122 protein-coding genes and 6 pseudogenes (2 of these 128 running past the window's edge) are annotated in these 110,441 nt (G+C 68.0%); 63 read left to right on the top strand and 65 right to left on the bottom strand.

Annotated elements, in window-relative coordinates; genetic code table 11:
- Together PSS76_RS15160 and PSS76_RS15165 are read left to right on the top strand one after the other, a co-directional pair.
- Positions 1-330 carry the 3' portion of an MBL fold metallo-hydrolase gene (locus PSS76_RS15160; protein WP_254597440.1) on the top strand. Its footprint begins 99 nt before the window's first position, so the window shows 330 of its 429 coding nt (coding positions 100-429); its start codon lies beyond the left edge, outside the window; the stop codon is at positions 328-330.
- A gap of 27 nt (positions 331-357) precedes the next feature.
- Entirely contained in the window at positions 358-933 is a 576-nt protein-coding gene (locus tag PSS76_RS15165) for a DUF488 domain-containing protein (RefSeq protein ID WP_064077962.1), read from the top strand.
- Positions 934-1,001: 68 nt separating this feature from the next.
- Here PSS76_RS15165 and PSS76_RS15170 read toward each other — a convergent pair.
- Positions 1,002-1,784, bottom strand: a pseudogene (locus PSS76_RS15170) (alpha/beta fold hydrolase); the annotation flags it as partial.
- 40 nt (positions 1,785-1,824) lie between these two features.
- Here PSS76_RS15170 and PSS76_RS15175 point away from each other — a divergent pair.
- Positions 1,825-2,028: pseudogene (locus PSS76_RS15175) on the top strand (hypothetical protein); the annotation flags it as partial.
- A 209-nt stretch (positions 2,029-2,237) separates the two neighbouring features.
- On the opposite strand, the gene PSS76_RS15180 reads toward PSS76_RS15175, so the two are convergent.
- Positions 2,238-2,492: a DUF6480 family protein gene (locus PSS76_RS15180; RefSeq protein ID WP_139810576.1), complete on the bottom strand. Its 255-nt coding sequence runs from the start codon at positions 2,490-2,492 to the stop codon at positions 2,238-2,240.
- A 200-nt stretch (positions 2,493-2,692) separates the two neighbouring features.
- On the opposite strand from PSS76_RS15180, the gene PSS76_RS15185 reads away from it, so the two are divergent.
- The 17 genes and pseudogenes from PSS76_RS15185 to PSS76_RS15265 all read left to right on the top strand — a co-directional run bounded on the left by PSS76_RS15185 (position 2,693) and on the right by PSS76_RS15265 (position 13,351).
- Positions 2,693-3,424 (top strand): hypothetical protein, encoded by a 732-nt coding sequence (locus PSS76_RS15185; RefSeq protein WP_237172342.1) that lies wholly within the window; start codon positions 2,693-2,695, stop codon positions 3,422-3,424.
- Between the two features lie 5 nt (positions 3,425-3,429).
- Positions 3,430-4,446 carry an SRPBCC family protein gene (locus PSS76_RS15190; protein ID WP_084869761.1) on the top strand — a complete coding sequence of 339 codons (1,017 nt, stop codon included), beginning with the start codon at positions 3,430-3,432 and terminating at the stop codon, positions 4,444-4,446.
- Between the two features lie 3 nt (positions 4,447-4,449).
- Positions 4,450-4,848 carry a gas vesicle protein GvpJ gene (gene gvpJ, locus PSS76_RS15195; protein ID WP_084846662.1) on the top strand — a complete coding sequence of 133 codons (399 nt, stop codon included), beginning with the start codon at positions 4,450-4,452 and terminating at the stop codon, positions 4,846-4,848.
- Complete coding sequence (locus PSS76_RS15200; RefSeq protein WP_084846663.1) at positions 4,845-5,627, top strand: GvpL/GvpF family gas vesicle protein; 783 nt, start codon at positions 4,845-4,847, stop codon at positions 5,625-5,627. Before gvpJ (PSS76_RS15195) ends, PSS76_RS15200 begins: the two co-directional genes overlap by 4 nt.
- A gap of 1 nt (position 5,628) precedes the next feature.
- Positions 5,629-5,880 carry a gas vesicle protein GvpG gene (locus tag PSS76_RS15205; RefSeq protein ID WP_022596291.1) on the top strand — a complete coding sequence of 84 codons (252 nt, stop codon included), beginning with the start codon at positions 5,629-5,631 and terminating at the stop codon, positions 5,878-5,880.
- A gap of 6 nt (positions 5,881-5,886) precedes the next feature.
- Positions 5,887-6,186, top strand: a complete 300-nt coding sequence (gene gvpO, locus PSS76_RS15210) for a gas vesicle protein GvpO (RefSeq protein ID WP_013416220.1) — start codon at positions 5,887-5,889, stop codon at positions 6,184-6,186.
- Positions 6,183-6,596, top strand: a complete 414-nt coding sequence (locus tag PSS76_RS15215; RefSeq protein ID WP_005512787.1) for a gas vesicle protein — start codon at positions 6,183-6,185, stop codon at positions 6,594-6,596. The genes gvpO and PSS76_RS15215 overlap by 4 nt, the downstream gene beginning before the upstream one ends.
- Positions 6,586-7,365, top strand: coding sequence for a GvpL/GvpF family gas vesicle protein (locus PSS76_RS15220; protein WP_337456312.1), 780 nt, complete (start codon positions 6,586-6,588; stop codon positions 7,363-7,365). The genes PSS76_RS15215 and PSS76_RS15220 overlap by 11 nt, the downstream gene beginning before the upstream one ends.
- Positions 7,362-7,559, top strand: a complete 198-nt coding sequence (gene gvpJ, locus PSS76_RS15225) for a gas vesicle protein GvpJ (RefSeq protein WP_081122101.1) — start codon at positions 7,362-7,364, stop codon at positions 7,557-7,559. The genes PSS76_RS15220 and gvpJ (PSS76_RS15225) overlap by 4 nt, the downstream gene beginning before the upstream one ends.
- Positions 7,556-7,891 carry a gas vesicle protein K gene (locus PSS76_RS15230; RefSeq protein ID WP_005512784.1) on the top strand — a complete coding sequence of 112 codons (336 nt, stop codon included), beginning with the start codon at positions 7,556-7,558 and terminating at the stop codon, positions 7,889-7,891. The genes gvpJ (PSS76_RS15225) and PSS76_RS15230 overlap by 4 nt, the downstream gene beginning before the upstream one ends.
- A 162-nt stretch (positions 7,892-8,053) precedes the next feature.
- A complete protein-coding gene (locus tag PSS76_RS15235) occupies positions 8,054-9,271 on the top strand; it encodes a glycosyltransferase (RefSeq protein ID WP_064077970.1) in 1,218 nt (405 codons plus the stop codon).
- Positions 9,268-10,098 carry an NAD-dependent epimerase/dehydratase family protein gene (locus tag PSS76_RS15240; protein ID WP_337456313.1) on the top strand — a complete coding sequence of 277 codons (831 nt, stop codon included), beginning with the start codon at positions 9,268-9,270 and terminating at the stop codon, positions 10,096-10,098. Before PSS76_RS15235 ends, PSS76_RS15240 begins: the two co-directional genes overlap by 4 nt.
- Positions 10,095-10,502: pseudogene (locus tag PSS76_RS15245) on the top strand (carbamoyltransferase N-terminal domain-containing protein); the annotation flags it as partial. The gene PSS76_RS15240 and the pseudogene PSS76_RS15245, both read left to right, overlap by 4 nt.
- A 213-nt stretch (positions 10,503-10,715) precedes the next feature.
- Positions 10,716-11,156 carry an ATP-binding protein gene (locus PSS76_RS15250; protein WP_013416228.1) on the top strand — a complete coding sequence of 147 codons (441 nt, stop codon included), beginning with the start codon at positions 10,716-10,718 and terminating at the stop codon, positions 11,154-11,156.
- The gene (locus tag PSS76_RS15255; protein ID WP_175272087.1) at positions 11,138-11,932 is read left to right on the top strand and encodes a SigB/SigF/SigG family RNA polymerase sigma factor; all 795 of its coding nucleotides are present in this window, start codon (positions 11,138-11,140) and stop codon (positions 11,930-11,932) included. Before PSS76_RS15250 ends, PSS76_RS15255 begins: the two co-directional genes overlap by 19 nt.
- Positions 11,933-12,157: 225 nt before the next feature.
- Positions 12,158-12,592: an STAS domain-containing protein gene (locus tag PSS76_RS15260; protein WP_157383604.1), complete on the top strand. Its 435-nt coding sequence runs from the start codon at positions 12,158-12,160 to the stop codon at positions 12,590-12,592.
- A 27-nt stretch (positions 12,593-12,619) separates the two neighbouring features.
- The gene (locus PSS76_RS15265; protein ID WP_064077975.1) at positions 12,620-13,351 is read left to right on the top strand and encodes a GAF and ANTAR domain-containing protein; all 732 of its coding nucleotides are present in this window, start codon (positions 12,620-12,622) and stop codon (positions 13,349-13,351) included.
- A gap of 257 nt (positions 13,352-13,608) precedes the next feature.
- On the opposite strand, the gene PSS76_RS15270 is transcribed toward PSS76_RS15265, so the two are convergent.
- Positions 13,609-13,836, bottom strand: coding sequence for an ANTAR domain-containing protein (locus PSS76_RS15270; protein WP_013416232.1), 228 nt, complete (start codon positions 13,834-13,836; stop codon positions 13,609-13,611).
- A 320-nt stretch (positions 13,837-14,156) separates the two neighbouring features.
- Here PSS76_RS15270 and PSS76_RS15275 point away from each other — a divergent pair, with 320 nt between their 5' ends.
- Positions 14,157-14,636 (top strand): CinA family protein, encoded by a 480-nt coding sequence (locus PSS76_RS15275; protein WP_022596315.1) that lies wholly within the window; start codon positions 14,157-14,159, stop codon positions 14,634-14,636.
- 33 nt (positions 14,637-14,669) lie between these two features.
- Here the strand turns inward: PSS76_RS15275 and PSS76_RS15280 are convergent, their stop codons facing one another.
- Positions 14,670-15,848 carry a zinc-dependent alcohol dehydrogenase gene (locus tag PSS76_RS15280; protein WP_337456314.1) on the bottom strand — a complete coding sequence of 393 codons (1,179 nt, stop codon included), beginning with the start codon at positions 15,846-15,848 and terminating at the stop codon, positions 14,670-14,672.
- 230 nt (positions 15,849-16,078) lie between these two features.
- On the opposite strand from PSS76_RS15280, the gene PSS76_RS15285 reads away from it, so the two are divergent.
- From PSS76_RS15285 to PSS76_RS15295, 3 genes are all read left to right on the top strand, one after another.
- A complete protein-coding gene (locus PSS76_RS15285) occupies positions 16,079-16,363 on the top strand; it encodes a hypothetical protein (protein WP_005512762.1) in 285 nt (94 codons plus the stop codon).
- A 70-nt stretch (positions 16,364-16,433) separates the two neighbouring features.
- Complete coding sequence (gene mbp1 / locus PSS76_RS15290; protein ID WP_022596322.1) at positions 16,434-16,679, top strand: microaggregate-binding protein 1; 246 nt, start codon at positions 16,434-16,436, stop codon at positions 16,677-16,679.
- A 3-nt stretch (positions 16,680-16,682) separates the two neighbouring features.
- Positions 16,683-17,411 carry a HemK2/MTQ2 family protein methyltransferase gene (locus tag PSS76_RS15295; RefSeq protein ID WP_337456315.1) on the top strand — a complete coding sequence of 243 codons (729 nt, stop codon included), beginning with the start codon at positions 16,683-16,685 and terminating at the stop codon, positions 17,409-17,411.
- 199 nt (positions 17,412-17,610) lie between these two features.
- On the opposite strand, the gene PSS76_RS15300 is transcribed toward PSS76_RS15295, so the two are convergent.
- The 3 genes from PSS76_RS15300 to PSS76_RS15310 form a co-directional block, all read right to left on the bottom strand.
- Entirely contained in the window at positions 17,611-18,780 is a 1,170-nt protein-coding gene (locus PSS76_RS15300; RefSeq protein WP_337456316.1) for an MFS transporter, read from the bottom strand.
- A 101-nt stretch (positions 18,781-18,881) separates the two neighbouring features.
- On the bottom strand, positions 18,882-19,193 hold the full coding sequence (locus PSS76_RS15305; protein ID WP_005512757.1) for an ArsR/SmtB family transcription factor: 312 nt from the start codon (positions 19,191-19,193) through the stop codon (positions 18,882-18,884).
- Positions 19,194-19,582: 389 nt separating this feature from the next.
- Complete coding sequence (locus PSS76_RS15310) at positions 19,583-20,233, bottom strand: class I SAM-dependent methyltransferase (protein WP_236721741.1); 651 nt, start codon at positions 20,231-20,233, stop codon at positions 19,583-19,585.
- Positions 20,234-20,517: 284 nt separating this feature from the next.
- Here PSS76_RS15310 and PSS76_RS15315 point away from each other — a divergent pair, with 284 nt between their 5' ends.
- Together PSS76_RS15315 and PSS76_RS15320 are read left to right on the top strand one after the other, a co-directional pair.
- Positions 20,518-21,255, top strand: a complete 738-nt coding sequence (locus PSS76_RS15315) for a hypothetical protein (protein ID WP_337456317.1) — start codon at positions 20,518-20,520, stop codon at positions 21,253-21,255.
- A gap of 379 nt (positions 21,256-21,634) precedes the next feature.
- Positions 21,635-22,036 (top strand): hypothetical protein, encoded by a 402-nt coding sequence (locus PSS76_RS15320; protein WP_337456318.1) that lies wholly within the window; start codon positions 21,635-21,637, stop codon positions 22,034-22,036.
- A 1,153-nt stretch (positions 22,037-23,189) separates the two neighbouring features.
- On the opposite strand, the gene PSS76_RS15325 is transcribed toward PSS76_RS15320, so the two are convergent.
- A complete protein-coding gene (locus PSS76_RS15325) occupies positions 23,190-23,549 on the bottom strand; it encodes a nucleoside triphosphate pyrophosphohydrolase (protein ID WP_022596331.1) in 360 nt (119 codons plus the stop codon).
- Between the two features lie 286 nt (positions 23,550-23,835).
- The gene (locus PSS76_RS15330; protein ID WP_139793045.1) at positions 23,836-24,141 is read right to left on the bottom strand and encodes an immunity protein CdiI family protein; all 306 of its coding nucleotides are present in this window, start codon (positions 24,139-24,141) and stop codon (positions 23,836-23,838) included.
- A 1,120-nt stretch (positions 24,142-25,261) separates the two neighbouring features.
- Between PSS76_RS15330 and PSS76_RS15335 the strand changes: the two genes are divergently transcribed.
- The 3 genes from PSS76_RS15335 (at position 25,262) to PSS76_RS15345 (ending at position 28,629) form a co-directional block, all read left to right on the top strand.
- Positions 25,262-25,789 (top strand): SRPBCC family protein, encoded by a 528-nt coding sequence (locus PSS76_RS15335; RefSeq protein ID WP_337456319.1) that lies wholly within the window; start codon positions 25,262-25,264, stop codon positions 25,787-25,789.
- Positions 25,790-26,724: 935 nt separating this feature from the next.
- Positions 26,725-27,435, top strand: coding sequence for a TetR/AcrR family transcriptional regulator (locus PSS76_RS15340; RefSeq protein WP_337456320.1), 711 nt, complete (start codon positions 26,725-26,727; stop codon positions 27,433-27,435).
- 27 nt (positions 27,436-27,462) lie between these two features.
- Positions 27,463-28,629 carry an FAD-dependent oxidoreductase gene (locus tag PSS76_RS15345; protein WP_337456321.1) on the top strand — a complete coding sequence of 389 codons (1,167 nt, stop codon included), beginning with the start codon at positions 27,463-27,465 and terminating at the stop codon, positions 28,627-28,629.
- Positions 28,630-28,926: 297 nt separating this feature from the next.
- Here the strand turns inward: PSS76_RS15345 and PSS76_RS15350 are convergent, their stop codons facing one another.
- The gene (locus PSS76_RS15350; protein ID WP_337456322.1) at positions 28,927-29,301 is read right to left on the bottom strand and encodes a cupin domain-containing protein; all 375 of its coding nucleotides are present in this window, start codon (positions 29,299-29,301) and stop codon (positions 28,927-28,929) included.
- A 54-nt stretch (positions 29,302-29,355) separates the two neighbouring features.
- Here PSS76_RS15350 and PSS76_RS15355 point away from each other — a divergent pair, with 54 nt between their 5' ends.
- A complete protein-coding gene (locus tag PSS76_RS15355; protein ID WP_337456323.1) occupies positions 29,356-29,805 on the top strand; it encodes a MarR family winged helix-turn-helix transcriptional regulator in 450 nt (149 codons plus the stop codon).
- Between the two features lie 54 nt (positions 29,806-29,859).
- Here PSS76_RS15355 and PSS76_RS15360 read toward each other — a convergent pair whose 3' ends face one another.
- Positions 29,860-30,282, bottom strand: a complete 423-nt coding sequence (locus tag PSS76_RS15360; protein ID WP_337456324.1) for a ChaB family protein — start codon at positions 30,280-30,282, stop codon at positions 29,860-29,862.
- A gap of 37 nt (positions 30,283-30,319) precedes the next feature.
- A complete protein-coding gene (locus tag PSS76_RS15365; RefSeq protein WP_216316264.1) occupies positions 30,320-31,270 on the bottom strand; it encodes a TIGR03557 family F420-dependent LLM class oxidoreductase in 951 nt (316 codons plus the stop codon).
- A gap of 209 nt (positions 31,271-31,479) precedes the next feature.
- On the opposite strand from PSS76_RS15365, the gene PSS76_RS15370 reads away from it, so the two are divergent.
- On the top strand, positions 31,480-32,370 hold the full coding sequence (locus PSS76_RS15370) for a manganese catalase family protein (protein ID WP_005512742.1): 891 nt from the start codon (positions 31,480-31,482) through the stop codon (positions 32,368-32,370).
- 84 nt (positions 32,371-32,454) lie between these two features.
- On the opposite strand, the gene PSS76_RS15375 is transcribed toward PSS76_RS15370, so the two are convergent.
- On the bottom strand, positions 32,455-33,027 hold the full coding sequence (locus tag PSS76_RS15375; RefSeq protein ID WP_041674747.1) for a hemerythrin domain-containing protein: 573 nt from the start codon (positions 33,025-33,027) through the stop codon (positions 32,455-32,457).
- 142 nt (positions 33,028-33,169) lie between these two features.
- Between PSS76_RS15375 and PSS76_RS15380 the strand changes: the two genes are divergently transcribed.
- Positions 33,170-34,066: an SDR family oxidoreductase gene (locus tag PSS76_RS15380; protein ID WP_337456325.1), complete on the top strand. Its 897-nt coding sequence runs from the start codon at positions 33,170-33,172 to the stop codon at positions 34,064-34,066.
- 24 nt (positions 34,067-34,090) lie between these two features.
- Here PSS76_RS15380 and PSS76_RS15385 read toward each other — a convergent pair whose 3' ends face one another.
- A complete protein-coding gene (locus tag PSS76_RS15385) occupies positions 34,091-34,510 on the bottom strand; it encodes a hypothetical protein (protein ID WP_022596353.1) in 420 nt (139 codons plus the stop codon).
- Entirely contained in the window at positions 34,507-35,934 is a 1,428-nt protein-coding gene (locus tag PSS76_RS15390) for a cytochrome P450 (protein WP_221285456.1), read from the bottom strand. The genes PSS76_RS15385 and PSS76_RS15390 overlap by 4 nt, the downstream gene beginning before the upstream one ends.
- Positions 35,935-36,058: 124 nt before the next feature.
- Here PSS76_RS15390 and PSS76_RS15395 point away from each other — a divergent pair, with 124 nt between their 5' ends.
- From PSS76_RS15395 to PSS76_RS15450, 12 genes and pseudogenes are all read left to right on the top strand, one after another.
- The gene (locus tag PSS76_RS15395) at positions 36,059-36,235 is read left to right on the top strand and encodes a hypothetical protein (protein ID WP_005512735.1); all 177 of its coding nucleotides are present in this window, start codon (positions 36,059-36,061) and stop codon (positions 36,233-36,235) included.
- 97 nt (positions 36,236-36,332) lie between these two features.
- Entirely contained in the window at positions 36,333-36,590 is a 258-nt protein-coding gene (locus PSS76_RS15400; protein ID WP_005512734.1) for a DUF7218 family protein, read from the top strand.
- A 4-nt stretch (positions 36,591-36,594) separates the two neighbouring features.
- Positions 36,595-38,115, top strand: a complete 1,521-nt coding sequence (locus PSS76_RS15405) for an FAD-dependent oxidoreductase (RefSeq protein WP_005512733.1) — start codon at positions 36,595-36,597, stop codon at positions 38,113-38,115.
- A gap of 5 nt (positions 38,116-38,120) precedes the next feature.
- Positions 38,121-38,336: pseudogene (locus tag PSS76_RS15410) on the top strand (ornithine decarboxylase); the annotation flags it as partial.
- Between the two features lie 41 nt (positions 38,337-38,377).
- Positions 38,378-38,641 (top strand): annotated as a pseudogene (locus tag PSS76_RS15415) (Orn/Lys/Arg family decarboxylase); the annotation flags it as partial.
- 76 nt (positions 38,642-38,717) lie between these two features.
- The gene (locus tag PSS76_RS15420; protein WP_013416254.1) at positions 38,718-38,870 is read left to right on the top strand and encodes a hypothetical protein; all 153 of its coding nucleotides are present in this window, start codon (positions 38,718-38,720) and stop codon (positions 38,868-38,870) included.
- A gap of 16 nt (positions 38,871-38,886) precedes the next feature.
- A complete protein-coding gene (locus PSS76_RS15425) occupies positions 38,887-39,405 on the top strand; it encodes a hypothetical protein (RefSeq protein ID WP_337456326.1) in 519 nt (172 codons plus the stop codon).
- Positions 39,406-39,426: 21 nt separating this feature from the next.
- Positions 39,427-40,593 (top strand): zinc-dependent alcohol dehydrogenase, encoded by a 1,167-nt coding sequence (locus PSS76_RS15430; RefSeq protein WP_013416255.1) that lies wholly within the window; start codon positions 39,427-39,429, stop codon positions 40,591-40,593.
- A gap of 17 nt (positions 40,594-40,610) precedes the next feature.
- The gene (locus tag PSS76_RS15435; RefSeq protein WP_337456327.1) at positions 40,611-41,714 is read left to right on the top strand and encodes a carboxylate-amine ligase; all 1,104 of its coding nucleotides are present in this window, start codon (positions 40,611-40,613) and stop codon (positions 41,712-41,714) included.
- 103 nt (positions 41,715-41,817) lie between these two features.
- A complete protein-coding gene (locus tag PSS76_RS15440; RefSeq protein WP_081181559.1) occupies positions 41,818-42,237 on the top strand; it encodes a hypothetical protein in 420 nt (139 codons plus the stop codon).
- Positions 42,234-42,494, top strand: coding sequence for a hypothetical protein (locus PSS76_RS15445; RefSeq protein ID WP_013416258.1), 261 nt, complete (start codon positions 42,234-42,236; stop codon positions 42,492-42,494). Before PSS76_RS15440 ends, PSS76_RS15445 begins: the two co-directional genes overlap by 4 nt.
- On the top strand, positions 42,482-43,093 hold the full coding sequence (locus PSS76_RS15450) for a TetR/AcrR family transcriptional regulator (protein ID WP_084847131.1): 612 nt from the start codon (positions 42,482-42,484) through the stop codon (positions 43,091-43,093). The genes PSS76_RS15445 and PSS76_RS15450 overlap by 13 nt, the downstream gene beginning before the upstream one ends.
- Here the strand turns inward: PSS76_RS15450 and PSS76_RS15455 are convergent.
- Complete coding sequence (locus PSS76_RS15455; protein ID WP_005512716.1) at positions 43,090-44,595, bottom strand: Mur ligase family protein; 1,506 nt, start codon at positions 44,593-44,595, stop codon at positions 43,090-43,092. The two genes, PSS76_RS15450 and PSS76_RS15455, sit on opposite strands and share 4 nt — an antisense overlap.
- Positions 44,596-44,720: 125 nt before the next feature.
- Complete coding sequence (locus PSS76_RS15460) at positions 44,721-45,242, bottom strand: metallophosphoesterase family protein (protein WP_022596366.1); 522 nt, start codon at positions 45,240-45,242, stop codon at positions 44,721-44,723.
- A gap of 42 nt (positions 45,243-45,284) precedes the next feature.
- Between PSS76_RS15460 and PSS76_RS15465 the strand changes: the two genes are divergently transcribed.
- On the top strand, positions 45,285-46,082 hold the full coding sequence (locus PSS76_RS15465; protein ID WP_044991149.1) for an SDR family oxidoreductase: 798 nt from the start codon (positions 45,285-45,287) through the stop codon (positions 46,080-46,082).
- A 10-nt stretch (positions 46,083-46,092) separates the two neighbouring features.
- Here the strand turns inward: PSS76_RS15465 and PSS76_RS15470 are convergent, their stop codons facing one another.
- Both PSS76_RS15470 and PSS76_RS15475 read right to left on the bottom strand, forming a co-directional pair.
- Entirely contained in the window at positions 46,093-47,553 is a 1,461-nt protein-coding gene (locus tag PSS76_RS15470; RefSeq protein ID WP_084968433.1) for a DNA-3-methyladenine glycosylase 2 family protein, read from the bottom strand.
- A gap of 503 nt (positions 47,554-48,056) precedes the next feature.
- The gene (locus tag PSS76_RS15475) at positions 48,057-48,497 is read right to left on the bottom strand and encodes a MarR family winged helix-turn-helix transcriptional regulator (RefSeq protein WP_084985185.1); all 441 of its coding nucleotides are present in this window, start codon (positions 48,495-48,497) and stop codon (positions 48,057-48,059) included.
- Between the two features lie 107 nt (positions 48,498-48,604).
- Here PSS76_RS15475 and PSS76_RS15480 point away from each other — a divergent pair, with 107 nt between their 5' ends.
- The 4 genes from PSS76_RS15480 (at position 48,605) to PSS76_RS15495 (ending at position 52,518) form a co-directional block, all read left to right on the top strand.
- Positions 48,605-49,678 (top strand): substrate-binding domain-containing protein, encoded by a 1,074-nt coding sequence (locus PSS76_RS15480; RefSeq protein WP_081181567.1) that lies wholly within the window; start codon positions 48,605-48,607, stop codon positions 49,676-49,678.
- Positions 49,679-49,759: 81 nt separating this feature from the next.
- Positions 49,760-50,395 (top strand): AmiS/UreI family transporter, encoded by a 636-nt coding sequence (locus PSS76_RS15485; protein ID WP_081181572.1) that lies wholly within the window; start codon positions 49,760-49,762, stop codon positions 50,393-50,395.
- Between the two features lie 36 nt (positions 50,396-50,431).
- Positions 50,432-51,469, top strand: a complete 1,038-nt coding sequence (locus PSS76_RS15490) for an aliphatic amidase (protein WP_337456328.1) — start codon at positions 50,432-50,434, stop codon at positions 51,467-51,469.
- 14 nt (positions 51,470-51,483) lie between these two features.
- On the top strand, positions 51,484-52,518 hold the full coding sequence (locus tag PSS76_RS15495) for an AAA family ATPase (protein ID WP_081205716.1): 1,035 nt from the start codon (positions 51,484-51,486) through the stop codon (positions 52,516-52,518).
- A 276-nt stretch (positions 52,519-52,794) separates the two neighbouring features.
- Here PSS76_RS15495 and PSS76_RS15500 read toward each other — a convergent pair whose 3' ends face one another.
- From PSS76_RS15500 to PSS76_RS15530, 7 genes are all read right to left on the bottom strand, one after another.
- The gene (locus PSS76_RS15500; RefSeq protein ID WP_013416267.1) at positions 52,795-53,253 is read right to left on the bottom strand and encodes an Hsp20/alpha crystallin family protein; all 459 of its coding nucleotides are present in this window, start codon (positions 53,251-53,253) and stop codon (positions 52,795-52,797) included.
- 256 nt (positions 53,254-53,509) lie between these two features.
- Positions 53,510-54,382 (bottom strand): LLM class F420-dependent oxidoreductase, encoded by an 873-nt coding sequence (locus PSS76_RS15505; protein WP_069856455.1) that lies wholly within the window; start codon positions 54,380-54,382, stop codon positions 53,510-53,512.
- Complete coding sequence (locus PSS76_RS15510) at positions 54,379-54,909, bottom strand: nuclear transport factor 2 family protein (protein WP_081181576.1); 531 nt, start codon at positions 54,907-54,909, stop codon at positions 54,379-54,381. Before PSS76_RS15510 ends, PSS76_RS15505 begins: the two co-directional genes overlap by 4 nt.
- A 109-nt stretch (positions 54,910-55,018) precedes the next feature.
- Positions 55,019-55,306, bottom strand: a complete 288-nt coding sequence (locus tag PSS76_RS15515; protein ID WP_005512691.1) for a hypothetical protein — start codon at positions 55,304-55,306, stop codon at positions 55,019-55,021.
- 162 nt (positions 55,307-55,468) lie between these two features.
- Positions 55,469-56,029: a TetR/AcrR family transcriptional regulator gene (locus PSS76_RS15520; protein WP_013416271.1), complete on the bottom strand. Its 561-nt coding sequence runs from the start codon at positions 56,027-56,029 to the stop codon at positions 55,469-55,471.
- Positions 56,029-56,526, bottom strand: a complete 498-nt coding sequence (locus tag PSS76_RS15525) for an FBP domain-containing protein (protein ID WP_236723190.1) — start codon at positions 56,524-56,526, stop codon at positions 56,029-56,031. Before PSS76_RS15525 ends, PSS76_RS15520 begins: the two co-directional genes overlap by 1 nt.
- 144 nt (positions 56,527-56,670) lie before the next feature.
- On the bottom strand, positions 56,671-57,846 hold the full coding sequence (locus tag PSS76_RS15530; protein WP_232244745.1) for a serine hydrolase domain-containing protein: 1,176 nt from the start codon (positions 57,844-57,846) through the stop codon (positions 56,671-56,673).
- A 343-nt stretch (positions 57,847-58,189) separates the two neighbouring features.
- Here PSS76_RS15530 and PSS76_RS15535 point away from each other — a divergent pair, with 343 nt between their 5' ends.
- From PSS76_RS15535 to ligD, 3 genes are all read left to right on the top strand, one after another.
- The gene (locus PSS76_RS15535) at positions 58,190-58,657 is read left to right on the top strand and encodes a GNAT family N-acetyltransferase (protein WP_041674282.1); all 468 of its coding nucleotides are present in this window, start codon (positions 58,190-58,192) and stop codon (positions 58,655-58,657) included.
- Between the two features lie 572 nt (positions 58,658-59,229).
- Positions 59,230-59,421 carry a CGNR zinc finger domain-containing protein gene (locus tag PSS76_RS15540; protein ID WP_231849606.1) on the top strand — a complete coding sequence of 64 codons (192 nt, stop codon included), beginning with the start codon at positions 59,230-59,232 and terminating at the stop codon, positions 59,419-59,421.
- Positions 59,422-60,036: 615 nt separating this feature from the next.
- Positions 60,037-61,008: a non-homologous end-joining DNA ligase gene (gene ligD / locus PSS76_RS15545; RefSeq protein WP_337456329.1), complete on the top strand. Its 972-nt coding sequence runs from the start codon at positions 60,037-60,039 to the stop codon at positions 61,006-61,008.
- 309 nt (positions 61,009-61,317) lie between these two features.
- On the opposite strand, the gene PSS76_RS15550 is transcribed toward ligD, so the two are convergent.
- The 3 genes from PSS76_RS15550 to PSS76_RS15560 form a co-directional block, all read right to left on the bottom strand.
- Positions 61,318-61,971, bottom strand: a complete 654-nt coding sequence (locus PSS76_RS15550) for a GAF and ANTAR domain-containing protein (RefSeq protein WP_175271969.1) — start codon at positions 61,969-61,971, stop codon at positions 61,318-61,320.
- Positions 61,972-62,202: 231 nt separating this feature from the next.
- Complete coding sequence (locus PSS76_RS15555) at positions 62,203-63,189, bottom strand: ferritin-like domain-containing protein (protein WP_337456330.1); 987 nt, start codon at positions 63,187-63,189, stop codon at positions 62,203-62,205.
- A gap of 101 nt (positions 63,190-63,290) precedes the next feature.
- Complete coding sequence (locus PSS76_RS15560; RefSeq protein WP_084924463.1) at positions 63,291-63,851, bottom strand: TetR/AcrR family transcriptional regulator; 561 nt, start codon at positions 63,849-63,851, stop codon at positions 63,291-63,293.
- Positions 63,852-63,971: 120 nt separating this feature from the next.
- On the opposite strand from PSS76_RS15560, the gene PSS76_RS15565 reads away from it, so the two are divergent.
- Positions 63,972-65,180: a YbfB/YjiJ family MFS transporter gene (locus PSS76_RS15565; protein ID WP_337456331.1), complete on the top strand. Its 1,209-nt coding sequence runs from the start codon at positions 63,972-63,974 to the stop codon at positions 65,178-65,180.
- A 26-nt stretch (positions 65,181-65,206) separates the two neighbouring features.
- On the opposite strand, the gene hisI is transcribed toward PSS76_RS15565, so the two are convergent.
- From hisI to hisD, 11 genes are read right to left on the bottom strand one after another with little or no spacing between them, the layout of a single operon-like run.
- Positions 65,207-65,554 (bottom strand): phosphoribosyl-AMP cyclohydrolase, encoded by a 348-nt coding sequence (hisI, locus tag PSS76_RS15570; protein WP_005512677.1) that lies wholly within the window; start codon positions 65,552-65,554, stop codon positions 65,207-65,209.
- Positions 65,551-66,324 carry an imidazole glycerol phosphate synthase subunit HisF gene (gene hisF / locus PSS76_RS15575; RefSeq protein WP_013416281.1) on the bottom strand — a complete coding sequence of 258 codons (774 nt, stop codon included), beginning with the start codon at positions 66,322-66,324 and terminating at the stop codon, positions 65,551-65,553. The genes hisI and hisF overlap by 4 nt, the downstream gene beginning before the upstream one ends.
- Positions 66,321-67,154 (bottom strand): inositol monophosphatase family protein, encoded by an 834-nt coding sequence (locus tag PSS76_RS15580; RefSeq protein WP_013416282.1) that lies wholly within the window; start codon positions 67,152-67,154, stop codon positions 66,321-66,323. The genes hisF and PSS76_RS15580 overlap by 4 nt, the downstream gene beginning before the upstream one ends.
- Positions 67,155-67,168: 14 nt before the next feature.
- Positions 67,169-67,903: a bifunctional 1-(5-phosphoribosyl)-5-((5-phosphoribosylamino)methylideneamino)imidazole-4-carboxamide isomerase/phosphoribosylanthranilate isomerase PriA gene (gene priA / locus PSS76_RS15585; RefSeq protein WP_005512674.1), complete on the bottom strand. Its 735-nt coding sequence runs from the start codon at positions 67,901-67,903 to the stop codon at positions 67,169-67,171.
- An 18-nt stretch (positions 67,904-67,921) separates the two neighbouring features.
- Positions 67,922-68,206, bottom strand: coding sequence for a hypothetical protein (locus tag PSS76_RS15590; RefSeq protein ID WP_005512673.1), 285 nt, complete (start codon positions 68,204-68,206; stop codon positions 67,922-67,924).
- Complete coding sequence (hisH, locus tag PSS76_RS15595) at positions 68,203-68,838, bottom strand: imidazole glycerol phosphate synthase subunit HisH (protein ID WP_005512672.1); 636 nt, start codon at positions 68,836-68,838, stop codon at positions 68,203-68,205. The genes PSS76_RS15590 and hisH overlap by 4 nt, the downstream gene beginning before the upstream one ends.
- A 9-nt stretch (positions 68,839-68,847) precedes the next feature.
- Complete coding sequence (locus tag PSS76_RS15600) at positions 68,848-69,999, bottom strand: MFS transporter (protein WP_005512671.1); 1,152 nt, start codon at positions 69,997-69,999, stop codon at positions 68,848-68,850.
- A complete protein-coding gene (locus tag PSS76_RS15605) occupies positions 69,999-70,151 on the bottom strand; it encodes a CG2302 family histidine operon protein (RefSeq protein ID WP_005512670.1) in 153 nt (50 codons plus the stop codon). The genes PSS76_RS15600 and PSS76_RS15605 overlap by 1 nt, the downstream gene beginning before the upstream one ends.
- Before the next feature lie 4 nt (positions 70,152-70,155).
- Entirely contained in the window at positions 70,156-70,770 is a 615-nt protein-coding gene (hisB, locus tag PSS76_RS15610; RefSeq protein WP_013416286.1) for an imidazoleglycerol-phosphate dehydratase HisB, read from the bottom strand.
- The gene (locus PSS76_RS15615; protein ID WP_005512667.1) at positions 70,767-71,915 is read right to left on the bottom strand and encodes a histidinol-phosphate transaminase; all 1,149 of its coding nucleotides are present in this window, start codon (positions 71,913-71,915) and stop codon (positions 70,767-70,769) included. Before PSS76_RS15615 ends, hisB begins: the two co-directional genes overlap by 4 nt.
- Complete coding sequence (hisD, locus tag PSS76_RS15620; protein WP_005512666.1) at positions 71,912-73,234, bottom strand: histidinol dehydrogenase; 1,323 nt, start codon at positions 73,232-73,234, stop codon at positions 71,912-71,914. Before hisD ends, PSS76_RS15615 begins: the two co-directional genes overlap by 4 nt.
- A 235-nt stretch (positions 73,235-73,469) precedes the next feature.
- Here hisD and PSS76_RS15625 point away from each other — a divergent pair, with 235 nt between their 5' ends.
- The 3 genes from PSS76_RS15625 to PSS76_RS15635 are packed head-to-tail and all read left to right on the top strand — an operon-like array spanning position 73,470 to position 77,040.
- The gene (locus PSS76_RS15625) at positions 73,470-75,077 is read left to right on the top strand and encodes a GMC oxidoreductase (RefSeq protein WP_337456332.1); all 1,608 of its coding nucleotides are present in this window, start codon (positions 73,470-73,472) and stop codon (positions 75,075-75,077) included.
- Positions 75,078-75,087: 10 nt separating this feature from the next.
- On the top strand, positions 75,088-76,374 hold the full coding sequence (locus PSS76_RS15630; protein ID WP_081181615.1) for a glycoside hydrolase family 1 protein: 1,287 nt from the start codon (positions 75,088-75,090) through the stop codon (positions 76,372-76,374).
- A gap of 48 nt (positions 76,375-76,422) precedes the next feature.
- The gene (locus PSS76_RS15635) at positions 76,423-77,040 is read left to right on the top strand and encodes a LysE family transporter (protein ID WP_013416289.1); all 618 of its coding nucleotides are present in this window, start codon (positions 76,423-76,425) and stop codon (positions 77,038-77,040) included.
- A 2-nt stretch (positions 77,041-77,042) separates the two neighbouring features.
- On the opposite strand, the gene PSS76_RS15640 is transcribed toward PSS76_RS15635, so the two are convergent.
- The 10 genes from PSS76_RS15640 to PSS76_RS15685 form a co-directional block, all read right to left on the bottom strand.
- The gene (locus PSS76_RS15640; RefSeq protein ID WP_022596408.1) at positions 77,043-77,441 is read right to left on the bottom strand and encodes a low affinity iron permease family protein; all 399 of its coding nucleotides are present in this window, start codon (positions 77,439-77,441) and stop codon (positions 77,043-77,045) included.
- A gap of 77 nt (positions 77,442-77,518) precedes the next feature.
- A complete protein-coding gene (locus tag PSS76_RS15645) occupies positions 77,519-78,586 on the bottom strand; it encodes an iron-containing redox enzyme family protein (protein ID WP_372488009.1) in 1,068 nt (355 codons plus the stop codon).
- Complete coding sequence (locus tag PSS76_RS15650; RefSeq protein WP_064059165.1) at positions 78,586-78,831, bottom strand: CDGSH iron-sulfur domain-containing protein; 246 nt, start codon at positions 78,829-78,831, stop codon at positions 78,586-78,588. Before PSS76_RS15650 ends, PSS76_RS15645 begins: the two co-directional genes overlap by 1 nt.
- Complete coding sequence (locus PSS76_RS15655; protein ID WP_064078003.1) at positions 78,828-79,538, bottom strand: hypothetical protein; 711 nt, start codon at positions 79,536-79,538, stop codon at positions 78,828-78,830. Before PSS76_RS15655 ends, PSS76_RS15650 begins: the two co-directional genes overlap by 4 nt.
- A gap of 63 nt (positions 79,539-79,601) precedes the next feature.
- Positions 79,602-81,728 carry a catalase gene (locus PSS76_RS15660; protein ID WP_064078004.1) on the bottom strand — a complete coding sequence of 709 codons (2,127 nt, stop codon included), beginning with the start codon at positions 81,726-81,728 and terminating at the stop codon, positions 79,602-79,604.
- Between the two features lie 39 nt (positions 81,729-81,767).
- Positions 81,768-82,640 carry a glycosyltransferase family 2 protein gene (locus PSS76_RS15665; RefSeq protein ID WP_064067026.1) on the bottom strand — a complete coding sequence of 291 codons (873 nt, stop codon included), beginning with the start codon at positions 82,638-82,640 and terminating at the stop codon, positions 81,768-81,770.
- Positions 82,637-83,635, bottom strand: coding sequence for a glycosyltransferase (locus PSS76_RS15670; RefSeq protein WP_084968422.1), 999 nt, complete (start codon positions 83,633-83,635; stop codon positions 82,637-82,639). Before PSS76_RS15670 ends, PSS76_RS15665 begins: the two co-directional genes overlap by 4 nt.
- A complete protein-coding gene (locus tag PSS76_RS15675; protein ID WP_013416297.1) occupies positions 83,632-84,747 on the bottom strand; it encodes a glycosyltransferase in 1,116 nt (371 codons plus the stop codon). Before PSS76_RS15675 ends, PSS76_RS15670 begins: the two co-directional genes overlap by 4 nt.
- Complete coding sequence (locus PSS76_RS15680) at positions 84,744-85,811, bottom strand: hypothetical protein (protein ID WP_084847142.1); 1,068 nt, start codon at positions 85,809-85,811, stop codon at positions 84,744-84,746. The genes PSS76_RS15675 and PSS76_RS15680 overlap by 4 nt, the downstream gene beginning before the upstream one ends.
- 87 nt (positions 85,812-85,898) lie before the next feature.
- Positions 85,899-86,048, bottom strand: a complete 150-nt coding sequence (locus PSS76_RS15685) for a hypothetical protein (protein ID WP_157383603.1) — start codon at positions 86,046-86,048, stop codon at positions 85,899-85,901.
- A gap of 502 nt (positions 86,049-86,550) precedes the next feature.
- Between PSS76_RS15685 and PSS76_RS15690 the strand changes: the two genes are divergently transcribed.
- Positions 86,551-87,360, top strand: a complete 810-nt coding sequence (locus PSS76_RS15690; protein WP_005512655.1) for a sigma-70 family RNA polymerase sigma factor — start codon at positions 86,551-86,553, stop codon at positions 87,358-87,360.
- A gap of 42 nt (positions 87,361-87,402) precedes the next feature.
- Here PSS76_RS15690 and PSS76_RS15695 read toward each other — a convergent pair whose 3' ends face one another.
- The 5 genes from PSS76_RS15695 to nadA form a co-directional block, all read right to left on the bottom strand.
- On the bottom strand, positions 87,403-89,994 hold the full coding sequence (locus tag PSS76_RS15695) for a LuxR C-terminal-related transcriptional regulator (RefSeq protein WP_084968421.1): 2,592 nt from the start codon (positions 89,992-89,994) through the stop codon (positions 87,403-87,405).
- 139 nt (positions 89,995-90,133) lie between these two features.
- Positions 90,134-90,748: an NAD(P)H-dependent oxidoreductase gene (locus PSS76_RS15700; RefSeq protein ID WP_084847144.1), complete on the bottom strand. Its 615-nt coding sequence runs from the start codon at positions 90,746-90,748 to the stop codon at positions 90,134-90,136.
- A 6-nt stretch (positions 90,749-90,754) separates the two neighbouring features.
- Complete coding sequence (gene nadC / locus PSS76_RS15705) at positions 90,755-91,615, bottom strand: carboxylating nicotinate-nucleotide diphosphorylase (RefSeq protein ID WP_084968420.1); 861 nt, start codon at positions 91,613-91,615, stop codon at positions 90,755-90,757.
- On the bottom strand, positions 91,612-93,189 hold the full coding sequence (locus tag PSS76_RS15710; protein WP_084968419.1) for an L-aspartate oxidase: 1,578 nt from the start codon (positions 93,187-93,189) through the stop codon (positions 91,612-91,614). Before PSS76_RS15710 ends, nadC begins: the two co-directional genes overlap by 4 nt.
- Positions 93,189-94,220, bottom strand: a complete 1,032-nt coding sequence (nadA, locus tag PSS76_RS15715; protein WP_005512645.1) for a quinolinate synthase NadA — start codon at positions 94,218-94,220, stop codon at positions 93,189-93,191. Before nadA ends, PSS76_RS15710 begins: the two co-directional genes overlap by 1 nt.
- 103 nt (positions 94,221-94,323) lie before the next feature.
- Between nadA and PSS76_RS15720 the strand changes: the two genes are divergently transcribed.
- The 3 genes and pseudogenes from PSS76_RS15720 to PSS76_RS15730 all read left to right on the top strand — a co-directional run bounded on the left by PSS76_RS15720 (position 94,324) and on the right by PSS76_RS15730 (position 96,700).
- Positions 94,324-95,058 (top strand): NUDIX hydrolase, encoded by a 735-nt coding sequence (locus PSS76_RS15720; protein WP_084968418.1) that lies wholly within the window; start codon positions 94,324-94,326, stop codon positions 95,056-95,058.
- Positions 95,059-95,100: 42 nt separating this feature from the next.
- A pseudogene (locus tag PSS76_RS15725) lies at positions 95,101-95,945 on the top strand (DUF222 domain-containing protein); the annotation flags it as partial.
- A 239-nt stretch (positions 95,946-96,184) separates the two neighbouring features.
- Positions 96,185-96,700, top strand: coding sequence for an HNH endonuclease signature motif containing protein (locus tag PSS76_RS15730; RefSeq protein WP_337456396.1), 516 nt, complete (start codon positions 96,185-96,187; stop codon positions 96,698-96,700).
- Between the two features lie 6 nt (positions 96,701-96,706).
- On the opposite strand, the gene PSS76_RS15735 is transcribed toward PSS76_RS15730, so the two are convergent.
- Both PSS76_RS15735 and PSS76_RS15740 read right to left on the bottom strand, forming a co-directional pair.
- Positions 96,707-96,850: a hypothetical protein gene (locus tag PSS76_RS15735; RefSeq protein WP_221277992.1), complete on the bottom strand. Its 144-nt coding sequence runs from the start codon at positions 96,848-96,850 to the stop codon at positions 96,707-96,709.
- A gap of 2 nt (positions 96,851-96,852) precedes the next feature.
- Complete coding sequence (locus PSS76_RS15740; RefSeq protein ID WP_106851490.1) at positions 96,853-97,182, bottom strand: MFS transporter; 330 nt, start codon at positions 97,180-97,182, stop codon at positions 96,853-96,855.
- 104 nt (positions 97,183-97,286) lie between these two features.
- Between PSS76_RS15740 and PSS76_RS15745 the strand changes: the two genes are divergently transcribed.
- A complete protein-coding gene (locus PSS76_RS15745) occupies positions 97,287-98,342 on the top strand; it encodes a winged helix DNA-binding domain-containing protein (RefSeq protein WP_337456333.1) in 1,056 nt (351 codons plus the stop codon).
- 7 nt (positions 98,343-98,349) lie between these two features.
- On the opposite strand, the gene PSS76_RS15750 is transcribed toward PSS76_RS15745, so the two are convergent.
- The 3 genes from PSS76_RS15750 to bioB are packed head-to-tail and all read right to left on the bottom strand — an operon-like array spanning position 98,350 to position 100,176.
- On the bottom strand, positions 98,350-98,877 hold the full coding sequence (locus PSS76_RS15750; protein ID WP_233283793.1) for a DUF2567 domain-containing protein: 528 nt from the start codon (positions 98,875-98,877) through the stop codon (positions 98,350-98,352).
- A gap of 47 nt (positions 98,878-98,924) precedes the next feature.
- Positions 98,925-99,170, bottom strand: a complete 246-nt coding sequence (bsaP, locus tag PSS76_RS15755) for a biotin synthase auxiliary protein BsaP (RefSeq protein WP_005512638.1) — start codon at positions 99,168-99,170, stop codon at positions 98,925-98,927.
- The gene (bioB, locus tag PSS76_RS15760; protein ID WP_013416308.1) at positions 99,157-100,176 is read right to left on the bottom strand and encodes a biotin synthase BioB; all 1,020 of its coding nucleotides are present in this window, start codon (positions 100,174-100,176) and stop codon (positions 99,157-99,159) included. Before bioB ends, bsaP begins: the two co-directional genes overlap by 14 nt.
- 186 nt (positions 100,177-100,362) lie before the next feature.
- Between bioB and PSS76_RS15765 the strand changes: the two genes are divergently transcribed.
- A complete protein-coding gene (locus PSS76_RS15765) occupies positions 100,363-100,995 on the top strand; it encodes a TetR/AcrR family transcriptional regulator C-terminal domain-containing protein (RefSeq protein ID WP_337456334.1) in 633 nt (210 codons plus the stop codon).
- Positions 100,996-101,026: 31 nt separating this feature from the next.
- Here the strand turns inward: PSS76_RS15765 and PSS76_RS15770 are convergent, their stop codons facing one another.
- Both PSS76_RS15770 and PSS76_RS15775 read right to left on the bottom strand, forming a co-directional pair.
- A complete protein-coding gene (locus tag PSS76_RS15770; RefSeq protein ID WP_064078008.1) occupies positions 101,027-101,350 on the bottom strand; it encodes a hypothetical protein in 324 nt (107 codons plus the stop codon).
- A 145-nt stretch (positions 101,351-101,495) separates the two neighbouring features.
- Complete coding sequence (locus tag PSS76_RS15775; RefSeq protein WP_041674753.1) at positions 101,496-101,792, bottom strand: hypothetical protein; 297 nt, start codon at positions 101,790-101,792, stop codon at positions 101,496-101,498.
- 183 nt (positions 101,793-101,975) lie between these two features.
- On the opposite strand from PSS76_RS15775, the gene PSS76_RS15780 reads away from it, so the two are divergent.
- Positions 101,976-103,115 carry a lipase family protein gene (locus PSS76_RS15780; RefSeq protein ID WP_069856467.1) on the top strand — a complete coding sequence of 380 codons (1,140 nt, stop codon included), beginning with the start codon at positions 101,976-101,978 and terminating at the stop codon, positions 103,113-103,115.
- A gap of 16 nt (positions 103,116-103,131) precedes the next feature.
- On the opposite strand, the gene PSS76_RS15785 is transcribed toward PSS76_RS15780, so the two are convergent.
- From PSS76_RS15785 to PSS76_RS15795, 3 genes are all read right to left on the bottom strand, one after another.
- Complete coding sequence (locus tag PSS76_RS15785) at positions 103,132-103,878, bottom strand: Mut7-C RNAse domain-containing protein (protein ID WP_013416312.1); 747 nt, start codon at positions 103,876-103,878, stop codon at positions 103,132-103,134.
- A 61-nt stretch (positions 103,879-103,939) separates the two neighbouring features.
- On the bottom strand, positions 103,940-104,323 hold the full coding sequence (locus PSS76_RS15790) for a VOC family protein (RefSeq protein ID WP_013416313.1): 384 nt from the start codon (positions 104,321-104,323) through the stop codon (positions 103,940-103,942).
- A 105-nt stretch (positions 104,324-104,428) separates the two neighbouring features.
- Positions 104,429-110,441 carry the final stretch of a non-ribosomal peptide synthetase gene (locus tag PSS76_RS15795; RefSeq protein ID WP_337456336.1) on the bottom strand. The gene runs 10,331 nt beyond the window's last position, so the window shows 6,013 of its 16,344 coding nt (coding positions 10,332-16,344); its start codon lies off the right edge, out of view — the gene reads right to left on this strand; it ends in the stop codon at positions 104,429-104,431.

Raw genomic sequence — 110,441 nt, forward strand, 5'->3', positions numbered from 1 at the left:
CGCCCCCTGGACCTCCCGGGCGGCCCGGTGCCGGTCGCCACCCACGGCCACACTTCCGGGCACACCGCGTTCCATTTGCCGCAGCACGGTGTCGTCGTCACCGGCGATGCCCTGGTCACCGCGCATCCGCTGTCGAAGACTCAGGGCCCGCAACTGCTTCCGCCGGTCTTCGACCACGGTCACGCGGACACACTCGCAGCACTCGACCACCTCGCCGGCCTCGACGCGGACACCGTCTTGCCGGGCCACGGCCCGGTGGTGTCGATGGCGATCGCGGCCGCCATCGATCTGGCGCGTGAAGCGGCGTGCCCGCGCGAGTACCCGGTGTGATCGTCGCCTTGCTGCGAGCATGGGGCCATGAGCGCCGAACCGGGTGAGCTGTGGACGATCGGGCACTGGACCTGCCCGCCGTCCGTCGTGCTCGACACGCTCGCGCAGGCCGACATCGACATGGTCGTGGACGTGCGGAAGATGCCGGGATCGCGGCGCAGTCCGCAGTTCGACGCCGACGAGATGACCGCGTGGCTGGGTGCCGCAGACATCGAGTACCTCCATCTCACCGAGCTCGCCGGTCGGCGGCCCAAGCAGCACGACGTCGACCCCACGATCAACGCCGGCTGGCAGAACACGAGCTTCAAGAACTACGCCGACTACACGCTCACCGCAGGTTTCGACGCGGGCCTGAAGCGACTCACCACATTGGCCGCCGATCGGCACGTCGCGATCATGTGCGGCGAGCCGATGCCGTGGCGTTGCCACCGCCTGCTGATTGCGAACACACTGACCGCCCGCGGCTGGAGCGTGGTGCATCTGGTGAACAACGCCGCGCCGCGGCCGCATCGGCTGGGGCAATGGGGCGCGGCTCCGTCGGTGGACCCGGACGGGGTGGTCACCTATCCGCCCGACCCGGCGCCTGCGGCCGGATCACCGTAGCCGCCGCCTCGGAGCTGTCGGTGTGTGCGCGGCAACCTGCGGCGCCTACTCCGACGATCCGATCCGAACTATGTGGTCCCACCGGACGGCGTCGCTGTCCGAGTGACGGCGAGCACCGCCGCCAGACCCTCCTGCAGATCCCGGACGAAATGGTCAGGGACCTCCAGCGACGGGAAGTGACCGCCGGTCTCGGGTTCCTGCCATCGGACGATCCGCCGATACCGCTGCTCCGCCCACGGGCGTGGGCACTTCTCGATGTCGCGGGGATACATGGTGATCGCGGACGGCACGTCGACCCGAAGCTCGGGATCGAGCGAGTCGTGGCTCTCGTAGTAGATGCGGGCCGCCGAGGCGCCGGTCCGCGTCAGCCAGTACAGCGTGACGTCGTCGAGCACCACGTCCATCGAGATCGTCTCGAAGGGACTGTCCTCGGTGTCCGACCACTCGGCGAACTTGTCGAGGATCCAGGCGAGCAGCCCCACCGGGGAGTCGACCAGCGAGTACCCGACGGTCTGCGGCCGCGTGGCCTGCTGCTTCGCGTACGCCGCCCGGTGGTGCCAGAAGTCGCGGGTCTCCTCGGTCCATCGGCGCTCGTCCGCCGTCAGCCCGTCCACGGACAACCCCGGCGGTGCCTCCGCGAACAGGGTGTGGACGCCCAAGACGTGCCCCGGGAACCGGCCCGCGAGCACCGTGGTGATGTTGCCGCCCCAGTCGCCGCCAGGCGCGAGGAACCGGTCGTAGCCGAGCCGTCCCATCAGCTGTACCCAGGCGGCCGCAATCTTCTCGGTGCCCCACCCGGTGGTGGTGGGGCGGTCGCTGTAGCCGAAGCCGGGCAGCGACGGAACCGAGACCCTCCCGACAGCAGCCGTCGACACCATCAACGACTGCAGCCTGCGGGGCCGCGCCTCGGCCGTCCTGACGTCCACGGGTGAGCGTCGGTGGCGACTCGGGTCGGCGTCCGGCGTCGACGACGCCCTGGGAGTGATCGCCGCCGACGCGATCGATGTCATCACTGGTGAACGCGACGGCAGACTGGCCCTGTGCGCATCACCCACCTGCCGGGCCGCGTTCTTCGACACCAACCGAAGCCGCACCCGCAGATGGTGCGACATGAACACGTGTGGCAATCGCGAGAAGAAGGCCCGCTTCATGGCCAACCACCGCACGAACACCGACGGCTGGCCGGCGTCACCCCCGATCGGGGTGATGACGATGTTGATCGCCAATTCAAGGTTCGCGTCGCCGACAGTGGTGCCCCCGCTCGACGCGAACCCGGAACGGGCGGCCTCCCGACGGCGCTCGGATCACCAGACGCCGGTCGCCATCAGGATGAGCGCGACCACCACCGCGGCGAAGACGACCACGATGAGACCGACCACCACGATCGTGGCGGCACCCGTCGCCGGAAATCCGTGGCGGGTGTCGGGCTCGTGCTCCGACACACCGGAGGTTCCGCCGGATGCGGGCGGAGTGGACCCTGCGGGCACGCCCCCACCTGGCTCCAGGTCCGGGGTGTTGCGGGGGTCGGGGTCGGGGCTTTCGGCGCGTGGATCGGTCATCTCGTCCTCCTGGTCGCCTTTGGATCCGAGTACCCAGCGGCGGCGCGAGTCATTCGCCCCGAGTCCCGTCGGATTCCGAAATCGGTGTTTGTGCGGGCGTCGCAGCGGCTAACCGGAACGGGTGGAGCGCGGCGATCCGGGCCGGTGGGGTACCGGGCATGTCCCTCCCCCGTACGAAGGAACAGGTCATGAAAGGTGGCATGCGAGTCGCACTCGGTGTCGCGGCCGGCTACTTCCTGGGCCGAACGCGAAAGATGAAGGTTGCGCTGATGCTCGCGGGCGCGGGAGCGACGGGACGTCTTCCCGACAACTCACGCCAACTGGTTCGGGAAGGAATCAAACGGCTCGGGGAGTCCGCCGAGGTCGGCAAGCTCACGGAAAGTGTCCGGGGTGAACTCACCGACGCCGCGAAGCGGGCGGCGGTCGCGGCCGCGAGCAACCGGATCGACGCCCTCACCAACCGCATCGAAGGTGTCCGGTCCGGCGTGGGCGAGAGCGTCGGCAAGGTGGGCGAGGACGTCGGCGACACCGTCGGCAAGGTCGGCGAGGGCCTGCTGGGCGGCGGGAAGGACGACGAAGACGAGGAAGAGCAGGACGGAAAGGCCGAGAAGGGCGAGAAAGACACAGCCACAGCCGAATCCGCGACTCCGAAGTCCACTTCCTCTCGGCAACGGACGAAGCGGGCGAAGTCCGCAGCAGACACAGATGACGCCGATACGGGAGATGCCGGCGGCACGGAGAGCGACGAGGACGTGAGATCCGATCACGAAGAGGGCCGGGACGACGCGGCCCCCCGGCACAGGTCTTCCGCGCGCGGCTCGGCGTCGCGACGCGGCACGCCGCGCACACGTAAGGACTCCGAGTCCACGTCGCGCACCCGCACGCGGTCCGCGACGGCCGCCCACGCACCCGTGCGACGGACCGGGAGGTGAGGGTGATGACCACAACGCAGGAAGGGACCGACGAGAAGGCAACCACGCCTGGCGCGGATCAGCTCAAGTCGTCCCTGCAGCATCTCGTCGGCGCCGTCGCCCAGAAGGGGGTGAAGTCGCTGACCGACACCGTCTCGTCGACCGTGGGCAATCTCGACCAGTTCACCGAGGGCGGCGGAAATGGAGGTCTCGCGTCCGCCGTGACCGGGCTGGCGCAGGGCGAGTCGCCCGCGAAGGTCGCGCTCAAGGCCGGCATGTCGTCGGTGACCGGAAAGATCAAGGAGAAGGGCCAGGACCTCAAGCAAGCGCTCACCGGTGGCGGCAAGGGCACGGGTAAGGGCAAGAGGGACAAGATCACCAACATCGTCGAACAGATCGACATCGGCGCACCGGTCGATCTGGTGTACGACCAGTGGACCCAGTTCGCCGACTTTCCCCGGTTCATGAAGAAACTCGAGCAGGTTGAACAGATCTCGGACGAGAAGCTGAGGTGGAAGGCGCAGGTCTTCTGGTCCCACCGCTCGTGGGAGTCCACCATCCTGGAACAGGTTCAGGACGAACGCATCGTGTGGCGTTCCAAGGGCGACAAGGGGTATCTCGACGGCGCGGTCACCTTCCACGAACTCACGCCCGACCTCACCAGGGTGCTGGTCGTGATCGAGTACCACCCGCAAGGCTTCTTCGAGAAGACCGGCAACATCTGGCGGGCACAGGGACGTCGAATCCGACTCGAACTCAAACATTTCCGCCGCCAAGTCATGATTCAGACCCTGCTGCACCCGGACGACGTCGAGGGCTGGCACGGCGAGATCCGTGACGGCGAGGTGGTTCCCGAGGAGGACCTGGACGAAGAACCCGAAGACGAGGACACCGAAAACGCCGAGGGCGACGAGGGGGACGAAGAGGAACCCGACGAGTACGACGAGGTGGACGAGGAACCGGACGAGAACGAAGACGAGGAACCGGAGGATGCGGAAACCGACGACGGTGAGCGAGCGGAAGCCGGTTCCCGGAAGGAATAACAGATGACCATGGTGCAAGGGGGCGGCGGTGCCGGCGGCCCGAGTTCCCAAAGCCTCGCGGACGTGGTGGACACGATCCTCGACAAGGGCCTCGTGATCGACGCGTACGTACGGGTCTCTCTGGTCGGCATCGAACTCGTCACGATCGATGCGCGTGTCGTGGTCGCCAGCGTCGACACGTACCTACGATTCGCGGAGGCGGTCAACCGCCTGGAGATCTCGGAGACTCAGCCCAAGGGACTGCCCGACATGGTGCAGGACATGACCACGGGCGTGGCCGAAGGCAAGACGAAGGGCGCCATCGAGGCGGCCGGCGAGAAGGTGCTCGACTTTCTCGGTGGCTCGCAGGACGAGCGTGAGCCGCAGCGACGCGGGTACTCCGGCGGAGGCAAGGACCGATGAGCGAACAGGAATCCGCACCGGACGGTGGTGGCCCGGTGGTGTACGTGTACGGACTGGTTCCCGCGGACGTGGAAGTGAAGGAGGACGCCACCGGTATCGGCTCGCCGCCCCGGCCGCTGAAGATCGTCCACCACGAGGACGTGGCCGCTCTGGTCAGCGAGATCGACCCGGACACCCCGCTGGGCAGTTCCGACGACCTGCGGGCCCATGCGGCCGTCCTCGACTCCACCGCGACGGTGGCACCGGTTCTGCCACTGCGCTTCGGCGCCGTACTCACCGATACCGATGCCGTGGTGGCCGAACTTCTCGAACCGTATCGGGACGAGTTCCACGAAGCGCTCGAACAGCTCGAGGGCAAGGTCGAGTTCGTGGTCAAGGGCAAGTACGTCGAGGACGCGATCCTCCGCGAGATCCTCGCCGACGACCCGGAGGCGGCACGACTGCGCGACGTCGTCCGCGAACAACCCGAGGACGCGACCCGCGACGAGCGGTTGGCGCTCGGCGAACGAATCAGCCAGGCACTGACGGCCAAACGCGAGCAGGACACCGGGCGCATCGTCGAAGCTCTCGAACCCGCGGCGACCGCCGTGGCACCACGGGAGCCGACCGACGACGAGGAAGCGGGTTCGGTGGCCGTACTGATCTCCGCGGACGGGCTGGACGAACTGGACAAGGCCGTGGCGCGGCTGATCGACGACTGGCAGGGGCGCGTCGAGGTCACGGTGACCGGTCCGCTGGCCGCCTACGACTTCGTGAAGACGCGGGCGCCGGGTACCTGACATGGGACTCTTCTCCGCCATCTTCGGACTGCCACTGGCGCCCGTCCGGGGCGTCGTGTGGATCGGGGAGGTCGTACGCCGGCAGGTCGAGGAGGAGACGACGAGCCCTGCCGCCATGCGCCGGGACCTCGAGGCAATCGAGGAAGGCCGCCGTTCCGGTGAGATCTCGGAGGACGAGGCCGCGCAGGCCGAGGACGAGATCCTCCACCGGGTCACGCGCCGTCGGGACGCCGGCGGCTCCGGAGAGGAGTAGCGAGCGATGAGCGGGCCGCGAGATCCGGACGAGCCCACCGACCTGACAGCACCGCAGGCCGCCGCGGAGGCGGCTCGGCAGATCGCCGCGCTCACGGGCCGGACGCCCATCGGAGCCGTATCGGTCGCGCCGAGCGAGGAAGGGTGGTCCGTCGAGGTGGAGGTCGTCGAGGATCGCCGGATCCCGTCGTCCTCCGACGTCCTCGCGATCTACGTGGTGGTCCTCGACATGGACGGCATGCTGCTGTCCTACCGGAGGAGCCGCCAGTACACGCGCGGCCGGTCCGAGAAGGGGGCACAGCAGTGACGAGGTCGGGCAGCGGAGCAAACTACCCACAGCAGTACAGCCAGGGGCTCGGCGGGGCGGGCCACGAGCCCGCCAATCTCGGCGACATCCTCGAACGGGTCCTCGACAAGGGCATCGTGATCGCCGGGGACATCCGGGTCAACCTCCTGGACATCGAACTGCTCACCATCAAGCTGCGCTTGGTGATCGCCTCGCTCGAAACGGCGCGCGAAGTCGGAATCGACTGGTGGGAACACGATCCGTGGCTGTCCGGGAACAACCGCGATCTGGAACTCGAGAACGAGCGTCTGCGCGCGCGCATCGAGGCTCTCGAATCCGGCGAGAGACGGGTCGCGGACGTGACCGACCCGCACCGGGCGGTGCAACCGGCCGAGTCACCCGCCGCGGAGGTTCGCGACGATGACTCCTGACGACGGCGTGTGGGTGTACGCCGTGACCGGTGACGGCTCGTTCCCCGGCGGTATCTCCGGTATCCGCGGGGTGGCCGGCGAGGAACTCCGTACGGTAACCGACTCGGGGTTCACGGCCGTCGTGGGCACGGTTCGCCTCGACACGTTCGGCGAGGAAGCGTTGCGGCGCAACCTCGAGGATCTCGACTGGCTCGCCGACACGGCCCGTCGACACGACGCGGTCGTCGCCGCCATCTGCGCGGGCGGTGCCACCGTGCCACTCCGCTTGGCGACCGTGTACTTCGACGACGATCGGGTCCGAACGATGCTGCGCGACAATGCCGAGCAACTCGGCGAGGCACTGCAGCAGATCGCCGACCGGTCCGAGTGGGGCGTGCGCGCCTACCTCGAGCGACCGCGCAGCGAACCCCGAGACGCGCGCGAGAAGACCGGACGCCCCTCCGGCACTGCGTATCTCATGCAGCGGCGCGCCCAGGTGGCCGCCCGAGAGCAAGCCGAGTCCGCGGCGGGCCGACGAGCCGACGAGATCTTCGCCGAACTGGCACGGTGGGCGGTGGCCGGCGTCCGGCAGCCGCCCTCTCCCCCGGACCTCGCGGGCCGTCGTTCCCAGGAGATCCTCAACACGTCGTTCCTGGTCGACAACGGCCGCCACCACGAGTTCGTCACGGCCGTCGAAGAACTCGACGCGCGACTGAGCGATGTGGACCTGGTACTTACCGGCCCGTGGCCGCCGTACTCGTTCACCTCCGTCGAAGCGAGTGCGCGGTGAGCCCCACCCCGGACCGTCGGATCGCGCTGGTCGATCTCCTCGACCGAGTCCTCGGCGGAGGCGTCGTCGTCGCGGGCGAGATCACCCTGTCGATCGCAGACGTCGACATGGTGCACATCTCCCTGCGCACGCTCGTGTCGTCGGTCAGTGCGCTGACCCGGCCACCCGACGAGAAGCCGGAGAATGCCGGGTGAGCGAGTCGACCGGCGGTCCGACGTCGAACGAGCGTGCCGGCCCGCACGATCGGTCGATTCGCCAGCGGATCGACTCGGATCCCGAGTCGGTCGAACGCGGGCTGGTCGCGTTGGTCCTCACACTCGTCGAACTGTTGCGACAGCTCATGGAGCGGCAGGCGCTGCGCCGGGTGGACGCCGGTGATCTCTCCGACGACCAGATCGAACGCATCGGCACGACGCTGATGCTGCTCGAGGAGAAGATGGAGGAGTTGCGTGAGCATTTCGGACTCGAACCCGAGGACCTCAACATCGACCTGGGCCCGCTCGGCCCGCTGTTGGCGGAGGACTGACCGCCGGCAGTGGCGGGAGCCGGCATGAACCGCACATCCGTCGTGATCGCCACACGCGACCGGCCGATCGAGCTGGCCCGGACACTCGACCGCATCGGTGCAGACTGTCCGGCGACACCGATCGTCGTGGTGGACAGACCACTGTGCGCCAGGAGGTAGCGAATGAAGATCGCGATGATCTCGGATCACGCCAGCCCGCTCGTCGCGATGGGCGGGGTCGACACGGGAGGACAGAATGTCCATGTCGCGGCGTTGTCCGCCGCGCTCGTGCGGCGGGGTCACGACGTCGAGGTGTTCACCCGGCGGGACGACGCCACCGTCCCGGAACGGGTCCGCTCCGAGGACGGCTACGACGTGGTGCACGTGCCGGCCGGGCCCGCGCGGAGAATCTCGAAGGACGAGCTGCTACCCCACATGCAGGAGTTCGCCCTCGGTCTTCGCGATCGTTTCGCGCGGGCACAGTTCGACGTCGCGCACTCACACTTCTGGATGTCCGGCCTCACCGGCCGACTCGCGAGTCAGGCGTGCGGGATACCACTCGTGCACACGTTCCACGCGCTGGGCATCGTGCAGAAGCGCTACCAGGGCGCGGCGGACACGAGCCCGCCGGAGCGGATCCCGTTGGAGTGCAAGATCGGCCAGAGTGCCGACGCCGTCGCGGCGACGTGCTCCGACGAGGTGTTCGAACTCGTCCGGATGGGCATCCCCCGCTCTCACATCACCGTGGTCCCGTGCGGGGTCGACACGGACGAGTTCCGCCCGGACGGGCCCCGGGCCCCACGGGGCGACCGGTTCCGCGTCGTCACGGTGGGACGCCTGGTGCAGCGCAAGGGATTCGATGTCGCCATACGCGCGCTGGTCGCGCTGCCGGGCGCCGAGCTGGTGATCGCCGGCGGGCCGGTGGCGGGATCGGTGGACGAGGACGCAGAGGGATCGCGGCTGCTGCACCTCGCCGACGAACTGGGCGTACGGGATCGCCTGGCGATGCCCGGCCAGATTCCCCGCGCCCGGATGCCGGAGCTGCTGCGCTCGACGGACGTGGTGGTCTGTTCGCCGTGGTACGAACCGTTCGGGATCGTCCCGCTCGAGGCGATGGCGTGCGGCAAACCGGTGGTCGCCAGTGCCGTCGGAGGACTCACCGACTCCGTCGTCGACGGGGTGACCGGGGTGCACGTGCCGCCCCGGAACGCCGACGCCCTGGGCCGCGCCCTGCATCGGCTGCTCACACAGCCCGTGCAGTGCGAGCAGTTGGGACACGCCGGGCGGGACCGGGCGGTGCAGCGCTTCGCGTGGAGCCGGGTCGCGGGCGAAACCGAGCGCGTGTACGAGTCCGTGCTCCGCCAGGCGGTTCCCCGCGCCGCCGGCGGGGTGGGCCGATGAACGCGTCCGGTGGTCCGCGCCGTCGTCGGGTGCTGGTCACCGGCGGAGCCGGCTTTCTCGGTCTCCATCTCTGCACGCGCCTGTCCAGACGGGGCGACTCGGTGGTCTGTCTCGACGACTTCTCGACGTCGGCCCCGTGGGCGCGATCGACCCTGGAAGCGCTCGACCGCGTGACGGTGATCGACGGTTCCGTGACGGATCCTCCGCCCCTGCCCCGCCGAATCGACCTCCTGATCCACCTCGCCTGTCCCGCGTCGCCGCGCGACTACCAGGACGATCCGGTCGGCACCCTCGCCACCGGTGGTCTCGGAACCCTCGAGATGCTCGAACGTGCCGAGGCTTCCGGCGCTCGCTTCGTGCCGGCGTCGACGAGCGAGGTGTACGGCGATCCGCAGGTGCACCCGCAGGCGGAGTCGTATCGCGGCAATGTGGACCCGGTGGGCCCGCGCAGCATGTACGACGAGGCAAAACGGTTCGGCGAAGCCCTCGCGTCCGCGTTCCGCCGCCAGTACGACACCGACACCGCGATCGTGCGCATCTTCAACAGCTACGGTCCCGGCATGCGGGCCGACGACGGGCGCATGGTGCCGGCCTTCGTGTGCGCGGCCCTCGACCGCCGCCCTCTACCGGTCCGCTTCCTGCCCTCGGCCCCGGACGACCCCCGGCGACGGTGCCCCGACGTCGAACGTGCCCGCAGCCTTCTCGGCTGGCGCCCGCGGGTGACGCTGGAGGAGGGCATGCGCCGCACCGTGGACTGGTTCGCCCGCACGGCCCGGGCACAGTCGGTCGCCGGCACTCCGGCGAGCACCCGAGGGAGTTCACTGTGAAGATTCTTGGTGTCAACGCGGTGTTCCACGATCCCGCCGCCGCCGTCGTCGACGACGGCCGGATGATCGCCGCCGCGGAGGAAGAGAGATTCAGCAGGCGAAAGCACGGCAAGCGGCCGTACGCCTTCTCCACGTGGGAACTTCCCGAGCAGTCCATTCGATGGTGCCTCGCCGAAGCCGGACACACCGCGCGGGACCTCGACGCCGTCACGTACTCGTACGATCCCGCTCTGGTGGATCCGGAGCTTCCCGGCACCGAACGGGACTGAGAGTTCCTACGCACGATGTACGCCGAGCGGTTCCCGCGGTTCCTCAGGACGGTCCTCCCCGAAGTCGATCCCTCGATCGTCCGCTTCGTTCCCCACCACCTGACCCACGCCGCGTCGGCTGCGCTCGCCTCGCCGGGGCTCGCGCGCACGACGGTGCGACCTGGCGGCGCACCCGTGTCTGGACGCGATCGACCCGCGAGATGTGGGTGGTGCAGTGGAGAAGCTACTCCGCAACTCTTCCCTGGAGCGCGAGTATCCGCGAGTTTGGAAACAGGGCACGACGGGAATCCTCCCATCGAAGCCACCGACCGGACCCACCTGTCAGGCCCAGTTTCGAAACGAGGAGTCATGAGCGAAGCGTGCCTCTCCACGAGCAGAAACCAGGAGCCCGCGCCTGTCATCGAGCTGCGCACGCCGGCCGAGCCGATCCAGCTTGCCCCGATCCGGGGCGTCACGGCATCGCTGGCCGAACGGTGCGACATGACCCTCGACCAGTTGGCCGATCTGAGGCTCGCCGTCGACGAGGCCTGCAGCACTCTGTTCCGGATCGCGCTACCCGACAGTGACATCGTGTGCACGTTCCGGGTGCGGGCCGACAACTTCCGATTCGCCGCCTGTGTCCCGACCTCCCGTCCCGCAGTGGACGGAGAGTACGAGCAGACGTTCGGTTGGCACGTCCTGCGCACCCTCACCGACGATCTCGCACTCCATCGACACCACGGCAACGGCGACGGCCGCGCCTCCACCGTCACGATCTCCTTCACCGTGGAATGCGGGGAGCACATGTGACGCCCCGGACTACGGACCGGCCCGACGAGTACAGCGACGTCAAACCCATGTTCGCGTCGCTGCAAGCGCTTGACGAGAACGACCCCGGTCACGCGGAACTACGGGAATCGATCATCACGCGGTGCCTGCCCCTCGCCGAGCACATCGCTCGACGCTTCGACCGCCGCGGCGAGCCCTTCGAGGATCTGGTGCAGGTCGCCAGCATCGGCCTCGTCAACGCGGTGGACCGCTACGACGTCGAGCGTGGCTCGGATTTCCTCGCCTTCGCCGTGCCCACGATCATGGGAGAAGTGCGGCGCCATTTCCGGGACACCGGCTGGGCGGTCAGGGTGCCGCGGCGCCTCAAGGAGCTTCATCTGGACCTCGTCAAGACGTCGGCGCAGTTGTCCCAGCGCCTCGGACGGTCTCCAACCACCCGCGAGATGGCGGCGGAACTGGGAATCGAGGTCGAGGAAGTCGCTCAGGGCCTGCAGGCCGCCAACGGATATCAGGCACTGTCCGTCGATGCCGCCGCGGGCAGCGGCCCCGACACCGGTTCGACGCTGGGCGACCTGTTGGGCGACAACGATTCGGATATCGCCGGTGTCGAGGACCACGAAACACTGCGGGTCGTCCTCGAAGGACTGCCCGAACGGGAACGAACGGTCTTGTTGCTCCGCTTCTTCGGGAACCAGACGCAGTCTCAGATCGCCGCGCACGTCGGCGTCTCCCAGATGCATGTCTCGCGGATCCTGTCCGACACGCTTGCCCGGCTGCGTGCGCAGGTGGAGCGGTAGACCACGCGCTGTTCTTCCGGCATACCCGTTTCGTGAACCTCGAAACCAGGGCAGACGCCGGTGACCTGTACACCGGGACGCGTCGGTGTTAGAAAGAAGAGAGGTTGAGCACACAGCCTGTCCACATCGGAGACGGGCGCATCTGTGGCCGTCGATCGAGTGAGCGTCCCGGCCAGAATTGGGCCAGGCGCCGTCCAACTCGTTTCCAGCAGATGGAGGCATGCCGTGCCTGATCTTCCCGGTACAGCGACGAACATATTGCACGCGTCCACCCACCAGACCGACGTCGGCGTCGGCGCCTCATCCGCGTTGGTGGTGACGCTGCTGGTCGACTTGGACCTCAGCACCGTGGACACCTTCCGTCAGGCGTTCGCACAGCTACTCGCCGGCGACGCTTCGCCGAACGCGGACCTTCTCGTCTTCGACCTCTCGCGGGTCGACTTCGTCAGCATCGACGGAGCCTCGGCACTTGTCGAGGCGAAGGACAGGGTGGTCGAAAGCGGCCTCGATTTCCGGCTCGTCACCGCGACACGGGGCGTCGAGCATGCTCTTGCGGCCACCGGCGCGCGGCAGATGTTCGAGCGCCACGCCACGGTCGGGTCTGCTCTCGACCGCGAGTCGAACCGGGCGGGCATGCCGGTCGCCGACCCCTCCTACTGACTGCCGCACCGGTGAACGGATCCCCAGATGACGGACGACACCACCGACACACTGAGTGAGCGTTTCGACGAGATCACCGGAGCACTCCAGGATCTGTCCGACGTCCTGGACGAATACGAGGACCTCGCAACGGTTCTGGAGCATGTCGTCGAAGGCGCGGTGAGAATCGTTCCCGGAGCCGACATGGCCGGAGTGACGCTCGTGTCCGACGAATCCGCGAAAACTGTGGCGGCAACGCATCCGCGAGTCCGCGAGGTGGACCAAGTCCAGTACGCGAACGACGGCGGCCCCTGCCTGACGGCGTCTCGGGACGGCCGGAGCGTGGTGGTCGACGTCGACCAGGTTCGCTCACGGTGGCCCGCCCTCGAAGCCTCGGCTGCCGATCTCGGGATCAAGAGCTTCATCGCGCTGCCGTTGATGCTCTCGGATCGTATTCACGGCTCGTTCAATCTCTACAGCAGCGATCCCCGAGGCTTCCAGTCCCTGGACGAGTCACTGCTCGAGCTGTTCACCACCGCCGCAGTCACCGCGCTGCAGCAGGCCGAACGGCACCGCCGCGCGCTGGCCTCGATCCGAAACCTCCAGACCGCGCTCACTTCTCGCGCCGAGATCGACCAAGCGATCGGTGTAGTCATGGCGCTGCACGGCTTGTCCGCCGCCGAGGCGTTCGAGCGGCTGGTGTCCACGTCTCAGGACACGAACGTCAAGGTCAGAACTGTTGCGCGACAACTTCTCGACAAGGTCGCGACGCACGGGTGACCAGTGGGCGACGGCGGCGCTGCACCCGCAGCTCCGCCGTCCTCGTGGTCAGATGAGAATCGAGGCAAGACCAACGGCCACGAATACCACCAATGCCACGGTGGCACAGAGAATCCCACTGTATCCGAGCACGAGGGGTGGGAAGGCGGCAACCGCTCCCGAACCGCAAGCGAGGGCCGCCGAGTAGCCGCGACGTGACTGGCGGCCCCTCGGCTCGGGAAGACCGTTGCGAGGGGCGAGTCGATCGGAGTCGAGAATCATGCGTCCGCACCTACCGTCCTCGAATCGACGTTGAGCGCCTTCCGGAGCTCGGCCCACTGCGGCGGAACGATGACCGCACCGGTCGACAGGGCGCTTTTGCTGACCAGCGAGATCAGGCTCTCGGCGGCGGATCCGACACTGACGTGATGATGCATGGCGACGTCGATCAACTCGTCGAATGCGGCATCCTGGCTGCATCCGCGCGCGGCACTGATGACGGCCACAGCTTCGCGTTCGGGCGCGCAGCCCGGCACTTCCCCTCGGAAGGAACGATGTACTGAGAGGTATTGGTGATTCACGAGACGACTCCGATACGTCGGAAGAAGAGCGGTCTCGCTGTCGACCCATCGCATTCTCGAACCGAGCGAGAATGCGGGACGAAGCCGACGCGAGCGGGGCTTCCAGCATCGGCTGTTTGTTCAACCGTGACCGAGAATACAGACTGGCCCCGCCGACGCGCAAGGGTCGGAGCCGAATACGTCCGTGCCGGGGTCGTGAGAGATCAAGTCGAGTAGGACTCCGCCGGAAAGGGTATAACCGAGCAATGGCGAACCCCCGCAACGACAGCGACGCACTCGCAGAGAAGGTCTCCGATCTCGCTTCCGAGGCCGGCCGCAGTATCGCGACCGCCGAATCCCTGACCGGCGGGCAGATTTCGTGCCTGCTCGGCGCCGCCCCCGGATCGTCCGACTGGTTCCGTGGCGCCGTCGTCGCCTACGCGAGCGCCGTCAAACACGATCTGCTCGAGGTGCCGCCCGGCCCGGTCGTCTCGGAAGCCGCTGCCCGCAGCATGGCAGCGAAGACGGCGGAGCTCCTGGGCGCCGACACCGTCATCGCGGTGACAGGCGCCGCAGGACCCGACGGCCAGGACGGCCAGGAACCGGGGACCGTCTGGTTCGGGATCTTCGACCGCGGTTCCGTCCGTGCCTTCCAGAAGAAGTTCGAGGGCGAGCCGACGGAAGTCGTCGAGACGACCGCCCATCACGCCCTCGAACTCCTCACCGACTGCCTCGGCGGCGAATGAGCTGCCGAAGCGTCGAGCCGCGCGTCACCAACCTCAGGGTTCGAGGAGGACCTTCACCGCGCCGTCCTGCTTCTTCTGGAAGATCTCGTAGGCGCGGGGCGCTTCGTCGAGCGACAGCCGATGGGTGGCGAACGTGTCGACCCCGAGCGGGTCACCGTCCGTGAGCAGCGGAAGAATGTCGTCGGCCCAGCGCTTCACATTGGCCTGACCCATCCTGAACTGGATCTGCTTGTCGAACATCTTGAACATCGGCAGCGGGTCCAGAGCTCCCCCGTACACGCCGACGATCGAGACGGTGCCCCCGCGGCGCACGATGTCGATCGCTGCTTCGAGCGCCGCGAGACGGTCGATGCCCGCGTGGGTGAACAGCGGTCCGGCGACAGCATCCGGCATGAACGACGTCGCCTGCTGTACCAGCTTCGCGCCCGGCGACCCGTGCGCCTCCATTCCCACGGCGTCGATCACGGCATCGGTGCCGCGCCCACCGGTCATGTCCCGGATCGTCGCCCCGATGTCGTCGTTCTCCCGCAGGTCGAGGACCTCGATGCCGCGGGCCCGTAACCGCTCGAGCCGCTCCGGAACCAGGTCGACGCCGATCACCCGGCCCCCCCGGTGTGCCGCGATCCGGGCGGCCATGTCGCCGATCGGCCCCAGCCCCAGCACCGTGAGCGATTCGCCCTCGCGGACGCCGGCGTACTCCACTGCCTGCCACGCGGTGGGCAACACGTCCGACAAATACACGAAACGGTCGTCCGACGGGCCCTCCGGGACCTTGATGTGCGTGTACTGCGCCTGCGGAACACGTAGATACTGCGCCTGCGCCCCGGGGATACTGCCGTAGAGCTTCGAATACCCGAAGAGCGCGGCGCCGGTGCCTTCCGATCTGACTTGCGTTGTCTCACATTGCGTCTGCAACCCACCACCACACATCGCGCAGTGCCCACACGAAATCTGGAACGGGATCACCACGCGGTCCCCCACCGCGAGATCGCCCACATCGCTGCCGATCTCCCGGACGATACCCATCGGTTCGTGTCCGAGAATGTCGCCGGCGGTCATGAACGGCGACAGCAATTCGTACAGGTGCAGATCGGACCCGCAGATGTTGGTCGTGGTCACCTCGATGATCGCATCGTTCGCTTCCTGGATACGCGGATCGGGAACCGTCTCCACCGACACGTTCCGCTTGCCTTGCCATGTCACCGCTTTCACCGCTACCTCCAGGTTGTGTGTCGTCTCCGCCCGACGCCTACCCAGTCGCGGACCGGCGCAAACGCCAGGATCGCCCGCCGGCAGCGCGAGCGGATCGAGGTGCGGTACGGCCCCCGCGAGAACGATCGCGTGCAAGAACGACCGGGGTGGACGACAATCGGAACTACATTCAGGGCCCGCACCGGTCCATTCCGGCGCGGAGCACCGACTCGACACCGGGGAGGCTCGAAATGAACACCAACGACCCTCGCGATCTCGCGCACACGACCCGGGAGCACCCCGGCGAAGCGATCGAAGACGCGCGCAACTGGCCCGGCTACGCCCTGATCGGCGTCGCCATCGTCACGCTGGGCCTCACACTCGTCGCGGCGGGATACGGCTTCGCGGGCTGGGCCTGGATCGCCGGAATCGTCTGCGTGGGCGCACTGCTGGCCGGCACCGCACTCGTTCTCGCCGAGCATCGGCGGGTGAAGCGACTGGACAATGCGTCGCTCACCGACCAGGTCGGCCACTGACCGACGTTTGATTCCTTCGACGATCGGGTACACGGCTGGCGGAACCTGTCGGCGGAAGGGAGTTCGCGTCATGTCGGACAAGGACGAGTCGGGGCCTGCGGAGGCTGTCAAAGGCGCCGTCGAAGGCGTGAAGGGTAAGGCCAAGGAGGCCGCCGGCGCGGTGACAGGTCAGGACGACCTGGTTCGGGAAGGCAAAGCGCAGCAGGACAAGGCATCCGCCGAGCGGGAAGCCGCCGAGAAGGAGGCCGAGGCGGAGAAGGCTCGCGGCAAGGCGGCAGCGAACGAGGCGCGCCAGCGCACGGAGCAGGACTCGTAGCAGATGACTTCGGACGCAGTGTTGCGGGGAACCGGTGAGCCGATTCGCCCGCGCAACGGGAAACCTGGCAAGTTCTGGCGTCTACCGGGGGTCTATCCGCCGCAGTCGGACACCTACCTTCTCGCACGTACGTTGCTCGGCGAGACGATCGAACCCGGTACCCGCGTGCTCGATATCGGCGCGGGTACCGGGTATCTATCGGTGTCTGCAGCGCTGGCCGGCTCGCGGAACGTGACCGCTGTCGATGTCGCGAAGCGGGCATTGCTGAACACCCGCCTCAACGCCACACTCAACGGCGTGCAGATTCGTGCAGTCCACGGCGATCTGACGAATCCTCTCGGGGAGAACAACTTCGATCTCGTCGTCAGCAACCCGCCGTACGTCCCGGCAGCCGACGACACGTTGCCGACGGGGGGCCTGGCTCGATGCTGGGATGCCGGCCGAGACGGTCGCGCCCATCTCGACCGCATCTGTCGTGAAGCTCCGCGCATACTGGCGCCGGGCGGTGTGCTCCTATTGCTGCAATCGGCCCTGAGCAACATCGATGCGACACAACGAGAGCTGCAGCGCCAAGGCCTTACGGCAGAGATCGTCTCCACCGCACAGATCCCCTTCGGCCCCGTGCTCACCGAACGCGCGTCCCTGCTGCGACAGCGCGGGCTACTGGCACCCGGAGAAGACCGTGAGAAGCTGGTCGTTTTCCGGGCAGTCAAGCCTTCGGGCGCAGCATGAGAGCCGATCGGCGCATATAGGTTTCGACGTCTCGCCAGGGACGGGCCGACAGCTCCTGCGGTAGCTAGGCCAGAGGTCGTGTGAGAGCCGCCAAGGTAGTAAACAGCGAGGGCGAAGTCGCGGCCGGGTTCCTCCAGGTGCGGCAGGGCGGGATGCCAGCACGATCTGTCGTTGGCAGCGTTGGGTCGGTTGTCCGCGGTCACCCGGCCATGACCGCATCGGCCGATCTGTGATCGATCGATACGCGAACGGCAATCGCGATGAGTGCGAGCCCGGCGAAGAGCACGCCCGACCAGATCATCCGGTGTGCTCCGAAATTGTCCAGCGACCAACCACCGACGATGGTCCCGACCGTGATGCCCAGGTTCGAGAACGAAATGAACAGGCTGTTGCCGAACTCCGGGGCATCAGCGGCGTCGATACCCATCCAGCTTTGCGCGACCACGAGCCCGCCCGAGTGGACTACTCCCCAGATGAGAACGCCAACGACCATCGGGGCGAAGTAGGGACCAACGACGTAGACGACCGCGTACACAGCTATATACAAGACAGGGAAGGCGGCCACCGTCCGCACCACACTTCGCCCGAGCAAGGCCCCGAACAGGAAGTTGCCGAAGATCATCACGACTCCGAACGACAGAAGCATGGCGCTGATCCAGGTCCCGCTCATACCCGTTACATCGTGCAGATACTCAGCGAAGTAGCCGTAAACCGAGAACATCGCCGCAAAGATCAGCGTCACGGAGACGATGGTCAACCACACATGCGGGCGTCGGAGAATTCCGATCTGTGCCCCATAGGACATCCGTCGCGTCACCGGCGACGACGGCAGCAGCGCCAGGATCCCGATGAAGGCGAACAGGTTGGCAACGGCGCCGAATGCGAAAGCTGTCGACAAGGAGAAGTTCTCTGCGAGGTAGGCCGTCAGTGGCACACCGAATGCGAAACCTAGTGTGACCCCAGCGAATACCTTTGTCGCTGCCGCTGCCGCTGCGCCCGGTGGCGCCAGACGAACTGCGCTGGCAAGCGCGACAGCGAAGAACACGGGATGCGCAATCGCCGGAATGACTCGAAAGGCGAACATCAACGCGAAGCTCGACGTGGTCGCGTAGACCAGGTTGGAGATCGCGAACACCGCAATCGCGACCAGTAGCACGGACTTCCTGTCGTACGCCGAGGTGAGCAGTGTGGTGAACGGCCCCGTCAATGCCACGACCAACGCGAAAACGCCCACCAGCCAACCCGCGGCGGCTGGGGTTATGCCGAACTTGTCGGAAACCGGCCCTAGAACGCCGATGACCCCCATCTCGGTTGTAATGATCCCGAACACACCCAGTGCCAAGACCGGCACGGACAGTTTCGATTTCACGATGGCTTCCTCCAACCGCGCCCGAGGACACGTGACAACTAGATACCTATATATTTAGATCGATAGATAAGTGTTTTGCGACCGGATTGCGAGGGCGCAGGTCACAGATCGTCGCTGATGAACTTCCGGAACTCGTCGATCACGGCCTCGTTCCGTCGGTAATACGTCCCCTTCCCGATCCGCTCGGATTCGAGCAGGCCGGCTTCCTTCATCGCTTGCAGGTACGCCGAGATCACCGACTGGGCAAGGCCGGATCGGCGCTGGATGTCGCCGACGCAGATGCCGACTCCGAACCCGAGACCCTGTTGGGTGTACGAATTCTCATCGAAGAAGCGTGACGGGTACTTCAGCCACTCCATGATCTGCAGACGGGTTGGGTTGGACAGCGCTTTGAAGATCGCAAGGGCATCCATCAACCGAACCTCACCCACCGCTCAACCGGACGAATCCACTTTCGTAGATGCGTCCTGCGAAAGTCAAATCCGGGCCGTCCAGCGAACTGCCCGGGTACGACAGCGTGCCAGGACAGGTCATTCGCGATTCATCGCTATCCCTCAGTCGCGGTGGGTGCCGTGAACCGCAGTAGCGCAGCCAGTTTCGTAGTAGAGAGGACGCCGGAGGCGAATCGCGGTCCGCGCGGTCCGTTCGTGCGCTCCCCTGTCGCCTCGGCTGGTAGTCCTCCCCCCGGCAGGATTGCGAATTGTGGAGTGCTGATGCAACGGAACCTCTGGGTCCACCTCGTCGGCGGAGGACAGTTGCGGCATGGCTGCGGTACCACCTCACGGAACCAAGCCTCGTCGTCTCAGCCGCGGATGGCTTCGAAGGTCCACACCGCGTCGGTGGGGGTCGGTGCGCTGCCTGGGCGATATCCGCCGTGGACGGCCACCTCGCCGAACCCTGCCTGGTACAGCATGGTCGTGAACTCGGCCAACCCGAACCAGAGCAATGAGAACATCTGCAGTTCGGTTCGGGTCAGTACGCCGGCGTCCCAGCGTTCGTAGCGGAGCCAACTGGTAGATCGTTGGGCTATCGGATCTGCGGTCCTCTTCCAGGTGTCAAGAGTGATAAGGCTTCCTTCGTGCCACCAATGACGAACTGGATCGTGGTCGGGCTCGACGTGCACGGTCGGCGGCTCGATGTCGACGATGAGCCGTCCACGCGAGGCAAGGTTGCCGTGCATTGCTTCGAGCGCAGCCAGGGCGCTGTCACGATCCGGCAGAAGAGCGAATGATCCGGTCGGGATCACGATTGCCTCGTACCTGCGCTCGTCGCAATAACGCGTCATGTCGCCCTCGACGACGTCGGGGACGAGACCACGGCGTGCACAGTTGGTCCGGCATTGGTCGAGCATCGCGGGCGAGTTGTCGTACCCGCGCACGGAGAATCCCTGTTCCAGAAGCGGGATGAGGATTCTTCCGGTTCCCACCGCAGGTTCGAGCACGGGGCCGGTCACGCCCTGCAGGCGGGACAGATAGAACTCGACGTCACCGAAGGACGTCCCGATCGGCTTGTCGAGTTCGTAAGCCAACGTGGCGAGTGATCCGTATTCCCAGCCGGTCCCGTGTGTCTCCGCCAAAGCCAACTCGCCTTCCGATCGAGGATGCTGCAACGCCTCTCAGGACGTTCCCGAGCACGCTACGGGCGAGCCGGGACTCTGCACCACTTGATTTCGCATCGCAACTCGTGTTCGACGATTCATCTCCTGGGTACAGCATCGCTGGACTCTAAGGTGAGCGCATGGCAAGGAACGAGCAACGTTGGCACTTGGCTCCTGAGGAACTGGCGCTCGCCTCCGGCCCGGACGCAGGCTTCTGGATCGCTGATGGGTTGCGACGCGGTGCGTTCGATATCGGAGGCCTCGTTCCGCCGGTGTTCGACGCGTTCGCACGTGTCTTCCATCCCGTCTACCTTCACGACGGCGACGACTGGACTCGAGTCAACTGGGGAACCATCGCCCAGCAACACGGCACGACCGCACACGCTGCAATGAGCTGGCAGTCCATCACCGGCACTCACCGTCCCGGCAACGATCCGGAAGAAGGCTCCCTGCCTCGACCGGAGGCAAGCGTCCTCGCGAGGATCCTCCGCCATCACACCACCACACCGGATGAATGCTGGTTCGCAATCTGGGACGGGTACGGCGACGAAGGCAGGCCCCCGGCTGGTATCGAACTCCTCGATGCGTCCCGGAACATGGTTGTCCTCCACGGGCCGATCACTGCAGCCGAGGCTCGTTTCGGCGCGGCTCCGCACCACTCGGGCGGCGGCTACAGCGCCAATCTATGGTGGCCAAACGATCACACCTGGTGCGTAGCAACCGATATCGACCACAAGTCGACGTACGTGGGCGGCAACTCCGCCTGCATCGACGCCATCCTCACCGATCCGCGTCTCGAAGCCTTCCCCGTCCCTGGAACCCACTTCATCGGCTGGGCAGCCGACACCGTCAACCCCCATCCGCCATACGGGACATGACAGCCAACCAACTTTCCACAGTGCTGGAGGCTCGGCGGGCCCCACAGGTGTGTAGCCGGCCGAGCCGGCGGGACCTCCAGTTCACCGTGCTGTATCGGACGGGACATGCCGTCAATCCAACTCCGGGCCGGCAGCGCACGTGCGTTGTACGTTGAGGGAGTGAACTGGCTCCTGGTAGTGACACTGCTCCTGGTCACGGTGGGCGCGTACCTCGGGATCGGCGTACTGGCAGCAATCGGGCAACGCCGACGTGCCGGTAGCGGCATCCTCGCTACCGGCGCGATCGTACTCTTCCCCGTCTACTGGATCACCTGGTATCTGCGGGACACCAAACCCTTCACCCGCACGCCGCAACTATCCGGTGTGCGACAGTCGCAGAATGGGAAACCAGCGGCACGCCGACACGGCGCCACACGGTTACCGAGGTAGCGCCGCGAAGGCACTTGTCATCGCCGCAATCTGCCTCATCGGCGGGCTCACGTTCACCGGCTTGCCCATCTTCGAGACCTCGCTGTGGATCGCCTGTGCCGTAATGGTCATGGTCGAAATTGCTCTCGCCGTCGTCCTGTTCTTCTCCCGATGGACCAACAAACGCGCAGCAGTCGTCCTCGTACTACTGGCACTGTTTCAAGCCGGACAGACCTACTTCAACGAGCAGATGCGATACACCTCAGCTGATCCGGTCATCCCGATCGACAACTTCGGAGTCCTGGTCTTGTGCGCTTCGGCGGTATATCTGATCAAGAAGGGCCAGCCCTGGCCTGTTCGACCCCACCCCTGACGGGGGTTCCGGCCCCACCTGGGATGCTCGCCCCTGCTCGGGGCGAGCTGCACCTATACGACCTATACGCCATCCCATGGTGCATACGTTGAGCGCCTTGTAATCGACTCGGCGGTTCTATCGTTGCTGATTTCGGCTGGGCGTCCCCAGCATGTTCTGTGGCGTGACCAACGCGAAAATCACTCCTCCGCTGAGCAATTGAGAGATTCGACGGCGTCTTCATGAGGCTTGTAGGTGTGCTCGCAGCCGATCATCCAGCAGAAGGCTCGATGTCGCCGACCAGCTCCGGCGATCGTCACTCATGCGACCCAAGCACCCACCCGCTTCCTCTTCTTCTGCAACATCGGATGGATTCGCGATTCGGGCGACGCCGTAGGGGGTGGCGACTCGACGACGGTCGTCTGCGACGGAGTACTCGGCAGCGCGAAGGAAGTCGTCGTCACAGACGAGGGCTGACCGCTCTATCCGGCACCGCTTCCGCAGGCGACCAGCGCCGCCCCCACCACTACGCCCGGCAACACCCGCCTACCGTTCATGCGTCGACTACCGCGAATGACGCCCAGCCGTTAACCCTAAAAGCAGGGCAGTCGACGCCACCCGCGAATCCGCGTTGTTGAAAGACGAATTGATTGTCGTGGGCGGCGGCGGAGCCGTTCAGGCAGCGCCACCGCAGTGTCGTAGTCAGGTTCGCTGTCGTGCGGCTGGCGTCCTGAGCTTTCCAATAATTGCAGGCCCACCGGCCGCGAAGGTCGCTGTGCCCGCTGCAAGCAGAATCCCAATCACCGCGGCTCGGCGCGGAAGCCCTTGGCGAGCAGCGCCCGCTACCACTCCCGCGTCGACGACGTCCATCACGACACCGGCTTTCAGCGTTGCGCGTCGAACAGCATCGTCGGGGTGCAGGGCCGCCACCCCCAGGACGATGTCGCGGACTCCAAAGGCCTTGATCCAGATCCCCTTGTCCGGGCCGGGATACTCGACACCGAGCGCTCGGTGGACGCAGCCGGGAAAGAGCGCTGTTGTGGCACCCCAGACGATGCGCCCAAGACCTATGGCAGCGAGAACGTGACGTTCCGCTACATGAACACTTGTCACCTTGGCTGTCCTCCCAGTTGGTTCGGCGTGCTCCCGCTGCGACGGCGGCCAGTGTGTCGCTCTATGGCTGTGCCGTGTTGCCCATCTCGACGTGATCGAGCCAGATTCGCTTCGTGAAGCCGCCCCGGGTCGTACGCTTCCGATCGGCCACCTTCTTCACCTCGGAATCCGCCATCCCGAGCTCCGCCATCAAGGCGGCGGCAACCTCGAGCAGGTCGGCCAACTCGTCGATTCGGTTCTCCGGCGACGCGTCCTGCAGTTCCTTGGCTTCCTCGACAACCTTGGTGAGCAGCGCCGCGAGGTAGTCCGAATCGTCGACTATGGGCCGCCAGTGCGGGCGGTCACCATTGGCAAGAATAACGTCCGGAATGTTGTCTCGAACGAGCTTTCGATGGAACTCTACCGCGCCGCTGCTTCCCATTCGCTGATTCAACCATCCAGGACGACGTGCAGCGCCCCCTGTTTCCGGGATTAAACGGCGCCTTGGCGAGGCTGGTTCGTTCATGCAGCTGTAACCATTACCGCGAGGTGGTACTGATTCAGAAGTGGTATTGCCAGTCCGGCCGGCCCTCGGCGACGTGAGGTGTTCATCGACCGTCGAAGGCACTGCCGGTTTCCAAGCCGTCCGCGAGATCGGTGAGCATGGCGCTCAGCGATACCCAGCGCGGACGAGCGGCGTCCGCGTCGACTTTGTCTACTAGGGCTGGTCACTCCCAGGTGATGTCGTCTCGGCCCGTCTCTTCGCGGAGCCGGCGATAGAGATCCGCGCCCACCTCTCGATGGCGCCGTGCGTGTGCGGGGTTATCCCAACCATCGATTGGGTCGTACTGCCGGTCCCACGAACGTTGCCATTCAATGAGGTCACGAATCAGATCGCGCGACAGCCCGAGCGGGTTGCGGCCCGGCCCGAGTAGAACGAAGTGGTCCGGCACGCGAAGATAGGTTCCCCATACTGGAAACGGCGCGCAGTAGTCGACCATTAATCGGATGCGGGAAAGCGCCGCTGACGACACTGCGCGAGTGTACCGGTTCACAGCGCCGGGCAGAGGGAACCCGTGCGCAGATCACAACGGACTGGGTTGCTTTCTCTGTGGCCGTTGATTCCGTTGCGCGTGGTCTGGTTCCTCGATGCTGGGCCAGGGATGATGGGGAGGTGCCGGATAGCGACGTGGAGCCATATCTCGAAGCCGTCGTGGAGGCCGTCCGCGAGGTGTTGGGTACGGACTTCGTCGGGGCGTACGCGGCCGGGTCGCTCGCGCTGGACGCCTTCCACCCTGGCCGCAGCGACATCGACATCGCTCTGCTCTGCCGAAACCCCTTGAGAGAGGCTGTAAAGCGGGAGTTGATCGCCCGATTGCGGCACAACGCCCTGCCGTGTCCGGCCCGGGGTTTGGAGCTGGTGGTCTACACCGTGGCTACAGCGCACTCGGGCACCGGGAAGCCGGGCTTCGAGCTCGAGCTGAACGACGGCCCAGACATGGCCTTCCGGCAGACCTTTCGACCTGCGGACCGTCCGGCGGCCGATGGGACGTTCTGGTACGGACTGGACCGCAGCGTCCTGCACCAAAGCGGCCGGGTGTTGGCGGGACCGCCGGCCTCGGAGGCTTTCGCTGAACTACCACCGGACGAGTTGCGGAGCCTACTGATCGACTCGCTGCACTGGTGGATGGCGGTGTCCGGCCAATCCGACGACCGATCTGCAGCCGGAGCCGATGACGCGGTCCTGGGGGCCTGCCGCGCGCTGGTCCGATATCGCTACGGGAGGTGGCTTTCCAAAGTCGACGCCGGCCTTCGGCTACTCGGGCTGGCTACCAGCCGGTCGAGGCGATCGAGCAGTCCATCGCAGCACGCTGCGGTGGGCCTCCACCCTCGGGCCGACAAGCACGGACCTTCCAGGAAGGCGTTCTGCACGCACTCCGGGCTGCGACCTGACGGACCATGCAACCCGCCACGCATCCGAGCCTGCCCGGGCTGGCGCTGCGGGCGGTCACGCAGACCTGACCGAGCGATCAGCCCTCGGTCCTGTGAACTGCGCCAATCACCGTGCGCTCCCCACACTTCGATTCGTGATGTTGCGCGTCACAAATACGCGGGACTGCCGCGGATCGGAGTGGTGGTTTCTAGGATTGTGTGATGCCGAAATGGTTCGACCTGTCTGCCGGCGACGAGACGCACCTGGAAACAGCCACCTTCGTCCGGCGCTTCTCGGTCGCACTGTCGGTCTCCCCGGAATCTGTATGGGCGGAACTGACCCGCGATAACGCGCTCGCTTGGTGCTCATCCGTCACCAGTTCCCGATATCTGACACCACGCCCGTTCCGTGTGGGCACGCGTCGTGAACTGTCGATGCGTCCATCCGCAGTGAAGGCCACAGAAGAGTACTTCCGGTGGGAGGAGACATCGCGAGTCCGGTATCGGAACACCCTCTACGTCAGTAGATTCACCGTCCCCGGTCTGCGGCTTTTCGTGGAGGACATACTCGTCGAGCGACTTGCATCCGGCTCGCGACTGACCTGGACGTTCGCGATCGAACCGGCTCGCACACTGCGCGTGCCGCTGCAACTTGCCGCGCCGGCCGTTACTGCGGCGCTGCGGCGCGTCGTGACGGAGACCGCCGACCACCTCGGGCGCGCGACCGAAACCACACCCATCGACACCTGAGCTGCGCGATCAACCGAGAGCCGGGCTTCGGATCGCCACTACCTGTCTGGTAGAGGTCACTTCCGTTGGCTGCGACATCCAAGGAAATCCCATTGCAGCGCAGGCAGAGTGGTTCTTCGTTCGCGTTGAATACTGGGATGGAGTGTTCGTGCCCGTGCCCGTGCCCGTGCCGACTTGCCGACATCGCTTGCGTAGGGGCCGTTCCGTTCGTACACAATTCACGGGACCACGGCCGGCCCAGCGAGAGAACTACGAAAGGCAACAAACTGCGGCGGGAAGGCCCGGTACGAATAGCAGCGGGATGTGCGGATGAGGGACCGGCTGCCAGTCGGCCGTGTCTACGCCTTGCCAGGTTCGTAGTTCACCCAGTCTCCGTAGTGGGTGAACACGACCCAGGATGCTCCATCGTGTTCCCTTGTCCGTTCTGTCCGGATGTACACGCAGCGACCGTGACTCCGAACCTGATCGGCCGGCTGATCGGGGCAGCACATCTGACGGGTTCGATAGGGGCCGATCTCCTGTTCGTCGACGTTGAGATAGCTCCCCGTAAGGTTTCCACCCTCGAAGGTGCACCGCATGTGCCGATCCTAACGGCGGGCCACGAAGGACGTCCGTTTCTCTACCTGGCTGGATGCTGGGCCGCACGCCTGTCCGTGACCGGACCGGACAACCGGCCTAGAGGAGGCTCGCCGTGATGCTCGCCCGCGCCCGGATTGGCCAGCTGTTGCGGCCGCTCGAGGCGATGGTGAACATGCACCGCGACGCTCCGACGAGTTCCGATCTCGACGTCCCTCGCCGAGCAGCAGGGCACGACGCAGGCCGAACATGCCGATCGTGGTCAACCGGCTTCTGCTCGAGCTCGCCGAACCACAGTGCGAACACTCCCCCTAGGACGAACATGTTCGTTACGAACATGTTCGTGGAACGTGGTCGGTATGGAGAAGGCAGTTTCGATCCGTAGCCGACGCGAACGACCCGCCAAGCCGGCGTTATCCCGCGACGGGATCATCGGCGCAACCATCGAGATCATGCGCGCCGAGGGCCTCGAGAAGGCCACTCTGCGTCGCGTGGCACAGGCGCTCGACACCGGCGCATCCTCGCTGTACGTCTACGTGGCCAACACCACCGAACTCCACAACGCGGTACTGGACGAACTCATCGGGTCACTGGAGGTAGGCGCAGACGGGAACTGGCAGACCCGGCTCGAAAATCTACTGGCGGACTACACCGACGTGCTGTTCACGTATCCCGGTCTGGCGCGATCGGCAGTTACACTCCGCCCGGCCGGACCGAGCTCACTTCGATTGTTCGACCGGGTCCTCGGGTTGCTCCTAGAAGGCGGTATCGAGCCCGCCCGCGCTTCATGGGGTGCCGACCTCCTACTGCAGTACGTCACCGCGACTGCCGCCGAGCACAGCACTCCGGCGCCCACCAACCGCGACCATCTCGGCGAGAACGAAGCCAAATCAATGCATCTCACGTCAGCGATCCGATCTGCCGACCCACAAGCCCTCCCCCATCTCACTGCACACGCGGGTTCGATCCTCGGCGGCACACCAGCCGAACGCATTTCGTGGTCCATCCGGGCACTCCTCACCGGAATCTCCGCCACACCAACACCAGACACACACCACGATGCGCCCTGACCACAGCGGGCCTCACCAAGGAGCACCATGCCCAAGCACTACCCCATCACGATTATCGGCGGCGGTCTCGGCGGCCTGGTAGCCGCTCGTGTCCTCCACAGCCACGGCATCGAATCCGCCGTGTTCGAACTCGAACCGACCCGTGACGCCCGCGTCCAGGGCGGCGTGCTCGACATCCACCACTACAACGGCCAGAAGGCCGTCCACGCCGCGGATCTGTGGGCACCCTTCGCCGCACTGGTCCGCCCCGGCGGCGAAGCAATGCGCATAGTCGACCACACCGGCGCGATCCTCCGCGACGAAGCAGACGACGGAACCCTCACGCGACCTGAAGTCGACCGCGGCCAACTCCGTGACATGCTCATCGATTCACTACCCGACGACACCATCCGCTGGGGTCACAAGGCCATCCACATCCATGCGGACGCAGGCACAACCGGCCGCCACGAAGTGACATTCACGAATGGTGAAACCATCACCACCGACCTCCTCATCGGAGCCGACGGCGCGTGGTCGAGAGTGCGGTCACTGCTCTCCGACACCACACCCGCGTACACAGGAATCTCGTTCGTCGAAGCAGACCTGTTCGACGCCGACGAACGACGCCCCGCCCAGGCCGAGATCATGGGCGGTGGAATGCTATTCGCATTCCGCGGAAACACAGGAATCCTGGGTCATCTTGAAACCGACGGCAGCCTGCACAGTTACCTCGGCATCCGCGTCGACGAAGACTCGATCGACACGATCGACTTCTCCGACACCGCCACCGCCCAACAAACCATCCTCGACCTGCTCGGCGGCTGGAACGACGCGCTCCGCGGTCTGGTCACCAACTCCGATACCGGCCTGACCCCGCGCCGCGTCAACGCCCTCCCCGTCGGACACTCATGGCCGCGCGTCCCCGGGGTCACACTCCTCGGCGATGCCGCGCACGTAATGTCGCCTTTCGCCGGAGAGGGCGCCAACCTTGCAATGTACGACGGGGCACTGCTCGCACTTGCCATCGTTGACCAACCTGGCGACACCGAGACCGCACTCGCCGCCTACGAAGCCGAACTGTTTCCTCGCGCCACCGAGGCGGCCGCCGAATCCGCACAGAGCCTCGACATCCTCTTCAGCGCGGCGTCACCGCAAGGTCTTGTGGACATGTTCGCCGCGCACGACTCCGAGAGTGGCCGCGCCGGCGAAATATAGCAGCGCGGCATACGCGTGGAGCGCAGCGGAGAACACGCCATAGTGCCCGGAGCGCGGAGCGACACCCCAGCCTCCGGTCCGCCTCCTCGGGCGACTCGCAAGAAAGGGTTCGCGACAACAGGGATGGCCCCGAAGCGATTTCGGCGCTGCGTAGCCGCTCCCTGAGGACGACCGGAGAGGTGCGTGGAGGGAGCAGGCGTCGGCGCCGGGAGAGGATCGGACTCCGATCGGTCCACCGGGCGGCGCTTCTGCCGCTGGACGGTGAAATGGTCCCGGAGCTGTCGAACCCGAGTGGGATCAGCACGCCCACGGTGGGGTTATGGTTCCACGGTCCGCCGTGATGGCTGTCATGCCCACCGATGTCGTCACCCACAACGAGGCGACACTGCCGCTGGGGTTGTCGAGCTGAACAGTCGCGGACTCCGGAACGAACACGACATCCCCCACCGAGATTTCAAATTGGCTGTCGTCCAGCGTGATCACAGGCGTTCCATCAAGCACAAGAAGGACCTCCTCATGCGAAACCGTGTGCGATGCGCCAGCACTGCCCGGCACCAGATCCGTTCGCCAAGCGCACAGCTGTCGACTGCCGCGAGAGGGCGCCACATAGGAGTGGAATTTCGCGCCGTGCATCTGGTGGGTGACGTGATCGCCGCTTCGTCGGATCGGCATGTCGATCCCCTTTCGTCAGTTTAACTGTCTTTATTGGACAGGTAGACTGACGATATGTCAAGGGACGAACCGCGCGCCGATCTGCTGATATTGCTGATGCGAAGCTCATCCGCACTGGCAGAGCGGATCAATGCCGCCGTCGTCGCGGCGGGGCATTCGTCGCTACGCCCGGCGCATGGCTTGTTGTTTCTCAGAGTGGCCGGCGACGGGGCCACCGTCAGCGAAATAGCGGCCTACCTGGGTATCACGAAACAGTCCGCAGCTGTGATGGTCGACGAGTTGGTCGGGTCGGGGTATGTGAGCAAACACCCCCACCGAAGCGATCGCCGTTCGCAGCTCGTACGGCTCACGACCGCCGGTGTCGATGTCACCGCTGCGGCTACCGACGCAGCCCTCCGCTGCTGGGAAGCAGCGAGCACGACGCTCGGCGCCGACACGATGGCATCGCTGGTGGTCGCACTCGAGGAGATCGGGAAACACGGAACGCCCCGGCCGGTCTGGTGACCGAATAGTCGGGCGACAGCGCTTTCGCGCCGTATCGGGGGCCCGCGTCTCGTCTCAACTTCGCGCTGCGGCACTGCGGCGTCGGTTCTCCTTTTCGATCGCGTCGACAAGCTCCCCCTTGTTCATCGTCGACCGGCCGTGGATATCGAGTTTCCGAGCGATGTCGTAGAGGTGACGTCTGCTGGCGTTGGCGTCGACGCCCTCAGCGGTGCGGCCGGAGGCCTGCGGGCCTCCGCTGCGCGCTCGTGCGTCCGACGGCCCCTTCTCGGCTTTCGGCTCCCAGTGGTCGCCGACCTTCTCGAAGCTGTGCTTGAGCGCCGCGTACGCGACCCTGTGTGCTCGCTCGCCTTCGCCGTATTCTTCGACCGCCGAGTCGTGCACATTGGCGAAGGTCCGTTGCGCCTTCGCGGGCGAGCGCAGCAGTGTTGCCGGCAGCTCCTGCTTCTTCGGCTGTCCGGTCTTGGTCGTCTTCGGCATCACTGCACCTTCTCTCGCCTGTCTCGTCCGGCACTGCCTAGGCCAACGCCGGTGCAATCTCCCGCACGTAGAAATCGAAGAACCCGTCGACATCCGGTCCCGCGTTGACGAGGGCGAGATGATCGAAGCCGGCTTCGCCGTACTCGCGAATGCGCTCCAGATGACGTTCCGGATCGGGCCCGTAGCCGAAGCTCTCGGCCGTGTCCGATTCCCGGACAACGGATGCGGCGGCCTCGAAATTGACCGGATTCGGCAACTCGGCCTGCACTTTCCACCCGGTGGCCGAGAAGCGAAACAGCTTGTGCGCAGACTTCAGGGCCGCGTCCTCCGTCGGCGCCCAGGACAGCGGGACCTCGGCGTATCGCCGTCCCGTTCCCCCCTCCTTCTCGTACTGGGCGATCAGATCCGGGTCGGGCTCGGTCGCGAACAATCCGTCGCCGAGATCGGCCGCGATCTTCGCCGCCGGCGCTCCCGATCCCGCCACGATGATCGGAGGCAGTTGCTCCGGCAAGTCGAACACACGCGCGTCCTCGAGCTCGAGGTGTCGACCGCTGTAGCTGTGATAGCCGCCGCTCCACAGCAAACGGATGATTTCGATCGACTCGCGCAGCATCGCCGAACGGGTCGACGCCGGTGGCCACCCGCGGGCCACGACGTGCTCGTTCAGTCGTTCCCCGGTTCCCAGCCCCAGCACGAATCTGCCGTCGGACAGCAGTGCTGTCGTGGCCGCCGCCTGCGCGATGATCGCCGGGTGGTAGCGGACGAAGGGACACGTCACCCCGGTGGCCAGTTCGAGGGTCGACGTCTTCGCGGCGATGGATCCGAGGATCGACCACGCGAAACCGGAGTGGTTCTGATCGTGCAGCCAGGGGTGGAAGTGATCGCTGATCTCGACGAAGTCGAAACCCGCCTCCTCTGCCCGAACCGCCTGCCGCACGAGCTCGGCGGGCGAGTACGCCTCCGCGAACAACTTGTATCCGATCTTCACAACGCCTCCGTCGATGCCGTGTCCGTCACCCGGTCCTGAAAATCGACTACCCCGCAGCCGAGCGCTCGAAACCGGCTCCCGTGGGGTGCCGCCCGTGCCGATATTGCGTTCGCGTCACGATCGGCGACGGCCACGCCGGTCGAGGATTCCTCCGCGCCGCGGCGGGTATCTCGGCAACGTCCGAACTACCGCGTCCCGAAGGAAGTGACATGTTCACCCACAACAAGGATCTCCAGTTCGAAGTCCGGATCGACCGGCCCGACCCACAGTTCGCGACGCTGCTGCAGGAACAGTTCGGCGGCGCCAACGGTGAACTCAAGGCCGCCATGCAGTACTTCACGCAGGCATTCGTCCTGCGGCGCAAGAACCCGAAGATGTACGACCTGTTCATGGATATCGCCACGGAGGAGTTCAGCCATCTCGAGATCGTCGGCTCGATGATCACGATGCTTCTGGACGGTCTCAACGACGACCTCAAGCAGGCGAACGAGCGCTGCGACTGGATGCCGGTGGTTGCGACGGCCGACGGCCGGGAACAGGCGATCCACCAGGTCGCGGTGAACCCGACCTACCTGGGCCTCACCGGCGGTGGCCCAGACGTCGTGAATTCGGCGGGCACCCCGTGGTCGGGAACCTTCGTCAACTCCAACGGGGACCCGTCGGTGGATCTGCGGAGCAATCTTGCGGCGGAGTCGCGGGCGAAGATCGTCTACGAGTACCTCAAGCAGTTCACGGACGATCCGGGTGCGCAGGACACCCTGACGTTCCTGATGACGCGGGAAGTGGCGCACTACCAGCAGTTCACCGCCGCCCTCAACGAACTGCCCGTCAACTTCCCGCCCGGCCAACTGCCCGGCGACGATCGCTTCCAGAACGTCGCGTTCAACATGTCCAACGGTGGATCGGTCCGCGGGCCGTGGAACGAAGGCCAAGGCCCGTGGCCCGAGGGCACGGAGTGGCGCTACGTCGAGGCTCCTGCCGACCAGTGGCTGCGCAGTGAGGACAGCACCAACCGGGGCGAGACCGAGAGCCCCGAAGGCGGCCCTGCGGTTCACGGCACCAAGCCGTTCACGCACGAGCAGCACGTCCCCGCGAACTGACCTCACGACCGACAGATGCGCGACGAAGGGATGCTCCCCGCCGATCGGCGGGGAGCATCCCTTCGTCGTGGTGAGCTGTCCCGGTCAGCTCGGCGGCGTCTCGGGCGGATGGTGCCGACCGCGTCCGCTGAGCACGTCGCGAACCTTGTCGACCGCCGCAGCCATGGCGCCGGTGGTCTTGAGAACAGCCGGCCGCGGTGGCGTGTTCGGGTGAGGACGTGTCGGAGCACGCTTACGGGCCGCCTCCAGTCGGTTCCCTGCGTCCTCGAGGTCCGAGGCGGAAACGGCCTCCGTCACGAGTGGCCACACCTGATTCTGTTCGTACTCGATGTGCTCCCTTGCCGCGGAGAGAAACTCGCGCAGAGCCGACTCGTAGTCCTCGTCCCCCGCGGACCCGTGCTCGATGGTGTCGAGCAACTTCTCTCCGTCCATCTCCTGGCCGATCGCCGTGTCCGCCAGCTCGTCGCCCCCCGGGACCGCGTCGCGGACGATGGGCCAGAAGACCTCCTGCTCGATGGCCTCGTGTCGGGACTCCGCGATCACCAGATTCGCGACCATGTCGTCCCGGCCGGGTGATCCCGGGCCCGACCCTTCGAGCACCTCCAGCATGCCGAGAACGCTCTCGTGCTCGGCGCGCAGAAACGTCAACGCATTCACCACACCCATCACCTCCGATTCCAGGGCTGTCTGTGGGACATAACCGATCAGGGGCGTCCTCAAACACGCTGCCGGCAGTGGACAGGATCCGTCGAGGCGTGCACGGTGGGACCAGGACCTTCCGACCCGAAGGAGAACTGCAATGCCCGAACGTGATTCGCTGCAGGATCCCACTACGCGCTTTCCGATCCCCGACCTCGAGGGCCAGAAACCGATCGCGCACCCGGGCCTCACCCAGGAGATGACTACCCGCCCCGACCACGGCGAGCAGGACTACCGCGGAGCCGGCCGTCTGGCACAGCGCCGGGCGCTCGTCACCGGCGGTGACTCGGGGATTGGAAGGGCCGTGGCCGTAGCGTTCGCGCGAGAGGGGGCCGACGTCGCCGTCAGTTACCTTCCGGAGGAGGAGTCGGACGCTCGGGAGACCGTACGTTTGATCGAGGATGCGGGTCGACGGGCGCTCGCCCTCCCCGGCGACATCCGCTCCGAGGAACACTGTCGCGCCCTGGTGGAGTCCACGGTGGACTCCTTCGGAGGACTGGACATCCTCGTCAACAACGCGGCATACCAGATGGCGACGCCGGGCGGGATCGCGGACATCTCGACAGAACAGTTCGACCGCGTGATGAAGACCAATCTCTACGCGCTGTTCTGGTTGTGCAAGTTCGCCGTCGCGGTCATGCCGGCCGGCTCCACGATCATCAACACATCCTCCATCCAGGGCACCAACCCATCACCCTCCCTGATGGACTACGCCACCACCAAAGCCGGGATCGTGGACTTCACCAAGGCGTTGGCCGACGACGTGGCAGGCAGGGGGATTCGGGTCAATGCCGTTGCACCGGGGCCGATCTGGACACCGCTCATCCCGGCCACGATGCCACCCGAGCAGTACCGCGAGTTCGGCAAGGACGTCCCGCTCGGCAGGCCGGGGCAGCCCGCCGAACTCGCGCCCGCGTACGTGTTCTTCGCCTCGCCCGAATCCAGCTACATCACTGGTGAAGTCCTCGGAATCACCGGTGGCACACCGTTCACATAGTTCCACGCGATCGGTGTACCGCGGTCAGTGCGAGGGACGAGGGGTCCCCGGCCCGGTATCGCCACCGAACGGATGGCGCAGGCTCCGCGGGTGTTCCGATTGCTGCGTCGTCTCTGTGCGGGGGGCCTCGGCGCGGGTGGTGGGCGAGACAGCCGCATCACCGGCCGGCACCGCCGCGGCGTCCCTGCGCTCCAACTCGTGGCGGGCGTAACGGGCCTTGCGCGAGGTCCGCCGCGCACCGGCGAGCAGCAGCGCGAGTCCCAGCATGCCCGCGGCGCCGACGACCAGTCCCGCCAGGAAGAGCGTTCCGGTGGACCCGGTCACGTGGACACCGAACACCGTGAAGTCGTCCTGGAGTTCGTGTGCGGTGCCGGTGTTGTTCACGACGCCGGCCACCCCGATCGCGACGGCGGCGATCAGGAGGATCAGTCCGATGATGATCATGTGTTCTCCTCGGTCGTTGCGCGGCTGCCCTGGGCCGCCGCGAATTTCAAGCCGTAGTGGTTGAGGGTCGGAGGCAGGTCCCCGCCCGGTTGCAGTCGTGGTGCACTCACCTGTTCGATCCGGTCGAATGCCGTCACGACCGCGGACAGCACCGTGCTGGATACGAACAGGGCGACGTTGCGTCCCGGGCATTCGGCGGGGCCACCGCTGAAAGGCAGCAGCGTGTGCAAGCCGTCGGCACGCCCGTCGATCCAGATGTCCGGGGTGAACGCGTTGGCGAAGTCGAAGCGGTCCCGGTCGCGGTGCAGCGGCGGGGTGAGGATGATGAACATGCTTCCCTCGGGCACCGTGGCCCTCGCGCCACCCGGGGTCCGCCACACGGTGGGCCGAGTCGAATCCCGCAGAATTGCCGGCGTCGTCGGCCACAAGCGAAGCGACTCCAGAATGCAGGCCCGGTGGATCGGCAGGGTGGCCGCGTTCCCGACGGGTCGCTCCGACGCCTCCCGACGAACCTCGGCGAGCCGGTCGGGGTGCGCGGCAAGGAGTGCGAGCGCACGCAGGGTCGCCATCCCGGCCGCGTCGAATGCGAAGAGCCAGTGCGGGATCTGCCCCACCGGATCGACGGCCGGAGCCGTCTCCACCGACGCGAGCGCGTGGACGAGGGTGCCCGGCTCGGCACGGTCGGCGTAGTCGTAGAGACTCTCGAAGAACCGATCCCGCAGGCGTCGGCGCGGCGGAGTGAGGTACGACCAGTTGCCGTTGGCGCGGAGCTTCCACAGCCGATCGGTGACGTCCGTGTCGTCCCGCGCACTTTCCCCCAGTGTCACCTGGCGAGCGATTCTCCACCAGACCCGGGTGAAGTCGGCCGCCGTGAACGCGCCGGTCTCCCCCACCTGCTGCGCGAAGATGGAAATCTCCCGGTCGATCGTCCGGGCCATGCTGTCGGACGCACCGTGCAGCGGCTTCGGGGTCTCCAGTGCCGCCTCGTTGACCACGCGCCGTCGCGCGCGGATATCGCCCTGCGAGATGAGGACCCCATGCGGCTGGAACGCCCCCAGCGCCGCCCGCTTCTCTCGATTCGCCGGCGTGAACGGGTCCGGGCTGTCGTCGAGCACCCGCGCGACGTCGTCGGGGTCCAGCAGCAGGACCACCCGGCGGCCCGGCAAGCGGAATTCGATCGGACCACGACCGAATTCGTCACGCAGCCGTCGGAACATCTCGATCGACAACGCGTCGGCCCGTGCCTTCTCGAGTAGCGGCATGACCAGATGCCGCCGGGCGATGATGCCGGAGGCGACCGACGGCAGTCCCAGTGCGGTGACCGCTCCGATCGCCTGGAGCCCGGCGACGACCGGAATCGCGGAAGATCCCTCGTCGGTCGTGGCACCGACCGGCTCGCCCGGCGCTGGGAAGTGGGACGTCATTCGGAAGACCTACCCGTACCGCCGAAATGCAAACGTCGCGGGGTGACAGCAGCGTGCATGGACGGTGCCTTCTGGGTTGTCTCTGCGAGGGTTTCGAATCCTCACGGGGCGGGAACCTTCCCACATGATCAGACGCAGACATCGGGCGCCCCCCGAGCCGGACGACGACACCGAAGGTGCCGAGGGGTCGCCCGACGTCCGATATCCGCAACCGAGCCCCCTCGAACCGTGGTGGCGGCGCGTGATGGCGCAGGGCAAGGCGGCCGACGACCGCCCCGAACACGGCGACGGACGCCGCTGAGCCGGCCTGGCCGACGCCTGTCCACGCCGAAGGTGTAGCCACGCGGACTGCTGGGTATGCGACAGCCAGGCAGCACACGCATTGGAGGGAGACGACCATGGCACGCTCGTCGATCAAGGATGAGAAGCAGTACGAGAAGCTCCGGGAGAAGGGCGCGTCCAAGGAGAAGGCCGCCCGAATCGCGAATGCGAGCGCTGACCGTGGGCGTTCGGACGTAGGCCGCAAGGGTGGCAAGTCGCAGTCCTACGAGGACTGGACCGTCGACGAACTGAAGAAGCGCGCCAAGGAGATCGGCCTGTCGGGCTACAGCTCCAAGCGCAAGGCCGATCTCATCTCCGAACTGCGTAACCACTGAGCCCGTGAACGACCCCTCGCTGTGGCTCGACCGCCCCCGCCCCGCATCGAGTCCGCCCCTTCCGGACGGCAGCCGGTTCGACACGGTGGTGGTCGGTGCAGGATTGACCGGATTGTGTACCGCGTTCGAACTCTCCCGGGCGGGGGCCACGGTGGCCGTCCTCGAGGGCCGCCGTGCGGGTTCGGTGACGACAGGTCGAACGACGGGGAAGATCTCGCTTCTGCAGGGCACGAAGCTGTCGCAGATCGCCGAGCGTTACCCCACGGACGTCGTACGCGCCTACGTCGAGGCCAACCGGGACGGCCGACGGCGGCTTCTGGACCTGTGCCGCAGTTTCGAGGTGCCGGTGCAGAGGGAAACGGCGTACACCTACGCCACATCGTCCGAGGGCGCGACGGCGCTCGCCGCCGAGTTCGATGCCGCAACCGAAGCCGGCCTCGACGTCGGTTGGGACGAAGCGGCGGAGTTGCCGTTCCCGGTGACCGGCGCGATCGGGCTTGCCGATCAGGCGCAGTTCGATCCCGTCGACCTCGTGACCGCGCTCGTGCGCGAGCTGCGCGGGCGTGGCGTCCCCGTCGTCGAGAACACTCGCGTGCGGTCGGTCGGGCGGACGCCGGGCGGCCTCGCCGTCCGCCACGACGGTGGGGGCGAGCTCGTGGCCGACCGGGTGGTCCTCGCGACCGGAACACCCGTCCTCGACCGCGGGTCCTTCTTCGCCAGACTCGAACCGCAACGGTCGTACTGCATCGCGGTCGCCGGTACGGACCAGCCGCCCCGAGGGATGTACCTGTCCACCGACTCCCCCACGCGGTCGCTACGCTACGCGCCCACCCCGGACGGCGATCTGCTGATCGTCGGCGGCAACGGGCACACCGTCGGTCGCGGCGGAGCGACGCAGCCGCGTGTCGCGGATCTGATCGACTGGACCCGTCGCCACTTTCCCGGCGGGGAGGTCACCCATACGTGGTCGGCCCAGGACTACCACTCGGCCGACCAGTTGCCGGTGGTCGGCGGATTGCTCCCCACCGACGATCGGATCCTGATCGCCAGCGGGTACGACAAGTGGGGTATGACGAACGCCGTCGCCGCCGCGGCCGTGATCGCCGCGCGAATCGACGGCGAGCCGCCGGCGTGGGCGGCGTCCTTCGACCCGTGGGCACTGAGTCGCGCACCCCGAAGCGCCCTGCCCACTCTCGAACTCAACGCCGGCGTGGCGGTCGAGATGGTGAAGGGATGGGTGGGGCCCGTCGTCGGATTCCGCTCGTCGTCGCCTGCGGAGGGCAAGGGCAGGGTCCAACCCGGGGTTCCGGTTCCTCGAGCCGTGTGCACGGTCGACGGGCGGACCCACCGGGTGTCGGCGGTGTGTCCCCATCTCGGGGGCATCGTCCGGTGGAACGACAGCGAACGCAGCTGGGACTGTCCGCTGCACGGCTCCCGGTTCGCCGCGGACGGCCGGGTCCTCGAAGGGCCCGCCACGCGGGGTCTGAGTGCGTCGGATTGCGTTTCCGACCGACGGGGTACGTGAGGGTCATGGACCAGTCACGGGCGCCTCTGCTGGAGGCCTTGCAGGAGTACCACCGATTGGACCGTTACGGCTTCTCGCCGCCCGGGCACCGCCAGGGCCGCGGCGCCGACGTGCGGGTCCGCGAGGTGTTGGGCGACGAGCCGTTTCGCGCGGACGTCCTGGCGTCCGGAGGCCTCGACGATCGCCTGTCGTCGGCGGGCTGTCTGTCGAATGCCGAGAAGCTGATGGCAGAGGCGGTCGGCGCGGACCAGGCCTTCTTTTCGACGAACTCCAACTCGAGTCGGTGTTCTCCCCACGGGACGCCTTCTTCGGAGACATCGAGATGGTGGATGCCGGCGACGCCGACGGCAGGATCGCCGCCGAACAGATCACGCCGTATCCCCCGGGCATCCCCGCGGTGGTGCCGGGCGAGCGTCTCGACCGAGCGGTGATCGACTACCTCCGCAGCGGCGTCGCTGCGGGCATGAACATCCCGGACGCCTCCGACACCTCGCTGGAGAAGTTCCGGGTGGTGAAAGAGCACTGAGCGGCGAATCCGCTGGACTTCGTTTGAGCCACAGCGGAGCCGGGCACCCACTACACACAGATCGGAAAGGTTCGAGATGACCGACGAGACCCACCGCCCCGCACCGAAGGACGACGTCCACGCCGACCCCCCGGGTCCGGCCGATCACGGTCGCGACGGCGGAATGGCAACCCGCGAGAACGCGCCGGACGTCGTGCGCCAGTCCGACAAGGACGAGGACGACAGCTGAGCACCTCGGAGGACCCATGAACTATCTGGACAACGTCGTGCAGAAGGTGGGCCAGGTGGTGGGCGAGGCCGTCGGCCACGTGTCGAAGTCGGACGCCACCCAGTCGGTCACCATCGCCCGCCCCCGCGACGAGGTGACACAGTTCTGGCGCGACCCCCAATCGCTGTCCGCGGTCTTCGACCAGGCCGCGGAAGTCCGAGCGGGCGATGTTGCCGGGGAGTATGTCTGGAGCCCGGTCGGTTCGCCCGACGACGCCGAGTCGTGGCGCGCGACCCTACGAGAGGACGAGGACGGCTTCCGGTTCACGACGACCGGGGGCGACGCGACCGGCCCGACCCCCGGATTCGTCCTGGGCTTCCGGGACGCGCCCCACGGGCTCGGCACCGAGGTCACGCTGCGAGCCCGGACCCCGCTACTGGAGTTCCTGTCGTCGCTCGCGGCGTTCGCCGTCCTCTACCGGGCGCGCGCTCTGCTGCAGACCGGGGAGGTCCCCACCCTGCGCGACAACCCCAGCGCCCGCCGCTGTGGGCAGTGATCGACAACCGGAGGAGGTCCCGTGCGCGCTCTGTGTTGGAACGGCGTCAACGACTTGGCCGTGGAAACCGTCGACGATCCGCGTCTGGTCAATCCTCACGACGCGATCGTCGAGGTACGGCTGACCACGACGTGCGGGTCCGACCTGCATTTCATCGACGGCTACCTACCGGGGATGCGAGAAGGCGACGTGTTCGGCCACGAGTTCATGGGCGAGGTGGTCGAGACCGGCCCGGAGGTCACCCGGATCCGGACCGGGACGCGGGTGGTGGTGCCCTCGTTCATCAGCTGCGGGTCGTGCTGGTACTGCGACCACGACCTGCCGTCGGTGTGCGACACCACCAACCCCAATGCCCATCTGCAGCAACCGGTTTTCGGTTACCCAACCGGCGGGATCTACGGCTACACCCACCCCTTCGGGGGCTACCAGGGCTCGCACGCCGAGTACATCCGGGTGCCGTTCGCCGACTCCAATTGCTTTCCGGTGCCCGACGGGGTATCCGACGAGCAGGCCTTGTTCCTCTCCGATGCGGTGCCGACCGGCTACATGGGTGCCGACTTCTGCGACATCTCCGCCGGTGACACGGTCGCCGTCTGGGGCGCCGGCGGAGTGGGTCTGATGGCTGCGAAGAGCGCGCTGCTGCTCGGCGCCGACCGGGTGATCGTGATCGACAGGTTCCCGGAGCGTCTCGAGATGGCACGCACCGTGTGCCACGCCGAGACCGTGGACTACACCGACTGCAACGTGCGCGAGGTACTACGTGAGAGCACCGGGGGACGCGGTCCCGACGCGTGCATCGACGCCGTCGGGATGGAGGGCCACGGTACCGGAGTGCAGGAACTCTACGACCGCACCAAGCAGCTGCTGCGACTCGAGACCGACCGCGCGACGTCACTGCGGCAGGCCGTACTCGCCTGCCGCAAGGGCGGAGTGGTCTCCGTGCTCGGGGTCTACGGGGTGACCGACAAGTTCCCGATGGGCGCCGTGACCAACAAGAGTCTGACGATCCGCTCCGCGCAGCAGCACGGGCAGCGCTATCTCCCCAGGCTGTTCGAGCACGTGCAGCGGGGTGAACTCGATCCCGCGGTACTCGCCACCCACGACCTCCCGCTCGAGGACGCGGTCCGGGGCTACGAGATGTTCAAGAAGAAGCAGGACGGCTGCGTCCGCGCGGTCTTCCGTCCGTAGCGACGCGAGAGGGTGCGATGCCGTCGCGGTGGAATCCCACCGTCGGGGTCGAGGAAGAGTTCCTCCTCGTCGACCCGGTCACCGCGTGGCCGCGGATGGACAACGACGCCGTGGTCGCCGAAGCTCACCGCGCCGGTGTGGAGCTCCAACGCGAACTGGGTGCCTGTCAGATCGAGACGACCTCCCCGGTGTGCACCGGGCCGGAGGAGCTGACGACGCAGCTGGCCCGGCTGCGTTCCGCGGCCGCGCAGGCTGCGGCCCGATGCGGCTGTCGACTGCTCGCCTCCGCGGTCCCTCTCGTGGGCCCCCGCGAACACCAGGTCAGCGACGACGACCGTTACCGATCGATGGAGCGAGCCTTCGGGATCCTGGCGCGGCAGCACGGCGTGTGCGGCTGCCACATCCACGTGGCGGTGCCGGACCGGGACTGTGCGATCGCAGTCGGCAACCGCCTACGCCCCTGGCTGCCATCGCTGTTGGCTCTCACTGCGAACTCCCCGATCTACAGCGGGGTCGATACCGGTTGTGCGAGTTGGCGTTCGGTCATGTGGCGACGCTGGCCCAGCGCCGGCGCTCCCCCACTGTTCAGGGATGCGCACGAGTTCGACCGCGTCGTCGCGGCGATGGTCGACACCGGCAACATCCTCGATCGTGGAATGGTCTACTGGGACGTGCGGCCGTCCGCACGGTTTCCGACGGTGGAAGTGCGGGTGAGCGACGTTCCGGCGACCGTCGAGGAGTCGGTGCTGCTCGCGGTACTCGTGCGCGCGCTCGTGGTGACGGCGCTGCGAGACGCAGAAGCCGGCTCGGACGTCGCGGATGTACCCGGCCACGTGCTCGACGCCGCCTACTGGCGCGCCGCCCGCGAAGGGCTGGACGGCGTGGGTGTGGACCCCGCGACGGTGACCGTCGTTCCCGCCTCGGTCCTGCTCGAGCGGATGATCGACAGTGTGGGCGACGCCCTCGACCACCAGGGGTTGCGAGCCGTCGCAGAAGACGGGCTCCGGCGTCGGGTGGCAGCGGGAAACGGTGCTCGACGGCAGCTTTCGGCTTTCCGGCGACGGCACTCGATCTTCGATGTGGTCGAGACGGTCGCAGACTTCACCCTGCAGGGCTGCTAGGCAGGAGACCACCCGACGGGCGATCACGGGCCGTGCGGGACGACACGAAAGGCGTCCTGCTAGTTTTTGTGACGACTTGTCGTCATAAAGAAGGGTCGACTCGGTGCCGACGATCGATGTACACGTTCATACCGACGGGATCCGGCTACCGCGGCGCCGGCAGGTGGCGTTGTCGGCCCTGGCCGGCGCCGCCGCGTCCGCGGTGATTCTCGCTTCGGCGCAACTGGCTGTCGGCTGGCAGAATTCGGCCGATTCCGCGCTCCTGCTGAATCTGGGCTACGCGGCCCAGTTCGCCGCCATCGTCCAGGTACTGTCCGTTCCGCTCGCGCGCGCCGGAGACCGCGTGACGGGTCTGTCGCTGGGATTGTTCGTCGCCGCGATGTTCCCGCCGATGCTGTACGGCCATGCCGCCCGACTCGCAGTCGTGAGCGATCTCTATCTCGTGAATGTGCTCGTGGTCCTGGCGCTCGCGGTCGCGACGGTCCGTGCCACCGCCGATCTGTGGCGGAGGGCTCGCGCGTGAGCGGACCGGCGGACGTCGTCGGCGCGGTTCGGCTCAGAACGAGACGAACGGTCGCGGTGGAGCTCGAGCGCCTGGCGCGGCGCAGCAGCCTGTCGGAGATCCAGATCGAGGCCGTCGCCGCGGCCCTCGAGCGCGTGTCGACCGTCCTCGTCCTCGATCGGCTGGCGGCGTGGCAGGGTGACCCGTGGGTCGTGGCCGAACTGTTCGGCCACGACGCCCCGACCACGAACGAGGAACACCGCCGATGCCCAAACTGACGGGTGGGACCACGCTGGCCGAGCACAAGGCTGCGACGCGTGACGCAATGCTCGACGCGTTCGCCGTCGAACTGCACCAAAGACCTTGGCAGGACCTCAAACTGCAGACGATCGCGGAACGGGCGGGAGTGGCGCGCACCGCGGTGTACAACTACTTCCCCGACCGGACCACACTGTTGCTGGCCTGGTCCGAACGTGAGATGACGCGATTCATGGCGTTGGCCGCGCGCGAACTCGCGGACCGCACCGACCCCGTCGACCGCTTGCAGGTCCTCGTCAAGCTGGTCCTCATCGAATTCTCCCTGCAGCGCGGTGTCGCCGCCTCCGTCGCGTCGATGCTCGCACCCGAGGATCGCCACGTCTTCTTCACGCACCTGGAACCACTCGCGGAGCTGTTCGAGGATCTGCTGCGGGACGGTATCGACGGTGGAGTGTTCGCGGACGCCGATCCGGCAGCCACGCGCCAGTTGATCATGGCGTGTCTGGAATCCCAGCGCCCGGGACTGGTCGCGGGAGGAAGAACGGATTCCGCCGTCGCACGCACCGTGCCGTTCATTCTGCGCGCGCTCGGGGTACGAGAACCCGGGGTGCAGGGCTAGTAGGCCCGCGTCAGCAGGGCGTTGCGCAGCGCGGCCCGATCGTCGAACGCGGTCGCCACGCCGTCGTCGACGAGTGCCGGGTCGTGCCCGCGTCCCGCGAGGAGCACGGTGTCCCCGGCACCGGCCAGGTCCACGGCTACCGCGATCGCCTCCCCGCGATCCGGGATCACCACCACCTCTGCCGTCCCGGCCCGGCGCGCTCCCGCCGCAACGGCGTCGCGGAGATCGGCGGCGTCGTCGGAGAAGGCGCTCTCGTCCGTCACGACGACCACCTCCGCGTATCGCGCAGCGGTGAATCCGAGCGGAGCGCGCTTGCCGGGATCACGCTCGCCGGTGGCGCCCAGCACAACCACGATCCGCCCGGGCGTCACCGAACGCAGATAGGGGAACAGCCGATGCTGACCGGCGGTGTTGTGCACGTAGTCGACCAACGCGAGGAACGGTTGCCCGACGTCCACACGCTCGAGCCGCCCGGGGATCGCGTCGAGTGCCTCGATCCCGGCCACGGCAGCGCCGAGGTCGATTCCTCGGACGGACAGCGCAGCGAGGGCCGCGACAGCATTGTCCACCTGGTGCCCGCCGAGGACCCGCAACCGAACCGGTACCCGTTCGCCCCGGTGGTGCAGAGTGAACGTGCTCCCCCACCGTTGTGCCCGCACCGTCGTCGCGTACACGTCGGCACCGGGATCGCGTGCCGAGAACGTCAGGTGTGGAACCGCGACCTCGGCCGCGAGCCGGCGGCCGTAGTCGTCGTCGATGCAGACGGCCGCGCGTTCGCAGAGGTCGCGTTCGAACAGACGTGCCTTTGCTGCGTAGTAGGCCTCCATGTCGGGGTGGTAGTCGAGGTGGTCACGCGCGAGGTTGGTGAAGACTCCGACGTCGAAACGGGATCCGTCGATCCGGTGTTCGGCCAGTCCGTGGCTCGACACCTCCATCGCGACCGCGTCCACTCCTTCCTCGACGAACTCGACGAAGCTCTGCTGCAGCTCACACGCTTCCGGCGTGGTCCGCGTCGCGGGCCGGACCGTGCCGGGTCCCCGCACCGTGACACCGGTGACCACCCCCGTCCGGAGACCCGCCGCCACGAGAGCGGCCTCGAGCAGGTAGACGGTGCTGGTCTTGCCGTTCGTCCCTGTCACGCCGTACAGGTCGAAGGCGGTCGACGGATTTCCGTACGCCCATGCCGCGAGCGGTCCCAGTGCCACGCGTGGATCGTCGACGACGACCGTCGGCACGATGTCCGACGGCCGGTCGCTCAGCATCGCGACAGCGCCGCGCGCGGTTGCCTCCGAGGCGAAATCCGCACCGTGGTGCCGACGTCCCGGCAGTGCAGCGTAGAGGTCACCCGGGCGGACACGCCGGGAGTCCTGACACACTCCGGTGATCACCCGCCGGTCGTCCACGGGTGCGTCGGCAACCACGTGCCCCGCCTCGCACAGGCGGTCGACGACCTCACGCAACGTGCGGGGAGAAACCGGCGTCCACAGGTCCTCGAGGTCCATCCGACAAGTTGACCACCCTCGGGGCGGTTGCCGCCGGCGAACGATCGTGTCCCTGACGGTCGGGGCATTCCCGATCCGCGCCGTCTCGACATCTCGGCGACGGAACTGCCCGACTGCGCAGGCGCTCAGCGGCCGGGCGAGCCGACGGACCGCACGGGAAGGCGATGCAACTCCACCTCGTTCAACACCCCGCCCAGGGCCGTCGCCGTCATGTACGTGCAATGCGGCTGCCGGCGCCGATCCGTCGGTGACCCCGGGTTGAGCAGACGCAGTCCGCCCGGGGCTGTCGTGTCCCACGGGATGTGCGAGTGCCCGAACACGAGCACGTCGGTGTCGGGGTACGCCGCCTCCGCCCGCTTCTCCCTTCCCGCCGCTGCTCCCGTCTCGTGGACCACCGCGAGACGCACCCCTTCGAGCGTCACCCGCGCGATCTCCGGAAGCCGTTCCCGCAGTGCGGGACCGTCGTTGTTGCCCCAGCAGGCGACCAGCCGCCGAGCCCTTCCCTCGAGCTGATCGAGCAACCCGACGTCGACCCAGTCGCCCGCATGGACGACGACGTCGGCGCGATCGACCTCGTCCCACACCGCGGGCGGCAGCGACCGCGCTCGGGCCGGGACGTGGGTGTCGGCCAGCAGCAGGAGCCTCATCTCACCAGTGTGCCGCTCGCGCTCGATGGGTACACGGCGAGCATGACCGTCCCCACACACGACCGACTCGCCATCGTGACCGGTGCAGACTCCGGCATGGGCAGGGCAACCGCGCAACTCCTCGCCTCCGACGGGTACGACGTCGGCATCACGTTCCACACCGACGAGGCCGGGGCTGCGGACACTCGCGCCGCCGTCGAGCAACGCGGACGACGCTGCTACGTCGCCCGCCAGGATCTGACGAGTCCGGATACCGGCGACACCGTCGATCACCTCGCCGAACAGCTCGGTGGATTGGGGGTGTTGGTGAACAATGCCGGCGCCGGTCACCGGGACCGGGCGCTCGACCTGACCTACGCCCGGTGGCGGGAGATGCTCGCCACCGATCTCGACGGCCCGTTCCTGTGCGCGCAACGGGCCGCGCGCCGGATGGTCGAAACGGGCAGGGGTGGACGGATCGTCAATATCACCAGCGTCCACGAGCACGTACCACGCCTGGGCGCGGCCGCCTACTGCACGGCCAAGGCCGGCCTGGGAATGCTGACCCAGTGCCTCGCACTCGAACTCGCCCGGTACGACATCACCGTCAACGCCGTCGCTCCCGGCGAGATCGCCACCCCGATGACCGGTATGGACGAACCCGACGCTTTCCGCGAGGACCGTCCCGGCAATCCGACCGGGCGCCCGGGGCACGTCGACGAGATCGCCGCCGTCGTCGCCTTTCTCGCGTCGCCGCGCGCGTCGTATCTCACCGGCCGCTCGATCCCGGTGGACGGCGGCCTGATGCTCATGGCCGCGCACGGGCACGACATGGCCGACGGCAGCTGGCGCGAACTCTGACTGCGCCCAGCTATTCGGCGCTACGTCCGACCCCCGCGTCGCGACAAGCCGCGACGAGGTGGAGTCCGGCGTAGGTCCGCCACGGCCGCCAGCGATCGACATCCACCGCATCGATGCCGAACCGGTCCATTGCCGCCCGGACGGCGGGATCCTCGGTCGACAGGACGTCGGGGTCGCCCAGGCCCCGCATCCGGATGTGGGCGGCAGTGCCCGGCGGGAGGCCGGGAACGTCGCCGAGGGCCTTCTCCGCGGCGGCGCGGTCGACGCCCGGGTCGAGTGTGACCGCGCCCGAGGCCAGCCTCCGAGCGAGCCCTCGAAGCGTCCGCCGGAGGGGATCGGACAGTCCCTCGAACGAACGGTCGGCCAGATCCTCGGCTCGGGGGAACAGGTGGGTCAGGCCACCGCGGGCAGTGACCAGCGGCTGCCCATAGCGCCGCGCCAGGAGGGCGCCGGCCCGGCCGGCGACCGCGCGGAGCGCGAATTCCTCCGGGTCGACGGTTCCCGGAGAACGCAGACCGGGTCGGGCCGCCACGGCGTCGGCGAGCGCCCGGTCCGAACCCAGCCGCTCGGCCACCGCGTCGGGATCTGCGTCGAGGTCGAACAGGCGCCGGACGCGTTGCGTCGCGGTCGTGAGGTCGCGCAGGTCCTGCAGGCACAGGTGGCAGGGCAGCCACCCGTCGCCGCCGTCCTCCCCGACCTCGGCGATCCCGACACCGCGGGGAAGGCGCAACGTGCGACGGTAGCGGCGGGTGGGACGGACACCGGTCATCTCCTCGACGCCCGGTACCAGATCGGCGGCGAGGACGTCGAAAGTCGCTGCGGCCGAATAGTGCCCGCGGAAAGGCAGGCGCAGTGGGATACCCGCCGCCGTGCCGGGGGCGCCTACGTCACCGAACCGGGTGGGGGTCCGGGGACGGGCGGCGCGCAGCCCGGTGGGGTTGGCCGCGTAGATCTCACGGATGGTGTCGTTGAACTGCCGCACGCTGGCGAACCCGGCCGCGAACGCGACATCGGTCACCGGCATGGACGTGGTCTGGAGCAGGACCCGTGCCGTGTGCGCGCGCTGGGCCCGCGCCAGCGCCGTCGGGCCCGCCCCGACCTCGGCGTTCAGTTGGCGCTGAACCTGGCGAGCGCTGTACCCGAGTCGGTAAGCGAGCCCCGAGACGCCCTCCCGGTCGACGACGCCGTCGGCGATCAGGCGCATGGCGCGCCCGACCAGGTCGGCCCTGACGTCCCACGCCACCGAACCGGGGACGGCGTCGGGGCGGCAGCGGCGACAGGCGCGGAATCCGGCGCCCTGTGCAGCGGCCGCGGTGGGGAAGAAGCGGACGTTCACACGTTTGGGGGTGGTCGCCGGACAACTCGGCCGACAGTAGATACCGGTGGTGGCCACCGCGAAGAAGAAGTCGCCGTCGAACCGCGCATCACGACTGCACACCGCCTCGTACCTGGCCTCGTCGCTGATCACCACACCAGCATGCGGTGGACGCGGTCGATCGGGCCAGCGGAAATCGGACGTCGCGTTCGAGGACCGCTCGCTGGGGTCGACGTCTTGGCGGGCTGCCACGGAGCCGCCGAGGTCGTTTACGCCGCCGCTGTCCCGTCCGCTCCGCCCGCGACCACGGCGACGGCGACGGCGACGGCGACGGCGACGGTCGAGCAGACCACCGCAGCTCGCGTCAAGATCTTTGTCAGCACTGGATACTCACCCCTCTCCCTTGATGGAGGCGATCAGTGTTCGACCGCTCTCGTACCGTGTACGAACGGTTCGGACCCACAGCCGCATCCGGAGCCGTGAGCGTTCGTGCGGCGGCAGCGCTTCGCTCGACGTAGCCACAAGGCGCGCCGCGAACGGATACGTGACTCGCCAACCGGAGCGTGCTGTGGGCCGCGGAGAGACCTCCACGGCCACCGGCTCAGTGGCCGCAGGACGTCGTAGCCCCTCGAAGCCTCGCCGCACCTGCTCCCGAACCGTCAGGGGCCCAGTCGCACCAAACCTGCCAGCGCCCGGACCAGATCGGCAGATTCCGGAGCGGGTAGCTCCCCGAGCCATTGCTCCTCGACGTCGCGCACCGTCAGCGACAAGCGGGCGTGCAACTGCCGTCCCCGCGGACTCGGATGGACACGCACTTTGCGCCGGTCGTCGGGGTCGACCTCACGGTAGACAGCGGCGATCGACACGAGCCGATCCACGACACGGGTGAGAGTCGGTGCCGGGATCCGTGTATCGACACGCAGCTCCGCCATCGTCGCTCCCGGACGGGCCGCCAGCGTGTCCAGCACCAGGTAGTGGTCGACGGTGAGCTTGTCCGCGGCGAATGCGTCGTCCGTCGCCTGCGCTGCCACTCGGGCCGCCCTCAGCAGCGCAGCGGTCACCGACACGTCGCCTACTGCGATGGCACTATCGTCCGACACGACCCACTCCCGAGCTGTTGCGTAGTTCACACCCCACAAGCAATACTTTCAAATGAAATGATAACCCGAGCACAGCCCCTCACCTACGACGCCGCGGAGGCGACGACATGAGCGCCGTACTCGACCGCGTCCGCGCTGCGCAGTGGCGAGTGGCGATGGTGGTTCCGCTCCAGGGGCCGGCTGGATTGTTCGGGCCGTCGTGCGAGGCGATCGGCGAACTGGCCATGCACGACATCAACAACACCGGAGGCGTTCTCGGCCGCGAGGCCGCCCTCCATGTCGTGGACGGCGGTCTGGACCCTGCGGCGATCGCCGCGGAGGTGCACCGACTGGTGTCCGCCGGCGCCGTGGACGCGGTGAGCGGTTGGCACATCTCGTCCGTGCGCCACGCGCTCGCACCGGTCGTCACGGGACGCGTCCCGTACTCCTACACCTCGCTCTACGAAGGCGGCGAGACGCGCAGCGGCATCTTCTGCTGCGGCGAGACGCCTCGCCAACAGATTGCTCCGGCCCTGAAATGGTTGCGGGACAACCTCGGCGCCCGTCGATGGTTCGTGGTCGGCGACGATTACATCTGGCCGCACGGATCACTGGGCGCCGTGCGGGCGTATGCCCACGAGCTCGGTCTCGAGATCGTGGGCGAGGCATTCGTAGACCTCGGCCGCGGCAACATGAACCGCGTGGTGGACGCAGTCCGCGCATCATTGTGCGACGGCGTTCTGATGCTTTTGGTGGGTCAGGACGCCGTCGACTTCAACCGCGCCTTCGCCCGCCGTGGACTCGACGAGCACATCGTGCGGTTCAGTCCCCTCATGGAGGAGAACATGCTGCTCGCGAGCGGGCCGCACGCCACGCGAAGTTTGTTCGTAGCCGCCGCATACTTCCGCTCGCTCGTCGACGCCGACTCGATGGATCTCGTCGGCCGCTACGTTTCGCTACACGGCGCGGCAGCGCCGCCACTGAACAACGCCGCGGAGTCCTGCTACGAGGGCATCCAGACCCTCGCCAACCTCATCCACCGTGCGGGAAATCCGTCCACCGCGGCACTCGATTCCGTCGTCGACGGCGCAGCATACGACGGCCCACGGGGGACCGTTGAGTTCCGAAACCGAGTAGCTCGTCAGCGAATTCACCTCGCCATGGCGAACGGTGTCGACTTCGACATCGTGACCACACTCTGATCGACCACCTCTTGACACTGTGGCGCACACCACTTACTTTCATTTGAAATCATTCCATTTGAAAGTGATCTGAGGTGTTCGATGGGCAGTGTCGGTCTGCTGTACGTGGGTGCGGTCCTGTTCGTGAACGGGCTGATGCTGCTCGGAGCGGTGCCACCGAGATCGGCGGCGATCCTGAACCTGTTCGTCGGGGCGCTCCAGTGCATCGTCCCGACGGCGATGCTGATACAGGCGGACGGCGACTCCGCGGTGACCCTCGCCGCGTCGGGTCTGTACCTGTTCGGCTTCACGTACCTGTACGTCGGGATCGGCAACCTCGCCGGGCTCGATCCTCGTGGCGTCGGCTGGTTCTCGATCTTCGTCGCCGCCGCAGCGGGTGCCTACAGCCTGATCTCCTTCAGCGTCGTCGACGACCCCGTGTTCGGTGTCATCTGGCTGGCCTGGGCCGGGCTCTGGACCCTGTTCTTCCTGGTCCTCGGCGCCGGACGGGAGGAACTCACCCGATTCACGGGCTGGACGGCCCTACTACTCAGCCAACCCACCTGCACGCTTCCTGCGTTCCTGGCGCTGACGGGCAATCTTCCGAGCTCATCTGGTGCTGCAGCACTGTGGGCCGCCGGGCTGGCAGCGCTCGTCGCAGTCGCCGCGACCCTGGGCCTGCCAGCCGCCCGGCGCCGGGTGCCCGATACTGCCGAACTCCACCTCAACCCCCACTAACTCTGCCCTGCAACGCAATCAACGAGAGGAACGATCATGCGACACGGAGATATCTCCTCGAGCAACGACACCGTCGGAGTGGCGGTGGTGAATTACAAGATGCCTCGACTGCACGACAAGGCCGGAGTCCTCGACAACGCACGACGAATCGCCGACATGATAATCGGCATGAAGTCGGGACTGCCGGGGCTCGATCTGGTGGTGTTCCCTGAGTACTCCACGCAGGGAATCATGTACGACGAACGAGAGATGTACGAGACGGCGGCAACGATTCCCGGCGACGAGACCGCGATCTTCTCGGCCGCGTGCCGCGAAGCCGACACCTGGGGCGTCTTCTCGATCACCGGCGAGCAGCACGAAGAACACCCGAACAAGCCGCCCTACAACACCCTGATCCTCGTGAACAACAGGGGCGAGATCGTGCAGAAGTACCGAAAGATCCTGCCGTGGTGCCCGATCGAAGGCTGGTATCCGGGCGACACCACACACGTGACCGAGGGGCCGAAGGGCTTGAAGATCTCGCTCATCGTATGCGACGACGGCAACTACCCCGAGATCTGGCGGGACTGCGCAATGAAGGGCGCCGAACTGATCGTGCGCTGCCAAGGGTACATGTATCCGGCGAAGGACCAACAGGTCCTCATGTCGAAGGCCATGGCGTGGGCGAACAACTGCTACGTCGCCGTAGCGAACGCCGCCGGATTCGACGGAGTGTATTCGTATTTCGGCCACTCGGCGATCATCGGGTTCGACGGCCGCACCCTCGGCGAGACAGGCGAGGAGGAGTACGGCATCCAGTACGCACAGTTGTCGGTCTCCGCCATTCGAGACGCCCGCGAGAACGACCAGTCCCAGAACCACCTGTTCAAGTTGTTGCATCGCGGCTACTCCGGCATTCACGCTGCAGGTGACGGCGACAAGGGCGTGGCGGATTGCCCCTTCGAGTTCTACAAGCTGTGGGTCACCGATGCCGAGAAGGCCCGAGAGCGCGTCGAGTCGATCACGAGAGACACTGTCGGCGTAGCGGATTGCAGGGTGGGATCGCTGCCCGTCGAACAGACCTCCGAGGCCTGACGAGGAGGTCCGCCATGCCCTATCTCACAGACATGTTCCACGAGCAGAACCGAGCGCCCACGGATGTGGTGGCACCGCCACTCCGGCCCGTCGGCGCTTTCGATCCCACCGCACTCACCGAGCGCCTCGGTTCGCGGATCGTCGGACAACGCAACGCAATCGATGCCGTCGTACGGGCGGTCTCGTTGGCCTCGGTAGGCGCCAACGATCCGTCCCGCCCGCTCGCGAACATCCTCCTTACCGGACCGACCGGTGTCGGCAAGACCGAACTGGTACGACAAGTCGCCGCCGCGCTGCGCTCCGGACCGGACGATATGTGCCGAATCGACATGAACGCGCTTGCGCAGGAACACTACGCGGCGTCCTTCTCCGGTGCGCCTCCCGGATACGCCGGCAGCAAGGAATCGTTCACCCTGTTCGACCGCGGCGCCATCGAAGGCGATCCGTACACACCTGGGATCGTCCTGTTCGACGAGGTGGAGAAGGCCGACACGACGGTCCTACGTGCGCTGCTGCAGATTCTCGACCACGGCGTGCTCCAGCTGGCGAACGGGCAGCAGACAATCTCGTTCCGCAACAGCTACGTGTTCCTGACGTCGAATCTCGGGTCCGTCGAACTGGCCGCCCGCCGCCGCACCCTGTGGGGGCGGCTGGGCCGCCGACACCCGCCGGACGACGAGAAAGTTGTCCGGCGCGCCGTCGAGCGCTTCTTCGATCCGGAGTTCTTCAACCGCCTCGACGAAACCGTGGTGCTGAACGGACTCGACGATGCGACCGCCCGCGAGGTTGCCGGTCTCGAGATCGACGTGGTCGCACGCCGGCTGGCCAGGCGGTCGATCAGCGTGGAGATCGGACCCGACGTCGTCGCACTGCTCTGCGGTCAGGGCTTCGACCCCGTCTACGGCGCGCGCGGGCTGCGACGCACTGTACGTACGGTACTGGCCGATCCGATCGCGGCAGCGGTCCTCGAACACCGGCCTGTTGGATCGGAACCACTCCATCTCCGCACGCGGGTGACCGCCGGAAGAGTCCGTGTCACCCGCAGCTGATCTGCGGAATCCGTCTGCGGGGTGGCCCGGTACCGGACCGGGCCACCCCGCTCGAGGCCTATCGTCCACGCAGGCTCGTGTCTCCCGTCGTCGCAGGTGGCACACACCCGGTCCTGTCGAACAGCGCCGCGCCGACACCATCAACGACACTGACCAACGGAGTCCCGGCCCGCGCCCTACGGGCCGGGACTCCACCCGCATCAGACCGGATCGAACCCCTGCCGCGGCTTCAACCGATCCGCGAGGTGCGACGCCGGACGCAGCTGTGCCGTCGGGTCAGGTCGACGTCTCCCCCGTCCCCGCCTCGATGGTGTGCTGGGTGTCGGATGCGAGACGAGTGACCTCGATCTTCCGTGGCTTGGCCCGTTCGGCGACCGGGATCATCACGGTCAGGACACCGTTCTCGTAGGTGGCAGAGATGTTCTCGGCGTCGACGCCGTCGCCGAGTGACAACTGCCGACGATAGGTTCCGGTGAACCTTTCCGACGCGAGCCACTGGACGTGCTCCGCCGAGGGCGCGCTGCGATGCGCGGTCAGCGTGAGCGTGCCGTTCTCGACGTCGACATCGACCGAGCCGGGGTCGACGCCGGGCAGATCGGCGTGGAGCACATAGTGGTCGTCTACCCGATACAGGTCCATGGGCATGAACTGCGGGACACGCGAGGTACCCACGGCGTTGGACATCAGGCTGCGAGTGAGTGCGTCGACATCGGTGAAGGGATCGAAGCGAAGCACAGCAGAACACCTCCCGAGCTTTTCCAGTGCCCGTCACGTCGACGGGCATCCGAACAACGTGTGCACCATGAAATTTAGCACTCCCCGACCGAGAGTGCCAAGAGGATTCCGGGTCGAGTTTTCGACGCGCCCACGACGCCGACTCAAACCAATCCCACTGCTGCACAACCACGTCGACGACCGGCCGACTCACTCCCGCGGTGGGGATCGGATCGAAGCAGCGGCCGGTCGGCGCCGTCACGGGCTCGGGCGGACGCTAGCCCGATCGGATGTCGAGGCCGGCAATCTCCGCGAACGCCGCGAGCTGCTCGAGGTAGTGCCCGAGGGAGTCGTGGCGGACCGTCAGGTTGATCTGTGTGGCGCCCGCCTTCTCCGCCGTGGCGATCACGTCGGCCACCTGGCCGGGAGCGTCGACGGGATCGAGCCGTTGGTTCGGCGAGAAGACGACGTCGAAATCGTCGGGCAACTCGTGCCGGTCGAGCATCTCGCGCATCAGCTCGGGACTGGGACCGCGGAAGGCCTGCGGCGCCGGCGCCCAGCCGTCGGCGAGGGTCACGGCCCGGCGCAGTGCACGCTCGCTGTGCCCCCCGATCCACATCGGAACCCGCGCCTGCGCGGCGTGCGGGTCGACCACCATGTCCCGGAACGAGTGGTATGGCCCCTCGTAGGACACCACGCGGCCGGACAACGCCGCGCGCAGCGCCCGCAGAGCGTCGTCGGCGCGCGGTCCACGGTCCTCGAAGGGAACCCCGAGCATGTCGAACTCCTCCTTCAGGTTCCCGACACCGAACGCCAGGATCAGTCGCCCGCCGCTGAGGTGATCGAGCGTCCCGTACCGCTTGGCGATCTCCAGAGGGTGATAGAACGGCAACACCAGGACGTACGGCAGGAATCGCAGCCGGTGTGTCTGCCCGGCCAGGAACGAGAACGTCGCGAGCGGATCGTAGAAGCGTTCTCCGCGCGGCAGACCCGGTGGGACCGCCACGTGGTCCCCACACGTCATGAACTCGAACCCGAGGCGGTCGGCAGCCTGCGCCACCCGGACCAGTTCGGCGGTACCGGCGGCGGCCTCCCACTCGGGTCGGTTGCCCGCGAGCGCCACGATCGGCGAGCTGATACCCACCTTCATGCCCGTGCCTCCGCCCCGTACAACCTGCGCTGCAGCTGGGTCAGCGGATCGTTGCCGTCCCTGCTGCCGGATGGTCCGGCGCCCTCCTTCGGTATGAACCGGCCGGCGTCCGACCGCGTCCACTCCCGGGTGGCCCACCGCTCGGCGATGGCCCAGCGACCGTCCCGCCATTCCATGTGGTCGATGAACCGCACGCCGCTGGTGAAATTCGTCCGCGGATCGTCGGCCGGCTCACCCCAGTGAACCGACGTCCCGTACGTCTCGCTGATCGCGGTGTCGCCGAGCAGTTCGACCAGATGGTTGCCGACCATGTGCATCGTCCCACCGCGCCGGGCGCGCAGCTTGGGCTCGACCCAGGCGATGTACTCGTCCAGGGTGCCCTCGAACCCGGTGTGATGATCGATTCCGTCCGGGTGATACGCCGACCGGACGAGGTCGAAGTCCAGCCGGTCGATTCCGCGGCAGTACCGCAGGACGACGTCGTGGATCTGTTGGCGATCGGACCACTCGCTGCGTTGCTCGTTCATACCGAACGAACGTAGAGAAGCCCTCGGCCTCACGCGGTCCACATCCTGCTGGGCGAGAAGACGCGGCGGTGAACCTCGGACCCGTCGGCGTGCCGGGCGAGTTCGAGGCTCAGTGCCCGAGGTGATCTCTCAGGTGCCGATGCTCCATGTGCTTCACGTGCGCATGCTCGGCCACCACGATGCTCGCCCCTGCCATGAAGAACAGCGCGCATGCCGTGCCTGCGATGACGGCCCAGCCCTCGAACCCGTAGCCGGCAGCGACCAGCGCCATCCCGAGTGTGGCTATACCGAGGCCGATCAGTCCCAGCCCGGGCCAGTTCCTCGTGTCGTCGATCGATTCGCCCGGATGCTCCCGGGTGGTGTGCGCACGGTCGAGCGGCAGTCGATGAGTGTTCATGCCGACCCTCTTCCTCGAGGTACGGGTTCGAGGTTCCAGCATGCGCGTGTCCTGCGGTCGAACGGGACACAGCGGCATCACCTGAAGGTCACATTCTCCTCTCCCCGGCCGCGAATCGACCCGGCGACGCGCCCCTGCGCGCACGGCGTAGCAGTGCCCGATTCATTCGCACTCGGCCCGGATCGCCGTGAGCATGACGGAGGACACGGAAATCGGCGGAGCGTCAGTGATGCGGACCATTCCGGCGAGACCGACGGCCAGCATGAGCAACCGGCCCGCCGCCTCACGGGCATGCGTGAAGTCCGCGTTCCGGCGGCACAAAACGGCTGCGAGTACTTCGGTCAACCGGGACAGCGACTCGATGTAGCTGTCTGCGATCGGCTTCCGTAGCTGCGCATGGGCCGCCGCCTCGGCCCATCTGGCCATCGACCGGCCATCCGTTCCACCCAGCAGATCGCGAAAGAACTCGATCAAGGCGTCGATCGGTTCGAGTCCCTGTACTTCGCCTTCATAGGCGTCGATCTCGCTAGCGGAGTATTGGCGCCACGCTTCCGCGGCAAGTTCATCGGTCGACGAGAAGTGATGGTGGATTTGCCCCTGCGAACCACCGAGTTGCTCCGCCACCGTACGGGCCGTAACAGCACTGAGGCCTTCCTTCGCCACGATGGCCGCAGCCGCCTCGACGATCGAGCGTCGACGCTCCGCACGTGCCAGATACGCCATCATTGCCTCCGTCGTGCTTCTCGCTCGGGATGGGACGCCGACTTCAGGAAGGCAGCCGTTCGTTCGCGGAGGCCCTGCCGACGCCGTTCGATCGTCTCCTCGGCCGGAGGATCGAGTGGGCCGACGATCGGCTTGCTGTGGACGTTCACACTGCAGTCGAGGTCGGTGCAGACGTGAAGCCCGAGCGTACTCAACCGCTGACGCTTGTCGCGGGACGGGCGCGGGGCAGTGAAGAGTGACACCTCGTTGAACCGCCGCGCAAACCGACACAGGTCGCACATCACCGCGCGCGAGGAATGCGCGGCTTGATTCGGGTTCTGCCGGAGCATCACACCGAGCGCCTCGCCCTCGACGTCGGCGACCAGATAGACCCGCAGCGGAGCCCGCAGGTCTCGCCAGCCGAGGTAGTCGATGCGACGCCAACGCACCTCGTCGAATCCGACCGGTAGGTGCACTCTCTTCTGGACCGGATCGAGATTGACGATAGAGGCACGCACTTCCGCCCTCGTCATAGACCGCACGTCGCTCCCCCTAACTTGTACACGGATACAATTTGTATCACGATACAACTTGGAGGTTCGTGCGTACGCGGGCGTGGCTGCCGACATCGACTCTCCTCGGCCGGCGAGTCGCGAGGCCGCCTACTCGGCTTCCTTGATCCACCTGGTCGCGTACATCGTGTTCGATCCGAAGAACTCGCGAACCACGTCGTCTACTGCGTTCAGACCGTTCTCGCTGTTCGTCATGATCACAAGACTGCGGCCGGTTTCGGGATAGGCGATGAAGAAGGCCTTGTACGGGCCGTTGTCGCCCCAGTGCCAGATCGCGTCCCCGAGTTCATTGCTCTGCAGCCCGATACCGAGGCCCCACTTGATGTGGTCGATCGCGTCCTGGTCGCTGCCGCCGTGGTCGGCACTACCGAAGGGAGTGAACATCATCTGGCGCGTGGCAGGTTCGAGGCCCTCGCCGTCCAGCAGCGCGCCGCGAAGGAACTTGTCGTAGTCACCCGCCGTGGTCCGCAGGGTGTAGGCGATGTTCGCGCGGGGGAAGTTGCGTACCGGCCGGGCGGCGCCGTCGGCGGTGTGGCCGACGGATGTGACGGCGTCGAACGCAGGATTGGTGACGAGATCGCTTCCCGCCATCCCGAATCGCTCGAAGACCCGCTCCCGAACCAGTTGGTCGAACGATTTGCCGGTCAGCGATTCGACGGTCTTCTGCAGGTAGTAGAAGCCCTCTCCGGAGTACGACCACTGGGTCCCGGGTTCGAAAGTGGTGCTGACCGGTGTGGTCTCGAACTCCGGGCTGGACGGTCCGGTCGCCCAGTTCGGGAGGCCGGACGTGTGCGTCAGTACCATCCGCCCGGTGATCCGTTGCGCCGCCGGATCTCCCGCGATCCGCGAGTAGTCGAAGTACTCCGACAGCGGCGTGTCGAGATCGAGCAACCCCTCGTCCACCAATTGCAGCACGACGTACGAGGCGACCACCTTCGTCAGCGATGCCGCCTCGAACACCGTCTCGGCAGTCACCGGCCTACCCGTGGCAGCACTCGCCACCCCGTAGTCGAATTCGCGCTCGGTCCCACGGTCCGCGTAGATGACCTGGGCGCCGGGAACCCCCTGCTCCGCCATGATGGCGCCGAGCCGCTGAGCGACAGCCGCGCACGACGGGTCCTCGACGGAACCGCCGAGAGAGCCCAGCGAACCGGTGGAGCCGAGCCAGCCGGGGGCCCCGATCGTCGCCGCCCGAGCCGGCGCATCGATGGACGGGGACAGCGCGACGGCACCGGAAAAGGCCACAGCGAGAACAGGTACCAACACCCTGCGATGGAAAGACTTCACATGACACCTCGAGACATCGATCAACGGACACGCCGATGCTAGGACGGATCGGGGCCCGAATCGCTCGGGGTAACAACATCCTTACCGACGTCAACGAGATGGAAACAAACGTCCGTTTGAACCCTGTCTCGAACTGTGCGCCAGTGGTTTTCGTGTGTAGCAGTTCACACCTTCGGCCGAACCTTACCGATCTCGACGAACCAGTGGCCAGCACCTGAACCTCGCGTCGCTCCAGCCTCACCGTCTCCCCATGCGCTCTCCGGAAGCCGTCGGGGTCGGGTCCTCGTCCGTGAGGAGATCACGCAGCTGTAAGAATGGTGCGATGAATGTCGTTATCAGGCCGGGCCAATCGGAGGATTCCGTGCTGCTCAGCGAGCTCGCCATGCGTTCCAAGGGCTTCTGGGGTTATAGCGACGAGTTCCTCGAACTGTGTCGACACGAGTTGACGCTGAATGGCACCGACGTCTTGATCCGAAGGACTGCAGTAGCCGAATCGTGCGGCACCGTCGTCGGATTCGTGACCGTTGACGGGACCCCGCCCGACGGCGAGTTGGGGATGCTCTTCGTTGCCCCGGAGGCTATTGGCGGCGGCATCGGCACAGAGCTTTTTCGCCACGCACTCAACACTGCACACCAGGCCGGGTTTCGCCGGCTCGCGATCGAGTCGGAACCCCGTGCCGAACCGTTCTATCGCGCGATGGGAGCGGTCAGAATCGGCAGTGTCGCGTCCACGTTGGTTCCCGGCCGCGAGTTGCCCTTGATGGAAGTGAGCACAATCCCAACCCTTTGAGCAAGGAACGGCTCGAGTTCCACTCGACGCGATGCAGGACATCGAAACCGACCAAGGGGCCGGGCCACCGTAGTAGTCACGGGCAACACCGGAGTGGACGCACAAATAGCTGTGGCGACGGGCTGCGACGATATGTCGGGTCCTTGCGCGAGATTGTGCCGCCGGACAGTCCTCGCCGACTGCACGGGGAGACGCGGAGAGATCAGATACACGCCCCGCTGTGATGCAATCAGCTCATGCAATTCAATCATGACAACATGACTGGCGCGCTCCTGGCCGCGGACCTTGTCAACCTTCAGCGAGAGGACCGATGGACGATCCCGGGTGTCGAGGCGGTTTTGGACAACCACACCATCCGATGGCCAGACGTGGACGAAAGGACGTCGACGGCACTGCGCCGATGGGCCTTTCGACTCCGAGAGGTATTCGTCGCCCAGAACGAAGAGCTTCGGTGCCAGGCCGTCAATGCGCTTCTGGTCGACGGGGTCGGCAGTGTGTATCTGACGACGCACGGCGGTCGTCGCCCGCACTTGCACTTCACACCGGACGGAGACGACCTCGTTGGGCGCGTGATGGCGGTCACTGCGGGTGGGCTTGCGTTCTTCACGGTTGAGGCGGCAGGTGGCCGCCTGGGCGAATGCGATAGGGCAGGGTGCAATCGGGTGTTCGTGGATACCAGCCGAAACGGACGCCGTGCCTATTGCAGCGCTCGATGCGGCAATACGGATGCTGTCCGCCGTCATCGCAGCCGAGGCCATACTTGACCTGGCCATCGGGCGGATACCGCCGGTGCGAGTCCTACCCGATCATCCGGACCAACAACTCGCCAGTTGCCGCAATCGCTTCGCTGATACCGCACCCATCCCGCACTCGTACAGTGCGAGGACACCGTGTTCCAAGTCTCGATCTCACGCATAGCCACACACCCTGACGCAATGGATGGGTACATAACAACCATTACTTCACAGGCATCGCCGGTGCATCCTCGGCCACAGTCCCCGCATGTGAATCCTCATGGTTCGCTACACCGAATGTGCCCGGCGAGTTTGGGGCGCCGCCCCTCCTTGTAGTAGACGTCAACGACGCAGATTCCCTCGACGAAATGTCCGCTGAGTTTCGGCCGAGGAGCAGTCGGGCCGCGCCCTCGCGCTCACCCCCACACCGGGGCAGCCGGATCGAACGAATGGGACGCGTCCTCCTCTCGTCCCGACCGTGAGGTGTCGCCACAGACTCCTCGAACCGACGCGTCAACGACGTGTGCCGGGCGCCGAGATTCGACGGCGCCCTCGCATACCCGCAAACCGCGTCTCGGCCATCGCTCACCGCATCTTTCGCCGTCCCGCCCCGCCGGGTGCGCGAGACCGGCCAGAATCGGGAGTATGAGTGCCGCGCCGACTCCTCCCGCGCCGATGCTCGCCACGCTCGGCGAGCCTCCGGCCGGTGAGGGCTGGGCGTTCGAGATGAAGTGGGACGGACAACGCGCCGTCACCGATGTTCGCGACGGCGGTGTCCGACTCTTCAGCCGCAACGGCAACGACATCACCACGGCGTTTCCCGAACTGACCGGGCCGATAGCCGAGGCCGTCGACGACCATGCCGTCGTCCTGGACGGCGAGATCGTGGCGCTCGACGCGAAGGGTCGGCCGTCGTTCGGTCGGCTGCAACGCCGGATGCACGTCGCTCGTCCTACGACCCAGTTACGCAACGACTTTCCGGTCATCTACTACGCGTTCGACGTCCTGGCCCTCGATGGCGAATCGACCATCGGCCGGACGTACCTGGAGCGGCGCCGTATGCTCGACGACCTCCGGATATCGGGGCGGCAAGTGCAGGTTCCGCCGTTCTGGACCGACGTGGACGGCCACCGGATGCTCGACCTGGCCCGCGAGCACCACCTCGAGGGCGTGGTCGCCAAGCGGGTCGACTCCACCTACCGGCCGGGTCGACGCGCGCCGGAGTGGATCAAGACTCCACTGCGCAAGACCACCGAGGCCGTCGTCGTGGGCTGGGTCGACGGCAGCGGCGCAGCACGTCACGGAGTCGGCTCTCTACTGCTCGGCGCATACGACGACGATGGTCGCCTCGTCTACATCGGACATGTCGGCACCGGCTTCACCACCGCACTGCGCCGATCGTTGCGCGAGCAACTGGCCACACTCGAGCGGCCCGCGAGCCCGCTTGCCGCGCCGCCCCCGAGCCGGGACGCGAAAGACGCGCACTGGGTCGAGCCCCAACTGGTGGGCGACGTCGAGTACCGCGAATACACCGGAGGCAGTCTGCGACATCCCAGCTGGAAGGGCCTACGCGACGACAAGACCCCCGCCGAAGTCGACCTCCCCGGCCGTCACTGAAGATGGATCGGTTGTCGCCCACGGCCGACGCGGCTGCGACACTGCTCGAATGGAAGCTATCGGGTTCGAGGCGGCAGAACTGCTCGACGCGGCCGGTGTCGCGCTCGGACCGGGCCTGTCCGACGCCGAGTTCACCTCCGTCCACGAACGCTTGCCCGCGACGCCCGAGGATCGTCGAGTATCTGCGCAACGAGCTTCCTGCCGGCCGAGGCCGAAAGTCTCTCTCGCCCATCACCGTCCGCGTGCCGTACTGGTCCCGGTTCGTCGAGTCGGCGGACAGCGCCGAATCGGTCTGACCGACGGGCGGAGTCAGACGGCCGGGCGTTCATCGCCCTCGGTGAGTTTGCGCGCGATGTCGTAGAGCGGCACGTTGCGTTCCTGCGACAACTTGCGCAGTAGGCCGAACGCGTGATCGGCGTCCACCGCGAATTTCTCCATGAGCATGCCCTTGGCCTGCCCGATGGTGTCCCGGGACTGGAGTGCCTCTCGGAACTGCTCCTCGCGCTGGGCTGCGATCACCGCGATCGCCGCATGCGTGGCCAGTGAACCCCCGACGCTCACCGAGGTGGCGTCGAACGCATGGGGAGAGGCACTCAACAGATTGAGCGCGCCCAGGTTCGACTCGGTGGTGTAGAGCTGGAAGGCGAGCATCGAGCCGATCCCCGCGTCCGCGGCACGGGGCGCGAATCGCGGCCACCGGCCCTCGTGCGCCATGTCGTCCACCCGAACTGTCTCGTGCTCCCAGATCGCCTGCAGGCACGGACCGTCGTCGACCTCCTGTTGCAGGTCGTCGATCCGGCTCGGCAACTCGGATGTCCCGGCGCGCGATTCCAGACGCCCGCCCCGCACCGCCAGCGTGATGTCCGCGTGCTCGGCCCCGGGAACGAGCTCGACCGCGGCGCGAGTGATCACCTCGAGCGTGCCGTCGAGGCTGGCGTGCTCGTCGCGCATGTCCCGCGCCATGGCTTCGATCGCGACCCGTACGTGCCGGTCCACGTTTCGCGGCGTCGCCGCTGCGCTGCCGCCCTCGTCGCCTCCGTCGTGTGCCACGCATCCATGTTTCCACTGATGCGGCCCTGCGCGCGGCCGATCCACTCGCCTTTTCGGACGAGTAGCCTGGCGATCAGCCGCATGGCTTCGGACGCCGTCGGTCAGGCGTTATCGGTTCAGCAGCGCAGCTGGTGGCGTCGTCCGTCACCGGACGCCGACAACCTCCTGCGCTATCGCGGCAAGGCGCGTCTGAGCTGCAGAGACGACGCCGTGCCGGTTCTTGTTCGCCTCCTCGTAGGCGACGATGACGCGCACATCGGCGGGATCCGTCAGTTCCTTGATCGCGGCCACCGCGCGGGAGACGTTCATGTCGTCGTAGTCGGCGATCGGCAGTTCGTCGGGCCGCAGCGCGCCCGTGGATGCCCGTACCCCGTGCAGGGCGTCGGCCACCGCGTCGACCCCACGATCACGCGTGACCTCCTCGGCCCGCTCCAAGGCGCCGTCACGACCTGCGGCGATCGTGCGCGTCGCCACGTCGCCGGCGTACGCCCCGCGGCTCAGCAGCTGATCGAAACGAGGACCCGCGGAACGCACCGCGTCCATCATCTGGTCGATCCCTCGCGCCGACCAGGACACGGGAGCGTTCATCCAGCGCACCGCCACCCCGGCCACCGCCTGCGCCGGGGTTCGGCGCAGCGCCACGGGACCACCGAGCGCCTCCTCCGCCAGCACGGTGGTCAACCACTCCACGGTCGCCGAATGCGCTGTGATCAGGCGGTCTGCCAACTTTGCCACGTCCTCGCGCCGTTCCGCGGTGGCCAAGGCCTTCAGATACCGGGCGCGGTCGAGCAACTGGTGTTCGAGGGCGAGGTCGGCCAGCAGTGCTTCCTCGAACGGCTGCGCCTGTTCCGCCAGTGCCTTCAGGACGGCCGTGACCCGCCCGACCATCGGGCCGACCAGGGAGGGTAGCCCACCGAGGTCCCGCAGAGTTCGCTCGATTGCGTCGGCCCGTCCCCGCGCATTGTCGGCGTTGCGCGCGAGTTCGGTCGCCACGGCCTCGGTCCGCGCCTGCGCGCGGCGGGTGTCGGCCAACTGGATCTCGGAATTGGTCAGCTCGAGCAGGGTGCGTAACTGCACGACGAGCGTCGAGGTGTCGGTCACCGCATTCTCCGTTCCGGCAGTGCTTGCCATAGGGGAAACTTCGTCCGCGCCGTGGGCTACCCGAATCCCTCCCGCGCCAATCACTTGCGGCACGACGTGCCGCAAGCGCCCTCGGGCACGCCGCCGCGCCGCTATCCGGCCAGGATCCGCTCGGCGAGCTCTCCGGCTCGCCGCAGGCGCTGATCGGATCCGTCGATCCCGCGGTGAGAGACCGCACCCTCGAGCAACAGGTAGAGATGCTCCGCGACCTCCCGCGGGTCGTCCGCGACACCGTCCTCGGAGGCCAACTGCGCCATCCGTTCGTGGACACGCTGCTTGTGATCGCGGATGACGTCGTAGGCCGGGTGGGAGAAGGGCAGCTCGGCAGCCGCATTGATGAAGGCGCAACCCCGGTCCCCCTCGTCGACGTCCGCGCGATAGGAATCGAAGACGGCCAGGACCCGTGGTCGCGGCGCCGTCGCGAGTCGCTCCTCGAACCGCTCCCACCACCGCCTGTCCCGCTCGGTGAGGTACGCGACCACCAGCGCATCCTTCGAGCCGAATCGGTCGTAGAGGGTGCGCTTGGTGACGCCCGCGCCGGCGGCGATCGCGTCCACCCCAACCGCGTGGATACCGTTGCGGTAGAACAGCTCCGATGCCGAGTCGAGAATCTTACGCGCCCCGTCGGTGAGCCGACCCCCGGATGCCACCATCACACCGTCCTCCTTGACTTCACCGACCAGTATACCTAGCGTGAGAACACGTACTTCACAGATCGGTATACCCAACCGGCAGGCGCCGATTCCACACGGACGACCGAAGGGAGTCATGTCATGTCCTTCACGAAGGCGGCACAAGCGGTCGGCGGCTCCGGTCCGACGCTCTCACCGACGCGCACAATAGGCTTGGCCGGCGCGGGACTGTCCTTGATCGCAGTCTGTTACGGCCTGGCGCGCTTCGCATACGGGTTGTTCGTGCCCGAGTTCCGCGAGTCCTTCACCCTCACGGCCGGCCAGACGGGACTGATCGCGGCGGCCGGCTACGCCTCGTACTGCGTGGGTGTGGTCGCCGCGACGACGGGCACGCCGCGCTTAGGCGCACGCGCCGTAGCCGTCGCCGCGGGCTCCTTGGCGACGGCGGGGACCGCGCTCATCGCGGTTGCCCCCAACGCTGTCGTGCTGGCCGCCGGCGTCACCATCGCCGGAGTCGGCACCGGGGTCGCGTCCCCGCCACTGGGCCACGCGATCGCACTGAGAGTCGTCCCGCGGCACCGCGACCGAATCCAGACCATCGTCAACGCCGGCACCGGCCTGGGCGTCGCAATCTCCGGCCCGGTCGCCTTGCTGGCCGAAGACCGTTGGCGGGCAGCATGGCTCGCGTTCGCCGCCGTCGCCGCGGCGGTGACCGTGTGGGTGCGGATCCATGTCCCGTCCGCCGTCGGCGACGCACCGGGGCCGGCAGGCACCGACGAGCCCACGACGCGGCACGCGGTGTTCCCGTCCGGAGCCCTCCGGATGCTCGGAGCCGCCGCCGTGGTGGGCGCCGCCACGGCGGCCGTGTGGACCTTCGGTCAGGAACTGCTCGTCACCGTGGGAGGTCACGACCGCACGTTGGCGACGACCGCATGGATCGTGCTGGGAGTGTCGGGCCTACTGGGGGCCGTGTCCGGCGAGTTGGTGCGCCGGGTGGGACTGCAACGCGCCTGGACGATATCCACCGCGGCGGTGTGCGCCGCGACCGCCCTCCTGGCCGCGGCTTCCCGCCAGCCCGCCGTCGCCGTGGCGGCCTCGGCGCTGTTCGGTGCCGTCTACATCGCCGTCACGGGAGTCCTGCTGGTGTGGAGCACTCGCGTCTACCCCACGCAACCCGCCACCGGTGTGGGGCTCGCGTTCCTGCTCGTCGCCGTCGGCCAGGCCGCGGCCGCGCCCGTGCTCGGCTTCGTGGCAGACCGGGCGGGTCTCACGACCTCGTTCTGGATGTCCGCAGGTGTGGCTCTCGCCGCCGTCGCCGTGACGCCGCCCGCTCGATTCCGCAGGACATGATCGGCCCCATCGAGGATCGAGCGCCGTCAGTCCTCGGCTGCGAGCAGCACGTCGGTGTCGAAGCACGTGTGCGTGCCGGTGTGGCACGCGGCGCCGTCCTGGTCGACGATGAGCAAGACCGTGTCGCCGTCGCAGTCCAAGCGGACCTCGTGCACGTACTGGGTGTGGCCGGACGTCTCGCCCTTGACCCAGTACTGCTGACGCGAGCGCGAGTAGTAGGTGCCCTTGCGGGTCTCGAGCGTGCGCGCCAGGGCCTCGTCGTCCATCCACGCCACCATCAGGACGTCGCCGGTCGACTTCTCCTGCGCGACGGCACTGAACAGCCCGGCCTCGTTACGCTTGAGGCGGGCGGCGATCGTCGGATCGAGGCTCATCGGACGGTGATCCCTTCTGCACGCATGGACGCCTTGACGTCCCCGATCGTCATGTCCCCGAAGTGGAACACGCTCGCTGCCAGGACAGCGTCGGCGCCTGCCTCGACGGCGGGAGCGAAGTGCTCGACGGCGCCCGCGCCGCCGCTCGCGATCACTGGAACGTGCACCGCGGCCCGGACGGCACGGATCATCTTCAGGTCGAAGCCTGCCTTGGTGCCGTCGGCGTCCATCGAGTTGAGCAGGATCTCACCGACACCGAGTTCGGCCCCCCGGACCGCCCACTCGACGGCGTCGATGCCGGTGCCGCGCTTGCCGCCGTGCGTGGTGACCTCCCAGCCCGACGGCGTGGGCTCCTGACCCACGGGGACGGTGCGGGCGTCGACCGACAGCACGATGCACTGCGACCCGAACCGCTCCGACATCTCGCGCAGCACCTCGGGGCGGGCGATCGCGGCGGTGTTGACGCTGACCTTGTCGGCTCCGGCGCGCAGCAGGCGGTCGACATCTTCGACCGTGCGCACGCCGCCACCGACGGTGAGCGGGATGAAGACCTGCTCGGCGGTGCGGGTGACGACGTCGAGCATCGTGCCGCGGTCACCGCTGGAGGCGGTGACGTCCAGGAAGGTCAGCTCGTCTGCGCCCTGCGCGTCGTACGTCGCGGCGAGCTCGACGGGATCACCCGCATCGCGCAGGTTCTCGAAGTTGACGCCCTTGACGACGCGGCCCGCGTCGACGTCGAGGCACGGGATCACTCGAACAGCCAAAGTCATTGTGGTGGCCCTCCTTCAGGCCGCGTCTCCGGATCACCCAGAGAGTGGAGAATGTCGAGCAGCTCGCCGTGCACGCCGGGCGCCGCCGCGAGGACGGATCGCGAGCCCACGTGCCAGTCGTCGCCCCGCAGATCCGTGACCACGCCACCGGCAGCCCGCACCAGCGCGACGCCGGCCGCGTTGTCCCACACGTGGTGACCGAACACCACGGCGCCGCCGAGAATTCCGGCGGCGGTGTAGGCGAGATCCGCCCCGGTCGACCCGTGCATCCGGATCCGCGACGAGACGCGGCTGAGCCGGCCCAGTAGTTCGAAGCGGTACGTGCCGGGGATGCGGCCGCGGCTGTCGAGGTTGAACGCCCCGAAGCCGATCATCGCCGACGACAGTTCGCTGCGTTCGAGCGGCGGCAGGGCGACCCCGTTGCGGTACACCGGCCCGCCCTCGGCGGCCGCGAACCGCTCCCCCGTCAGTGGCAACCAGGTCAACCCCAGCACGGGAACGCCGTCCCGCAGCAGCGCGAGTAGGATGCCCGCGATGGGCAGGCCCGCCGAGTAGTTGAACGTGCCGTCGATCGGGTCGAGGATCCACACGTCACCGTTCGCGAGCTCGGGACCGCCGAACTCCTCACCGTGGACCTCGATACCGGTGCGGCGTTCGAGTTCCGCGGACACCGACTTCTCGAGCTCGAGGTCGACGGCCGTTGCAAAGTCCTTGGGGCCCTTGCGAACCGCACTCGGCGCGCCCAGCCCCTCGACGAACCGTTCCCGGGCGCCGTCGAGAACCTCGCTCGCGATCGCGAGCAGGTCGAGCGGTGTCCGGGACGGGCTCATCGTGGCGGCCGTTGCTAGCGCGAAACCGCGGCCAGGGCCTCGGGCAGGGTGAATCGTCCGGCGTAGAGCGCCTTTCCGACGATCGAACCCTCCACACCCTCGCCGACGAGACCGGCGATGGCCTCGAGGTCCGCAATGGTCGAGACACCACCGGACGCGACGACCGGTGCATCGGTGGCCGCGCACACGGCGCTGAGCAGTTCCAGGTTCGGGCCCGTCAGCGTGCCGTCCTTGCTGACGTCGGTGACCACGTAGCGCGAGCAGCCGTCGCGGTTGAGGCGCTCGAGGACCTCCCACAGGTCGCCACCGTCGGAGACCCACCCGCGACCGCGCAGGCGGTAGTCGCCGTCGATCAGCTTGACGTCGAGGCCGACGGCGATGCGCTCGCCGTGCTTGGCGATGGCACGCGCACACCACTCGGGGTTCTCGACGGCCGCGGTGCCCAGGTTGACGCGGGCGCACCCGGTCGCCAGGGCTGCTTCGAGGGAATCGTCGTCCCGGATACCGCCGGACAGCTCGACCTTGACGTCGAGCTCGCCGACGACGGCGGCCAGCAGCTCACGGTTGGATCCGCGGCCGAACGCGGCGTCGAGATCGACCAGATGCACCCACTCGGCACCGTCGTTCTGCCACGCCAGGGCAGCGTCGCGGGGCGCACCGTAACTGGTCTCGCTTCCCGCCTCTCCCTGAACGAGGCGAACAGCTTCACCGTTGGCGACATCTACAGCAGGCAAAAGGACCAGGCTCACTGCGCCGATCCTAGTGGGTCACCGGTCTCGTCCGGGCTTCGGGTCGCCACCGGGCTGGTCGGGTCGGCGTCGCCGGTCGCCGTACGCACGATTGGTCATACGTTTCGACACCACACCCATCCCCGCGATCGCCCCGACGACGCCGACGAGGGCGATCCCGAGCCCGACGACCGGGCCCGGCTGCACGAGCACGACGACGAGCGCGACCACGACCAGGACGGTGGCCGCGGTGCCCATCGTCGCGAGCGCGAGCCTGGCGATGGACAGGTCACCGCCTGCGCGGTCGTCGCGGTCGGGGGTCACAGACTGCGGACCCAGTTCTCCAACAACTGGGCACCGGCGTCGCCGGACTTCTCGGGGTGGAACTGGGTGGCCGAGAGAGCGCCGTTCTCGACCGCGGCGAGGAAGCGGTCGCCGTGCTCGGCCCACGTCAGCTTGGGCGGAGCGATGATGTCCGACGGCGGCAGTTCCCACTTGCGCACGCCGTAGGAGTGGACGAAGTAGAAGCGCGTCTCCGGGTCCATGCCCGCGAACAGGACACTGTCCTCGGGTGCGTCGACGGTGTTCCACCCCATGTGCGGCAACACGTCGGCCTCGAGACGCTCGACCGTGCCCGGCCACTCCCCGCAGCCGTCCGCCTCGACGCCGAACTCGACGCCGCGCTCGAACAGGATCTGCATGCCGACGCAGATGCCCAGGACCGGGCGTCCGCCCGCGAGTCGCTGGCCGATGATCCGGTCACCGCGGACCGCCAGCAGTCCCTCCATGCACGCCGCGAACGCTCCGACGCCGGGAACCACCAGTCCGTCGGCAGCGAGCGCCACCTGCGGGTCGGAGGTCACCTCGATCTGGGCGCCGGTGCGAGCGAGGGCGCGTTGCGCCGAGTGGAGATTTCCGGAGCCGTAGTCGAGGAGGGCAACCTTGCGTGCGGTCATGAGGAAACTCTATCGGTGTGCGGGACCCGCCCCGCGCACAGCCAGGGCGATCGGGGCGACCACCAGCGCCACGACGGACGACAGCGCGAATACCGCCGGATAGCCCGACGCACCGGCGACGACGCCGAGGACGAGCGCACCGATACCGGTGCCGCCGTCGTACGCGATGTTCCAGGCTGCGCTGGCGGCGCCGACCCGATCCGGCCCTGCGGACGCCAGCAGCGTCAGCAGCGCCTCGTTCTGGACGGCGCCGAATCCGGCACCGAACGCCATCGCCCCGACGACGAGCGCCCCGTCACCGCCGATGCCCGCCACCGACAGCGCCAGCAGGCCCATGCCGGCGGCCGCGAGGACCAGTGCGGGCACCAGGGTTCGCCCGGCGCCGATCCGGTCCGCGATCACGCCCGCGCCGTAGCGACCGACGAGCATCGCACCCGCGGACGCCGACAGCGCGAACCCGGCGATCGCCGCGCGGCTCTCCGTCGCGATCGGCAGCAGCGACGACATGCCGCCGTACGCGGCCGAGACCACCAGCATCGCCAGGCACGGGATCAGCAGCACACTCACCGACAGACCCTTGCGGCCCGCCGGCAGGCCGGGATTCGGCACCACCGGTAGCCGCGATATCGACACCAGCGACAACGTCGGTATCAGCGCCCCGAGGACGAAGACCGCGGCATCGAGACCGGCTTCGTACAGTGCGAGGCCGAGGGGCAGCACGATCATCTGGGCCGACGCGATCGCCACACCGTTGGCGCCGGTGACACGTCCCAACAGGTTTCGGGGCGCCAACTCGGCCAACAGTCCGATACCCGCGACCGTCACCATGCCGAAGCCGACACCACGGACCGCCGAGATGACGAGCGCAGGACCGGTTGCGGTGCTCCACAGGAAGGCGAGCGACGGCGGGCCGAGGAGCACACAGCCGACCGCCAGCACAGCTCGGTACCCGTACCGACGGAGCAGTGCCGGCACCTTCAGCTGGGTCGCGACGGTGGTGGCCATGAAGACCGCCGTCGACGCACCCGCCGCGGCGTCGGAGCCGCCACCGTCGGCAATCGCCAACGGGACCACGGGCAGCAGGAGTGACCACCCGCCGAACGTGGTGGCACCCATGAGGAGAGCAACCAGGATCCCGCGCGTACGCAGGAGTTCACGCATCAGATCAGCCGCAGGATTCCCGACGCAGCGGCGAGGACGGCCAGGGCCACCAGCACGCCCGACGCCAGCTTGTTGACCTTCCACATCGCGTACGCGCCGCCGATGGCGAAGCCTGCCGCGAGGAACAGGACGTAGATGAAGACTGTGCTCATGGTTCTACAGCGCACCCTTGGTCGACGGAACGCCCGACACCCGCGGATCGGGTTCGACGGCCTCGCGCAGCGCGCGGGCGACGGCCTTGAACTCCGCCTCGGTGATGTGATGCTGGTCGCGGCCGTACAGAACCCGCACGTGCAGCGCGATGCGCGCGTTGAGCGCGATCGACTCGAAGACGTGCCGGTTGATCACGGTCGAGTACGGCACGCCCGGGTAGCCGCCGATCACGCTGTGCAGCATGTGTTCCGGCTCACCGGTGTGCACGCAGTACGGTCGTCCGGAGACATCGACCGACGCGTGCGCGAGCGTCTCGTCCATCGGGATGAACGCGTCGCCGAAGCGGCGGATACCCCGCTTGTCGCCGAGCGCCTGCCCCAGCGCCTGACCGAGCACGATCGCGGTGTCCTCGACGGTGTGGTGGGCGTCGATCTCGACGTCGCCCTTCGCCTCGACCGTCAGGTCGAAGCTGGCGTGCGCGCCGAGGGCGGTGAGCATGTGGTCGAAGAACGGAATCCCGGTGGACACCGACACGTTGCCCGTTCCGTCGAGGTTCAGCTCGACGACGATGCTCGACTCCTTGGTGGTCCGCTCGACGCGTGCGATCCGGTCGCTCATCGGGATCCCTTCGTTTCCGTGGCCGCCAGCTCCGTGGAGGCAAGTTTCCTGCTGACCCGCAGCAGCTCGTCGTTCTCGGCAGCCAGGCCGATCGTGGCCCGCAGGTGCCCGGCGATACCGACGTCGCGGATCAGCACGCCCTCGTCGAGGTAGTGCTGCCAGGTGCGGGCCGCATCCTCGAAGAGCCCGAAGAGGATGAAGTTGGCGTCGCTGGGGACCACCTCGTACCCCATCTCGGTCAGTTCGGCGCTCACGCGATCCCGCTCCGACGCGAGCTCCGCGACGCTGCCGAGCGTCTCGTCGGCGTGGCGCAGCGCCGCCCGCGCCGCCGCCTGCGTCACGACCGACAGGTGATACGGCAAGCGCACCAGCAGCATCGCGTCGACGAACGCCGGCGCCGCGACCAGGTAGCCCAGCCGGCCTCCCGCGAACGCGAAGGCCTTGCTCATCGTCCGGCTCACCACGAGCTTGGTGGGGAACTCGTCGATCAGGCCCACCGCGCTGGGCACGGACGAGAACTCGGCGTACGCCTCGTCCACGATCACGATGCCGGGCGCGGCCGCGAGGATCTGCTTCAGATCCTCGAGCCCGATGCTGTGCCCGGTCGGGTTGTTGGGGCTGGTCACGAACACGACGTCGGGACGCCGCTCCTCGATGATCCGCACCGCGGTCGCGGTGTCGAGCGAGAAGTCGTCGTGTCGCGCAGCCGCGATCCACTCGGTCTGGGTGCCGGCGACGAGCAGCGGGTGCATCGAGTACGACGGCACGAAACCGATAGCGCTGCGGCCGGGGCCGCCGAACGCCTGCAGCAACTGCTGCAGCACCTCGTTGGAGCCGTTGGCGGCCCACACATTGGACACGTCGAGCGGAACCCCGGTCTGGCGGGTCATGTACTCGGCCAGGTCGGTACGCAGCGCCACTGCATCCCTGTCGGGGTAGCGGTGCAGGTCCGCAGCCGCGGCGCGCACGGCCTCGGCGACGTCGTCGACGAGGGCCTGCGACGGCGGGTGCGGATTCTCGTTAGTGTTGAGCTGTACCGGCACCGTCAATTGCGGTGCGCCGTACGGAGATTGACCACGCAGGTTCTCCCGGATGGGCAGGTCGTCGATGCCGACCGTCGATCCGGGGACGTTCCCCGCGCTCACTGGAGAGCCTCGAACCGCAGACGCACGGCCTCGCCGTGGGCCGGAAGATCCTCCGCGTTGGCGAGCGTGATGACGTGCCCGGCAACGTCCTTCAGGGCCGCCTCGGAGTAGTCGACCACGTGGATGCCACGCAGGAACGTCTGCACGCTCAGACCCGACGAGTGCCGCGCGCAGCCCGCGGTGGGCAGCACGTGATTGGAGCCGGCGCAGTAGTCGCCGAGGCTCACCGGAGCCCACGGACCGACGAAGATCGCTCCGGCGGAGCGCACCTGCGCCGCCACCGCGGACGCGTTCTCGGTCTGGATCTCGAGGTGCTCGGCGGCGTAGGCGTTCACGACCTTCAGACCGGCCGCGATGTCGTCCACCAGCACGGTGCCCGACTGGCTGCCGCGCAGCGCGGTCTCGACACGCTCGCGGTGCTTGGTGATCTCGAGCTGCGCGGCCAGCGCGGTGTCGACGGCGTCGGCCAGATCGGTCGACGTGGTCACCAGCACGCTCGCAGCCATGACGTCGTGCTCGGCTTGGCTGATCATGTCAGCCGCCACGTGCACGGGGTCCGCGGTGTGATCGGCGAGAATCGCGATCTCGGTGGGGCCCGCCTCGGCGTCGATGCCGACCAGTCCACGGCACAGCCGCTTGGCGGCGGTGACGAAGATGTTGCCGGGTCCGGTGATGAGATCGACCGGCGCGAGTTCAGCGCTGTCGGTGTCGGTACCGCCGTAGGTGAGCAGCGCGACGGCCTGCGCGCCGCCGACGGCCCACACCTCGTCGACGCCGAGCAGCGCGGCCGCCGCCAGGATCGTCGGGTGCGGCAGGCCACCGAACGCAGCCTGCGGCGGCGACGCCACGACCAGCGACTCGACTCCCGCGGCCTGCGCCGGCACGACGTTCATCACGACCGACGACGGGTACACCGCGTTGCCGCCCGGCACGTACAGACCGACGCGCTCGACCGGAACCCAGCGCTCGGTGACGGTCCCGCCGGGGACCACCTCGGTCACGGTGTCGGTGCGGCGCTGGTCGGCGTGGACCTTGCGGGTCCGTTCGATCGCCACCTCGAGGGCGGCGCGGACGTCGGCGTCGAGTTCGGCGAGCGCACGGTCCAGCTCGGCCTGCGGGACGCGCACGGTACCGGGGCGGACACCGTCGAACTTCTCGCCGTACTCGAGCGCGGCCTCGGCACCGCGATCGCGGATGTCCTCGACGACGGGGCGGACCTGATGCAGCACCGCGTCCACGTCCACTCCGCCACGGGGCAACGCGCCCCGGAGCTCAGCGGTGGAAGGGGTACGACCACGAAGGTCGGTGCGGGCGAGCATGAGAGGTCCTCTCTGGAGAACGGGGGTTCACACCGATTATCCGCGATGGACGCAAGTTGCCTACATTCCGGCCCCGCACGCGCGTCGAGCGGGGCTCCCGACGCGCCGAGCGGCGGCCCTGAACTGCGATTTGCCCGAAAGACACCTCACTGGACACGTGTCCACCCTAGAGTCCGGACCTGCGGGGCCGGCCACCCCGCTTCCGTCCCCGGAACAGCCAGGTAAGGGAGCCGACGTGATCGCGGATTCGAACTCCACCACTACCCGCGTGTCACGGCGCGCATTCCTCGGCGGCGCAGCGGCCGCGACCGTCGCCACCACCGCCACCGCGATCTCGGCGCCCGCCGGAGCCCAGCCCCGCCCAGTCACCGAGGAACGGCGCCGGGCCGTCGTGATCGGCAGCGGGTTCGGGGGCGCGATCGCTGCGTTGCATCTCGGGCGCGCCGGGGTGGACACCGTCGTCCTCGAGCGCGGCATCCGCTGGCCGACGGGCCCGAACGCCGAGACGTTTCCGCGGATGCTGTTTCCCGACCAACGTTCCGCGTGGCTGCAGCCCCACCCGGTGATGACGGGCGCTCCCCCGGCGGTGTTCCCACCTTTCACCGGGCTCATGGAACGCATCCCGGGCAACGGCATGGACATCCTGTGCGGAGCCGGCGTCGGCGGTGGATCGTTGGTGTACCACGGCATGACGATGCAGCCGAACGGCGAGAACTTCGCGAAGTGCATCTCGCCGCGCATCGACTACGAGCAGATGGCGTCGGAGTACTACCCGCGGGTCGCGAGGACGCTGCGGATCGCCACGATCCCGGACGACCTGTTGAACAGCCCCCAGTACAGCTCGTCGCGCCGGTTCGTGGAGATGGCCGACGCGCAGGGCCTGCACTCGTTCCGGGTACCGATGCCGATCGACTGGGAGTTCGCGCGGCGGGAACTGCGTGGCGAGATGCGCCCGTCGTACACCAACGGCGACGTCATCTACGGCGTCAACAACGGTGGCAAGTTCTCGGTCGACGTCACCTACCTTGCAGCGGCCGAGGCGACCGGCAAGGTGGAGGTTGCCCCGCTCCACCGCGTGAACGACATCGAGCGCGGTGCCGACGGCACCTGGATCGTGCACTGCGACCGGATCGGCCGTGACGGCACCGTGCTCGAGCGCAAACGCGTCGTCTCCGACGCGCTGTTCCTCGGAGCCGGTTCCCCCGGCACCACCCGACTGCTCGTCAAAGCCCGCGCGAAGAACGCGATTCCCGACCTGCCGGACGGCATCGGAACGGGTTGGGGCAACAACGGCGACCGCATCTTCATGGTCACCCGGGCGCTCGACAGCCCCGGGGCGTGGCAGGGCGGTCCGGCGTGCGTCGGGGTCAAGGACTGGGACAACCCGGCCGGCGCCCTGACGATCGTCCTCGGGCCGGTGCCGTTCCCCCTCGATCTGCACACGACGTCCGTCATCGGGTACGGCGTGGTGGAGGGACTCGGAAGCTGGCACTACGACAGCGCCCGCGACGACGCGGTGCTCACCTGGAACCAGGCCTACGATCGCGGGCTCACCGACGCGATCCGCGCTCGGATCGAACAGATCGTCGGCGCCGGGTTCGGGGTGTCGGCGATCGACGTGAACGCGTTCGACACCAACACCTTCCATCCCCTCGGCGGCGCCCCCTTCGAGACCGTCTGCGACGACGCCGGACGGGTGCACGGGCAACGCGGCCTCTACATCCTCGACGGCGCGCGTATCCCGGGATCGACAGGCGCGTGCAATCCGTCGATGACGATCGCGGCCCTGGCCGAATACAGCATGGACCTTCTCGTCGCACACGACGTCGACACCGTCTTCTGAAGGAGTTCTCGTGAGAACCGCACTCGGCGCCGCGCTCGTGGCCCTGTCCGCAACACTGCTCGCCGCGCCTGCCGCGGGCGCCGGCCCGCTCGGCGACGACTTCCTGTGGGGTGTGGCCACGTCGGGCTTCCAGTCGGAGGGCTCGTCCCCGGACAGCAACTGGGCGCGCTATTCGGCATCCGGGAGGACCCACGACGCGATCGGCGATGCGGTCGACTTCCGGCACCGGTACGCCGAGGACATCGACAATGCCGCGGCGCTCGGTGTCGACGTATTCCGCTTCGGGATCGAGTGGGCGCGCGTCCAACCTGCTCCCGGGCAGTGGAACGAGGCCGAATTCGCGTACTACGACGACGTCGTGCGTCGCATCCGCAGTCACGGCATGACGCCGATGATCACCCTCGATCACTGGGTGTACCCCGGCTGGGTCGCGGACCGGGGCGGATGGGCCGATCCGCGAACCGTCGACGACTGGCTGCTCAACGCCGAGAAGGTGGTCGACCGCTACAAGGACGCCGAGGCCATCTGGATCACGTTCAACGAGCCCACGACGTACGCGCAGCGCGAGCTGACCTTCGGCGGAATCTCACTCCTGGACGTCCACCGGATGTTCGACGGTATGACCCGTGCCCACCGGGCGATCTACGACCGCATCCACCAGCTCGACCCGTCCGCCCGCGTCGGCAGCAACCTCGCATTCATCCCCGCCGTCTTCGGCATGCTCGACACGCTCTTCGTCGACCGGGTGACCGACAAGCTGGACTTCCTCGGCATCGACTACTACTACGGCGTCTCGTTGGACAACGTCTCCGCGATCGCCGCTGCCACCGACCGCTTCTACGACGTCGACCCGCAGCCGGACGGGATCTACCACGCCCTCATGGCGTACCACCGCAAGCTGCCGGACATGCCGCTCTACGTCGTCGAGAACGGCATGCCCACCGACAACGCACAGGCCCGGCCCGACGGTTACACCCGGTCCGATCATCTCCGCGATCACGTCTACTGGATCGAGCGCGCTCGCGAGGACGGCGCCGACGTCATCGGCTACAACTACTGGTCGATCACCGACAACTACGAATGGGGTTCGTACCGGCCTCGATTCGGCCTGTACACGGTCGATGCCCTCACCGATCCGGCGCTGACTCGTCGCCCGACGGACGCGGTGGCGACGTATCGCGACCTCGTGGCGGCCGGTGGAGTGGCCCCCGACTACCGCCCCGTGAAGGCGGCCGCCTTCTGCTCCCTCGTCGACCCGCCACGCAGTTGCATCGGCTCCGGATCCGGCGGCTCCTGACGGACCCGCCGCGGCCGGTCGGCCAAGCCCGGAGTACATTTCTCGCCCGTGTCGTGGCAGGTCTGGGTGGCGTTCTTCGGCGCCAGCTGGGTGATCAGCCTGTCACCGGGAGCCGGCGCCATCGCGTCGATGACGACGGGCCTGAACCACGGACTTCTTCGCGGGTACTGGAACATCCTGGGCCTGCAACTGGCGTTGCTGCTGCAGATCGCGATCGTCGCCGCGGGCGTCGGCGCCCTGCTGGCGGGATCGACGACCGGCTTCATGCTCGTCAAGTGGTTCGGCGTGGCCTACCTCGCCTATCTCGGTGTGCGGCAGTGGCGTTCGAAGCCCGACCCGGTCACGGCCGAGTCCGCCCCGGATCGTGCGTCCGCCGCCGGACTGGTGCTGCGCGCCTTCCTCGTCAACTCGAGCAACCCGAAGGCCATCGTATTCATGCTCGCCGTGCTGCCCCAGTTCCTGGACCCCGCCGCACCACTGTGGCCGCAGTACGCCCTGATAGCAGCAACGATGGTGGTGGTCGACACGATCGTGATGACCGGCTACACCGGCCTGGCCGCGCGGGTCCTGCGGCTGTTGCGCTCGCCCCGGCAGATGCAGCTCACCAGCCGGGTGTTCGCGACTCTCTTCTTCGCCGCGGCCGCCGCCCTGGCGACCGCCGTGTGAGGCTACGCGCCCTCGCGCTTCTCGATTCCCACCGCCGCGCGAAGCTCTTCCAGGTCCACGCGCAGACCCGGGTGCTCGCGGCTGAGCTCCTCCATCAGATCGGCGAGCCCGTCTGCTATGGCGTTGAGCTTCTGCTGCACCGCGTCGTCGGACCGCTTCTGTGTGTTCTGCAGCAGGGCCACCAGCAGGAACGTCACGATGGTGGTGATCGTATTGATGATCAGCTGCCAGGTGTCGATGTTCTGCAACACCAGAAACGACGGCGCCCAGACCACCACGATGATGACGCACGCGACGAAGAACACCGCACGCGAAGTGAAATTGCTTGTCGCCGTGGCGAACCTGTCGAACACGGACAGTTTGCCGACGACGCCCGACGGCATGGTGACGGACTGCTGCATGGGTACCTCCACAAGGATCTGGTGGGGCACTACCCAGGAGCGGCCTCGCTGAAACCGGACAAGTCGTCCGGAGCGGCTCAGGACCGCAGCGAGCTCCTGCCCCGCGACCAGCAGTCGGTGACGTGCTCGCCCAGGAGGTCGTCCAACGCCAGGCACGCCGCCGCCCCGAGGAGCACGTCGTCGAGCAGCTCCGGCCGATCGCTCACCAGACCGCCCGCGAGGTCGCGGACCGCGATCTGCTCGTGGACGGAATCCGCCTCGACATGTTCGTCGAAGAACAACGTCGCGGCGCTCCCGTAACCGAGGCGTCGCAGGCCGGACGAGTACTTCTTGCTGGGCAACGCGGACGTCGTCTCGATGGCACACAGGTGGCCGACGAGAGCGCCGAGATTGCGGCGGTGCACACCGAAATAGGACAGCGCATTCAACGTCGCCAACGTCACCGCGGGAACGGCGTCCAGGTAGTGCGCGTAGGCGTCGGACAGGTCCAGTTCGCGCATCGTGGTCGCGAACAGTCGCGAGTGCATGCGGTCGAGCCGCCCCTGCCCGTACTCGTCGATCTGGATCTCGAGCAGCGCGGCCTTCGGCGCACCGGCCATGCGCGGGATGCCGAAGGTGTAGAGGTCCGCCTCACGCAGCTGGTTCAGCGACCGGTGGATGAGCAATTCGCGGAACTGCTCGAGCACCGCTTCCGTTGCCATGAAGTCCGAGAGGCCGGGCTCTCTCGTCGGGGCGGTCATGTCCCACAGCGCCGCCACCACGTCGTCCCCGAATCGACCCCGCGCCGCAGCCACCCGGTCGCCGACGACCGCGCGGATAGCGGCGTCGAACGGTCGCTCCAGCAGCCGTCGGGCCGCGACGAGACGCGGATCCCATTCCCAGCGGTCGTCGACGCCGTCGATGCCCTGCAGGTGCAGTTCGTAGAGCAACGTCAGGCACAGCTGCGCGTCGTCGTCGTGGAGGATGCCGAGGGCGTCGGCGTCGTACCGCGCGCTCAGTTCCGCGGCTGCCGTCAGGAAGCTGTCCGGCTCGCCCTCGCCTCGCAGAACGTCCAAGAGGATGCCGCTGGCATCCCCTCGCATGACCGGGACGGCCATCCGACCGGTGACTCGTTCTCCGGCGGCACCCTCTCGAAGCGGCAGCATCACGGTTCTCCTCCCTCTTCCGCCCGCGCCGCGGTCCGCACCGCACGCCGCGGCTTCTTCTTCTTGTGTGTCGAATCGCAGAAAGGTGGATTCCTGGTTCCGCCGCACCTGCACAGGGCGACGACGTTGCGCTGGATGTCCACGGGCGCACCGTCGGCGTCCACCAACTCGATCGCACCGCGCACGAGGAGGGGTCCGTCCGGGCACACGGTGATCCTGACGTCGCCGTTCACTTCGGCACTCATGTAATCGCATCCTCCACCGGGGTACGTGTCCTCGTGGCATCGGTCCCCCGACCCCGCCGACTGCCTGCATAGGCGATGCGGCGGATCCCGGCCAACCAGGACGGCCACATCCGGATTCCGGCCGGACAGTTGAGCACGGGGTCGAAGGACGGCTGGTCACCGTCTTCGCATGGTATCCGCCGCGTCAGTCGGAAGGACCCGACCGGAACCGGCGCTCCGCGTGCGGACGCCAGTCCGACCCCGAAGGACAGCGGTGGCACCAGGTCCTCGAGCGACGGCGGGCCGTCCGGCCGGCCCCCGACGCGAGCCGCGACGATCCACCGAGGCGCCGCGCCGTCGATCCCCCGATACGCGGCCAGCGTGCTGAAGTTCGCGCTCGCCCACGAGCGGGCCGGCACGAGCGCGATGCGCGCGGGTACGAAGGCCGACGCGAGCAGCAGATCCCACGGACCACCGGGTAGACGCAGACGCACCGCGACACCGAGGATGTCGGGCAGCGGACCGGGGAGACCGATCGCGCGCGACAGGCGAGCATGGAGCGGCACCGGTTCGCCGGTCGGGAGCGGCCACCGCCCCCGACCGGCATCCCCGGTGTCGAACTCGGCGATACCCTCGAACAACACACCGTGCGGATGGAAGATCCGCGCACCGCGGACCGCCGAACCCACCTCGAACGGCGCGGACACCGCCTTGCGCAACCCATCCATACGGACCGGATTACCCCGTGGCCGCAGATTCGAATCGCACGCCGGCACCTTCCGTCGAGGCAGCTAGCGCTGCCAGACCCTGTGGGATCGCATCAGTTCGACTACCTGGTCGGTCACCTGCCGCAGGTCGTCGCCCACGTGCACGCCCGGCTTCTCGCGCGCGCCGGACGCCAGGCCTTCCGCGCCGTTCGAGTCGGCACCCACAGCCTTGCCGTGGCGGAAGGCCTCGTCGAGCAACCGGACCACCCGCGCGTCCGGTTCGGTGGTCAGGGACAGGACGGCATCGAACTCGATCGAGCGGGCCGTGTCGTACGTCCGGGACACCGTGACAGCGCTGTCCCCGAGCGTCAGTCGTCCCCCGTGCGGAGCGGTGACCAACGGGACCACTCCGTGGCCGGAAAGCACATCGAGAACCGCCTCGACGGAATCCGCGGCGGATCCCTCGTCCACGAGGACCGCCACGTTTCGGCCCTCGACCGGCCACTCGCCACCGATCTGGGACAGGGCCGCGCTCGGGCTCGACGGCAGATCCGGTTCGCTGTCGGCGACCTCGGGAACCGGCAGGCCCAGCGACCCAGCGACCCGCTCGCACAGGGTCTTGTCGACGCGTGCGAGCACCTCGAGGGCACGTTCCTTGATGGGCTGTTCGAAGCACTTCCCGAGCTCGAACGAGTAGGCATCGGCGAGATGACGCTGCTCCACCTCGGACAGGCTCGTGTAGAACAGTCGCGGCTGGCTGAAGTGGTCGTCGAACGAGCTCGGCTTGGTCCGCTGCTTGGTCGTCGCCTCGATCGGCACCGGCACGTCCACGAAACCCGTGCCCGACGCGGCGGTGAACGGGCACCCACCGTCGAGGCTGTTCGGCTTGTAGGGCGCGACCCCGTCGTGGACGGCCGTCTGGTGCATGCCGTCCCGCAGCATGTCGTTGACCGGCGCGTGCGGGCGATTGATCGGGAGCTGCCCGAAGTTGGGTCCACCGAGTCGGCTGATCTGGGTGTCGAGGTAGGAGAAGAGGCGGCCCTGCAGCAGGGGGTCGTCGGTGACGTCGATGCCCGGCACCAGGTGGCCAGGATGGAAGGCCACCTGCTCGGTCTCGGCGAAGTAGTTGGTGGGGTTGGCGTTGAGCGTCATGACACCGATCGGCTGCACCGGCGCCAACTCCTCGGGCACGAACTTGGTGGGATCGAGCAGGTCGATACCCTCGAATTCCTGCTCCGGGGTGTCCGGGAAGACCTGGACGCCCAGCGTCCACTCCGGGTAGGCACCGCTCTCGATCGCGTCGGCCAGGTCCCGGCGGTGGAAATCCGGATCGACGCCTGCCGCGATCTGCGCCTCCTCCCACACGAGGGAGTGCACACCGAGTCGCGGCTTCCAATGGAACTTCACCAGGCTGGTCTTGCCGTCCGCATCGACCATCCGGAAGGTGTGGACGCCGAAGCCCTCCATCATCCGGTACGAACGTGGGATTCCACGATCCGACATGTTCCACATCGTGTGTGCGGTGGCCTCCGTGTGGAGGGTGACGAAATCCCAGAATGTGTCGTGCGCACTCTGCGCCTGGGGAATCTCCCTGTCCGGGTGCGGTTTACCGGCATGGATGATGTCCGGGAACTTGATCGCATCCTGGATGAAGAAGACCGGGATGTTGTTGCCGACGAGGTCGAACGTGCCGTCTTCGGTGTAGAACTTGGTCGCGAATCCACGGGTGTCGCGGACGGTGTCCGCCGACCCCCGAGAACCCAGCACGGTGGAGAACCGCACGAAGACCGGTGTCTCGACGTCCTTCCGGAGGAACGCTGCGGACGTGATGTTCTCCGCCGCTCCATTCGCCCGGAAGACGCCGTGCGCTGCGGCACCGCGCGCGTGCACCACTCGCTCCGGGATGCGCTCGTGATCGAAATGGGTGATCTTCTCGCGGAAATGATGGTCCTGCAGCAGAATCGGTCCCCGCGGCCCCGCCTTGAGGGAGTGATCGGTGTCGGTCAGCCGGGCACCCTGCGCGGTCGTGAGCGTTTCACCCTGTTGCCGCCGATCGCCGTCGGCGGCGCCGGTCGGCGAGATCCGGTCCGGTCCCGACTGGTCGTCCTTCGTGAGCCGGGGAACCGGCCCGCTCGTCGGCTCGGCCTTCTCGGGGGTGAGTGCGCTCGGCGCACCGGGAACATCGAATTCGTTGATGGACAACGACATCATTCCTTCCTGTTCGTCGGATGTGATCGAAATTCGGGTCACTCATGGAGGGCTGGCAGGACCGGCACCCACGGGCGCGGCGTTCGGCCGGCTCCAGGCCTTCGACTGCTCGTCGAAGCGGATGAGACCTCGCGACTCGAAAGCGTCGAGCCATCCCCGCATCGGCCACCAGCCCCAGCGGCGCTCGAAGATTGCGGCGTTGCGGAGGATGTCGTCCAGATGCTCGACGGGAGGGTCGGAGACGCGGTGGTGGAGGTGGAATGCGTCCGCTCCCCCGACCCAGGCGAGCCCCACCCCGGCTGCCGCAGCAACCTGGGCGAAGTCGGTGTCCTCTCCGCCATACCCCGTGTAGTCCTCGCAGAAACCACCGAGGCGTTGCCACACCCGCGGGCGAACGGCGAACGAGAGCGACCAGAACAGCTCGTACCGGTCGTCGACCAGGACGGTCCCGTCCGGTGGCGCCGGGCGTGCCGGATGCGGGGCTACCGGTGGTACGCCCGCCCCGGGATACTCCCGGATTCGGGTCGACGCCTCGGCATCGAGATAGGTCACGGGCCCGCACAGCACCGTGTCCCGATGCTGTGCCGTCGCGGCGCCCCGCTCGTAACGACCGAGCATCCGCGGGTGTGGGACGCAGTCCACGTCCAGGAACACCAGCAGATCCGCCCCTCGGTCGATCGCTGCCTCCGCTCCGAGGTTGCGTGCCCTCGCCAGTGGAAGCTCGTCGGTCGAGGCCGGGATCCACACGCTGCGAGTGGCGTCGGAATGCTCGGCGACGATGTCGGTGACGGCCCGGTCGCCCATCGCGACGACGACGTGGTCGTGTGCGGCCACGGTCGATCCGCGCAGCCGACGCAATTGCGTGCGCAAGTGGTCGTGTCGGCCCGACACCACGGTCACCACAGAGGTCCTCATCCGGCTCCACCTCCGTCCAGGACGCGTTCGACGGCAGCCGCGGCACGGTCCACGGCTCCGCGGGTGTTCCACCGTTCCCAATCCGCCCCCCCGCCCTGTCGAGCTCGCTCGATCAGGCCGGGCCACTCGGCCGGTGACGGCCAGGACGGTTGTACGACCGCCAAGCGCGCGGCGTGCAGCACGCCGGCCGTCGTGACCTGTTCGGCGAAGGGGCGCTCCTGCGGGATCACGATCGACGCGGCACCGGCGGCGGCGACGTCCGCGACGGCGTTCTGTCCGGCATGCGTGATTACCACCGAACTCGCACACAGATCCGGCCAGGGATCGTCCTTCCATCCCCCCGGGCCGCCGAGCGTGACCCACTCGACGCCCGGTACGGCGGTGTTCCACTGTTCGAGGCGTTGCCGGGTCAGCGACGTTCCGCCCGCGCCACTGAGCACCGTGACCCGGACGGTGCCGGAGTCGCCCGTGACGGCCCGGGCACGTTCCCCGAAACGGCTGAGGCCACCCACATAGGTCGTCTTGGCGGCGTGTCGCTCCAGCCAGGCCGGTGCATACAGCTCGCGCGGCCACGCGGCGATGATGTGGTCCGCCACGTCGTACGCAACCCGGTGCACCGCGTCGTCGCGCTCGCCCGGCATCGCGATCACGACCGTGGGAACACCCATCAGGCGCACGAACGTGGCGACCTCGACCGATACGTCGACAATCATCGCCCGAGGGCGCGCGGTGCGAATCCAGTCGGCGAGCGTCGCCATCCGCGACCGGAGTCCCGGGTCCTGCAGCGGCGCCCAGTGCAGTGCACCGCCGGCGGTGGGATTTCGCGGTGCGGTCGAGGCGTCGTCCCGGTCGAGATGAACGACCTCGCGAAACGGGTGCGGGTGTTCGAGGGCGAGCGAAGTGAGCGCGACGACCGGTGTATCGAGCCGACCGGCGAGAGTCCGTGCACGGGTCAGGTGCCCGCGACCGTGGTGGTGCACGTAGTACCCGATCATGCGACCGACACCCCTTGCAATCGACGGGCCGCGCTGCGGCTGACGGCCGATCGGTAGCACCGCTCGTATGCGGAGACCATCGCCGTTTCCGAGCATGCCGCGAGCGCCCGGGCGCGCACCCGGGCCCGTGGGAGCATCGCCGCGTCGTCGATGGCAGAAGCCATTGCTCCGATGTCCCCGGGAGGGACCAGTCGCCCGCTTTCCCGGTCGACGATCTCGGGAATTCCGCCGCGCGCGAACGCGACGACGGGCGTCCCGCACGACAGAGATTCGGCTACCACCAGCCCGTACGGCTCGTCCCAGTCCGGAGTCACGAGCGACACGGCGCAATCGCCCACGAGCCGGGCCAGTTCGGCACACGGCAGATGCCCGAGATAGTCGACGACGCCGGCCCGCAGACGGGGTTCGACCGCGGTGCGAAAGTAGGCCGGATCGCTCACCGGCCCCGCGATCCGCAGCGATATGCCCGCTCGCTCGGCAGCGTCGATCGCCAGGTGGGTGCCCTTCTCCTCGGTGATGCGGCCGAACCATACGGCGCCGTCGCCGCCCCCTCCGAGCGGCCACGCATCGGTGTCGACTCCGTTCGGAACGACTCGGATCGGGGTTTTCACAACGGATTCCCAGGCCGCGGCGGTATGCCCGCTCACCGCAACGAAATCCACGCCGACGCCGCCGGTGAGCGCGGTGGCCGACTCCAGCCACGGCGTCGGCGGGGTATGCAGGGTACTGACCATCGGAACCGTGAGCGTCGGTGCCATTGCCAGCGGCAGATAGTGCAGGCTGTGGTTGTGCACGACGTCGAAGCGATCGGCACCGTGTTCCGCGAGTTCCAGCATGAGCCCGAGGTAGGCGTGATGGTCCGCGAGGAACTCCGGATGCGGCATCGACGGATCACCGCTGGCGAGGCGACTCGGCCGGAACGACCTGACCCTCAGGTTTCCGCTCGCGACGTCGGCGTCGGAACCGTCCGCGGCGAACAGGGTTACCTGGTGGCCGACGCGCTCCAACGCTCGCGCCAGGTGCCACACGTGCGATTCGAGGCCCCCGGCGAACGGCTGACGGATGGGGTGGCGAGACGACGCGATGATTGCAATCCGTAGGGTCGCCGTCATCCCAGCGCCCGCTCGTAGATTGCTCGGTGTGCGCGAGCGAGGAAGCGTCGCTCCGACATCCGCTCCTCCCAGGTGGCGCGCGGTGACGTCCACCGTTTCCGGTACGCGCGCTGCACACACTCCTCCAGTGAAGCCGTATCGAAGCGTTCTTCGTCGAATGTGTACGTCTCACAAGGGTTCTGCTGATGATAGAAGCCGCAGGATGGTGCGATCACCTGCGTGCCCAGGTCGTGGCAGGCCTCCAGCCATCCGGAGTGGGTGCCGAACCGATACGGCAGTACGGACACCGACAGAGACGACAGATAGGAGAAGAGCTGCTCGTCCGAGTAGTAGGGGTGCACGTCGACGGTGACTCGTTCACGATCGCCGTACTTGAGGAGCAGTTCTCCCGTTTCGGGCGCGTACCAGTGGTTGTCGGGATCGAAGACCTCGTCGTGGAGGTCGACTCTCAGTTCGGCGCCGGGAAGGTCCGAGACTGCCCGCGTGAGCGCCTCGACGACCGGAAGGACGTCCATGTTGGCGCGGAAACTCTTGGCGTGCAGGCCCACCGTGAACGTCTCGGCGGCGGAGGCACCGCGGTGTGCGAACCATTCCTTCTCGACTACGTGCGGATGTGGCAGGACCGTCGCCGAGCGCTGCCATCGGTCCTCGATCACCCGAGCCGCTCCGGGCGTCAAGGTGATCAGTTCATCGGCCAGGGGGATCAACACGTCGAGTTGCTCGTCGTGCATCGACGGGTCCGGATGGTGGGGGTTGCGCAGATCGTGCACGGTGTAGACGAGGGGCTTTCCCTGATCACGCAGTTCGCTCACGATGTCCTGCAACGTCTTCGGATTCACCGCGTCGAAGCCGAAGTGGATGTGGAAGAGGTCGAAGTTCGACGCGTTCGTACGAATCCACACGGGGTCGAGCATGAGAGGAGGCCACCAACCGCCGGGGACCCTCCGGCCGTCCTCCGGCACCGGGTCGGGCAGTCGGGTCACCTCGTCGTCGAACTCCGGCGACCCCAGATGTCGCACGTAGACATGGGAAGCCGGGACGGAAGCGACACGAATCGGCCTCATCGAGCTCCTCGGGATTCAGGGCACGGCATCACCTGTCGGGTGACACCGTGGACATATTGGTATGGGCAGTGCTTCGGACCGGACGAGTCAGCGGCTCGGCGGGCGCTGAGCGATCACACGCGCCCACCATCCGTCGAGCGGGCTCGGGTCCGGGTATCGGACGACATCGGGACCCGCGAACACCTCCCGGCGATCTGCTCCCAGAAAGTTCTTGTCGGCATTCCTCATGGCACTCATCCCTTCACCTCGGATGCAACGGGCCCGTACCCGAACGTCGGACGAAGATCCGGCAGGTGGGCTGCTGCTTCCGAACCCGTCCACAGGACGCCGTCCGGACACACAGAGAATCTATACCCCCCACACCAAATTTTCTCTGGAAGGTCCACATTGCCTGGCCGAAGCATCGCCACAGCACGTCCGACGGGAATACCGCCCTCCATGATCCACTGCCCCGACATATCCACGCCTCACCATCACCATGCATATGCCGGGAAGCGTGTTGTACCAGCGTCCAGGTGCACCGATGACGCACCGGCAGCATCGGCGATGACCCGCGCCAGACTGGCGACTCGTCCGACACGCCGGACCCGCGTCTTCGAACCGCGCTGCAAATCTCACGCAACAGGTATAGATTTTGTCCTACAGCCGACCGATCAATCCTCAACCGACGGGGGTTCGGATGAGCATCCCGATACCCCCCGCACGCCCGACCTGCCCCTCACCGAGAACAGGATGTGCGATGAGCGACTTCCTCACCGATCACGACGACTCCCGCGAGGCCTGCGACGAGCAGGTTCGCCGCTGCATAGAAGAACTCCGCGACCATTGCGCGTCCGGAGAGACCGACCCCGAGGAACTCCATCGCTGCGTGGACCGACTGTGCGTCGCCGCTCTTCCCATGGCTTACCGCGTCGCCGGCCGGTACCGCAACCGAGGGGTTCCGACAGCCGAGCTCCGCCAGGTGGCGGCCCTCGCCCTGGTCGGAGCGGCCCGCCGGTTCGACCCGAGCAGGGGCACGGACTTCATCCCCTACGCCGTCACATCGGTTCGTGGCGAGATCCGCAAGTACTTCCGCGATTTCACCTGGTCCACCCATGTTCCTCGGCGCCTGCAGGAGAGCCACCTGGCCGTGCGGAACCGGATGGAATCGCTGTCGACCGAACTGGGCCGAACGGTCCGACTCGACGAGGTGGCGCATTCGCTGGGGATGCCGGTGGAGGAAGCCGAGGAAGCTGAGCGCGTGGGCGAGTTGTACTCGTGCGAGTCGCTCGACGCGACGCCGGTGGACGGTTCCGTTCCACGCCTGCACACCACCGGCGATGTCGATGCCGACCTCTCGCGGGTCGAACACCGGCACCTGCTGCGTCGGCTCATGGCCACGCTCGACGAACGCCAGCGCACCCTGTTGTGGCTCCGCTATTTTCACCAGATGTCGCAGTCCGAGATAGCCGAACAGGTGGGGTTGTCCCAGATGCACGTCTCCCGGCTACTGCGGCAGTCGCTCGAGCACCTACGCAGGCAAGCGGACGAGACGGTGGCAGCAGCGTGAGCCGCACCGAACGTGTCCTGGTTGCCGGAGGAGGGCCACGCCTCAGAGAAGCCCGCGCCGCGTGGCCGTCTCCACCGCCTCGGCGCGGCTGGCGACGTCGAGTTTCCGGTAGAGGTTCCGTGTATGCGTGCGAACGGTGTTGAGTGACACGTGCAGCTCGCGGGCGATCTCGCGTAACTGTCTCCCGGTGGCCAGTTCGCCCAGCACGACCTTCTCGGTGCGTGTCAGCCCCGGATTGCGCCCCGCATTGGCATCGAGCAGCTTCGCCCTGACGTGCACGACGAACTCGTGGGTGTGCTCACCGCCGGGTGGGAGCGCTGCGAGCAGTTCGGCGGCGTCGGCAGCGCAGTCGAGGAACGGCATCACGATCCGAGCCGGTTCCGCCAGTTCGAGCGCACGTGAGAGCGCGACGGACGCGTCGTCCGAACGGTGCTCCCGGTTCGCCACCACGGCGTCCAGAAGCCAGGCCCGGACAGCGAGCGCCGGATGCAGCGGCCTGTCGCGGACGGTGGCCAGCAGCTCACCCGCAGCCCCAGTCCGGCCCACGTGCAACTCGACCATCGCCCGCGCCACCACCACGTCGGGGATCTCACCGAAGGCGTCCGCTGCCTTCTCGATCACCTGCGCGGCCGTGTTCGTTCGGCCCGCGTCCAGAACGACTGCCATCGCCGGCGTCACGAGGGTATTGCTCAGCCCGGCCTGCGGACCGCGACTGAGCAATCCGATCAGGGCCCGGCTCACCGCGTCCGCTTCCGCCGTCGTCGGCCGCACCGTGCGCCGCGCCTGCAGGAGCGCGAACGCCACCTCCGCGTGGCCGCCGGAGACCGGCGCACTCGTCCCGTCCGGCCGCGTGCGCCGGGGCGACGTGAGGGCGAGTGCGTGGACCGGGCTGTCGTCGGGCAGCTGCTCGCTCCGAACGTAGGTGTCCATGCATACGGCGGCCGCGCATTGGAAGGCGTCGATCCGGTCGGTGAGACCGTGGGCGGCAGCATATTCGAGCGCGCGCCCGGCTCGCAGGCTCATCGTGGTGAGGTCACCGATCACCCCCGACAGGATCGACAGCCTCGCGAGGGTCCGCAGGATCAGGCGCGGGTGGGCACCGACGTCGCCGAGGGAGAGCGCCTCGCGGAGCAGTCGCTCACTCGACGCCGGGTCACCGAGGAACATGCGCGCGACCGAATGCTGTAGTGCGACGTAGCAGTCCAGATCGGCGCTGCCGCTCGGTCCGCACTCCTCGAACGCGGCGAGCGCATCCTTAGGCATGGCCGATCCACCGATCACGGCGATCTCGACCGACAGAGCCGCCGCGAACGCCGTTGCAGCGGAGGCGGCGCCGCCGGAGGTCGGCGCCGAATCCGGTGCCGCCAGAAAGGCGCGCGCGGCGTCCGGGTAGTTCTGTTCGACGGCGGCGAGCGCGCGCAGGTATCGCACAGCCGGCAGATCGGCGTACCGGGCGCCGAGGAGATTCCAGAGCTCCTCGGTCCGGCCGTCGAACACCACCGTGAGTCCGTGCAGGAGGGCGAGCTCGTCGATCGCCGCCTCATCCCCCAGCGCGACGAGGTGTTCGAGGGCGACGAGCGGCTCGCGCGCCTCGAGGAACCACCGCGCCGCGGTCCGGTGCAACCGGGCCACCCGTTGGGGGTCTCGATCGCGAACTCCTGCGCGGGCATGTGCGCGGATGAGGGGATGCCATCCATACCGGACCCCTGCGGCATCCGACGAACATCTGACGACCGGTACACCGAACTTCTCGCGATCCGACGCCACCCTGTCCACGCTCGCCTCGTCGAGCTGTTCCGCGAGATCGGCGTCGAAGAACTCGACGATGCTGGTGGCCTCGATGAAGCGCAGCAAGTACGCGGGCAGAGCATCGAGCGTTTCTGCCACGACGTACTCCGAGATCCGCTGCGGATAGCGGACGAGATCGGCAATGGCTCCACTCGGATCCGTGTGGTTGGAGAGTCTTATCGCGGCTAGTCGCAGCGGCGCCGCCCACCCACGTGTCAGCTCCAGCAGCGCGTCGAGATCGGACTCGCCGAGCGAGTGCCCGTACTCCTCGACGATCGCGGCGGCCTCGGGCCGGCCGAGCGCCAACTCCTCCCAGCCGATCCAGGTGAGCGTGCCGTCGAGCGCATAGCGGGAGAAGGGCAAGTCGGGGGTTCTCCGGCACGCGACCACCACCGTCGAATGCGCCGGCGCCGAGTCCACGAGGCTCGCCAGCACCCCGAGCGCCACGTCGTCCCGGACCTCGTGGGCGTCGTCGAGTACCAGTACGGTCGGACGTCCCGCCGAGGACAGCCTCTCCCACAGTCCGACAACCCTGCGCCGCAACTCTTCTGCATCGTTGTCGGCGGGTCCGACTACCAGCCAGGCTATCTCGCGAGCCGCCGTCTCTCTCGCGAGCCAGTCGGCGACCAGCACCGTCTTCCCGGTTCCCGCGGCCGCACTGATCAGGATCTTGTCGGGCACGTCCCGCGCGGCGACCGCATCGAGCATCGCGTAGAGGTCCTCGCGCGGCTGAACCGTGACCGACAGCCGCGGCGGAGGCATCGCCTCGGGAGCGGGTCGATCAGCCGACCGCCCCGCAGGAGAGCCGCCACCGGAAACGTCTCCCGCCGAACTCTGCTGCGCCACATGACTCCTCCGCCGATCCCTGTATGGACTCCCCGACCCACTGAGTCTTATCAGACATTTCGACCAGCTAAGGAAGGTTCAAGATCAACTGTGAGCGAGGCCGCACCATATACCTGCAACTCCAGGTACTCAATAGAATTCAGCGCTCGAACAGAGTCCGAGTCGTCTCCGCGACATCGTCGAGCCAGACGGTCCGCTGCTTCGGTGTCGCATCGGTCACCGGCCTGAGGACGTGGCGTACGAAGGACGGGCCATCGAGATACGGGGCGAGACACCGTCCCCAGATCGCTTCGAGGGGATCCCCGAACACCGCCTCCTCACGTTCGGCGGTGGTGTCCGAGGTGTTCACCACGAGCATCCGCTCGATCGTGACGAGGCTCTCGGGCTCACCGGTCGCGTCGGGCAGACGGTAGGCGACGCCCGGGACCACGACGCGGTCCATCCAGCCGGCGAGTATCGCGGGCGGCTTGCCCCACCAATTCGGGTGGACGACGACGAGACCCCGGGCCTCCCGCAGTTCTGCGCGGTGCCGCCCTACGACGGTGTCGGACTCACGCGCCAGGTACGCCTCGACCGACTCGCCGGTGGTGTATGCCTCCTCGGCCGAGACGATCGGATCGAACTGCTCCGCGTACAGGTCGTGGAACCGGACGTCCGCCCCCGCGTCGGTCAACACCGTCCGGATCCGGTCCGCGATCGCATGGCAGTAGCTGTCCGGGCGTGGGTGCGCGAGCAGCAACATCACGTGCGACACGGCGGGCTACATGTCCAGACCGAGGTCCAGCACGCTGACCGAGTGAGTCAACGCGCCGACCGCGAGATAGTCGACACCGGTCGCCGCGTAGTCCGACGCGACGTCGATCGTGAGCCCGCCCGACGACTCGAGCTTCGTCGAGGGCGAGACGGTGTCCCGGCGCTGCACGGCCACCTGCGTCTGCCACAGCGGAAAGTTGTCCAGCAGAACGAGTTCGACACCCTCGGCCAGCACCTCGTCGAGCTGGGTGAGGTCGTCGACCTCCACCTCGCACTCGATGCCCGGTGCGACGGCGCGTACCGCACGCAGAGCGGAGACCACCGAGCCCGCCGCGGCGACGTGATTGTCCTTGATGAGCGCCGCGTCACCGAGACCCATCCGATGGTTCACACCTCCACCCACCCGCACCGCGTACTTCTGCAGCCCGCGCATGCCCGGCAGCGTCTTGCGGCTGTCCCGGATCTTGCACTCCGTACCGGCCACGGCGTCCACCCACGCGGACGTCGCGGTCGCGATGCCGGACAGGTGGCACATGAGGTTCAGCATCGTCCGCTCGGCGGTGAGCAGCCCTCGCGTGGGCGCGTTCACGGTGAGCACGGCGTCGCCGGGCTGCACCCGGGTGCCGTCCGCGACGCGGTCGAGTACCTCGTAGTTGCCGGCGCCGATCACCTCGTCGAGTACGAGCAGTCCCACGTCGACGCCCGCGACGGTCCCGACCGAACGCGTCACGACGGCAGCTTTCGCCACGGCACCCTCCGGCACCGTCGCGACCGACGTGATGTCGGGTCCGTAGCGCAGATCCTCGTCGAGCGCGGTGCGCACCAGCGCGAGCGTCTCCTGCGGATCGAGTGGGTCCAGCGTGCTCATCGTGCTCCTGTCGATTCCAGTTCGGGTACTTCGAGTTCACCGTCGCGACCGATTCGCACCTCGATGCTGCGTCGGAACGCGTCGGTCGTGTCCGGGTAGTCGGTGCGGGTGTGGCAGCCGCGGCTCTCCCGGCGAGCGAGGGCCGCCATCACGAGCGCCGACGCCGCGACCGTGAGCGAGGTGTCCTCGAGTGCCGCTCCACTGCCCGCGACCGCTACGCCGCTGCGACCCAATTCGGTTGCGGCGGAGGCGAGCCCATCTCCATCCCGGACCACCGAGGCATGCGCCGTCATGAGCGTCTGCACCGTTTCGCGGGGCGCCCGCCGCCGGAACGGCAGCAGCAGATCGGTCGCCTCGACCCTCAGATCGGCACGTTCGGCGGCCGCGTGCCCGACGCGCTCGCCCACCACGAGCCCCTCGAGGAGACTGTTCGACGCCAGACGATTGGCGCCGTGCAGACCGGTACGGGCAACCTCACCCGCCGCGAACAGTCCGGGCACCTCCGTCCGCCCGTGCACATCGGTGACGACGCCGCCACACGAGTAGTGCGCGGCTGGGGCGACGGGGATCAACTGTCGGCTCGGATCGATGCCGGCCGCCAGGCACGACGCGGTCACGGTCGGGAACCGCGACGCGAAATTCGTCAGGTGTCGGGCATCGAGATAGACGTGGTCGGTTCCAGTGTCCCGCAAACGCTGCGCGATCGCACGCGAGACCACGTCGCGTGGCGCGAGGTCACCCTGCGTGTGCACGCCGTCGGTGACCGACCGGCCCTCCACATCGACGAGCCGGGCACCCTCGCCGCGCACCGCCTCACTGATGAGGGGTCGCCGTCCCACCCCGCCGGGTGCGAACAGCACGGTGGGGTGGAACTGCACGAACTCGAGGTCGGCCACGGGCGCGCCGGCCTCGAGCGCCAGCGCGATACCGTCCCCGGTGGCGCCGGGCGGATTGGTACTGCACGAGTACAACTGCCCGAGTCCGCCGGTCGCCAGCACCACGGACGGCGTGTGGATGACGCCGAGCCCCTTGTCCGACAACACGATCAGGCCGGTCACCCCGTGCGGGTCGGTGGTCACGCGCGCGGCGGCCGCACCGAAGAGCACCGGCATCCCGGCCGCGTTCAGCGCACGCTGCACCTCGGCACCCGTTGCGTCGCCGCCGGCGTGCACGATGCGCCGCGTACTGTGCCCACCCTCGCGGGTGCGGGCCACGGTGCCGTCGGCTCCGACGTCGAAGACGGCGCCCAGCGCGGTCAGCGCGGCGAACGCCTCCCGGCCGGCGGACACGATCGACCGGACGGCGGCCTCGTCGCACAGTCCGACGCCCGCGACGCAGGTGTCGCCGGTGTGCGAGTCGACCGAGTCGGTCCGCGGATCGCCGACCACGGCGATGCCACCTTGCGCGTACTGCGTCGCGGTGTCGGTAGGCCCGCCCTTGCTCACCACGAGAACCTGCAGACCGCGTTCTGCGGCCACCCGCGCGGCCGTCAGCCCCGCGACCCCTCCCCCGACGACCACGACATCGGCGCGCGCCTCCCACACGACGCCGTCACCCCCGGGACCGGCGACCATTACTCCCCGCCGCCGGGGTTCCCGATCTCGATCATGCGCTGCACGGACTTTCGCGCCCGCTCGGCCACATCGGGGGCGACGTGGACCTCGTCCTTACCCTCGACGAGGCAGCGCAGCAACGCGGCCGGGGTGATCATCTTCATGTACGGGCACGAAGCACGGTCATTGACGGCCTGGAAGTCCACGCCCGGCGCGGCCTTGCGCAGCTGGTGCAGCATGCCGACCTCGGTGGCGACGAGAACCTGCTTGGCACCGGTCTCACGGGCAGCGTCGAGCATGCCGCCGGTCGAGAGGATCTTGACCTTGTCCTCGGGCACGAAGCCCTCGCCCGCGAGGTAGAGCGCGGACGTGGCGCAGCCGCACTCGGGATGCACGAACAGCTCGGCGTCCGGGTGACTCTTGGACTTCGCGGTGAGCTCGTCACCGTTGATGCCGGCGTGGACGTGGCACTCCCCCGCCCAGATGTGCATGTTCTCGCGGCCGGTCACCCGCTTGACGTGGGCGCCGAGGAACTGGTCCGGCAGGAACAGCACCTCGCGGTCGGGATCGATCGAGGCGACGACGTCGACGGCGTTGGACGACGTGCAGCAGATGTCGGTCAGGCCCTTCACCTCTGCGGTGGTATTGACGTAGGACACCACCAGTGCGTCGGGGTGCTCGGCCTTCCACTCCCGGAGCTGCTCGGCGGTGATCGAGTCGGCGAGCGAGCAGCCGGCCCGCTCGTCCGGGATCAGCACGGTCTTCTCCGGGCTCAGGATCTTGGCGGTCTCGGCCATGAAGTGGACGCCGCAGAAGACGATCGTGCCCTCTTCCGCTTCGGCGGCGATCCGCGAGAGCGCCAGCGAGTCACCGACGTGGTCGGCCACGTCCTGGATCTCGGGCAGCTGGTAGTTGTGCGCCAGGATCGTGGCGTTGCGCGCCTTCGCCAGACGGCGCACCTCGGCAGCCCACTCGGGCCCGCCCTCGACACCGGTGTACCCACCGGGGCCGTCCACGATCTGTCCCGCACCCGCCCACATCGTCGAGGTCATGGCCACTCCTTCTTTCGAAGCCTGTTCGACGGCTCCGTCACTACAACCCGGGCGGGCTGGCCCGAATTTCCGAAATCGAGGTTTTCGACTTAGGATCGAAAACATGCCACATAGTAGCACCGTCCACGAAGTGCTCACCGCGGTGTTCCAGGTTCGGCCCGCTACCGAGACCATCTCCGCAGGTGACGGCCATCACGGCCCCAACGGGTGCCGCGGCGACGAACTGATGGTGCTGCTGTGGCAGCGCGCCCTCGATCCCCAGAAAGGCACGTGGTCGCTACCCGGCGGGACACTGCGCATCGACGAGGACCTGAAAACCTCGGCCCGTAGACAGTTGGCCGAGAAGGTCGACGTCCGCGAGGTGGCCCACCTCGAGCAATTGTCGGTCTTCAGCGATCCCCACCGCGTCCCCGGCGACCGCCGAATCGCCTCCACCTACCTGGGCCTGGTCCCCCTCCCCGCCGATCCACAACTCCCGGCGGACACGGCCTGGCACCCGGTCTCCGCGCTTCCGGAGACGTCCTTCGACCACGGGACGGTGGTCGAGCACGCGCGCACGCGGTTGGCCGCGAAACTGTCGTACACCAACATCGCGTTCGCGCTGGCGCCCGACGAGTTCACGATGTCGACCCTGCGCGAAATCTATTGCGCCGCTCTCGGTTACCAGGTGGACACGACGAACCTGCAGCGAGTCCTGACCCGACGCGGCGTCATCACCGCCACCGGCAACACCGCCCGATCGGGGCGCACCGGCGGCAGACCCGCAGCGCTCTACCGCTTCACCGAGTCGCAACTGCGGGTGACCGACGAATTCGCGGCGCTTCGTCCCCCGGTCTGAGTTCGCCCCACTTTGTCGGCACGTCCGATTACACTCGAAACTATGTTCGAAGCGGGTGGTGCGAGTGGAGGCGTGGAAGCGGCTGACGCCGCCGAGCTGCTCACCGCCCGGCATGCCCGGATCGCACGGGAGCAGTGCCTCGAGATCGAGTCGGTGACCGATCTGTTCATCGTCCGGTGCGAGGAGGACGCCCGGGCGGGCCGGAACGAAGCACGTCACGGCGAGTTCGCTCACGTCGAAGTCGCCGGGATTCTCGGGCTGACGGAGTCGGCGGCGCAGCGGATGATCGGCCTCGGCTGCGATCTGCGGTGGCGGCTGAGCCGGGTACGGGCGGCGTTCGCTGCCGGGCGGATCGACCTCGCGAAAGCACATGCCCTAGCCGAAATCCTCGCGAAGGTCTCCGACGAGGTGCTCGCCGAGATCGAGGAACGACTACTCGACGGTGCCGACCGGACGAGTACCACCCGGCTGAGGAATCGGGGACGACGCCTGATCGCCCGCCTGGATCCGGAGGGTGCACGCGAACGCCGGAGGCGCGCCACCGCGGATCGCGACGCGCGCGTCATCGCCCGTGACGATGGATGGCCGAGGTCGACGGTCTGCTGCCCGCCGCGGGTGGCCGGATCCTGGCCGGTCGGCTCCGGGCGATGTGTTTCGACGTGTGCGCCAAGGATCCGCGCACCGATGCGCAGCGCCGCGCCGACGCATTGGTCGCGCTCGCTTCGGGGCACACACACCTCGACTGCACTTGCGGGCGCGACGACTGCGCCACCCACGCGCGCTTTCCCACGCGTGACGATCGCCCCACCCGTTCGGGCGTCTCGGTGCAGGTCCTGGTCGGCGTCGACGCGTCGACACTGCTCGGGCTCGACGACGCCCCCGGCTACCTGTTCGGCCACGGCCCCATCGACGCCGATCTGGCGCGGGATCTCGCTGGGGACGGCACGTGGAAACGGGTGCTCACCCTCACCGATCGCGATCGCGATCGGCTCGCATCAGCGACAGCCTGTTCGACAGGCCCGGTCGTCGGTGTCGGCTCCCCACTTCCGCCGCCGCGACAGGCACCCGCCGATGTCGCGGTGCGCCTTCGCGAACATACCGACCTAGCCGCCAGCTTGCGGAGACCGTGCGGATCCGGGACGGCGGGTGTCGTTTCCCGAACTGCACCGTCCAAGCCAGTGCGTGCGATATCGACCACACGGTCGCGTTCGATCACGACGAACCCGCACGCGGTGGACCCACTACCGAAGCGAACCTCGCGTGCTTGTGTCGCAAACACCATCGGCTGAAAACGCTCGGCCACTGGGCCGTCCGGCAGATCGGCGGCGGAAGGTTGGAATGGTCGGGTCCCTCGGGGCGGCCCGTCGTCACCGAACCCTATGGGCCGTTCACCGATACAGGCCTGCGCGAGATCTCTGCAGGAATCAGCGCCGAACTCCTGGACAGAGTCACCGACAGTGCCACTGTGGCGGCGTTGAACTACTCACGCGCCGAACTCGATCTCGACTACCTCCTCGACGTCCACATCCCGCCTCGACAACGCCGGCGCCGCGGGCACACCCCGCGCCACGGCGGTTCACGGACGACGATCGAGCCCGAAACATCGCTGTCCGCAACTGCTGACGATTCGCCGCCGTTCTGATCGAAATCAATTCGACGACAAACTATTTCGAACGACGAGCGCGATCGGCTGCCGCCCGTCGACACCGTTGGAGGCGAGTTCGAGCGCCTCGGTCGCCGCAAGCACCGCGATGCACGAAGCGTCACGGGCGAGCCCGACGGTCGTGAACACGGTCAGCGGTCGGCATCCGCGTAGCGGAAAGCGGCGACCGACAGCAGCGCGATTGCACGTGCAGATCGACGTCCGGAAAGGTGTTCCCGAGCCACGGCCATCATCAGCGCCGTGAGTCCGAGTCCCACCCCCTGCGCCGCGCGCCCGATCAACAGGACCGGGAACGGCACCGGAAGCGCCGTCAGCGCGCCGCCCGCGGCGACAATCGTCAGCGTCCAGATCACCACCGCACGACGACGCGGGCCCGACCCGAGCCGACTGAGGATCGGCGTGCTCACGGCACCCGAGAGCAGCCGGACGGTCAACGTCCACTGCGCCGCAGCGAGAGGCACGTGATAGTCGCGCTCCGCGTCGACATCACGGTCGGAGCCTACGACCGTCGAATCCCGCGTGCTCGGCGCCGCGACTTGTCGGGCTGCGGCACTACATTCGTTCCATGACGACGCCCCGGGAGCTCGCCCTGATGCGCCTCGTGGCGCAGCGGATCTCCGGTCCTGCCTGCCCTTCGGCCGCGGAGGCCGTGCGCTGGCTCACCGCGGCGCAGGCGCAGGATTTCCCCGGAGCAATCACCTCGATCGCCGCCAGGGCCGGGGGCGGTGGCCGGAAGTCGATGCTCGACGCCCTGAACAGCGCAGAGGTGGTGCGCTCATGGCCGATGCGGGGCACGCTGAATTTCGTCGCCGCGGAGGATCTGCGGTGGATGCTCGCACTCACCGGTGCGCGGACGCTGTCGAGTGCACGAGCCCGCCACCGGGCCCTCGACATCGACGACGCCGCGGTCGACCACGCCGGCACCATCGCACGGGAGGCGCTCGCCGACGGCAGCCTCGGGCGATCAGAACTGATGCAGTCCTGGGAGCGGGCCGGGATTCCGACGGCGAATCAGCGCGGACAGCACCTGTTGTGGACGCTGGCACTAACCGCAGTGGTGTGTCTGGGCCCGGTCGACGGCGGCACACAACAGGTGGTGTCGTTCGACGACTGGATCGGCAGCTCACGCGAACTCGACGGTGACGAGGCACTCGGCGAGTGGGCGTTACGGTACTTCCGCAGCCACGGACCGGCGACGGTGGACGACTTCGTGTGGTGGACAAAACTGACCGTCCGGCAGGCACGTGCAGGTCTGGCGTCGGCGGCCCAGCGTCTCGAACGGATCGTGGTCGACGGGGTCGACTACTACCTCGACCCGGCGACGCCCGATCTGCTCGCGGCGCATCGTCGACAGGCGCGCGGGGTCTTCCTGCTACCCGGATTCGACGAGTTCATCCTCGGTTACCGTGATCGCGGAGCCGCCGTGGATCCCGCGTTCCAGCCGCGGCTGCAACCGGGAAACAACGGCATGTTCAGCCCCACCGTCGTCGCGAACGGCCGGGTGGTGGGCACGTGGAAACGGCGTCGCGGTGCGGCCGGCGGCATCGACGCCACGCCGTTCACCGCGTTCGACGCACGCACGGAAAAGGCGATCCCCCGGGCGTATTCGGCACTGGCGTGACGCACCCCTACGGACTCTCGGCCACGTCCGCCCGTTCGGGATCGGTCGCCGCGGATGTCTCCGCCGTGCCCCCGGCACCGAGGTCGTCGTCGGGGCTGAGTGACACCAACAGCAGATAGACCAGCGCCGCCGCGAGTGGCTGGACGATGAGCACCAACGGCGTCGACACGCCCGGGGCCGCCGCGATCACCGAGTCCACGGCGGGACCGGTGACCTCCGGGTAACGCAGTCGCGCAACGCCCATCCCTACCAGTGCAGCCATACCCGAACCCGCCACGGAACCGCAAACCAGAGCAGCCATCGCTCCCGGCCCACGGGAGCGCCGCATGCCCCACACCACGACCGCCGACAGCACCCCCACGACGATCGTGGTGCCGACGAAGATCGCGAGGGCATCGAACCGGTGCAGATTCTCGGTGGTGAGCACGACCCCGCGGTCCTCGGCGACGACGAGCATGTGCACCGCCGGTGCGAGCAGCGCCCAGATCATCCCGGCCGGCACACCGAGCAGCGCCGACACGACGACGATCCTCACCAAAGCTCGCGATCGGCGGTGTCGGGGTGGAGTCACACCACGGGACGTTACCTGCGACCGAGCAGGGTCGAGTCGAGGACACCGTGCCGGGAGCACTTCGCCCACCAGCCGTCGGGGCTGACCTGGACGATCATGCGTCGCCCGCACTGCTCGCAGAACCGTGGCGGCTCGAGGCCGAGTTGCGCCGCGGTGGGCGTGGCGTCGTCGACGCCCGGGACGACCCGGCGCCCTGTGAACGGGTTGTAGCGCTCGCCCGCGGGCACGATCTCCGCCGCGGCGTCAGAGGGTGGCATTGAGCGCCTTGATGGGCATCTCGAGATCCACCAGTAGATCCAGGTCGCTCTCGGCGGGACGTCCGAGGGTCGTCAGGTAGTTGCCGACGATGACCGCGTTGATTCCGCCGAGCATGCCCTGCTTGGCGCCGAGGTCGCCGAGGGTGATCTCGCGGCCGCCGGCGAAACGCAGGATCGTGCGGGGAAGTGCGAGCCGGAAAGCGGCCACCGACTTGAGGGCCTCGCCAGCGGGCAGCACGTCGAGGTCACCGAACGGGGTGCCCGGGCGCGGGTTGAAGAAGTTCAGCGGGACCTCGTCGGGCTCGAGCGCGGCGAGGTTCGCAGCGAATTCGGCCCGCTGCTCGACGCTCTCCCCCATGCCGAGGATGCCGCCGCAGCACACCTCCATGCCCGCCTCGCGGACCATGCGCAGCGTGTCCCACCGCTCCTCCCACGTGTGGGTGGTGACCACGTTGGGGAAGTACGACTCGGCCGTCTCGAGGTTGTGGTTGTAGCGATGCACACCCATCGCCGCGAGCTGGTTCACCTGCTCCTGCGTGAGCATGCCGAGCGAGCAGGCGATCTGGATGTCGACCTCATTGCGGATCGCCTCGATCCCCGCCGCGACCTGGGCGAGCAGCTTTTCGTCCGGACCTCGGACGGCGGCGACGATGCAGAACTCGGTGGCACCGGTCTTGGCGGTCTGCTTCGCCGCCTCGACCAGACTCGGGATGTCGAGCCACGCGGCGCGGACGGGCGACTGGAAGAGGCCGGACTGCGAGCAGAAGTGGCAGTCCTCGGGGCAACCACCGGTCTTGAGGCTGATGATGCCCTCGACCTCCACCTCGGGTCCGCACCACTTCATGCGCACGTCGTGCGCGAGGGCGAGCAGTTCTTCGAGGCGGTCGTCGCCGAGGCGCAGCACCTCGAGCACCTGTTCCTGATTCAGCGCTTCACCACGCTCGAGTACCTGTTCACGGGCGGCCGCGAGAATGTCGAGATCGAGAACGTCGGGGGCGCTGGTCACTGCAAACTCCTCGGGTGCGGACAGTCCCGACACCCGGGACCTGACGACTACAGCAGCTGTATCGATGTCGGACTTGAACACCGTACAAGTTGAACGGCGTTCACGTTAGAGCCGCGGTGGATTAGTGTCAAAGGAACAGGCCGAACGCGACAACCCGCGGCCCGACCGATGCGGAGGAGTGAGGCAGTGCAGCTGCGACGCGGCGACGTCCTCGACGGCGCGATGGCAATCCTCGACGAGTACGGTCTCGCCGATCTCACGATGCGCCGGCTCGCGACCTCGCTGGGTGTCCAGCCGGGCGCGCTGTACTGGCATTTCCCGAACAAGCAGACCCTGCTCGGCGCTATGGCCGACCGGATTCTCGAGGGCGTCGACGCCCCGGTGTGGTCGGAGCGGTGGGACGACGGGATCGCCGAGCTCGCTCATCGTCTGCGCACGGCGCTGCTGGCGCACCGCGACGGGGCCGAACTGGTCGCGGCGACGTACGCGTCGCGGATGACGTCGACCCTGGCCCGGGAGAGTTTCGTGGGCGCGGGCGTGCGCGCCGGTCTCCCCCGACCGTATGCCGAGCTGGCCGCGTACACGCTGCTCTACTTCGTCCTCGGGCACACCGTCGACGAGCAGTCCCGGGCCCAGATGGAGGCGGTCGGCGCCCTCACTCGGGCGCCCGCGTCACCCGACACCGAAACGGCCGCCGACGTCGGTTCCGACGACGACTTGCTCGACGGCGACCCGCAGGTCCGGTTCGACTTCGGACTGGCCCTGTTCATCGACGGCGTGCGCGCCCGGTTGGCGACCGGTTCCCCGGCCGCCCGCTGAGAAATCCGTCGGGCGCCTCTGCCGTCGGCAGCTAGGCGGTGGGGCGGCCGATCGCGAACGCGGCGATCGCGGTACACACTGCCGTGAATCCGCCGACCACCAACCCGTCGGTCGTCGACCGCGAGCACCACCACGTCAGCCCGCCGGGGAACACCCCCGATGCGACGACGACGGCGTCGACCAGACGGACCGCTCCGGCGCGTGCGCGGCGGGCAGAGGTGTCGGAATCCGCCGGCGGGTGCCCGGGACGAGCAGAGGGCGGCAGATCGGCGGTCAGAAAGTCCGGTCCGCGGAACTCGGGAGGAACTTCGGTACGAGGAGGATTCCGATACGGCATCGCATACTCACCGTCCATGGTGGAGGGCTGGCACGGAGCTACGGTTCGAACTCGCTCGCCGGGTCCGCCCACAGAATAGTCCGCCGCGGCGCCGCTTCGACAGGACTCGAGACGGAAACCACAGCAACGCTGCGGCTTCGGGGCGAATCGGCAAACGCGCCAGTCAGTGAGCGTCCGCGCGACGTTCGCTGACGGCAACGCAGATGTCGCGGTCGACGGCGACCGCCCGAGCGGTGTCGACGTCCCCCACCGCGAGCAGTTCACGTTCGCGGTCGGTCAGTGCCTGGATGGCGCGCCCGAGTTCGTCGTCGTCCATCGCCCACGCCGCGGCATGCACCGGGGACGTTCGGGTGCGACTCCGCGTGCGCCATTCGTGCCACCCGAACCACCCGAGCAGTACCACCATCGCGAGGAGGGGCACCATCGCCAACAGCACGAGCCACGTCGGCGGCGTCGTCATCTCACCCGAATACACACCCGGATACTCGCCAGGCCCCATGAACACCCCCCGAAACGAAACTGCGCCCAGAGCTTTCGATGGTAGCGCCGGCGAATCCCGAGCGAAGATCGCGTCCCAGCCAGCAGAATGGGTGGTGTAGCGCACAACAGAGCATCGTCCCGGCGACGTCTGCGAGGTGACGCGATGACCGGAGCGCTCGCCCACCGGGCCGCGGTTGCGATGGTGACCACGGCGGCAGCCGTCGTGCTCGCGGGTTCTCCCCCGGCGCAGGCGCAAACTCCGGACGTCGCGTCGACGCCGGGGGCCGTCACCGCGGTGGAAGTGCTTCCGGCATCGTCGTGGATCCCGGGGGCAGTCACCGGCACCAAGGTCACCTACACCACCACCGGACCGCTGGGCCGATCGGCGACCAGCACCGGTGCCGTCTTCCTCCCTCCCGGAGAGCCGCCGCCCGGCGGCTGGCCGGTCGTCTCGTGGGCGCACGGAACCGTGGGGATCGCCGACCGGTGCTCCCCCACCGTCACCGGGAAGATCGGTGGACCGTATCTCGCGCACTGGCTTTCGCAGGGTTACGCGGTCGTCGCCACCGACTACGTCGGTCTCGGAACGCCCGGCCTGCACCCGTACCTCGACGGGCCCACCGAAGCGAACAGCGTGATCGACATGGTGCGGGCGGCGCGGGCGGTAGAACCCGCCCTGTCTCCGCGGTGGATCGTGCTCGGACAGTCCCAGGGCGGCCAGGCCGCGCTGTTCACCGCGGCGCGTGCAACGGGTCGTGCACCGGAGCTCGACTTCCGGGGGGCCGTCGCGACCGGCGCTCCGTCGAATCTCGAGAACTTGACGACGCTCGTCACGCCGGGATTTCCCCCGCTCCCGCTCGAGGGCAGCACGGTGTTCGTGTCGTACATTCTCGCCGGGCTGCGGGCGGCCCGGCCGGACATCGACGTCGATCGGTTCCTCACGCCGGTCGGCCGCGATGCCCTCGCGGCCGCCGAGACCGAGTGCTACGAGACGATGGCCCCGAAGCTGGCGGGCGTCTCGATCGGCAGCCTCGTGTCGCGTCCGCTCGACGATCCTGCGCTGCTCGCCGCGGTCCGCGACATGCTCGAGGTCCCCACTACCGGGTACGACAGGCCGGTGTTCCTGGGACAGGGACTGACCGACGACATCGTGCCCGCACCGCTCGTGCTCAAGCTGGCCGCGGAGCTGACCGCCAATCGGCAGCCGGTGACGTTCCGGACCTACCCGACCGGCCACCTCGAGACCATGCGCGCCTCTCTGCCCGAGACGACCGCGTTCGTGCGTGACCTCTTCACGCGGTGATCTCGGCGTGAACAGGTCAGAACCACACTCCGATCTCCGCCAACCGGGCCCGCAGCCGCGCCAGATGGCCACCCGGCCAGTACACCTGGCCGCAGTCCCCACACCGGCTGAACCGGCGCTGCTCGCGCAGCACACCTCCGGGCACCCGGCCGCGGGCCATGGCGGGCGTCGACGGCGCGATGAGCCCGTTGCAGCGCGCACACCGAGTGAGCGGCGCGATACGCGAGTGCAGCCGGAACCGATCGAGGACCTCCCGCAGTTGCAGCCGCGAGTCCGTCTCGTGCAGAAAGCCTCCGTAGACGAGCGCGGCACGTTCGAGCAGTCCGACGTCCCTGGTGAGCAGCACGCGGTCCTGGCCGCGGGACACTGCGAGCAATTCGTCGTCCGAGCGATCGTTCGAGTACACGCTGTCGAACCCGAGCAGGCGCAGATAGCGGGCGAGGCGACCGAGGTGCACGTCGAGCACGAACCGCGGCTCCCCCAGCGGCGGGCGCAGTGGCGCGATGTCGCCCAGGTCCAGGGACTGGAACGGCGGGTACACGGCGACCCGTTCGCCGCCGGTCAGCAGCCGGTCGAAGCCGACCGGCACGCCGTCCACGACGATCAGATCTACCTCGGTGTGGGGAACGCCCAGCGATTCGATCCGGTCCTTGACCGACGGTGTTCCGGCGAACACGTGGGGAACGGTTCGCCGGCGCGCCGGTGGTCGCAGGAAGTCGTTCAGCTCCCCGTAGAACCGGAACTCGCAGTGCTGCATCGTCATCGCCGTATCGCCCCGACCGAGCGCCGACCGGCCGACTGTCCCGGCGTCGCCCGGCGTGTTGTCATCCTCCGGAACCGTAAGGCCGGGTGATGATCTCGAGATTGTGGCCGTCCGGGTCGTGGAAGTAGACGCCGCGGCCGCCGTCGTTGTGGTTGATCTCGCCGGGTCGTGTCTTGCGCGGATCGGCCCAGTGCTCCATTCCCCGCGCACGGATCCGGCCGTAGATGCTGTCGAAATCCGCTTCCGAGACGAGGAATGCGTAATGCTGCGCAAGCACGTCGACCGGCGACGTCGCGAAGTCGAGCGTAACCCCGTTGTCGAGAGCTACCGCCAGGAACGGACCGGCCGCCACGGGGTCGGGAAGACCGAACAGCTCGGTGAAGAAGTGCGCGGACACGGCTCTGTCCCGCGAGAACACGATGGTGTGGTTGAACGAGATCGTCATGGAAGACCCCTCGAGATTCGACGCCTCCATGCCTGACGCAGTCCGCCATCGACACGCGACGCTGCCCACCATGAAAGCACCGGATCGGCGCCCGCCGCAAGATCATCACGCGTGCCCGTCCAGGCACCGACCGACGAGCGGGCCGATCACCTCGAGCGCCTCCGGCGTGGTGAGCCGATTGTGGGTCCAGGACACCGATTGGATCCGTACCGTCCCGGAAACGTAAGGATCCCACGGTGTTTGCGAGGACGCCGAGGTCCCGTCGGCGGCTGCCACGTAGACCAGATCGCCGTCGAACACCTCCGGACGGTAAGCGCCACCGAGGTCGATCGTGTGCAGGTAGTCGTCGTAGAGGCGGCGCACGTCGGCGGCGGTGAGCGCCCCGTACGGTCCGTCTCCCTCAGCCAGCAACCGCGCCGCCTCCTCGGCGGTGAGGTCGCCGTCGACCGGGGCTTCGTCGACGCCCGCGAACTCGGCGAACAGCATGCCGAGGCTGGGGGCGGGTGCCGACCGCGGAACCGACTCCGCCGTCTGGGTGTCGAGCATGACGAGGGTGCCCACCTCCTCGCCGAGACGCCGGAGCCGCACCGCCATCGCGTGCGCGATCGCACCGCCCACCGAGTAGCCGAGCAGGTGGTAGGGGCCGTGCGGCTGGACCTCGCGGAGCCGGTCGACGTACTTCCGCGCCAGCTCGTGCATCGTCGCCGGCGCATCCGCCCCGTCTGTCAGGCCGGGCGACTGGATGCCGTACACGGCCCGGCCGGCCGGCAGATACGGCAGCAGGCCCGTGTAACACCATGTCGACCCGATGGCCGGGTGCACACACACCAGAGGTTCCGTTCCGTCGCCCGGCCGCATCCGGACCAGGATGTCCTCCGCCGCGGGCTCGCCGCTGCCGTCCAGCCGGGCGGCGATCGCCGCCGGCGTGGGGTCGGTGACGACCCACTGCATGGGCAGCGCCCGGCCGAGCCTCGACTGCACCTCGGCGACGACCCGCACGGCACTGAGCGAGTTGCCTCCCAATTCGAAGAAGCTGTCGTCGACCCCGACCCGGTCGGCACCGAGGACGTCGGCGAACACGTCGGCGAGGGCCGCCTCCGTCTCTGTCTCCGGCGGCCGGTAGTCGACGGTCGCGAACACCGGATCCGGCAGCGCGCCTCGGTCGAGTTTGCCGTTGGAGTTCAGCGGCACGTCGTCGAGGATCGTGATCGCCGACGGCACCATGTAGGCAGGCAACGACGCCGCGGCGAGCTTCTTGAGCGCCGCGGCGTCCAGGGCACTGTCGGCTGCGAGGCGCACGTACGACACCAGCACGGTCTCTCCGGTGGGCGCCGTGTGCCCGAGCGACGCCGCGAACTCGACGTCGGGGTGTGCGGTCAGCGCAGCGTCGACGTCCCCGATCTCGATGCGCAGTCCCCGTATCTTGATCTGGAAGTCGGTGCGCCCCACGTATTGGAATCCACACGAGCCGGCACGCCGCACCAGGTCGCCGGTGCGGTACAGGCGCGACCCTGCCGGGCCGAAGGGGTTGGCCACGAACCGCTCCGACGTCCGCGCCGACTGGCCGCGATAGCCGCGCGCGAGGCACGGCCCGGACAGGTAGAGCTCGCCTTCGCCGCCGTCGGGCACCGGTCGCATCCAGCCGTCGAGCACGACGGCGCGCACCGCCGAACCCGGCACCGGACCGCCCAACGTGATGGGTTCGCCGGGTGCCAGGGTGTCGCTGGTGGTGACGCACACCGTGCACTCGGTGGGCCCGTACGCGTTGAGCAGGCGGGTGCGGGGGGCCCATTCGTCGACCAGTTCGGCGCCGAACAGCTCGCCGCCGACCTCGACCACTTCGACGTCCGGCAGCGCCGCCGGGTCCAGGGTGCCGCAGACGGCGGGGGTGACCAGCAGGTGCGTGACGTGTTCCTGTCGCGCGTACCGCTCGAGTTCGGGGCCGGCGTACACGTCGGGCGGCGCGACGACGAGGGTGGCTCCGGCGGCGAGCGCGAGCGTGAGTTCGAGGACCGACACGTCGAAACTGGGCGAACACACGTGCATGACGCGGGATCTCGGCGTGACGCCCTGATGTTCGATCTGTGCGGCCGCCAGATACGGCAGACCGGTGTGCGTGACGACCACGCCTTTGGGCGCGCCCGTGGACCCGGACGTGTAGATCAGATAAGCGGGGTCGGACACCCGGACCGGGTGTGTGCGCTCGTCGTCCCGAATCGGCAACGGGGAGAAGCGGTCCAGTTCCAGTTCGTCGAGCGGGAGCCACTCCGGGCCGCCCGGGAGCCCGTGGTGGGCGGAGGCGACGAGACCGACCGCGGCCGCACAGTCGTCGAGCATGTAGCCGATCCGCCCGGGCGGCAGATTCGGGTCGATCGGGACGGGCGCCGCACCCGACTTCGCGACGGCCCAGGTCGCGGTCACCGAATCGGCGGACCGCGGGATCGCGACGGGAACGAAGTCCTCCGGTCCCACCCCTCGCTCGACGAGGGCCCGCGCGATGCGGGACGAGCGCTCGTCCAGTTCCCGGTACGTCGTGTCGACGCCGTGCCAGCGCAGCGCTGTCGCATCCGGATCGACGGCTGCTCCCGCCGCGAGTGTCTCGCCCCAGGTGCGGGGGGTCACCGGGTGCTGCGACGCCACCTCCACGAGTTCCTCTCGGCGTTCGGCCCCCAGCACGTCGATGCGCCCGACCAGCGTGTGGGGCCGGTTCGCGACGGTCGCGACGATTCGGGACAGCCGGGCCGCGAGATCCGTAACGGTCTCCGCGGGGACGGCCTGCGGTGCGTACCGCAGCCGCAGCCGCAGCCCCGCGTCGTCGAACGCCATCAGCGAGAGCGGGTAGTGGGTGGAGTCGAATCCCTCGACAGCTGTGACGCGGACACCCGTCGCGTCCGCGAGCCGACTCAGTTCCGTCACGTCCTGCGGATACGACTCGAGCACCATCGCGGTGTCGAAGAGTCCACCGAAGCCCGCCGCGTCCTGGATCGCGGTGAGCCCCAAGTGCTCGTGCGGCATCAGTGCGGCGCGCTCGGACTGCAACCGGGCCAGCAGATCGAGCGTCGTCTCGTGCGGGTCGAGCCGGACCCGGACCGGGACCGTGTTGATGAACAGCCCCACCATCGACTCCACTGCCTCGACGGCGGGCGGGCGTCCGGACACCGTGGTGCCGAACACGACGTCGGTTCCGGTGGTCATCTCCCCGAGCAGGATTCCCCACGCCGCCTGCAACACGGTGTTGACCGTGACGCCGGCCCGCTCGGCCGTCCGCGTCAACGCCACCGCAGTCGCATCGTCCACCGGAACGGCCTCGCTCGCAGTCGCCGACAGCCGCTGCCCGGCGGCGTGCGGCGCGACGAGGGTGGGTCCGGGCAGCCCGGTCAGTGCCCCGGCCCACGCCTGCTGCGCGGACTTGGTGTCGCGGGCGACGAGCCAGGTCAGGTAGTCACGGTACGGCGCCGCCGGGCGGGCCAGCGGCCGACCGCCGGTGACGTACAACTCGAACAGGTCGGAGACGAGCAGCGGCATCGACCAGCCGTCGAGCAGGATGTGATGGTTGGTGACGACGAGCCGACGGTGGCCGGCGCCGAGTTCGACGAGCAGGAACCGGATCAGCGGCGCCGTCCGCATGTCGAAGTGGTTCTCGCGTTCGCGGTCGATCAGCGCCTGATCGTGGCCGTCGGCGACGACGGCCACCGACCAGTCGACGTCCACGTGGTCGAGTACCACCTGCACGATCGTCCCGTCGGCGCGGTTGTCGAACGCGGTCCGCAGGCTCGGGTGCCGGTCCATCAGCGCCTGCGCCGCCACCGCCAACCGGACCGGATCGAGATCGCCGTCGAGGTCGAGCACCAGTTGCACGTGGTAGGCGTCGACGTCGTGTCCGGCGAGCAACGCGTGGAAGAGCAGGCCCTCCTGCAGCGGCGTCGACGGCCACACGTCCACCAACGTGGGATGCGCGCTCTCCCAGCGGACGATGTCCTGCTGCGTCGCCGTCACGAGGTCGAGATCGGACGGTGTCAGCCCCCCACTGCCCGGGCGGTCCGCGTACTCCGCGAGGGCGTGGACGGCACTGCGCCACAGAGCCGCGAACTCCTCGGCGCCGTCCGCGTCGAGGACACCCGGCGCGTACCGGACGGCGGCACACAGATGCGGCCCGTCGGCGAGGTCCACGACGTAGGCATCGATCGCGAGCGTGCTCGGGACCGGCCCCTGGCTCGCGGCGTCGACCATCGTGTCCGGGCCGTCCGCGTCGAGTGACCACCCGGCCGCACCCTGTCCCGCCAGCCGCCCGAGGTAGTTGATCGACACCTGCGGGTCCTCGAGGTCGTCGAAAGCCGTTGCCGTGTCGGGATTGAGGTAACGGAGCAGGCCGTAGCCGATGCCGTGGTCGGGCACCGCGCGCCATTGCTCCTTGACCGCCGCGAGCGCCGCTCCGGCACTGTCGCCCGCAGCGTATGCGTCGCCGAGGTCGATGCCCGTGAGGTCGATGCGGACGGGGAAGCTCGTGGTGAACCAGCCCACGGTTCGCGAGAGGTCGGCACCGGGGAGAATGCGCTCCTCGCGTCCGTGTCCCTCCGCGGAGACGACGACACTCGCACGGCCACCGGCCCAGCGATCCCACCTGGCGACAGCCATCGCCGTCGCACACAGCACCGCGTCCGCCGGGGTCGCCCGGTACAGCTCCGGAAGCCGGCCCAGCAGTCGATGCGTCACGCTCGCGGGGATGCGCACCGACAGCTGCTCGGCGGTCATGTCCCGGTCCGGGTCGAACCGCCGGGCGCCGAGAATCGGGTCGGCGGGTGTCAAAGCTTCTCGCCACCAGCGCAGTTCCGCGACCCGTTCCGGTGCGGCGGCGAGCCTGGCCAGCTCGTGCGCCCACGTCCGCATCGAGGTCCCCACCCGCGGCAGTTCGGGTGCCGCGCCGGCCCGGGCCTGCTCGCACGCGGAGACGAGGTCGGCGAGCAGGATGCGCCACGACACCCCGTCGACGGCGAGGTGGTGGATGGAGACCGCGAGCCGTCCCGCCCGTCCCGAGCCGGTGTCACACCACACCACCTGCACCATCACCCCGGCCGCGGGGTCGAGACGGGCAACGGCGGCGGCCCGTTCCCACGACGCGACGGCATCGACGTCCGCGTCGTCGCGGACGTGCGAGCAGTCCACGCGCCGTAGGCAGGTCCCGGCATCGACCGAGCCGGGTTCGGCCACGACCAGGTGCAGGTCGGCGCCGGAACCGAGGCGGGTGGCGCGCAGCATGTCGTGGCGGTCGAGCAGCGACTGCAGCGCCACGCGCAGCTGTGCCCCCGTGATGCCCGCGGGAATCCGAACGGTGACCGACTGCGAGAAGTGGTCCCATTCGCCGTGCCGGCCGCCGAGCCAACGGAGGACGGGTGTCGGCTCCACGGCACCCACACCGCCGCCGGCGATCTCCGCGAGCCTGGCGCCCCGGTCGGAGGCATCGCCGGCGCCCGCGGCGCCGACGACCGCGGCGAGACGCTCGACGGTCGGACGTTCGAACACGTCCTGCGGGGTGAGCACGATGCCCGCCTCGCGGCCGCGGGACACCAACTGGATCACGGTGATCGAGTCCCCGCCCAGGGTGAAGAACGAGTCGTCGGCGGCAACCGCGGGAACGCCGAGCGTCTCGGCGAACAGACCGGCGAGGAGCAGTTCCGCGGGTCCGGTGGGCGCGCGGCCGTCCCCGGTGAACGCTGCGAAGTCGGGCTCCGGGAGCGCGCGTCGGTCGACCTTCCCGTTGGCCGTGACGGGCAGCGAGTCGAGCACGACGACGGCCGCCGGCACCATGTACGGCGGCAGGATCCGGTCGACGGCGTCACGGACACCGACGGGGTCCAGGTGCTGATCGGGCGTGGGGACGACGTAGCCGACGAGACGGTCGTCGCCGCCGCGCTCGCCCCGCCTGGACACGACCACTGCGCGCCCCACGCCCCCGACGCGCAGCAGCGCCGACTCGATCTCGCCCAGCTCGATCCGGAAGCCACGGACCTGGACCTGGAAGTCGGTGCGGCCCAGGAACTCCAGTGCCCCGTCTGGTCCACGGCGGCCGAGGTCGCCGGTGCGGTACATCCGGCCGCCGGCGCCGCCGGGTGCTGCGACG

Origin of the sequence: Prescottella sp. D32, from assembly GCF_037287305.1 — a bacterium.
In the GTDB taxonomy this organism is placed as follows: Bacteria; Actinomycetota; Actinomycetes; order Mycobacteriales; family Mycobacteriaceae; genus Prescottella; species Prescottella equi.

What these genes read in the sequence shown, in the direction of transcription:
- PSS76_RS15640 (WP_022596408.1), bottom strand. Translation starts at nt 77,441, where the DNA reads ATGCAGCAGTCCGTCACCATGCCGTCGGGCGTCGTCGGCAAACTGTCC.
- PSS76_RS15235 (WP_064077970.1), top strand. Translation starts at nt 8,054, where the DNA reads ATGAAGATCGCGATGATCTCGGATCACGCCAGCCCGCTCGTCGCGATG.
- PSS76_RS15540 (WP_231849606.1), top strand. Translation starts at nt 59,230, where the DNA reads ATGGCGGTCACTGCGGGTGGGCTTGCGTTCTTCACGGTTGAGGCGGCA.
- PSS76_RS15490 (WP_337456328.1), top strand. Translation starts at nt 50,432, where the DNA reads ATGCGACACGGAGATATCTCCTCGAGCAACGACACCGTCGGAGTGGCG.
- ligD (WP_337456329.1), top strand. Translation starts at nt 60,037, where the DNA reads ATGAGTGCCGCGCCGACTCCTCCCGCGCCGATGCTCGCCACGCTCGGC.
- PSS76_RS15535 (WP_041674282.1), top strand. Translation starts at nt 58,190, where the DNA reads ATGAATGTCGTTATCAGGCCGGGCCAATCGGAGGATTCCGTGCTGCTC.
- PSS76_RS15350 (WP_337456322.1), bottom strand. Translation starts at nt 29,301, where the DNA reads ATGCCGATCCGACGAAGCGGCGATCACGTCACCCACCAGATGCACGGC.
- PSS76_RS15335 (WP_337456319.1), top strand. Translation starts at nt 25,262, where the DNA reads ATGCCGAAATGGTTCGACCTGTCTGCCGGCGACGAGACGCACCTGGAA.
- PSS76_RS15660 (WP_064078004.1), bottom strand. Translation starts at nt 81,728, where the DNA reads ATGATGTCGTTGTCCATCAACGAATTCGATGTTCCCGGTGCGCCGAGC.
- PSS76_RS15710 (WP_084968419.1), bottom strand. Translation starts at nt 93,189, where the DNA reads ATGGTCGCCGGTCCCGGGGGTGACGGCGTCGTGTGGGAGGCGCGCGCC.
- PSS76_RS15685 (WP_157383603.1), bottom strand. Translation starts at nt 86,048, where the DNA reads ATGAGTGCCATGAGGAATGCCGACAAGAACTTTCTGGGAGCAGATCGC.
- PSS76_RS15340 (WP_337456320.1), top strand. Translation starts at nt 26,725, where the DNA reads ATGGAGAAGGCAGTTTCGATCCGTAGCCGACGCGAACGACCCGCCAAG.
- PSS76_RS15780 (WP_069856467.1), top strand. Translation starts at nt 101,976, where the DNA reads ATGACCGGAGCGCTCGCCCACCGGGCCGCGGTTGCGATGGTGACCACG.
- PSS76_RS15240 (WP_337456313.1), top strand. Translation starts at nt 9,268, where the DNA reads ATGAACGCGTCCGGTGGTCCGCGCCGTCGTCGGGTGCTGGTCACCGGC.
- PSS76_RS15320 (WP_337456318.1), top strand. Translation starts at nt 21,635, where the DNA reads ATGGGAAACCAGCGGCACGCCGACACGGCGCCACACGGTTACCGAGGT.
- PSS76_RS15295 (WP_337456315.1), top strand. Translation starts at nt 16,683, where the DNA reads ATGACTTCGGACGCAGTGTTGCGGGGAACCGGTGAGCCGATTCGCCCG.
- PSS76_RS15180 (WP_139810576.1), bottom strand. Translation starts at nt 2,492, where the DNA reads ATGACCGATCCACGCGCCGAAAGCCCCGACCCCGACCCCCGCAACACC.
- PSS76_RS15395 (WP_005512735.1), top strand. Translation starts at nt 36,059, where the DNA reads ATGATCAGACGCAGACATCGGGCGCCCCCCGAGCCGGACGACGACACC.
- hisD (WP_005512666.1), bottom strand. Translation starts at nt 73,234, where the DNA reads ATGCTCGCCCGCACCGACCTTCGTGGTCGTACCCCTTCCACCGCTGAG.
- PSS76_RS15185 (WP_237172342.1), top strand. Translation starts at nt 2,693, where the DNA reads ATGCGAGTCGCACTCGGTGTCGCGGCCGGCTACTTCCTGGGCCGAACG.
- PSS76_RS15770 (WP_064078008.1), bottom strand. Translation starts at nt 101,350, where the DNA reads ATGGACGGTGAGTATGCGATGCCGTATCGGAATCCTCCTCGTACCGAA.
- PSS76_RS15745 (WP_337456333.1), top strand. Translation starts at nt 97,287, where the DNA reads ATGACGACGCCCCGGGAGCTCGCCCTGATGCGCCTCGTGGCGCAGCGG.
- PSS76_RS15550 (WP_175271969.1), bottom strand. Translation starts at nt 61,971, where the DNA reads ATGGCGCGGGACATGCGCGACGAGCACGCCAGCCTCGACGGCACGCTC.
- PSS76_RS15450 (WP_084847131.1), top strand. Translation starts at nt 42,482, where the DNA reads ATGCCCAAACTGACGGGTGGGACCACGCTGGCCGAGCACAAGGCTGCG.
- PSS76_RS15460 (WP_022596366.1), bottom strand. Translation starts at nt 45,242, where the DNA reads ATGAGGCTCCTGCTGCTGGCCGACACCCACGTCCCGGCCCGAGCGCGG.
- PSS76_RS15200 (WP_084846663.1), top strand. Translation starts at nt 4,845, where the DNA reads ATGAGCGAACAGGAATCCGCACCGGACGGTGGTGGCCCGGTGGTGTAC.
- PSS76_RS15665 (WP_064067026.1), bottom strand. Translation starts at nt 82,640, where the DNA reads ATGAGGACCTCTGTGGTGACCGTGGTGTCGGGCCGACACGACCACTTG.
- PSS76_RS15275 (WP_022596315.1), top strand. Translation starts at nt 14,157, where the DNA reads ATGGCGAACCCCCGCAACGACAGCGACGCACTCGCAGAGAAGGTCTCC.
- PSS76_RS15370 (WP_005512742.1), top strand. Translation starts at nt 31,480, where the DNA reads ATGTTCACCCACAACAAGGATCTCCAGTTCGAAGTCCGGATCGACCGG.
- PSS76_RS15785 (WP_013416312.1), bottom strand. Translation starts at nt 103,878, where the DNA reads ATGACGATGCAGCACTGCGAGTTCCGGTTCTACGGGGAGCTGAACGAC.
- PSS76_RS15425 (WP_337456326.1), top strand. Translation starts at nt 38,887, where the DNA reads ATGAACTATCTGGACAACGTCGTGCAGAAGGTGGGCCAGGTGGTGGGC.
- hisH (WP_005512672.1), bottom strand. Translation starts at nt 68,838, where the DNA reads ATGACCGCACGCAAGGTTGCCCTCCTCGACTACGGCTCCGGAAATCTC.
- nadA (WP_005512645.1), bottom strand. Translation starts at nt 94,220, where the DNA reads ATGACCTCGACGATGTGGGCGGGTGCGGGACAGATCGTGGACGGCCCC.
- PSS76_RS15385 (WP_022596353.1), bottom strand. Translation starts at nt 34,510, where the DNA reads ATGATCATCATCGGACTGATCCTCCTGATCGCCGCCGTCGCGATCGGG.
- bsaP (WP_005512638.1), bottom strand. Translation starts at nt 99,170, where the DNA reads ATGCCACCCTCTGACGCCGCGGCGGAGATCGTGCCCGCGGGCGAGCGC.
- PSS76_RS15510 (WP_081181576.1), bottom strand. Translation starts at nt 54,909, where the DNA reads ATGAACGAGCAACGCAGCGAGTGGTCCGATCGCCAACAGATCCACGAC.
- gvpO (WP_013416220.1), top strand. Translation starts at nt 5,887, where the DNA reads ATGAGCGGGCCGCGAGATCCGGACGAGCCCACCGACCTGACAGCACCG.
- PSS76_RS15265 (WP_064077975.1), top strand. Translation starts at nt 12,620, where the DNA reads ATGACGGACGACACCACCGACACACTGAGTGAGCGTTTCGACGAGATC.
- PSS76_RS15165 (WP_064077962.1), top strand. Translation starts at nt 358, where the DNA reads ATGAGCGCCGAACCGGGTGAGCTGTGGACGATCGGGCACTGGACCTGC.
- PSS76_RS15305 (WP_005512757.1), bottom strand. Translation starts at nt 19,193, where the DNA reads ATGGATGCCCTTGCGATCTTCAAAGCGCTGTCCAACCCAACCCGTCTG.
- PSS76_RS15325 (WP_022596331.1), bottom strand. Translation starts at nt 23,549, where the DNA reads ATGGGAAGCAGCGGCGCGGTAGAGTTCCATCGAAAGCTCGTTCGAGAC.
- PSS76_RS15465 (WP_044991149.1), top strand. Translation starts at nt 45,285, where the DNA reads ATGACCGTCCCCACACACGACCGACTCGCCATCGTGACCGGTGCAGAC.
- PSS76_RS15455 (WP_005512716.1), bottom strand. Translation starts at nt 44,595, where the DNA reads ATGGACCTCGAGGACCTGTGGACGCCGGTTTCTCCCCGCACGTTGCGT.
- PSS76_RS15600 (WP_005512671.1), bottom strand. Translation starts at nt 69,999, where the DNA reads ATGCGTGAACTCCTGCGTACGCGCGGGATCCTGGTTGCTCTCCTCATG.
- PSS76_RS15485 (WP_081181572.1), top strand. Translation starts at nt 49,760, where the DNA reads ATGGGCAGTGTCGGTCTGCTGTACGTGGGTGCGGTCCTGTTCGTGAAC.
- PSS76_RS15285 (WP_005512762.1), top strand. Translation starts at nt 16,079, where the DNA reads ATGAACACCAACGACCCTCGCGATCTCGCGCACACGACCCGGGAGCAC.
- PSS76_RS15345 (WP_337456321.1), top strand. Translation starts at nt 27,463, where the DNA reads ATGCCCAAGCACTACCCCATCACGATTATCGGCGGCGGTCTCGGCGGC.
- PSS76_RS15650 (WP_064059165.1), bottom strand. Translation starts at nt 78,831, where the DNA reads ATGAGTGCCGAAGTGAACGGCGACGTCAGGATCACCGTGTGCCCGGAC.
- nadC (WP_084968420.1), bottom strand. Translation starts at nt 91,615, where the DNA reads ATGAGCACGCTGGACCCACTCGATCCGCAGGAGACGCTCGCGCTGGTG.
- PSS76_RS15380 (WP_337456325.1), top strand. Translation starts at nt 33,170, where the DNA reads ATGCCCGAACGTGATTCGCTGCAGGATCCCACTACGCGCTTTCCGATC.
- PSS76_RS15690 (WP_005512655.1), top strand. Translation starts at nt 86,551, where the DNA reads ATGAGCGACTTCCTCACCGATCACGACGACTCCCGCGAGGCCTGCGAC.
- PSS76_RS15420 (WP_013416254.1), top strand. Translation starts at nt 38,718, where the DNA reads ATGACCGACGAGACCCACCGCCCCGCACCGAAGGACGACGTCCACGCC.
- PSS76_RS15390 (WP_221285456.1), bottom strand. Translation starts at nt 35,934, where the DNA reads ATGACGTCCCACTTCCCAGCGCCGGGCGAGCCGGTCGGTGCCACGACC.
- PSS76_RS15605 (WP_005512670.1), bottom strand. Translation starts at nt 70,151, where the DNA reads ATGAGCACAGTCTTCATCTACGTCCTGTTCCTCGCGGCAGGCTTCGCC.
- hisI (WP_005512677.1), bottom strand. Translation starts at nt 65,554, where the DNA reads ATGAGCCTCGATCCGACGATCGCCGCCCGCCTCAAGCGTAACGAGGCC.
- mbp1 (WP_022596322.1), top strand. Translation starts at nt 16,434, where the DNA reads ATGTCGGACAAGGACGAGTCGGGGCCTGCGGAGGCTGTCAAAGGCGCC.
- gvpJ (WP_084846662.1), top strand. Translation starts at nt 4,450, where the DNA reads ATGACCATGGTGCAAGGGGGCGGCGGTGCCGGCGGCCCGAGTTCCCAA.
- hisF (WP_013416281.1), bottom strand. Translation starts at nt 66,324, where the DNA reads ATGACTTTGGCTGTTCGAGTGATCCCGTGCCTCGACGTCGACGCGGGC.
- PSS76_RS15775 (WP_041674753.1), bottom strand. Translation starts at nt 101,792, where the DNA reads ATGACGACGCCGCCGACGTGGCTCGTGCTGTTGGCGATGGTGCCCCTC.
- PSS76_RS15645 (WP_372488009.1), bottom strand. Translation starts at nt 78,586, where the DNA reads ATGCTGCCGCTTCGAGAGGGTGCCGCCGGAGAACGAGTCACCGGTCGG.
- PSS76_RS15315 (WP_337456317.1), top strand. Translation starts at nt 20,518, where the DNA reads ATGGCAAGGAACGAGCAACGTTGGCACTTGGCTCCTGAGGAACTGGCG.
- PSS76_RS15655 (WP_064078003.1), bottom strand. Translation starts at nt 79,538, where the DNA reads ATGGATGGGTTGCGCAAGGCGGTGTCCGCGCCGTTCGAGGTGGGTTCG.
- PSS76_RS15790 (WP_013416313.1), bottom strand. Translation starts at nt 104,323, where the DNA reads ATGACGATCTCGTTCAACCACACCATCGTGTTCTCGCGGGACAGAGCC.
- PSS76_RS15565 (WP_337456331.1), top strand. Translation starts at nt 63,972, where the DNA reads ATGTCCTTCACGAAGGCGGCACAAGCGGTCGGCGGCTCCGGTCCGACG.
- PSS76_RS15670 (WP_084968422.1), bottom strand. Translation starts at nt 83,635, where the DNA reads ATGATCGGGTACTACGTGCACCACCACGGTCGCGGGCACCTGACCCGT.
- PSS76_RS15255 (WP_175272087.1), top strand. Translation starts at nt 11,138, where the DNA reads ATGCGGGGAGCACATGTGACGCCCCGGACTACGGACCGGCCCGACGAG.
- PSS76_RS15555 (WP_337456330.1), bottom strand. Translation starts at nt 63,189, where the DNA reads ATGGCAAGCACTGCCGGAACGGAGAATGCGGTGACCGACACCTCGACG.
- PSS76_RS15515 (WP_005512691.1), bottom strand. Translation starts at nt 55,306, where the DNA reads ATGAACACTCATCGACTGCCGCTCGACCGTGCGCACACCACCCGGGAG.
- PSS76_RS15360 (WP_337456324.1), bottom strand. Translation starts at nt 30,282, where the DNA reads ATGCCGAAGACGACCAAGACCGGACAGCCGAAGAAGCAGGAGCTGCCG.
- PSS76_RS15520 (WP_013416271.1), bottom strand. Translation starts at nt 56,029, where the DNA reads ATGGCGTATCTGGCACGTGCGGAGCGTCGACGCTCGATCGTCGAGGCG.
- PSS76_RS15720 (WP_084968418.1), top strand. Translation starts at nt 94,324, where the DNA reads ATGCCACATAGTAGCACCGTCCACGAAGTGCTCACCGCGGTGTTCCAG.
- PSS76_RS15435 (WP_337456327.1), top strand. Translation starts at nt 40,611, where the DNA reads ATGCCGTCGCGGTGGAATCCCACCGTCGGGGTCGAGGAAGAGTTCCTC.
- PSS76_RS15495 (WP_081205716.1), top strand. Translation starts at nt 51,484, where the DNA reads ATGCCCTATCTCACAGACATGTTCCACGAGCAGAACCGAGCGCCCACG.
- PSS76_RS15505 (WP_069856455.1), bottom strand. Translation starts at nt 54,382, where the DNA reads ATGAAGGTGGGTATCAGCTCGCCGATCGTGGCGCTCGCGGGCAACCGA.
- hisB (WP_013416286.1), bottom strand. Translation starts at nt 70,770, where the DNA reads ATGAGCGACCGGATCGCACGCGTCGAGCGGACCACCAAGGAGTCGAGC.
- PSS76_RS15560 (WP_084924463.1), bottom strand. Translation starts at nt 63,851, where the DNA reads ATGGTGGCATCCGGGGGTCGGCTCACCGACGGGGCGCGTAAGATTCTC.
- PSS76_RS15400 (WP_005512734.1), top strand. Translation starts at nt 36,333, where the DNA reads ATGGCACGCTCGTCGATCAAGGATGAGAAGCAGTACGAGAAGCTCCGG.
- PSS76_RS15205 (WP_022596291.1), top strand. Translation starts at nt 5,629, where the DNA reads ATGGGACTCTTCTCCGCCATCTTCGGACTGCCACTGGCGCCCGTCCGG.
- PSS76_RS15580 (WP_013416282.1), bottom strand. Translation starts at nt 67,154, where the DNA reads ATGAGCCCGTCCCGGACACCGCTCGACCTGCTCGCGATCGCGAGCGAG.
- PSS76_RS15675 (WP_013416297.1), bottom strand. Translation starts at nt 84,747, where the DNA reads ATGACGGCGACCCTACGGATTGCAATCATCGCGTCGTCTCGCCACCCC.
- PSS76_RS15190 (WP_084869761.1), top strand. Translation starts at nt 3,430, where the DNA reads ATGACCACAACGCAGGAAGGGACCGACGAGAAGGCAACCACGCCTGGC.
- PSS76_RS15355 (WP_337456323.1), top strand. Translation starts at nt 29,356, where the DNA reads ATGTCAAGGGACGAACCGCGCGCCGATCTGCTGATATTGCTGATGCGA.
- PSS76_RS15680 (WP_084847142.1), bottom strand. Translation starts at nt 85,811, where the DNA reads ATGAGGCCGATTCGTGTCGCTTCCGTCCCGGCTTCCCATGTCTACGTG.
- PSS76_RS15480 (WP_081181567.1), top strand. Translation starts at nt 48,605, where the DNA reads ATGAGCGCCGTACTCGACCGCGTCCGCGCTGCGCAGTGGCGAGTGGCG.
- PSS76_RS15220 (WP_337456312.1), top strand. Translation starts at nt 6,586, where the DNA reads ATGACTCCTGACGACGGCGTGTGGGTGTACGCCGTGACCGGTGACGGC.
- PSS76_RS15250 (WP_013416228.1), top strand. Translation starts at nt 10,716, where the DNA reads ATGAGCGAAGCGTGCCTCTCCACGAGCAGAAACCAGGAGCCCGCGCCT.